The organism is Glycomyces luteolus, from assembly GCF_027622875.1.
Taxonomy (GTDB): domain Bacteria; phylum Actinomycetota; class Actinomycetes; order Mycobacteriales; family Micromonosporaceae; genus Glycomyces; species Glycomyces luteolus.
In genome coordinates this window covers 151,349-266,299 of the sequence record NZ_JAPZVP010000005.1, presented here as the reverse complement: position 1 = coordinate 266,299, position 114,951 = coordinate 151,349, and the positions used below count along the sequence as shown (strand labels likewise).

At 69.9% G+C, this 114,951-nt stretch carries 101 protein-coding genes (1 of these 101 running past the window's edge); 61 read left to right on the top strand and 40 right to left on the bottom strand.

Going from position 1 to position 114,951, the window contains the following annotated elements:
- From O1R50_RS08430 to O1R50_RS08385, 10 genes are all read left to right on the top strand, one after another.
- Window positions 1-767: the 3' portion of an ABC transporter permease gene (locus tag O1R50_RS08430; RefSeq protein WP_270109496.1), read on the top strand. The gene continues 139 nt to the left of window position 1, outside the view; only the last 767 of its 906 coding nucleotides appear in the window; its start codon lies beyond the left edge, outside the window; the stop codon is at window positions 765-767.
- A complete protein-coding gene (locus O1R50_RS08425) occupies window positions 764-1,744 on the top strand; it encodes an ABC transporter ATP-binding protein (protein ID WP_270109494.1) in 981 nt (326 codons plus the stop codon). The genes O1R50_RS08430 and O1R50_RS08425 overlap by 4 nt, the downstream gene beginning before the upstream one ends.
- The gene (locus O1R50_RS08420; protein ID WP_270109493.1) at window positions 1,734-2,750 is read left to right on the top strand and encodes an ABC transporter ATP-binding protein; all 1,017 of its coding nucleotides are present in this window, start codon (window positions 1,734-1,736) and stop codon (window positions 2,748-2,750) included. The genes O1R50_RS08425 and O1R50_RS08420 overlap by 11 nt, the downstream gene beginning before the upstream one ends.
- A complete protein-coding gene (locus O1R50_RS08415) occupies window positions 2,747-3,571 on the top strand; it encodes a M55 family metallopeptidase (protein ID WP_270109492.1) in 825 nt (274 codons plus the stop codon). Before O1R50_RS08420 ends, O1R50_RS08415 begins: the two co-directional genes overlap by 4 nt.
- A complete protein-coding gene (locus O1R50_RS08410; protein ID WP_270109491.1) occupies window positions 3,564-4,892 on the top strand; it encodes a M20/M25/M40 family metallo-hydrolase in 1,329 nt (442 codons plus the stop codon). The genes O1R50_RS08415 and O1R50_RS08410 overlap by 8 nt, the downstream gene beginning before the upstream one ends.
- Window positions 4,893-4,952: 60 nt before the next feature.
- A complete protein-coding gene (locus O1R50_RS08405) occupies window positions 4,953-6,908 on the top strand; it encodes an alpha/beta hydrolase family protein (RefSeq protein WP_408612647.1) in 1,956 nt (651 codons plus the stop codon).
- A complete protein-coding gene (locus tag O1R50_RS08400) occupies window positions 6,905-7,828 on the top strand; it encodes a S66 peptidase family protein (protein ID WP_270109489.1) in 924 nt (307 codons plus the stop codon). The genes O1R50_RS08405 and O1R50_RS08400 overlap by 4 nt, the downstream gene beginning before the upstream one ends.
- A gap of 124 nt (window positions 7,829-7,952) precedes the next feature.
- Window positions 7,953-9,728, top strand: coding sequence for a glycoside hydrolase family 3 protein (locus O1R50_RS08395; protein ID WP_270109488.1), 1,776 nt, complete (start codon window positions 7,953-7,955; stop codon window positions 9,726-9,728).
- Window positions 9,729-9,739: 11 nt separating this feature from the next.
- On the top strand, window positions 9,740-10,984 hold the full coding sequence (locus O1R50_RS08390) for an exo-beta-N-acetylmuramidase NamZ family protein (protein ID WP_270109487.1): 1,245 nt from the start codon (window positions 9,740-9,742) through the stop codon (window positions 10,982-10,984).
- A gap of 27 nt (window positions 10,985-11,011) precedes the next feature.
- Window positions 11,012-12,751, top strand: coding sequence for a serine hydrolase (locus O1R50_RS08385; protein ID WP_270109486.1), 1,740 nt, complete (start codon window positions 11,012-11,014; stop codon window positions 12,749-12,751).
- On the opposite strand, the gene O1R50_RS08380 is transcribed toward O1R50_RS08385, so the two are convergent.
- Window positions 12,748-13,746, bottom strand: coding sequence for an SDR family oxidoreductase (locus O1R50_RS08380; RefSeq protein WP_270109485.1), 999 nt, complete (start codon window positions 13,744-13,746; stop codon window positions 12,748-12,750). The two genes, O1R50_RS08385 and O1R50_RS08380, sit on opposite strands and share 4 nt — an antisense overlap.
- Window positions 13,747-13,963: 217 nt before the next feature.
- Between O1R50_RS08380 and O1R50_RS08375 the strand changes: the two genes are divergently transcribed.
- From O1R50_RS08375 to O1R50_RS08365, 3 genes are all read left to right on the top strand, one after another.
- Entirely contained in the window at window positions 13,964-15,421 is a 1,458-nt protein-coding gene (locus tag O1R50_RS08375; protein ID WP_270109484.1) for a glycoside hydrolase, read from the top strand.
- A gap of 318 nt (window positions 15,422-15,739) precedes the next feature.
- Window positions 15,740-16,246: an excalibur calcium-binding domain-containing protein gene (locus tag O1R50_RS08370; RefSeq protein ID WP_270109483.1), complete on the top strand. Its 507-nt coding sequence runs from the start codon at window positions 15,740-15,742 to the stop codon at window positions 16,244-16,246.
- A 297-nt stretch (window positions 16,247-16,543) separates the two neighbouring features.
- The gene (locus O1R50_RS08365; protein ID WP_270109482.1) at window positions 16,544-17,023 is read left to right on the top strand and encodes a hypothetical protein; all 480 of its coding nucleotides are present in this window, start codon (window positions 16,544-16,546) and stop codon (window positions 17,021-17,023) included.
- A gap of 112 nt (window positions 17,024-17,135) precedes the next feature.
- Here O1R50_RS08365 and O1R50_RS08360 read toward each other — a convergent pair whose 3' ends face one another.
- The 4 genes from O1R50_RS08360 to O1R50_RS08345 all read right to left on the bottom strand — a co-directional run bounded on the left by O1R50_RS08360 (window position 17,136) and on the right by O1R50_RS08345 (window position 22,062).
- Window positions 17,136-17,777: a hypothetical protein gene (locus O1R50_RS08360; RefSeq protein ID WP_270109481.1), complete on the bottom strand. Its 642-nt coding sequence runs from the start codon at window positions 17,775-17,777 to the stop codon at window positions 17,136-17,138.
- Window positions 17,778-17,836: 59 nt separating this feature from the next.
- Entirely contained in the window at window positions 17,837-18,631 is a 795-nt protein-coding gene (locus tag O1R50_RS08355; protein ID WP_408612646.1) for an SDR family NAD(P)-dependent oxidoreductase, read from the bottom strand.
- 85 nt (window positions 18,632-18,716) lie between these two features.
- On the bottom strand, window positions 18,717-19,949 hold the full coding sequence (locus O1R50_RS08350) for an alpha-hydroxy acid oxidase (RefSeq protein WP_270109478.1): 1,233 nt from the start codon (window positions 19,947-19,949) through the stop codon (window positions 18,717-18,719).
- A 436-nt stretch (window positions 19,950-20,385) separates the two neighbouring features.
- Window positions 20,386-22,062 (bottom strand): glycoside hydrolase family 13 protein, encoded by a 1,677-nt coding sequence (locus tag O1R50_RS08345; RefSeq protein WP_270109477.1) that lies wholly within the window; start codon window positions 22,060-22,062, stop codon window positions 20,386-20,388.
- Window positions 22,063-22,163: 101 nt separating this feature from the next.
- Between O1R50_RS08345 and O1R50_RS08340 the strand changes: the two genes are divergently transcribed.
- Together O1R50_RS08340 and O1R50_RS08335 are read left to right on the top strand one after the other, a co-directional pair.
- Window positions 22,164-23,417 carry an ROK family protein gene (locus tag O1R50_RS08340; RefSeq protein WP_270109476.1) on the top strand — a complete coding sequence of 418 codons (1,254 nt, stop codon included), beginning with the start codon at window positions 22,164-22,166 and terminating at the stop codon, window positions 23,415-23,417.
- A 45-nt stretch (window positions 23,418-23,462) separates the two neighbouring features.
- Window positions 23,463-23,954, top strand: coding sequence for a VOC family protein (locus O1R50_RS08335; protein ID WP_270109474.1), 492 nt, complete (start codon window positions 23,463-23,465; stop codon window positions 23,952-23,954).
- Window positions 23,955-23,996: 42 nt separating this feature from the next.
- Here O1R50_RS08335 and O1R50_RS08330 read toward each other — a convergent pair whose 3' ends face one another.
- Window positions 23,997-25,997: a glycosyl hydrolase gene (locus tag O1R50_RS08330; protein WP_270109473.1), complete on the bottom strand. Its 2,001-nt coding sequence runs from the start codon at window positions 25,995-25,997 to the stop codon at window positions 23,997-23,999.
- A gap of 313 nt (window positions 25,998-26,310) precedes the next feature.
- On the opposite strand from O1R50_RS08330, the gene O1R50_RS08325 reads away from it, so the two are divergent.
- The gene (locus O1R50_RS08325) at window positions 26,311-27,819 is read left to right on the top strand and encodes a serine/threonine-protein kinase (protein WP_270109472.1); all 1,509 of its coding nucleotides are present in this window, start codon (window positions 26,311-26,313) and stop codon (window positions 27,817-27,819) included.
- 122 nt (window positions 27,820-27,941) lie between these two features.
- On the opposite strand, the gene O1R50_RS08320 is transcribed toward O1R50_RS08325, so the two are convergent.
- Entirely contained in the window at window positions 27,942-28,652 is a 711-nt protein-coding gene (locus O1R50_RS08320) for a hypothetical protein (RefSeq protein WP_270109471.1), read from the bottom strand.
- A gap of 306 nt (window positions 28,653-28,958) precedes the next feature.
- On the opposite strand from O1R50_RS08320, the gene O1R50_RS08315 reads away from it, so the two are divergent.
- Both O1R50_RS08315 and O1R50_RS08310 read left to right on the top strand, forming a co-directional pair.
- Window positions 28,959-30,329 (top strand): hypothetical protein, encoded by a 1,371-nt coding sequence (locus O1R50_RS08315; protein WP_270109470.1) that lies wholly within the window; start codon window positions 28,959-28,961, stop codon window positions 30,327-30,329.
- Window positions 30,330-30,438: 109 nt separating this feature from the next.
- The gene (locus tag O1R50_RS08310; RefSeq protein ID WP_270109469.1) at window positions 30,439-31,344 is read left to right on the top strand and encodes a ribokinase; all 906 of its coding nucleotides are present in this window, start codon (window positions 30,439-30,441) and stop codon (window positions 31,342-31,344) included.
- 69 nt (window positions 31,345-31,413) lie between these two features.
- On the opposite strand, the gene O1R50_RS08305 is transcribed toward O1R50_RS08310, so the two are convergent.
- A complete protein-coding gene (locus O1R50_RS08305; protein WP_270109468.1) occupies window positions 31,414-34,092 on the bottom strand; it encodes a hypothetical protein in 2,679 nt (892 codons plus the stop codon).
- Between the two features lie 205 nt (window positions 34,093-34,297).
- Here O1R50_RS08305 and O1R50_RS08300 point away from each other — a divergent pair, with 205 nt between their 5' ends.
- From O1R50_RS08300 to O1R50_RS08280, 5 genes are all read left to right on the top strand, one after another.
- Entirely contained in the window at window positions 34,298-36,394 is a 2,097-nt protein-coding gene (locus O1R50_RS08300; protein ID WP_270109467.1) for a glycoside hydrolase family 36 protein, read from the top strand.
- Window positions 36,395-36,419: 25 nt separating this feature from the next.
- A complete protein-coding gene (locus O1R50_RS08295) occupies window positions 36,420-37,733 on the top strand; it encodes an ABC transporter substrate-binding protein (protein ID WP_270109466.1) in 1,314 nt (437 codons plus the stop codon).
- A gap of 85 nt (window positions 37,734-37,818) precedes the next feature.
- A complete protein-coding gene (locus tag O1R50_RS08290; protein WP_270109595.1) occupies window positions 37,819-38,709 on the top strand; it encodes a carbohydrate ABC transporter permease in 891 nt (296 codons plus the stop codon).
- A 35-nt stretch (window positions 38,710-38,744) separates the two neighbouring features.
- On the top strand, window positions 38,745-39,584 hold the full coding sequence (locus tag O1R50_RS08285) for a carbohydrate ABC transporter permease (protein ID WP_408612645.1): 840 nt from the start codon (window positions 38,745-38,747) through the stop codon (window positions 39,582-39,584).
- A gap of 25 nt (window positions 39,585-39,609) precedes the next feature.
- A complete protein-coding gene (locus O1R50_RS08280; protein ID WP_270109464.1) occupies window positions 39,610-40,638 on the top strand; it encodes a LacI family DNA-binding transcriptional regulator in 1,029 nt (342 codons plus the stop codon).
- Between the two features lie 8 nt (window positions 40,639-40,646).
- Here the strand turns inward: O1R50_RS08280 and O1R50_RS08275 are convergent, their stop codons facing one another.
- Entirely contained in the window at window positions 40,647-41,474 is an 828-nt protein-coding gene (locus O1R50_RS08275) for an alpha/beta fold hydrolase (RefSeq protein WP_270109463.1), read from the bottom strand.
- Window positions 41,475-41,561: 87 nt separating this feature from the next.
- On the opposite strand from O1R50_RS08275, the gene O1R50_RS08270 reads away from it, so the two are divergent.
- From O1R50_RS08270 to O1R50_RS08255, 4 genes are all read left to right on the top strand, one after another.
- Window positions 41,562-42,299 (top strand): phosphotransferase, encoded by a 738-nt coding sequence (locus O1R50_RS08270; RefSeq protein WP_270109462.1) that lies wholly within the window; start codon window positions 41,562-41,564, stop codon window positions 42,297-42,299.
- 1,596 nt (window positions 42,300-43,895) lie between these two features.
- Window positions 43,896-44,264 carry an ArsR/SmtB family transcription factor gene (locus O1R50_RS08265; protein WP_270109461.1) on the top strand — a complete coding sequence of 123 codons (369 nt, stop codon included), beginning with the start codon at window positions 43,896-43,898 and terminating at the stop codon, window positions 44,262-44,264.
- Entirely contained in the window at window positions 44,261-44,746 is a 486-nt protein-coding gene (locus O1R50_RS08260) for an SRPBCC family protein (RefSeq protein WP_270109460.1), read from the top strand. The genes O1R50_RS08265 and O1R50_RS08260 overlap by 4 nt, the downstream gene beginning before the upstream one ends.
- A 3-nt stretch (window positions 44,747-44,749) precedes the next feature.
- Window positions 44,750-45,334: a maleylpyruvate isomerase family mycothiol-dependent enzyme gene (locus tag O1R50_RS08255; RefSeq protein ID WP_270109459.1), complete on the top strand. Its 585-nt coding sequence runs from the start codon at window positions 44,750-44,752 to the stop codon at window positions 45,332-45,334.
- A 68-nt stretch (window positions 45,335-45,402) separates the two neighbouring features.
- On the opposite strand, the gene O1R50_RS08250 is transcribed toward O1R50_RS08255, so the two are convergent.
- The 5 genes from O1R50_RS08250 to O1R50_RS08230 form a co-directional block, all read right to left on the bottom strand.
- Window positions 45,403-46,161, bottom strand: coding sequence for a glycoside hydrolase family 12 protein (locus tag O1R50_RS08250; RefSeq protein WP_270109457.1), 759 nt, complete (start codon window positions 46,159-46,161; stop codon window positions 45,403-45,405).
- A gap of 262 nt (window positions 46,162-46,423) precedes the next feature.
- Complete coding sequence (locus O1R50_RS08245; RefSeq protein WP_270109456.1) at window positions 46,424-46,966, bottom strand: sugar O-acetyltransferase; 543 nt, start codon at window positions 46,964-46,966, stop codon at window positions 46,424-46,426.
- A gap of 90 nt (window positions 46,967-47,056) precedes the next feature.
- On the bottom strand, window positions 47,057-47,191 hold the full coding sequence (locus O1R50_RS08240) for a hypothetical protein (protein ID WP_270109454.1): 135 nt from the start codon (window positions 47,189-47,191) through the stop codon (window positions 47,057-47,059).
- 16 nt (window positions 47,192-47,207) lie between these two features.
- The gene (locus tag O1R50_RS08235) at window positions 47,208-47,627 is read right to left on the bottom strand and encodes a hypothetical protein (RefSeq protein WP_270109453.1); all 420 of its coding nucleotides are present in this window, start codon (window positions 47,625-47,627) and stop codon (window positions 47,208-47,210) included.
- Window positions 47,628-48,100: 473 nt separating this feature from the next.
- Entirely contained in the window at window positions 48,101-48,853 is a 753-nt protein-coding gene (locus O1R50_RS08230; RefSeq protein WP_270109452.1) for a glycoside hydrolase family 12 protein, read from the bottom strand.
- Between the two features lie 487 nt (window positions 48,854-49,340).
- Between O1R50_RS08230 and O1R50_RS08225 the strand changes: the two genes are divergently transcribed.
- Window positions 49,341-50,552, top strand: coding sequence for a chymotrypsin family serine protease (locus tag O1R50_RS08225; protein WP_270109451.1), 1,212 nt, complete (start codon window positions 49,341-49,343; stop codon window positions 50,550-50,552).
- 132 nt (window positions 50,553-50,684) lie between these two features.
- Here the strand turns inward: O1R50_RS08225 and O1R50_RS08220 are convergent, their stop codons facing one another.
- Complete coding sequence (locus tag O1R50_RS08220) at window positions 50,685-51,128, bottom strand: hypothetical protein (protein WP_270109450.1); 444 nt, start codon at window positions 51,126-51,128, stop codon at window positions 50,685-50,687.
- A 165-nt stretch (window positions 51,129-51,293) separates the two neighbouring features.
- Between O1R50_RS08220 and O1R50_RS08215 the strand changes: the two genes are divergently transcribed.
- Entirely contained in the window at window positions 51,294-51,986 is a 693-nt protein-coding gene (locus tag O1R50_RS08215; RefSeq protein ID WP_270109449.1) for a hypothetical protein, read from the top strand.
- A gap of 102 nt (window positions 51,987-52,088) precedes the next feature.
- On the opposite strand, the gene O1R50_RS08210 is transcribed toward O1R50_RS08215, so the two are convergent.
- A complete protein-coding gene (locus O1R50_RS08210) occupies window positions 52,089-54,020 on the bottom strand; it encodes an AfsR/SARP family transcriptional regulator (RefSeq protein WP_408612644.1) in 1,932 nt (643 codons plus the stop codon).
- A 95-nt stretch (window positions 54,021-54,115) separates the two neighbouring features.
- Here O1R50_RS08210 and O1R50_RS08205 point away from each other — a divergent pair, with 95 nt between their 5' ends.
- A complete protein-coding gene (locus O1R50_RS08205; RefSeq protein ID WP_270109447.1) occupies window positions 54,116-54,994 on the top strand; it encodes an alpha/beta fold hydrolase in 879 nt (292 codons plus the stop codon).
- A gap of 123 nt (window positions 54,995-55,117) precedes the next feature.
- Here the strand turns inward: O1R50_RS08205 and O1R50_RS08200 are convergent, their stop codons facing one another.
- Window positions 55,118-55,699, bottom strand: coding sequence for a hypothetical protein (locus O1R50_RS08200; RefSeq protein ID WP_270109446.1), 582 nt, complete (start codon window positions 55,697-55,699; stop codon window positions 55,118-55,120).
- Between the two features lie 116 nt (window positions 55,700-55,815).
- Here O1R50_RS08200 and O1R50_RS08195 point away from each other — a divergent pair, with 116 nt between their 5' ends.
- The 4 genes from O1R50_RS08195 (at window position 55,816) to O1R50_RS08180 (ending at window position 58,562) form a co-directional block, all read left to right on the top strand.
- A complete protein-coding gene (locus O1R50_RS08195; protein WP_270109444.1) occupies window positions 55,816-56,310 on the top strand; it encodes a TetR/AcrR family transcriptional regulator in 495 nt (164 codons plus the stop codon).
- Between the two features lie 102 nt (window positions 56,311-56,412).
- Window positions 56,413-56,934, top strand: a complete 522-nt coding sequence (locus tag O1R50_RS08190) for a hypothetical protein (protein WP_270109443.1) — start codon at window positions 56,413-56,415, stop codon at window positions 56,932-56,934.
- An 86-nt stretch (window positions 56,935-57,020) separates the two neighbouring features.
- Window positions 57,021-57,902: a DnaJ C-terminal domain-containing protein gene (locus O1R50_RS08185; protein WP_270109441.1), complete on the top strand. Its 882-nt coding sequence runs from the start codon at window positions 57,021-57,023 to the stop codon at window positions 57,900-57,902.
- A 39-nt stretch (window positions 57,903-57,941) separates the two neighbouring features.
- Window positions 57,942-58,562, top strand: a complete 621-nt coding sequence (locus O1R50_RS08180) for a LysE/ArgO family amino acid transporter (protein WP_270109440.1) — start codon at window positions 57,942-57,944, stop codon at window positions 58,560-58,562.
- A 36-nt stretch (window positions 58,563-58,598) separates the two neighbouring features.
- Here the strand turns inward: O1R50_RS08180 and O1R50_RS08175 are convergent, their stop codons facing one another.
- Window positions 58,599-59,183 carry a TetR/AcrR family transcriptional regulator gene (locus tag O1R50_RS08175; RefSeq protein WP_270109439.1) on the bottom strand — a complete coding sequence of 195 codons (585 nt, stop codon included), beginning with the start codon at window positions 59,181-59,183 and terminating at the stop codon, window positions 58,599-58,601.
- Window positions 59,184-59,348: 165 nt separating this feature from the next.
- Here O1R50_RS08175 and O1R50_RS08170 point away from each other — a divergent pair, with 165 nt between their 5' ends.
- Both O1R50_RS08170 and O1R50_RS08165 read left to right on the top strand, forming a co-directional pair.
- The gene (locus O1R50_RS08170; RefSeq protein WP_270109438.1) at window positions 59,349-60,278 is read left to right on the top strand and encodes an oxidoreductase; all 930 of its coding nucleotides are present in this window, start codon (window positions 59,349-59,351) and stop codon (window positions 60,276-60,278) included.
- An 88-nt stretch (window positions 60,279-60,366) separates the two neighbouring features.
- Window positions 60,367-60,708, top strand: coding sequence for a YciI family protein (locus O1R50_RS08165; protein WP_270109437.1), 342 nt, complete (start codon window positions 60,367-60,369; stop codon window positions 60,706-60,708).
- Between the two features lie 4 nt (window positions 60,709-60,712).
- Here the strand turns inward: O1R50_RS08165 and O1R50_RS08160 are convergent, their stop codons facing one another.
- Window positions 60,713-61,180: a MarR family winged helix-turn-helix transcriptional regulator gene (locus O1R50_RS08160; protein WP_270109436.1), complete on the bottom strand. Its 468-nt coding sequence runs from the start codon at window positions 61,178-61,180 to the stop codon at window positions 60,713-60,715.
- Between the two features lie 134 nt (window positions 61,181-61,314).
- On the opposite strand from O1R50_RS08160, the gene O1R50_RS08155 reads away from it, so the two are divergent.
- Window positions 61,315-62,286, top strand: coding sequence for a pirin family protein (locus O1R50_RS08155; RefSeq protein WP_408612643.1), 972 nt, complete (start codon window positions 61,315-61,317; stop codon window positions 62,284-62,286).
- Here O1R50_RS08155 and O1R50_RS08150 read toward each other — a convergent pair.
- Window positions 62,283-62,579: a GNAT family N-acetyltransferase gene (locus tag O1R50_RS08150; RefSeq protein ID WP_270109434.1), complete on the bottom strand. Its 297-nt coding sequence runs from the start codon at window positions 62,577-62,579 to the stop codon at window positions 62,283-62,285. The genes O1R50_RS08155 and O1R50_RS08150 overlap by 4 nt on opposite strands.
- A 135-nt stretch (window positions 62,580-62,714) precedes the next feature.
- Here O1R50_RS08150 and O1R50_RS08145 point away from each other — a divergent pair, with 135 nt between their 5' ends.
- The 3 genes from O1R50_RS08145 (at window position 62,715) to O1R50_RS08135 (ending at window position 66,677) form a co-directional block, all read left to right on the top strand.
- Window positions 62,715-64,172 carry a class II fumarate hydratase gene (locus O1R50_RS08145; RefSeq protein WP_270109433.1) on the top strand — a complete coding sequence of 486 codons (1,458 nt, stop codon included), beginning with the start codon at window positions 62,715-62,717 and terminating at the stop codon, window positions 64,170-64,172.
- Between the two features lie 93 nt (window positions 64,173-64,265).
- On the top strand, window positions 64,266-64,970 hold the full coding sequence (locus tag O1R50_RS08140) for a FadR/GntR family transcriptional regulator (RefSeq protein WP_270109432.1): 705 nt from the start codon (window positions 64,266-64,268) through the stop codon (window positions 64,968-64,970).
- 267 nt (window positions 64,971-65,237) lie between these two features.
- Window positions 65,238-66,677: a glycoside hydrolase family 43 protein gene (locus O1R50_RS08135; RefSeq protein WP_270109431.1), complete on the top strand. Its 1,440-nt coding sequence runs from the start codon at window positions 65,238-65,240 to the stop codon at window positions 66,675-66,677.
- A gap of 55 nt (window positions 66,678-66,732) precedes the next feature.
- On the opposite strand, the gene O1R50_RS08130 is transcribed toward O1R50_RS08135, so the two are convergent.
- Both O1R50_RS08130 and O1R50_RS08125 read right to left on the bottom strand, forming a co-directional pair.
- Window positions 66,733-67,941, bottom strand: coding sequence for an MFS transporter (locus O1R50_RS08130; RefSeq protein WP_270109430.1), 1,209 nt, complete (start codon window positions 67,939-67,941; stop codon window positions 66,733-66,735).
- A gap of 173 nt (window positions 67,942-68,114) precedes the next feature.
- Window positions 68,115-69,512, bottom strand: coding sequence for a short-chain fatty acyl-CoA regulator family protein (locus tag O1R50_RS08125; RefSeq protein ID WP_408612642.1), 1,398 nt, complete (start codon window positions 69,510-69,512; stop codon window positions 68,115-68,117).
- A 131-nt stretch (window positions 69,513-69,643) separates the two neighbouring features.
- On the opposite strand from O1R50_RS08125, the gene O1R50_RS08120 reads away from it, so the two are divergent.
- The 3 genes from O1R50_RS08120 to O1R50_RS08110 are packed head-to-tail and all read left to right on the top strand — an operon-like array spanning window position 69,644 to window position 73,166.
- The gene (locus tag O1R50_RS08120) at window positions 69,644-71,149 is read left to right on the top strand and encodes an MmgE/PrpD family protein (protein WP_270109428.1); all 1,506 of its coding nucleotides are present in this window, start codon (window positions 69,644-69,646) and stop codon (window positions 71,147-71,149) included.
- Window positions 71,146-72,051 (top strand): methylisocitrate lyase, encoded by a 906-nt coding sequence (gene prpB / locus O1R50_RS08115; protein WP_270109427.1) that lies wholly within the window; start codon window positions 71,146-71,148, stop codon window positions 72,049-72,051. The genes O1R50_RS08120 and prpB overlap by 4 nt, the downstream gene beginning before the upstream one ends.
- Entirely contained in the window at window positions 72,048-73,166 is a 1,119-nt protein-coding gene (locus tag O1R50_RS08110) for a bifunctional 2-methylcitrate synthase/citrate synthase (RefSeq protein ID WP_270109426.1), read from the top strand. The genes prpB and O1R50_RS08110 overlap by 4 nt, the downstream gene beginning before the upstream one ends.
- 3 nt (window positions 73,167-73,169) lie before the next feature.
- On the opposite strand, the gene O1R50_RS08105 is transcribed toward O1R50_RS08110, so the two are convergent.
- Genes O1R50_RS08105 through O1R50_RS08095 form a run of 3 tightly spaced genes read right to left on the bottom strand, consistent with a single transcriptional unit; the run spans window position 73,170 to window position 75,249 of the window.
- Window positions 73,170-73,355, bottom strand: a complete 186-nt coding sequence (locus O1R50_RS08105) for a hypothetical protein (RefSeq protein ID WP_270109425.1) — start codon at window positions 73,353-73,355, stop codon at window positions 73,170-73,172.
- 58 nt (window positions 73,356-73,413) lie between these two features.
- On the bottom strand, window positions 73,414-73,935 hold the full coding sequence (locus tag O1R50_RS08100; RefSeq protein WP_270109424.1) for a potassium channel family protein: 522 nt from the start codon (window positions 73,933-73,935) through the stop codon (window positions 73,414-73,416).
- Window positions 73,936-73,944: 9 nt separating this feature from the next.
- Window positions 73,945-75,249, bottom strand: a complete 1,305-nt coding sequence (locus O1R50_RS08095) for a chloride channel protein (protein WP_270109423.1) — start codon at window positions 75,247-75,249, stop codon at window positions 73,945-73,947.
- 171 nt (window positions 75,250-75,420) lie between these two features.
- Here O1R50_RS08095 and O1R50_RS08090 point away from each other — a divergent pair, with 171 nt between their 5' ends.
- A complete protein-coding gene (locus O1R50_RS08090) occupies window positions 75,421-75,972 on the top strand; it encodes a DUF4396 domain-containing protein (RefSeq protein WP_270109422.1) in 552 nt (183 codons plus the stop codon).
- On the opposite strand, the gene O1R50_RS08085 is transcribed toward O1R50_RS08090, so the two are convergent.
- Window positions 75,969-76,577 carry a TetR/AcrR family transcriptional regulator gene (locus tag O1R50_RS08085; protein WP_270109421.1) on the bottom strand — a complete coding sequence of 203 codons (609 nt, stop codon included), beginning with the start codon at window positions 76,575-76,577 and terminating at the stop codon, window positions 75,969-75,971. The two genes, O1R50_RS08090 and O1R50_RS08085, sit on opposite strands and share 4 nt — an antisense overlap.
- Before the next feature lie 142 nt (window positions 76,578-76,719).
- Between O1R50_RS08085 and O1R50_RS08080 the strand changes: the two genes are divergently transcribed.
- The gene (locus O1R50_RS08080) at window positions 76,720-78,210 is read left to right on the top strand and encodes an MDR family MFS transporter (RefSeq protein ID WP_270109420.1); all 1,491 of its coding nucleotides are present in this window, start codon (window positions 76,720-76,722) and stop codon (window positions 78,208-78,210) included.
- An 84-nt stretch (window positions 78,211-78,294) separates the two neighbouring features.
- Complete coding sequence (locus O1R50_RS08075; RefSeq protein ID WP_270109419.1) at window positions 78,295-78,756, top strand: SRPBCC family protein; 462 nt, start codon at window positions 78,295-78,297, stop codon at window positions 78,754-78,756.
- 54 nt (window positions 78,757-78,810) lie between these two features.
- Here O1R50_RS08075 and O1R50_RS08070 read toward each other — a convergent pair whose 3' ends face one another.
- The 4 genes from O1R50_RS08070 to O1R50_RS08055 form a co-directional block, all read right to left on the bottom strand.
- Window positions 78,811-79,212 carry a hypothetical protein gene (locus tag O1R50_RS08070; protein ID WP_270109418.1) on the bottom strand — a complete coding sequence of 134 codons (402 nt, stop codon included), beginning with the start codon at window positions 79,210-79,212 and terminating at the stop codon, window positions 78,811-78,813.
- A 157-nt stretch (window positions 79,213-79,369) separates the two neighbouring features.
- A complete protein-coding gene (locus tag O1R50_RS08065; RefSeq protein WP_270109417.1) occupies window positions 79,370-82,537 on the bottom strand; it encodes an error-prone DNA polymerase in 3,168 nt (1,055 codons plus the stop codon).
- The gene (locus O1R50_RS08060; protein ID WP_270109416.1) at window positions 82,530-83,915 is read right to left on the bottom strand and encodes a hypothetical protein; all 1,386 of its coding nucleotides are present in this window, start codon (window positions 83,913-83,915) and stop codon (window positions 82,530-82,532) included. The genes O1R50_RS08065 and O1R50_RS08060 overlap by 8 nt, the downstream gene beginning before the upstream one ends.
- Complete coding sequence (locus tag O1R50_RS08055; RefSeq protein WP_270109415.1) at window positions 83,912-85,135, bottom strand: hypothetical protein; 1,224 nt, start codon at window positions 85,133-85,135, stop codon at window positions 83,912-83,914. Before O1R50_RS08055 ends, O1R50_RS08060 begins: the two co-directional genes overlap by 4 nt.
- 528 nt (window positions 85,136-85,663) lie before the next feature.
- Between O1R50_RS08055 and helR the strand changes: the two genes are divergently transcribed.
- The gene (gene helR / locus O1R50_RS08050; RefSeq protein WP_270109414.1) at window positions 85,664-87,823 is read left to right on the top strand and encodes an RNA polymerase recycling motor ATPase HelR; all 2,160 of its coding nucleotides are present in this window, start codon (window positions 85,664-85,666) and stop codon (window positions 87,821-87,823) included.
- Here helR and O1R50_RS08045 read toward each other — a convergent pair.
- Window positions 87,810-88,442, bottom strand: a complete 633-nt coding sequence (locus O1R50_RS08045) for a Pr6Pr family membrane protein (RefSeq protein ID WP_270109412.1) — start codon at window positions 88,440-88,442, stop codon at window positions 87,810-87,812. The genes helR and O1R50_RS08045 overlap by 14 nt on opposite strands.
- Before the next feature lie 175 nt (window positions 88,443-88,617).
- On the opposite strand from O1R50_RS08045, the gene O1R50_RS08040 reads away from it, so the two are divergent.
- The gene (locus O1R50_RS08040; protein ID WP_270109411.1) at window positions 88,618-91,566 is read left to right on the top strand and encodes a carbohydrate binding domain-containing protein; all 2,949 of its coding nucleotides are present in this window, start codon (window positions 88,618-88,620) and stop codon (window positions 91,564-91,566) included.
- 61 nt (window positions 91,567-91,627) lie between these two features.
- Here the strand turns inward: O1R50_RS08040 and O1R50_RS08035 are convergent, their stop codons facing one another.
- Together O1R50_RS08035 and O1R50_RS08030 are read right to left on the bottom strand one after the other, a co-directional pair.
- Window positions 91,628-91,888: a hypothetical protein gene (locus O1R50_RS08035; protein WP_270109410.1), complete on the bottom strand. Its 261-nt coding sequence runs from the start codon at window positions 91,886-91,888 to the stop codon at window positions 91,628-91,630.
- Complete coding sequence (locus O1R50_RS08030; RefSeq protein ID WP_270109409.1) at window positions 91,888-92,697, bottom strand: phytanoyl-CoA dioxygenase family protein; 810 nt, start codon at window positions 92,695-92,697, stop codon at window positions 91,888-91,890. Before O1R50_RS08030 ends, O1R50_RS08035 begins: the two co-directional genes overlap by 1 nt.
- A gap of 70 nt (window positions 92,698-92,767) precedes the next feature.
- Between O1R50_RS08030 and O1R50_RS08025 the strand changes: the two genes are divergently transcribed.
- The 5 genes from O1R50_RS08025 (at window position 92,768) to O1R50_RS08005 (ending at window position 97,671) form a co-directional block, all read left to right on the top strand.
- A complete protein-coding gene (locus tag O1R50_RS08025; RefSeq protein WP_408612632.1) occupies window positions 92,768-93,544 on the top strand; it encodes a helix-turn-helix domain-containing protein in 777 nt (258 codons plus the stop codon).
- Between the two features lie 77 nt (window positions 93,545-93,621).
- Window positions 93,622-94,962 (top strand): GH1 family beta-glucosidase, encoded by a 1,341-nt coding sequence (locus O1R50_RS08020; RefSeq protein WP_408612631.1) that lies wholly within the window; start codon window positions 93,622-93,624, stop codon window positions 94,960-94,962.
- Window positions 94,959-96,233 (top strand): MFS transporter, encoded by a 1,275-nt coding sequence (locus O1R50_RS08015; RefSeq protein WP_270109406.1) that lies wholly within the window; start codon window positions 94,959-94,961, stop codon window positions 96,231-96,233. The genes O1R50_RS08020 and O1R50_RS08015 overlap by 4 nt, the downstream gene beginning before the upstream one ends.
- 68 nt (window positions 96,234-96,301) lie before the next feature.
- A complete protein-coding gene (locus tag O1R50_RS08010; protein WP_270109405.1) occupies window positions 96,302-96,754 on the top strand; it encodes a hypothetical protein in 453 nt (150 codons plus the stop codon).
- Between the two features lie 32 nt (window positions 96,755-96,786).
- Window positions 96,787-97,671, top strand: coding sequence for an ATP-grasp domain-containing protein (locus O1R50_RS08005; protein WP_270109404.1), 885 nt, complete (start codon window positions 96,787-96,789; stop codon window positions 97,669-97,671).
- Here the strand turns inward: O1R50_RS08005 and O1R50_RS08000 are convergent.
- Entirely contained in the window at window positions 97,659-99,125 is a 1,467-nt protein-coding gene (locus O1R50_RS08000) for an ATP-binding protein (RefSeq protein WP_270109403.1), read from the bottom strand. The two genes, O1R50_RS08005 and O1R50_RS08000, sit on opposite strands and share 13 nt — an antisense overlap.
- Before the next feature lie 105 nt (window positions 99,126-99,230).
- Window positions 99,231-99,668, bottom strand: a complete 438-nt coding sequence (locus tag O1R50_RS07995; protein WP_270109402.1) for a nuclear transport factor 2 family protein — start codon at window positions 99,666-99,668, stop codon at window positions 99,231-99,233.
- An 83-nt stretch (window positions 99,669-99,751) separates the two neighbouring features.
- Between O1R50_RS07995 and O1R50_RS07990 the strand changes: the two genes are divergently transcribed.
- Window positions 99,752-100,330, top strand: a complete 579-nt coding sequence (locus O1R50_RS07990; protein ID WP_270109401.1) for a TetR/AcrR family transcriptional regulator — start codon at window positions 99,752-99,754, stop codon at window positions 100,328-100,330.
- 57 nt (window positions 100,331-100,387) lie between these two features.
- On the opposite strand, the gene O1R50_RS07985 is transcribed toward O1R50_RS07990, so the two are convergent.
- Window positions 100,388-101,353: a GlxA family transcriptional regulator gene (locus O1R50_RS07985; protein ID WP_270109400.1), complete on the bottom strand. Its 966-nt coding sequence runs from the start codon at window positions 101,351-101,353 to the stop codon at window positions 100,388-100,390.
- Between the two features lie 134 nt (window positions 101,354-101,487).
- Between O1R50_RS07985 and O1R50_RS07980 the strand changes: the two genes are divergently transcribed.
- From O1R50_RS07980 to O1R50_RS07965, 4 genes are all read left to right on the top strand, one after another.
- Complete coding sequence (locus O1R50_RS07980) at window positions 101,488-102,075, top strand: hypothetical protein (protein ID WP_270109399.1); 588 nt, start codon at window positions 101,488-101,490, stop codon at window positions 102,073-102,075.
- Window positions 102,076-102,192: 117 nt separating this feature from the next.
- Window positions 102,193-103,056: a twin-arginine translocation signal domain-containing protein gene (locus tag O1R50_RS07975; RefSeq protein WP_270109398.1), complete on the top strand. Its 864-nt coding sequence runs from the start codon at window positions 102,193-102,195 to the stop codon at window positions 103,054-103,056.
- A 167-nt stretch (window positions 103,057-103,223) separates the two neighbouring features.
- Window positions 103,224-104,726: a pectinesterase family protein gene (locus O1R50_RS07970; protein ID WP_270109397.1), complete on the top strand. Its 1,503-nt coding sequence runs from the start codon at window positions 103,224-103,226 to the stop codon at window positions 104,724-104,726.
- A gap of 195 nt (window positions 104,727-104,921) precedes the next feature.
- A complete protein-coding gene (locus O1R50_RS07965; protein ID WP_270109396.1) occupies window positions 104,922-105,386 on the top strand; it encodes a VOC family protein in 465 nt (154 codons plus the stop codon).
- Window positions 105,387-105,446: 60 nt separating this feature from the next.
- Here the strand turns inward: O1R50_RS07965 and O1R50_RS07960 are convergent, their stop codons facing one another.
- On the bottom strand, window positions 105,447-107,045 hold the full coding sequence (locus tag O1R50_RS07960; protein WP_270109395.1) for a carbohydrate-binding protein: 1,599 nt from the start codon (window positions 107,043-107,045) through the stop codon (window positions 105,447-105,449).
- Between the two features lie 332 nt (window positions 107,046-107,377).
- Between O1R50_RS07960 and O1R50_RS07955 the strand changes: the two genes are divergently transcribed.
- Window positions 107,378-109,444, top strand: coding sequence for a cellulase family glycosylhydrolase (locus O1R50_RS07955; RefSeq protein ID WP_270109394.1), 2,067 nt, complete (start codon window positions 107,378-107,380; stop codon window positions 109,442-109,444).
- Window positions 109,445-109,618: 174 nt separating this feature from the next.
- On the top strand, window positions 109,619-110,062 hold the full coding sequence (locus tag O1R50_RS07950; RefSeq protein WP_270109393.1) for a hypothetical protein: 444 nt from the start codon (window positions 109,619-109,621) through the stop codon (window positions 110,060-110,062).
- Between the two features lie 83 nt (window positions 110,063-110,145).
- Here O1R50_RS07950 and O1R50_RS07945 read toward each other — a convergent pair whose 3' ends face one another.
- Window positions 110,146-110,481 carry an ArsR/SmtB family transcription factor gene (locus O1R50_RS07945; RefSeq protein ID WP_408612630.1) on the bottom strand — a complete coding sequence of 112 codons (336 nt, stop codon included), beginning with the start codon at window positions 110,479-110,481 and terminating at the stop codon, window positions 110,146-110,148.
- Between the two features lie 98 nt (window positions 110,482-110,579).
- On the opposite strand from O1R50_RS07945, the gene O1R50_RS07940 reads away from it, so the two are divergent.
- Window positions 110,580-111,575, top strand: a complete 996-nt coding sequence (locus O1R50_RS07940; RefSeq protein WP_270109391.1) for a zinc-dependent alcohol dehydrogenase family protein — start codon at window positions 110,580-110,582, stop codon at window positions 111,573-111,575.
- Window positions 111,576-111,609: 34 nt separating this feature from the next.
- Here the strand turns inward: O1R50_RS07940 and O1R50_RS07935 are convergent, their stop codons facing one another.
- Together O1R50_RS07935 and O1R50_RS07930 are read right to left on the bottom strand one after the other, a co-directional pair.
- Window positions 111,610-112,596, bottom strand: coding sequence for a LacI family DNA-binding transcriptional regulator (locus O1R50_RS07935; protein WP_270109390.1), 987 nt, complete (start codon window positions 112,594-112,596; stop codon window positions 111,610-111,612).
- Window positions 112,597-112,645: 49 nt separating this feature from the next.
- On the bottom strand, window positions 112,646-114,951 hold a 2,306-nt coding region (locus O1R50_RS07930; protein WP_270109389.1), incomplete at its 5' end, for an alpha-L-arabinofuranosidase C-terminal domain-containing protein.

Sequence of the window (114,951 nt, the reverse complement as noted above, 5' to 3'; positions counted from 1 at the left end):
CGCTGGCCGCCCCCATCCTCATCGACGAGTCCGCCCTCAGCGTCACCCGCGCCACGGGCGGACGGATGGCCCCGCCGAGCGCCGAATACCCGCTCGGCACCGACGAGACCGGCCGGTCGATCCTCGCGCTCACCCTCTGGGGCTCGCGCCTCTCGCTCGTGATCGGACTGACCGCGACCGTGGTCGCCATCGTCATCGGCACGGCCGTGGGCGTCACGAGCGGCCACATCGGCGGCTGGTACGGCTGGATCGCGCTGCGCCTCTCCGACTGGTTCATGGTGCTGCCCAGCCTCGTCGTGGCCATCGCACTGCTCGCCGTCCTCGGCCGCAGCATGGCCACCACCATCACCGTGATCGCACTCGTCTCCTGGCCCGGCACGACCAGGCTCGTGCGCGCCCAGACGCTGACCGTCCAGTCGCGCCCCTACCTGGAGCGCGCCAAAGCGCTCGGCGCGGGGCACTGGCACCAGATGACCAAGCACATCCTTCCCAACGTGCTGCCGCTGGTGCTCGCCAGCGCCACGCTGCTCGTGCCCTCGGCGATCCTCATGGAGTCCTCGCTGGCGTGGCTGGGCCTGGGCGATCCGAGCGTGGTGTCGTGGGGATCGATCCTCAACCGCGCGTCGGAGAACGGGGCGGTCTCGGCGCACGCGTGGTGGTACCTGCTGCCGCCGGGTCTGGCGATCCTGGTGGTGGTGCTGGCGTTCATGATGTGCGGCCGAGCGCTGGAGGCCGTGTTCAATCCGAGGCTTCGGGGTGAGTCGTGACGCTGCTGGAGTTCAAGGACCTGCACGTGACGTACCGGGGCTCGCGCGGGCGGCTGCCGGCCGTGCGGGGCGTCGATCTGCGTGTGGACGCCGGGGAGACGCTGGGCATCGCAGGGGAGTCGGGGTGCGGGAAGTCGACGCTGGCGATGGCGGTGCTGCGGCTGCTGCCGAAGAGCGCCGAGGTGAGCGGGGAGATCCTGCTCGACGGCGAGGACCTGCTCAAGATGGGGTGGGGGCGGCTGCGGGCCGTGCGGTGGACGGGCGCTTCGATCGTGTTCCAGGGGGCGATGCATTCGCTGAACGCGGTGCAGCGCATCGGGAGGCAGATCGCGGAGCCGATCCTGGTGCACGAGGCGAAGACGACGCCTGCGGCGGCGGCGAAGCGCGCGGAGGCGCTGCTGGAGCGGGTCGGGCTGCCGCCTTCGCGGGCGCGGAGCTTCCCGCATGAGCTGTCGGGCGGGCAGCGGCAGCGCGTGATGATCGCGATGGCGCTGGCGTGCGACCCGGATCTGATCATCGCGGATGAGGCGACGACGGCGCTGGACGTGATGGTGCAGGCGCAGGTGCTGCGGTTGATCTCGGATCTGGTGACCGAGCGCGGGGTGGGTCTGGTGATGATCAGCCACGACCTGTCGGTGCTGTCGGCGGTGTGCGACCGGGCGGCGGTGATGTACGCGGGGCGGATCGTGGAGGAGGGCCCGGCGCATGAGGTGTTCGCCCATGCGCGGCATCCGTACTCGGCGGCGTTGGGGGCGGCGTTCCCGGTGATCGGGGACCCGGCGGCGCGCATGAACCCGGGCGGCCTGGCGGGCGACCCGCCGGATCCGGCGCGCCTGCCGCAGGGGTGTTCGTTCCGGCCGCGGTGCGCGGTCGCGGTGGAGCGGTGCGGCGCGGAGTCGCCGGAGCTGCTCGAGGTCGGGTCCGCGAGGGTGAGTGCTTGTTTCGTAGCGCAGGAAGGGATGCCCGTTGTCCTCTGAGGAGAAGACGCTGACGGCCCGGGGTCTCCGGGTCGAGTTCGGGTTGCCGGGCGGGCGGGTCGCGCGGGCGGTGGACGGGGTGGACCTGGACGTGGCGCCGGGCGAGATCGTGGCGCTGGCAGGCGAGTCCGGTTGCGGGAAGACCACGTTGGCGCGGACGCTGCTCGGTCTGGAGCGGGCGACGGGCGGCACGGTGGCGTTCGACGGCGTGCCGCTGCGGTATTCGACGCGGGCGTTGAAGGCGTACCGGCGGCAGGTGCAGCTGGTGCTGCAGGACCCGACAGGCGCGTTGAATCCGCGGCACACGGTGTATGACGCGGTGGCGGAGGGGCTGCGGATCCACGGGATCTCCGAGGATGAGCCGGGCCGGGTGGCCGAGGCGCTGTCGCGGGCGGGCCTGCGGCCGCCGGAGCAGTTCTTCCTGGCGTATCCGCATGAGCTCTCGGGCGGGCAGCGGCAGCGGGTGGTGATCGCGGGGGCGCTGGTGCTGCGGCCGAGCCTGCTGGTGGCGGATGAGCCGGTGGCGTCGCTGGACGCGTCGGTGCGCGGGGAGATCTTGTCGCTGCTGTTGCGGCTCAAGGAGGAGCAGGGTCTCGGGGCGCTGGTGATCACGCACGACCTGGGTCTGGCGTGGAGCATCGCGGACCGGATCGCGATCATGTACCTGGGTCGGATCGTGGAGCAGGGCCCGGTGGAGCAGGTGCTCACGGCGCCGCGGCATCCGTATACTCGGGCGCTGGTGTCGGTGCTTCCACGGTTTTCAGAGGCCCAGTCCCCTGTCGCCGAGCCGATCGTGCTCGCCGGGGAGCTGCCGGACGCGTCGAAGATCCCGGGCGGGTGCCGGTTCCGACCGCGCTGCCAGGAGGTGGCCTCGGGGAACGCCGCGGCGGTGCTGCACCAGTGCACCGGTGAGGACTTGAAGATCCTTGGGCCCGAGGCGGAGCCGCATCTGGTCGCGTGCCATCTGGACCGCTCGTTGCACGGGGATGCGAGGATGGCCGTGTGAGAATCCTCGTGAGTGCCGACATGGAGGGCGCCACGGGCGTCACTTGCCCCGACGATGTGCTGCCGGGAGGGCCCGGCTGGGAACGGATGCGGCCGTTGTTCACCGATGAGGTGAACGCGGCGGTGGAGGGGCTGCACCGGGGCGGCGCCCGCGAGATCGTCGTGAACGACGCGCACTGGTCGATGCGGAACCTCATGGCCGAGCGGTTCGAATGGCCGGTCACGCTCATCGCCGGGCGCCACAAGGATCTGTCCATGATGGAAGGCGTGCAGGGCGCGGACGCGGTGGTGTTCCTGGGATACCACGCCGGGGCCGGCTTGGAGGGGGTGCTGGCGCACACCTACTTGGCGAACACGATCACCGGCGTGTGGCTCGACGGGGTGCGCGCGAGCGAGGGGCGGTTGAACGCGGCGGTCGCCGCCGAGTTCGGGGTGCCGGTGATCATGGTGACCGGCGACGACAAGACCGTCGAGGACGCGCACGCCTACGCGCCCAAGGCGGTCGGCATCGCGGTGAAAGACTACATCTCGCGGTACGCGGCCGCGTGCCGCACCCCGAAGTGGGCGATTCGCGCAATCCGCAAGGGCGCGGCCGAGGCGGTGGCGCTGGCCGGGCGGCGCGAGCCGGTACAAGAGCCGCACCGGATCGAGGTCGAGTTCGACGCCGAGCACCTGGCGGGGGCCGTCACGGTCGTCCCTGGTGTGGAGCGGGTCGGCGAGCGGCGGGTCGGGTTCGAGCTGCCGAGCATGTACGAGGCGATCCGGTGCTTCAAGGCGGTCACGACGATCGCCTCCGCGGCGATGGAGGAGGCGTATGGGTGAGCCGATCGACGCGGCCGCGCTCGAGGAGGTCGTGCGCTTCACGTCGGAGCTGATCCGGATCGACACCACCAATCACGGCGGCGGGGACGGGAACGAGCGCGAGGCCGCCGAGTACGCGGCAGAGCGGCTCGCGGAGGTCGGCATCGAGGCGCAGATCCTGGAGAAGGCCCCGAACCGCTCCAATGTGGTCGCCCGGATCGAAGGTTCGGACCCCGATGCGGATGCGCTGCTGGTGCACGGGCATCTGGACGTGGTCCCGGCCGAAGCGGCGGACTGGAGCGTCCATCCGTTCTCCGGGGAGATTCGCGACGGGATGCTGTGGGGCCGCGGCGCGATCGACATGAAGAGTATGAACGCCATGGTCCTCGCGACCGTGCGCGCTTGGGCGAGAGCCGGTGTCAAGCCGCGGCGGCCGATCGTGTTGGCGTTCACGGCCGACGAGGAGGCCAGCGCCGAGTACGGCGCGGGGTACCTCGCGGAGGCGCACCCAGACCTGTTCGAGGGCTGCACTGAGGGCGTCTCGGAGTCGGGCGGGTTCACGTTCCACGGCGGGAACGGGCTGCGGCTCTATCCGATCGCGGCGGGCGAGCGGGGCACGGCGTGGCTGCGGCTCTCGGCTTCGGGCACGGCCGGGCACGGTTCGAAGGCGAACCCGGACAATGCGGTCGGGAAGCTGGCGGCCGCCGTCGCGCGGATCGACGCGTACGAGTGGCCGCTGCGGTTGACGCCCACGGTGCGGGCCGCGCTGACCGAGCTCGCCGTGGTCTGCGGTGTCGAGGCGGACCTGGACGACCCGGAGCTGCGGAACATCAGCGGGCTGCTGGCGAAGCTGGGGCCGGCGGCGCAGCTGGTGGCGTCGACGCTGCGCAACAGCGCCAACCCGACGGTGCTGCGGGCCGGGTACAAGGTGAACGTGATCCCCGAGCACGCCTACGCTGAGGTCGACGGCCGGGTGCTGCCCGGCGGTGAAGCCGAGTTCGAGGCCACGATGGATGCGCTGTGCGGGCCCGACGTGCGCTGGGAGTACCAGCACCGCACGCAGCCGCTGGCCGCTCCGGTGGACTCCCCCGCGTTCGCGGCGATGCGCGCGGCGGTCCGGAAGTTCGACCCCGAGGGGCACCCGGTGCCGTTCTGCATGTCGGGGGGCACGGACGCGAAGCAGTTCGCGCAGCTGGGCATCACCGGTTACGGCTTCGCCCCACTGGGGCAGACGGCCGAGCTCGGGTACGGGCGGCTCGCGCACGGCGTCGACGAGCGGGTCCCGGTCGACGGGCTGCATTTCGGGTTGCGGGTCCTGGACGACTTCCTGCGGAACGCATAGAGGAGTACACCATTGCAGCAGTCCCCTTACGGCGCTTGGGCATCGCCGATCACGGTCGAGATGGTCGCCGAGTCCGACGGCTGGCCCGGAGCGCTCGGAGCGGTGGGCGGGGAGCTGTGGTGGACCGAGCCGCGCCCGGCCGAAGGCGGGCGGCGGGCGCTGATCCGGCGGCGTGAGGACGACACCACCGAGTCGGTGCTGGCGCCGCCGTGGAACCCCCGCAACCGGGTCCACGAGTACGGCGGCCGCCCGTGGGCGGGCGCGATGCGCGAGGACGGGCCGCTCGTGGTGTTCACGAACTTCGCCGACCAGCGGCTCTACCGGTTCGAGCCGGACGGCGGCGGCGAGCCGGTGCCGCTGACGCCGGAACCGCCGGTCCCGGCCGGGCTGCGGTTCTGCGAGCCGGTGATCGTGGAGCGCTTCGGCGAGGTCTGGGCGGTCATGGAGGAGTTCACCGGGGAGCGCCCGACCGACCTGCGGCGGGTGCTCGCGGCGGTCCCGCTCGACGGCTCGGCCGCCGCCGACCGGTCTCGGATCAGGGAGCTCACCGACGGCTCGTACCGGTTCCTGACCGGACCGAAGCTCAGTCCCGGCGAGGAGTCGGTCGGGTACATCGCCTGGAACCATCCGCAGATGCCTTGGGACGGCACGGATCTGCGTATCGCCGAGATCAACCCGGCGGGCGAGCTGTGGGTCGACCGCCGCATCGCGGGCGGACCCGGCATCTCGATCGCGCAGGTCGAGATCGGCGGGAATGAGGGCGCCGCCGGGATCTACTACTCGTCTGACAAGACCGGCTGGTGGAACCTGTACTGGCACGACTGGTACGACAATTCGAGCGGGACGCTCGTCAAGGCCGAGGAGGAGTTCGCCGGCCCCATGTGGACGCTGGGGTCCCGGTGGTTCCTGCCGATCCCCAGGCCGGGCGTGCACAACGCGTTCGCCGTGATCCACGGCAAAGGCGAGAGCCGCCTCAGCCTGTACGGCGACGGGACGCAGGAGCGGCGGCCGGTCGAGGGCCCGTGGACCGACTGGCTCGGCGGGCTCTGCGTGATCGGCGACAAGGTGTACGGCTTGGCGGCGAGCCCGGCCTCCGGATACGAACTGGTCGAAGTGGACTCGCGCACCGGCGAGGGCCGAGTGATCGCGAACGCGCACCATGACAAGGTCGACCCGGCCTACTACCCCGTCCCCGAGCACCGGACGTTCGAGGGGCCGGGCGGGCGCGAAATCCACGCCCACGTCTACCCGCCGCGCAATCCCGGATTCGAAGGGCCCGAGGGGGAACGGCCGCCCTATGTGGTGTGGGTGCACGGCGGGCCCACGAGCAGCGTGCGCGCGGTGCTCGACATGGAGCTGGCGTACTTCACCTCGCGCGGGATCGGCGTGGTCGAAGTGAACTACGGCGGGTCCACCGGCTACGGCCGCGAATACCGGGAGCGGCTGCGCGAGCGGTGGGGCGAAGTGGACGTGGAGGACTGCGCGGCCGTGGCTCGGGCGCTCGCCGCCGAGGGCACGGCCGATCCGGCGCGGCTCGCGATCCGGGGCGGCAGCGCCGGGGGCTGGACCGCCGCCGCGTCGCTCACATCGGAAGCGACCCAAGGGGTCTACGCGTGCGCGGTGGTGAAGTACCCGATCCTCGACCTCTCGGGCTGGACCGGGAACGGCACGCACGACTTCGAATCGCAGTACGTGTACTCGCTCGTGGGCCCGCCCGAGGTCCTGGAGGAGCGCTCGATCGAGCGCTCACCCGTGCACCACGCCGAGCGCATCGAGGTGCCGTTCCTCCTCCTGCAAGGTCTCGAGGACGCGATCTGCCCGCCCGAGCAGGCCGAGAAGCTGCTGCGGGCCGTGGAGGGCCGTGGCGTGCCGCACGCCTACCGCACCTATGCGGGCGAGCAGCACGGCTTCCGCCAGGCGTCGACCATTGTGGATTCGGTGCTCGCCGAACACGCTCTGTACGCGCAGGTCTTCGCGTTCCCCGGCCCCGACTTCACATTGGAGCTGCAGTCGTGAGCCTCGAGCCGCTGCGCCGCCCGAGGCGGCTCGTCCCGGGCGATCGGATCGCGATCGTCTCCCCCGCGAGCCCGTTCCCGGAAGGCGGCCTGGACGCCGGGCTGGCGGTGCTGCGCGGATGGGGCCTCGAACCGGTCGTGATGCCCAGTGCCACGGCGTCCACGGGGTTCTTGGCCGGGGCGGACGGCGACCGGGCCGTCGACTTCGCGAAGGCCTGGCTCGACCCGTCGGTCGCAGCCGTGATCGCCTCGCGCGGCGGCTACGGCTCGCAGCGGATGATCGAGCACCTCGACTGGGAGGCCCTGGCTTCGGTCGAACCGAAGGCGTTCATCGGCTTCAGCGATGTGACGGCGATGCACGAGGCGATCGCGCTCGAACTGGGCGTCGCCTCGATCCACGGCCCCATGCCGACCTGGACGCGGTTCACCGGGAACCCCGAGGTGCAGGAGCACCTGCGGCTCCAGCTGTTCGCACCCGAACGGGTCCAGCGGATCGCTTCGCGCACCGCCAGGCCGCTCGCGGGCGGCACCGCCACCGGCGTCACCTTCGGCGGAACCCTGACGCTTCTGGCGGCCGAAGCGGGGACCGCGCATCACCGGCGGGACGTCGCGGGCGGACTGCTGCTCCTGGAGGACATCGGCGAGGAGCCGTACCGGATCGACCGGGCCCTGACCCAGTTGGAGCGGGCCGGGTACTTCGCCGAGCTCGCCGGGGTCGTGCTCGGCTCCTGGGCCGACTGCGGCCCCTACGAGGAGGTGCGCGCGGTGCTGATCGACCGGTTCGCCGGGCGGGGCGTGCCGGTCGTCGAGGAGTTCGGGTTCGGCCACTGCGCTGGATCGCTCACGATTCCCTTGGGCGTCAAGGCGACCCTGGACGCCGACGCGGGGGCGCTCCACTTTGCGGTACCCGCGCTCGTCTGAACACTTCTGAAAATTTTTTCCGTAGTCTTGCCTTCACATGAAGTTTTCTGCCAGGATGAGCCGATCGGGTCAAGAGGGTCGAAAGACGACCCTCCCCGAGCCCCCGCGCCACCTGGAGGAGCCCATGACGCATCCCCGTCGGACCGTGCTCGCAGCCGCCCTCGGCGCCGCCGCGGCCGCCGCCACCGCGAGCGCCGCAAGTGCCGGAGGCGCCCCGAGCGAGAAGCGGTTCGTCAAGCGCCGTTTGAAGGCCATGAGCCTCGAGGAGAAGGTGGGCCAGCTCTTCACCGTCTACGCCTACGGACGCACGGCCGACACGAGCGACCCCGCCGACGTCGCCAAGAACCAGGAGATCCACGGCGTGGACAACGCCGAGGAGCTCATCGCCGCCTACAAGGTCGGCGGCATCATCTACTTCGCCTGGTCGAACAATGTGGCCGACCCGGCCCAGATCACCGGTCTCTCCAACGGACTCCAGGCTGCATCCACAGCGGACGGTGAACCGCTGCTCATCGCCACAGACCAGGAGCACGGCCTGGTCGTACGCATCACCGCGCCCGCGACGCAGCTGCCCGGGGCGATGGCGCTCGGCGCCACCCACGACCCGACCGCCGCCTACGAAGCGGCCGTCATCAGCGGCACCGAGCTGCGGGCGATGGGTCTCAACGTGAACTTCGCGCCCGACGCGGACGTCAACGTGAACCCGGCCAACCCGGTGATCGGCGTGCGCTCCTTCGGCTCCGACGCCGAGCACGTCGCCGGATTCGCCGCCGCCCAGGTCGAGGGCTACCAGGCCCGCGGCGACCTCGCGGCCACCGTGAAGCACTTCCCCGGACACGGCGACACCGAGGACGACAGCCACACCGACCTCCCGCAGATCGACCACACCTACGAGGAGTGGCAGGAGGTCGACGCGCCGCCGTTCCGGGCCGCGATCGACGCCGGGGTCGGCGCGATCATGAGCGCCCACATCCAGTTCCCGGCCCTCGACCCGACCCTGACGCCCGCCACCCTCTCGAAGCCGATCCTCACCGGGCTCCTGCGCGAGGAACTGGGCTACGACGGCGTCATCGTCACCGACTCGCTCGCCATGGAAGGCGTGCGGGAAGGCTACGGCGACGACCGGATCCCGGTGCTGGCGCTCCAGGCCGGAATCGACATGCTGCTCATGCCCGTGGACCTCGACCTGGCGTACAACGCGGTACTCGCCGCCGTCGCGGCGGGCGAGCTGACCGAGCAGCGCATCGACCAGTCCGTGACGCGCATCCTCGGCCTCAAGTACCGGCTCGGGCTGTACGACGACCCGTACGCCGACCCCGACGCGGTCGCGGGCATCGTCGGCACCGCCGCGCATCTCGAAGCGGCCCAATCGCTCTCGGACCGGACCACGACGCTCGTCACGAACGACGGGACGCTCCCGATCCCCACCGACGGCGGCTCGCTGCTCGTGACCGGCTGGGGCGAGACCACCACGAACCTGCTCACCGCCGAGTTCACCAAGCGCGGCTTCACCCCCGCCCGGGTCGTCACCGGCATCGCCCCGACCCGGGCGCAGATCGACGCCGCTGTAGCCGCCGCGAACGGCAAGGGCTTCATCGTGGTCAGCACCAACGGCGTGGCCGCCAACCCGACCCAAGTCGACCTCGTCAAGGCGCTCGCCGCCACGGGAGTGCCCGTGGTGGCGCTCGGCGTCCGGAACCCGTACGACATCGCGCACCTCACCGACGACGTGAACGCCTACCTGGCGACCTACTCGTACGCCGCCGACGGGCTCGAATCGGCCGTCGCGGTCGTACTCGGCCACCTCGCACCGCAAGGCAGGCTGCCCGTGGACATCCCGCGCGCGGACGACCCGCAATCGGTCCTGTTCGGCTTCGGCCACGGCCTCCCGTACGAGTGAAGCGGCATACCATGCAGCGCAGGAGGCTCCTCGGGAGCGCACTGGCCGGGGCCGCACTCGCGACCGCCGCCGCCGTCCCGGCCCACGCCGGAGGCAGGCGCGTCCGCACCGGCATCGAAGTCCTCGCCGAGGACGGCTTCGCAGAACTCGCGGGCCAGCGGGTCGGGATCATCTCGAACCCGACGGGCGTGCTCCCGGACCTGAGCCACGAAGTCGACCTCATGCACGCGAGCGGCAAGGTCGACCTCGTGGCCGTGTTCGGGCCCGAGCACGGCTTCCGCGGGGTCTCGCAGGCCGGAGAGGGGGAGGACTACTTCCTCGACCCGAAGACCGGAATACCGGTGTACAACGCGTACAACAACAAGGACCGGATGGCCGAGCTGCTGGCCGAAATCGGGGTCGAGACGCTGGTCTTCGACATCCAGGACGTCGGCTCGCGGTTCTACACCTACATCTGGACCATGTACCTCGCGCTCGAGGCCGCCGGGCAGCTCGGACTGCGGTTCGTCGTCCTCGACCGCCCGAACCCGGTCACAGGCCGCGAGGCGAGCGGGCCGGTGCTGCACCCCGAGCACGCCACCTTCGTGGGGCTCAAGCCCATCGCCCAGCGCCACGGCATGACCGTGGGCGAACTCGCGTCGCTGTTCAACGGCGAGTTCGTGCCGACCCCGGCGGATCTCACCGTGGTGAAGATGCGCGGCTGGAAGCGGGACATGTACTTCGAGGAGACGGGCCTGCCGTGGGTGGCGCCCTCCCCGAACATGCCCACCGTCGACACCGCGGTCGCATACCCCGGGACCTGCCTGTTCGAGGCCACGGCGCTGTCGGAGGGGCGCGGGACGACGAAGCCGTTCGAGCTCCTCGGCGCGCCGGGGATCGACCACGCGTGGGCCGAGGCGGTACAGGAACTCGCGGGCGCGCGGTTCCGCGAGGCGTACTTCACGCCGACGTTCTCGAAGTGGGCCGCCAAGGTCTGCGGCGGCGTCGAGATGCAGGTGACCTCGCGGCGCGAGTTCGATCCGATCCGGACGGCACTGGCGATGATCATCGAGCAGCGCCGGGCCTTCCCGCAGTACGGGTGGCGCTCGCAGGACACGACCTCGTTCTGGCTGGACAAGCTGACAGGGAATCAGGCGATCCGCCTGGCGATCGAGGCGGGCGCGGACGTCGACGAGGTGACGACGCTGTGGGCCGCCGATTTGGATGCGTTTTCCGAGCAAAGAGAGTCGTATTTGCTCTATCGCCGCACCGCTTAGTGATGGCACGATAACCAGGAGACACGAATGCAGCGTCGAACCATGATCGGGGGCGCGGCGGGGGCGGCGCTGGCGCTCGCGTTCGCCTCCCGTGCCAACGCCGAGGAGATCCCCTCAATGCCCGAACTCACCGGCCCGCCAACGGCCGGCCCCTACGACGTGACCTTCCCTGAAACGCCAGTTCACCTGCGGTACGGAACCTGCCGGGAGGCCCGGCTCAGCGCCGCCCACATCGCCCGCATCACCCCCGGCCTCAATGCCTTCATGGAGGGGGCGGCGCCCGCGTTCCCCGGCTACACGGTGATCGCGGCGCGTGACGGCGTGGTCGTCGAGCACGCGGCCGGCGGCCACCGGCTGCGCTACTCCGGCTGGGACGAGGCGACGAAGACCGCGATCGAGCTGCCGAAGGACGCTTGGCTGCCCGCCGAGACGGACACGGTCTACGACCTCGCCTCCATCTCCAAGCTGTTCACCGCCACCGTCACCGGCGCGCTCATGGACGAGGGCCTCATCGACCTGAAGCTGCCCGTCATCGAGTACCTGCCCGACTTCGACGCGCTCGACCCGCAGAAGACCCCGATCACCTTGGGGCACCTGCTGTCCCACACCTCCGGGATGATCGCGTTCATCAACCTGTACAACCTGCCCGACGAGCAGGCCCGCATGGAGGCGATCTACGCCCGGCCCCTGCGGCGCCCGCCCGGGAGCGGCTACGAGTACTCCGACCTCAACCTCATCGTGCTCGGCAAGATCCTGGAGCTCGTGGCCGAGAAGCCGCTGGACGCGCTCGTGGACGAGCTCATCTGCGAGCCCTTGGGGCTCAAGGACACCGGCTACAACCCGGTCGACCGGGCACGGACCGCCGCCACCGAGTACCAGCCGTGGACCGGCCGCGGCATGGTGCACGGCGAGGTGCACGACGAGAACGCCTGGGCCTTCGGCGGCGTCGCCGGGCACGCCGGAGTGTTCGCCACCGCCTGGGACCTCGCGGTGTTCGGGCAGATGATCCTCAACGGCGGCCGCTACGGCGGCGCCGAGATCCTCACCGAGAACACCGCCCGGATGGTCTTCACCGACATGAACGCCGGGATGGGCGAAAGCGCCGCGCGCGGCCTCGGCTGGCAGCTCGGCCAGCGCTGGTACATGGACGCGATGAGTTCGCCGGTCACCGTGGGCCACACCGGTTACACCGGGACGTCGATCGTGCTCGACCCGCTCGCCGGGGCCCTGCTGGTGCTGCTCACCAACCGGGTGCATCCGACGCGGAACTGGGGCACGGCCAGCGCGTACCGGCGGGCGGCGAGCCGCCCGATGGGCCGCGCCGTGCCGGTGCGGATCAAGGACCGGGCCTGGTACGCCGGCCAGGCCGATGCCGCGACCGCGACGCTGACGGGGGTGCTGCCGCGCGCGGTCTCGGGAGCGAGGGCCTCGTTCAAACTCTGGTACGACACGGAGGCGACCGATGTGGCCGTGCTGGAGGCGAGCCCGGACGGCGGCTCGTGGACGGCGGTGCCGCTGGATCTGCGCACGGAGGACCACTGCTGGCGGGTGGAGAGCGTGTTCTCGGGTTTCGCGGGTCGGCAGTGGATCGAGGCGGAGGGGGTGCTGCCGGAGGGGACGTCGCGGGTGCGCTGGCGGTACACGAGCGACCCGAACTACCAGGGCCGCGGCGTGTACGTCGACAAGGTGCGGGTGCGGGAGGGCCGCGCCCTCTTGTGCGAGGACGCGGACCTGGTGCCGGACGGCTGGGAGCTGGTGGAGGACTAGATCGCGCGCGGGGCGTAGCGTTCGGCGAGCCAGTCCATGGTCTTGTCGATGTCCGCGTTGACGAGCTGGTGGTCGAGGTGGTTGTCGTACCAGTCGACGACTTCGCGGGCGCCGAGCTTGTACGGGGTGGCGCCGAGGCCGAACTCGGGGACGAGGCGCTTGACCTTGGTGTTGTCGAAGACCATGGAGTGGGCCTTGTCGCCGAGGAGGCCGGCGCCCCAGCGCGGGTCGGCGGCGGCGATGGCGTCGCTGGGGACGTGGACGAGATTCGCTTCGGCGCCAGCGGCTTCGGCGACCCAGGTGAAGATCTGGTTCCAGGTGGGGGCTTCGTCGCCGGTGATGTGGAAGGCCTCGCCGATGGCCTCGGCCCTGCCGAGGAGGCCGGTGAAGCCGACGGCGAAGTCGCGGGCGTGGGTGATGGTCCACAGCGAGGTGCCGTCGCCGTGCACGATGACGGGCTTGCCGGAGCGCATGCGGTCGACCACGGTCCAGCCGCCGTCGAAGGGCAGCATGGTCTCGTCGTAGGTGTGCGAGGGCCGGATGATGGTGGCCGGGAAGTCGCTGTCGCGGTGGGCTTGGACGAGGAGGTCCTCACAGGCGATCTTGTCGCGCGAGTACTGCCAGTAGGGGTTCTTGAGCGGGGTGGACTCGGTGACGGGCAGGTAGGCGGGCGGGGTCTGGTAGGCGCTCGCGGAGCTGATGAACAGGTACTGGCCGGTGCGGTCGGCGAAGAGGTCGATGTCGCGCTGGACTTGCTCGGGGGTGAAGTTGACCCAGTTGACGACGGCGTCGAAGGTGCGGTCGGCGAGGGCGTCGCGCACCGACTGGGGGTCGCTCGCGTCGCCGGTGAGGAGGGCGACCTCGGGGGGGAGGGTCCGCTCGGCGGTCCTGCCGCGGTTGAGGACGGTGACCTCCATGCCCTGGCGCACGGCCTCGCGTACGCAGGAGGTGGAGATGCGGCCGGTCCCGCCGATGAACAGCACGCTGACGGTCATATGGAGCCCCTTTCGTCACTTCGACGGCCCCACCCTACCCGTGTCCGCGACCGCGGGATCGGTCCCGCCTGAACGGGCGTCGCGACGCCGCACCACATCTACGTCTGTCGATATCTAAGCTCATTGGCACCACTTCTTCTCACGCTTAATCGAAGGGCTTGACTTTCTCGATACCTGCTGCGATGATCGCCTCCACCATTCGATTCAGGAGGCCGACATGCGTCGCCGTTCACTCATCACCGCCGCCGGCGTCGGCGCACTCGGTTCGGGGGCGGTCGCCTCCGCCGCCCGAGCCGACTACACGACCACCGTCAACCCCAGCGCGAACTGGGGCACCTGGGAAGGCTGGGGTACCTCGCTCGCCTGGTGGGGCAGGGCCTTCGGAAACCGCAACGACCTGGCCGACATCATGTTCACCAGGAACTCCGTGTCCTTCGGCGGCGCGACCCTGCCGGGCCTGGGCCTGAACATCGTGCGCTACAACGCGGGCGCGTGCTCGTGGAACTCGATCAACGGCGAGTCCATGGTCGTCTCGCCGAACATGATGCGCTCGCGCCAGATCGACGGGTACTGGAAGGACTGGAACTCCAGCGACCCGGCCTCCTCCAGCTGGGACTGGTTCGTCGACAGCGCCCAGCGCAACCTCATGTGGAAGGCCCGTGACCGCGGCGCCAACATATTCGAGCTGTTCTCGAACTCGCCGATGTGGTGGATGTGCGTCAACCACAACCCCTCCGGCGGCTCGGACGGCAACGCCGACAACCTCCAGTCTTGGAACCGGCAGCAGCACGCGGTCTATATGGCCACCATCGCCAAGTACGCGCACGACAACTGGGGCGTCGACTTCGACTACGTCGACCCGTTCAACGAGCCGATCGCGAACTGGTGGACGGCCACCGGCACGCAGGAGGGCTGCCACTTCAACGTGGCGACCCAGTCCATCGTCATCGACCACCTGCGCGCCGAACTGGACGCGCGGGGGCTGTCGTGGATGCCGATCACCGCCTCCGACGAATCGCTGTACGACCAGGCCGTGAGCACCTGGAACGGGCTCACGAGCTCCGCCAAGGGCAAGATCGCGAAGGTCAACGTCCACGGCTACCAGTACGAGAACGGCAGGCGCGACTCGGTCTACAGTGCCGTCAGCGCGGCCGGGAAGAAGCTCTGGAACTCCGAGTACGGAGAGAACGACGCCAGCGGGATGCGCTTGGCGCGCAACCTGAACCTCGACTTCCGCTGGCTGCACCCGACCGCGTGGTGCTACTGGCAGGTGCTCGACGGCGGCGGCTGGGGCATCATCGACGCCAACAACGAGACCGGCACGCTCGGCTCGGCGAACGCCAAGTACTTCGTCTACGCCCAGTACGCGCGCCACATCCGGCCCGGCATGCGGATCATCGACGGCGGCGAGGCGAACACCGTCGCCGCCTACGACGCCGGCGCGCGGCGGCTCGTGCTCGTCACCACGAACTACGGTAACGCCCAGACGATCACGTACGACCTCTCGCGTTTCGCCACGGTCCCCAATGGAACGGTTACCCGCTGGTCGACCCAGACCGGCGGCTCCGAGCGGTACGCCCGGTTCACCGACACACAGGTCACCTCCAAGCGGTTCTCGCGGGCGTTCCCGGCGAATACGGTGCAGACCTTCGAGATCGAGGGCGTCGTGCTCTAGATTCGCGTTCTGCTCGGCGCGTTCTTTGGCAGTTTTCGGCATGATCGTCCCGTGCCGAATGCTGCCGGGACGCGCCACTTCATCCTTCGCCACCAGGGGTCTCGCATTTCGATTCCGGATCTTGAGTGCTCGACCCAAGCCGCCGACCTATCCTGGCGAGGAAGGATCCCAGAGGGGTCGTCGAATAGCACGAAAGCGATGCTATTGGAGGTAGTGATGCATTCACCGTCCTCGTCATCAGTCCACAACGGACGACACGAAAAGCACTCTCACCGCAAACGCCCACTGACTCGGACGCTGCTCGAAGCAGCGGGGGTCATGACGCTCGTCTTGGGCGTCATCGCGACTTCGCCCGCAGGCGGAGAACGAACGCACGAAAGCGAAGTCAGCCACGACTTCGAACTGGTCGACTTCAAGCCGCTCGACACGGGCGACGACGAAGCCATGATGGAGGAGTCGGACGACGGCACCTCGGCCGAAACGCAGACGGAGGAGCCGGAGCACGGCACCTCGGCCGAAACGCCGACGGAAGAGACCGACACCGAGGAAACCGGGTTCGTCTACGAGAACTGCGACGCCGCTCGCGCAGCCGGCGCGGCGCCCGTCCACGAAGGCGAACACGGATTCGGCCCGCACCTCGACGCTGACAACGACGGCGTCGGGTGCGAGAACTGGTCGGGACCTTCGCAGGCTCCGGCGCCGGGCTCTGAGTACCCGAACTGCGAGGAGGCTCGCGCTGACGGGAAGACTGACATCCAGGAAGGCGAACCTGGGTACGCGGAGCACCTGGACCGCGACAACGACGGAGTCGCTTGCGAAAGCTAGTGACGCGAAACAGCAGCGCCGCGCGCCCCGTGGGCGGGCGGCGCCCTGCCCGGGAACCGGCGCCGGCGGGGGCCCGGGGGCCGCCCCCCCCCCCCCCCGGGGGGGCCCCCGGGGGGGGGGGGGGGCGGGCCCCCCCCCCCCCCCCCCGCCGCCCTGAAACGTTCCAGACCGGGGTTTGCGTCATCCCGTATCGGCTCGGCGAGGAGAAGCCCGCCTCAGACGGGTCGCGGCCGGTGGCCGAGCCGCTTGATCCGATCGGCGATGATGTCGGAAGCGATCGGCGGAGAGGGAGCGCGGATGAGCAGAACGGTGCCGGTGATTGCCGGTGAAGCGATGTTCTGGGCCTACGATGCGGCGCTGGGAGTGCTCTTCATCGAGGCGGCGCGAGTCGGTGCGGAGATCCCGGCGAACCTGCGGTCCTCGGCCTGGCCCGAGTTAGAGCAGCGTCTCCTCACCCAGGCGTTGCAGGGCGCCAACGCTGCTCTCCTGCTCGACGACTTCCCTGTCGAACAACGCCAGGTGCTGCTGCACTGCGTTTCGGAGGCGGCCAGACGGATCGACGCGCGCGGCGGCGTGAGCAAAGAGGAGGTCGAGAGCTGGCCCGCGATAGAGGCGGGCACGCGCGGATTTCTCCGCGGTGCGACGCATGTAGCCGCTGGTCCGGTCGTCGAGTTGGCGCAGGCCCTGGTCGATCTCGCTGCGGGCACGCTATCCCCGGCCCCGGACGGCCGCCATTGGTACTACGGCACCGCGGAGGGACGGATCGTGCAGGGCTGATAAGGCGCACTGCCACAAGCAGCCCGACGGCCGCGACGGCGATGATCGGACCCCACGCGAATGCCAAGGGCAGCAGCCGGTCGCCGAGTGCGGCGTCCATCTCGGTGGGGGATCAGGCCTTGCCGTCATTGCGGAAGCGGGCGAGCTTCTCCTGGGTGTCGCGGATCATCTCGTCGAGTTCGGCGGCGGCTTCGGGATCCGCACGGCGCCACATTTCGTGGATCTGATCCATGGCGGCGCCCCGGCCCTGTTCGCCGACTCCGGAAGCGGCCCAGCAGAGGCGGTGGAGTTCGGGCTCGGCCGAGGGGTCCATGGCGAGGATCGTGCCGACCCGGTCGCGGCCGAACGCGGCGGGACGGGCGACCTTGTTGGCCTCGCTGAGCACGGCCTTCTTGTCGCCGCCGGTGAGCTTGACCTGGGTCCACGCGATGCCGTAGACGAGGAGCTGGATGAGGAGCAGGATGATCGGGCCCGCGCTGATCCCGAAGAACGCCTTCATCCAGATCGAGTCGCCGTTGGGCGCGAAGATGATGAAGAAGACGGAGCCGAGGGCGGCCGCGATGAGGTACCACCAGCGCCCGACCCGTTCGACGGTCTGGAACCAGCCCGGTTTCGGCCCGGCCCAGCCGCCGCTCAGGCCGTCATGTCGGTTCATGGCCTCGGCGACCTCGGCCTCGGAGGCGGTGGAGCCGGGCGCGATCACGAAGAGGTTCTTGGAAAGGCGGCTCTCGCGAAGCCATGCTGCGGCCGACATATGGGTCCTCTGCTGCGGGGGCGTGGGCTCAGCCCACCGTATCGCAGGACCGCAATCGGTCAGGGGAGGATCGAGTCGACGTACCCGCCGTCGACCCGGACGGCTGCACCCGTAGTCGCGGAGGCGAGCGGGGAGCTCAAGTACGCCACCAGGTTCGCGATCTCCTCGGGTTCGATGAGGCGGCGCAGCAGCGACTGCGGCCGGTGGAGGCGCATGAACTCGCTCTGCGCCGCGTCCCACGGCAGGTCCCTGTCCACGAGCTGGTAGACGAAGTCCTCGACGCCGCCGGTTCGGGTCGGCCCGGCGATCACGGAATTGACGGTGACGCCGGTTCCGGCCGAAGTCTTGGCGAAGCCGCGCGAGACGGCGAGGAGCGCGGTCTTGCTGGTGCCGTAGTGGATCATCTCCTCCGGAGTGACGACCGCGGAGTCGCTGGCGATGTTCAGGACGCGGCCCCAGCCTTGAGCGGTCATCCCGGGCAGGTAGGTGCGGATGAGGCGCACCGCCGAGAGGACGTTGACCTCGAAGTAGCGCCGCCACTCGTCGTCGCCGATCTCGAGCGCCGGTTCGGCACCGAAGATGCCGAGGTTGTTGACGAGGATGTCGACCACGGGCAGGCCCTCGGCGACCGAGGCGGCGCCGTCCTCAGTGGCGAGATCGCCGGGGGCGGCGAAGCAGCGGTCGGTGAATGTGGCCTCGTTGAGGCGGGCCACGGCGGCGTCGACGGTCTCGGGCTTGCGGCCGTTGACGCCCACGCGCGCCCCGGCGAGCGCGAGCTTCGCGGCGATGGCCTCGCCGATGCCCTGGGTGGAGCCCGTGACGAGCGCGGTCCTGCCTTCGAGGTCGATCGAGATCATGGGGCCACCCTAACGCCGATCGCAGCGGGCCTCGCCGGTTCGAGCGTCCCTGGCGGCCGGGCTCGGCCGCCAGGGCGTGCGCCTAACGGGGGATGAGGCGTTGGAGTTGGGTGACGTGGCCGGGCTCGAGTTCCTCAAGGCTTGCGACGCCGAGGAGCTTCATGGTGCGTTCGATTTCTTCTTTGAGGATGGCGATGGTGCGGTCGACGCCGTCCCTGCCGCCCGCCATCAGCCCGTAGAGGTACGCGCGGCCGATCATCGTGAAGCGCGCGCCCAGCGCGATCGACGCGACGATGTCCGCCCCTGACATGATGCCCGTGTCCACGTGCACCTCGGTGTCCCTGCCGACCTCGCGCACCACCTCGGGCAGCAGGTGGAACGGGATCGGGGCGCGGTCGAGCTGGCGGCCGCCGTGGTTGGAGAGCGTGATGCCATCGACGCCCATGTCCGCCAAGCGCTTCGCATCGGCCACGGTCTGGACGCCTTTGACGACGAGTTTCCCGGGCCACTGCTCTTTGATCCAGGCCAGGTCCTCGTAGTCGACGGTGGGGTCGAACATGGTGTTCAGCAGCTCGGCCACGGTCCCCGACCAGCGGCTCAGCGAAGCGAACGCGAGCGGCTCGGTCGTGAGCATGTCGAACCACCAGTTCGGGTGCCTCGCCATGTCGAGGATCGTCTTCGCTGTCAGCTCGGGTGGGATCGCGAACCCGTTGCGCTTGTCCCGCAGGCGCGCACCCGCGACCGGGACGTCCACGGTGACCAGGAGGGTGTCGAACCCGGCGGCTGCGGCCCGGTCGACCAGCGCCATGGACCGGTCGCGGTCCTTCCACATGTACAACTGGAACCAGTTGCGGCCGTGCTCGCCTCCGGCGGCGGCAACGTCCTCGATCGGGGTGGTGCCCATCGTGGACAGCGCGAACGGGATGCCGGCGGCTGCAGCGGCCGAGGCCCCGGCCCGCTCCCCTTCGGTGTGCATCATCCGCGTGAAGCCGGTGGGCGCGATGCCGAACGGCAGCTCCGAGCGCCGGCCGAGCACATCCCAGCCCGTGTCGAGCTTCGAGACGTCCCGCAGGATCGCGGGGTGGAACTCGATGTCTTTGAACGCCTGCCGGGCCCGGGCCAGGGACAGCTCGGCCTCGGCTGCGCCCTCGGTGTAGTCGAACGCCGCGCGCGGGGTGCGGCGCTTCGCGATGGCACGCAGGTCCTCGATCGTCAACGCGGCCTTCAAACGGCGGCGCTTGGCGTTGAAGTCCGGTTTCTTGAACCTCACCAAGGGCAGCAGGTCCTTGGGGCGGGGGAATCGTCGCTTAGTCATATTCGGGCCTATCAAGAGGTGTTGGGTGGATGCAACGTAAAGACCGGGTCGCCCCGGCGATCCGCACGGCGGCCGCGTCCCATTCGGCAGACGGACGCACTCGTAGCGGACGATGGCCTGCGTCTGGCGCACCAGCGATCGCAGGTGCGCGAGGTCGGTCACGACGCCGTCGGCGCGGGCCTGGACGAGGAGGCCTCCCGGTGCGCTCGCCGCCGCGACCGCGTTCCGGTGGCCGATCGCAAGGCTCCAGGATGCAGTGGACGATCGAACGGCGCGACTCCAATGCGCCGTCGATCCCGGCCTCGTTCCGACGCGGATATTCGACCACGGGTTGAATCGATTCATTAGATGGTGGGCGTGAGCCTATCCCACTCGCCGCTCCTGCACCAGACCCCCGGCTCCGGGGCGACGCAAGCGCTCCGGAGCCGGGGAGCATTCACGAACCGTTCCGCAGCCAGACCGTGGTCTCGGCGGGCAGCTCGCCGTCGATCGGGCCGCTCGAAAGCAGCACCTCACCGGCGGGCAGCGGCACGGCGGTCGAGCCGAAGTTCGCCACGGCCTCCCAGCCGCCGGCCCGGCGCAGGTGCAGCACCTGCGGCTCGGAGGGCACCCAGGTGAGCGACTCGTCGGTCTGCAGCCTGCGCCGCTGCGCGAGTGCGTCGCGGTACAGGTTGAGCGTCGAGCCCGGGTCGTTCGACTGCGCCTCGACCGAGACCGCGCCGAACCATTCCGGTTGCGGCAGATGGGCTTCGGCGCTGCCGAACCCGTACGACTCGCCTTTCGCGGTCCACGGGATCGGCACGCGGCAGCCGTCGCGGCCCACGTCCACGCCGGGGCTGCGGAAGAAGGTCGGGTCCTGCCGCGCCTCGTCCGGGATTTCTGCCACCTCGCCCAACCCGAGCTCTTCGCCCTGGTAGAGGTACGCGCTGCCCGGGAGCGCGAGCATGAGCAGGGTCGCTGCTCGGGCGCGGCGCAGCCCCGCCTCCGCGTCGACCGCGGGTTCGGTGCCGCGCGAGAGCAGCCACGCGCGGTTGTAGTGGCGCGGCCGGTCGCCGTTGGGCGGCAGGCCGTACCGGGTCGCGTGGCGGACCACGTCGTGGTTGGAGAACACCCAGGTCGTAGAGGAGCCGCTGGTCGCGGCCTGGTCGAGGTTGTCGACGATGATCTTGCGGAACGCGTCCGCGTCGAAGTCGGCTTCGAGCAGGTCGAAGTTGAACGCCTGGCCCAGGCCCGAGGAGCTGGCGTAGCGGGCGCGGCGCGAGGGCGGGTCGACCCAGGCCTCGGCGACGGCGATGCGCGGCGGGTCGTACTCGTCGAAGACGCTGCGCCAGTCGGCGTAGATGTCGTGCACTTCGTCGCGGTCCCACAGCAGGTGGGTGCCGGTGGCGCGGTCCATCGCCTGGAGCTCGGCCTCGGACGGCAGATCGTCGGGCAGGTCCTTGGCGAGGGCGTGCGCGACGTCGACGCGGAAGCCGTCCACGCCCCGGTCGGACCAGAAGCGCAGCGTCTTGAGGAAGTCCGTTCGCACGTCCTCGTTGCGCCAGTTGAAGTCCGGCTGCTCGGGCGCGAACAGGTGGAGGTACCACTGGCCGTCGCCCACGGCCTCCCACGCCGGGCCGCCGAACATGCAGGTCCAGTCGGCGGGCGGCAGTTCTCCGTCCTGTCCGAGGCCGTCGCGGAAGACGTACCGGTCGCGTTCGGGCGAGCCCTTGGACGCGGCCAGCGCCTGCTGGAACCACTCGTGCTGGTCGGAGGAGTGGTTGGGGACGATGTCGACGATGAGCTTGATGCCCGCGGCGTGGAGGGCCGCGATCATCGCGTCGAAGTCGGCGAGGGTGCCCAGGCGCGGGTCGACGTCGCGGTAGTCGGCGACGTCGTAGCCGCCGTCGGCCAGCTCGGAGGGGTAGAACGGGCTGAGCCACACGGCGTCGATCCCGAGCCGCGCGAGGTAGTCGACGCGGGAGGTGATGCCGGGGAGGTCGCCGATGCCGTCGCCGTTCGCGTCGGCGAAGCTGCGCGGGTAGACCTGGTAGACGGTGGCCTGGCGCCACCAGTCGGCGTCGATGCGCTGCCGCGGGGTCGTGTCGGTGGTGCTGGTGAGCAGCTCGGTCATGGACGAGAGCCTTTCAACTATTGATATCCTGATTAAATCTAGTAAGAAAATCAACTTGCTCCTGCCATACTGGGGCACGGAAAGCCGAGGTGTCAAGAGACTTGCCCCGAGTAGACGAGAACTACGCGTTCCCGCAGAAGCGGGCGAACGCCGCCGCCGTGCTGGACTACGCCTGGGACCAGGCGGCCTTCACCGCGAGCGACGCGATCGCCGCGACCGGGCTGACCCGCTCCACCGTGATCGCCTTGTGCGACGAGCTCGTGGAGCGCGGCTGGCTCTGCGAACTCCCCAACGCGCGCGCCGCGGGCGAGTACCGCAAGGGCCGCCCTGCCCGCCGGTACGAGCTGCGCGCCAGCGCCGGTGCGGTCGTCGGCGTCGACGCCGGCCAGCACTGCGTCACCGCCGCCGTCGCCGACCTGCGCGGCCGCGAGCTCGCCCGCGCCCACACCGAGATCGACCCCGACAGTGCCGGGCAGCGCCTGGCCGTCGCCGACGCGACCATCGCGAACGCGCTCGAAGCCGCTGGCATGCAAGAACAAGCGGTCCTTTGCGTCACCGTCGGGGTGCCCGCCCCCACCGACCTCGACGGCGCCTCTCCCGAAGGCGAACTCGAATTCTGGTCCCGCATGAACCCCGGCTTCGCGGCCCACCTCCGTGAACGGAGCAGCGAGCAGGGCCGTGAACGCGGCCGGCTCATCGAGGTCGAGAACGACGCCAACCTCGCCGCGCTCGCCGAAGGCGCACTCGGCGCGGGGGCGGGCGCCTCCTCGTACATCGCCCTCATGACCGGCGAACGCCTCGGCGCGGGCTATGTCGTGGACGGCCACCTCGTGCGCGGCAAGCGCGGCGCCGCAGGCGAACTGCGGCTCCTCTCCCTCGTCGAAGGCGTCGGCTCGACCCACGGCATCTCGGCCCTGCTCCGCACCTGGGCCCTCGACCTCCGCGCCTCGGGCGCATTGGACGATGCCAGTCCGCTCATGAAGACCCCCAAGGCGAACCTCGGCGCCGAAGCCGTCTTCCTGGCGGCCGAGTCCGGCGACCCGGCGGCAGTCGGGCTCATCGACCGCATGGCCGAACGCCTCGCCCGCGTCTGCGCGGTCCTCGGCGGCCTCCTCGACGTCGAGCGCATCGTCTTCTCCGGTGCCGTGGCCGCCTCCCTCGGCGGGCTCCTGCCCCGCACCGCCGCCAGGTTGGACGACCTGACCCACCCGCCCGCGCCCGACCTCGTCGCCTCGCCCCTCGGCGGCGGCGTGGTCAGCATCGGCGCGGTCGTCCGAGCCCTGCAGATCGTCCGCGCGAACGCGCCCGTCCTCGAGCCGCTGCTCCCAAAACGGGAACAAACGATTCCGTTCTGATATATACTCGAACGACATCGCTCCGCCGCACGAAAGCGAGTCGCCATGAGTTCCAAACCCGAACCGATCCCCGAGGGCTACGGCACGGTCACGCCGTGGATCGTCACCAGCGACACCGCCCGAGCCATCGAATTCATCAAGGCCGCCTTCGACGGCGAAGAACTCGGCCGCGTCGAAGGCCCCGTGCCCGGCCGGATCGGCCACGCCGAAGTGCGCATCGGCACCTCGATCGTGCTCCTCTTCGACACGCCGTTCAAGACGGACACGCCCGCCCTGCTGCGGCTCTACGTCGAGGACGCCGCAGCCGTCCTCGAACGCGCCGTCGACGCCGGCGCGACCATCGTGACCCCGTTGACCGACGTCCAGGCCTGGGGCGACCGGATCGCGAGACTCCGCGACCCGCTCGGCAACATCTGGTGGCTCCAGGAACGCGTCGAGGCCCCGAGCCCCGAAGAGGCCATGCGCCGCATGGAAGCACCCGAGTACCTGAAGGCCATGGAGCAGACCCAGGTCATGGATGCACCCGGACTGATCTGAACACCGGAGGGCCGGGGCAGAAGCCCCGGCCCTCCGCAATGCCTACTCGGCGCGGATGTCGTCCACGTAGACCGTGCCCGAGGCCGTCGTCCCCCCGTAGCCCAGGTACAGGTTGAACGCCGACACCTCCGCCAGGTGCTCCGCGTCCAGCAGCTGGTCCGCGTGCCCCGTATCCCAAGGCGCGGGCTTGAACTCGGTGAACGGAGCGACCACCTCGGCCCCGCTCGTGTTCGAGAGCCCGGTGTTGTACTCGAAGTACGCGCCCTTCGACACGACCTGGATCGTGGCCCCGTTCGTCGAACCGTCGCCCTGCAGCCACAGCTTCAACGCGCTGAACGCCGTCCAGTCCGCCCCCACCGACCTGCCGATGCCCGTGTACCCGGCGTTCGAGAAGTCGTACGAGTACGCCAGACCATAAGCGCCCGCAGCCTTGTGGTCGGCCGAGAGCGTGGTCGTGTTCGAGTTGACGTGGCTGTACGCCTCGCTCAACGTCAGGTCGTCCCCGGCGTACCCCTCGAAGTCGTCGATCCAACCCGCCGGAAGCGGCTCGACCTCGCCGAGGAACACCAGCGCCGAATCCGTGCAGGTCTTGTTCCCCACCTTGGCGCTCACCGACACCGTCACCGTCCGGTTGTCCAACCAGGACGGATCGATCGCCCACTTGCCCGAGTAGAACCCCGCCGAGTCCCGCGCCAGCGCCACCGGAGCGCCGCCGTTGATCGAGTACGTCGCCCTCCGCGACGTCGCCGAGGTCAGGCGCATCCGGATCGTCGTCTCGGCCGTCGTGATGCGCTGGCGGTCCGTCGGCGTCACCAGGTGCAGGAACGGCGCACTCGGCACCGCGTACGTCGGGGCGTCGAACACGCCCTCCAGGTCAGAGGCGAAGAGCGAGTACGGGTCCTCGTAGTAGGCCATGAAGTTCGGCTCCATCGCGTGCCCCGGGAACGGCACGTACGCGCGGTTGTTCCCGCCGAAGTTCGCCCAGGTCAGCATGTGCGACACCCGGCTCGCGTCCGGATCGGCCTGCAACGCGCCCAGGAGATCGGTGAACCAGTTCAGGTTCCGCCCCTCCTCGCCCGACTCGCCGAACTCCGTGAACGCCGGCACCTTCCCGCGCTCGTCGGCCAGGCCCACGACCATTGCCAGGTCCTTCACCGTGCCCGCCAGCCACTCCGGCGAACCCGCCGAGTTGTCGTACGCGTCGTAGCCGAGGATGTCCACGAACTCGTCGCCCGGGTACGTCTTCAGGTACACCTGCGGGTCCCCGCCGAAGCCCGAGTTCGGCGAGTAGGAGTACAGCAGGTTGTGCACCTTCTTGGTGTCCCGCAAGTACTCCACCGTGTAGCGGAAGATCTCGATGAACTCCGCCGACGTGCAGTGCCCCGCCCCCCACCAGAACCAGCCGCCGCTGTTCTCGTGGAACGGCCGGAACACCACCGGGATCAGCGTCCCGTCGGACCGCTTGGCGCCCTTCACCGCCGCCGCGATCCGGTCCAGGAACTCGTTGAAGTCCGCGTGCTTCGGCCCGCCCGGGAGGATCTGGCTCACCACGCGTCCGGTCGTGTCCCAGAAGTCCCCGCCCGTGACGAAGTTGTACATGTGCGCGCTCAGCACATTGATCCCGCCGAGGGCGTCCGACTTCTCGAAAGCCCAGCTCAAGGCCTCGATGTTCTGCTCGATGGTCCCGCCGTACACGCCCGGCTTCTGGAACCCGTTGAGGATCAGGGTGTCCCAGCCGAACACCGCCGGGTAGTCGCCGGTCGTGGCCTCCACATCGGAGGTCGTCTCGGTGAAGGTGTCGAAGGTGAAACCGTCGGTGAGGGTGTGCTCGTGGCCGAACAGGATGCCCTGGCCCTGCTGGTCGAGCATGTACTGGAACAGCGCGCGCGTCTGCGGGGTCGCGCAGTCGTCGACGATCGCGACCCGGGCGCGCCGGGCGGTCGTCTCCGCGCCGGCGGCGAGCGGCATGGCGGCGGCCGCGACCGCGGCGGCGCCCAAGGTGATCACGGCGCGCCGGGGCGCTCGGAATGCGGAGAAAGGCACTTGCGTCTCCTTTGGAACGAAGAGCCCTCGCAGGAGAGGGTTGGATCCGGTATGCGGCTACGACCTGGGGTTTCGGAAACTGAATCGGTTAAGCCGATTACAGAATATCCATAGGTATTCATCGATGTCAACGGCTGCAATCCCTGATCCGGACCCAGCCGGTCTGCTTGACCGGTTCGGGAACGCGCTCGGAACGCGCGCTGTCCGGGACGGAGGCGGACGCCCGCGGGCCCTCTCCGGCGGGCTGGGATCGCCTAGGATTGTTGGGCATTGACCGCCCTGCCCACCCCTGAGCCCGTTGCGAGGTGCAGCCGTGGAACCCGGATCGCTGATCGTGGGCCGCTATCGACTCGACGCGCCGATCGCCTCCGGCGGGATGGGCACCGTGTGGCGCGGCTTCGACACCCGCCTCAAGCGGGCGGTGGCCGTCAAGATCCTGAAGTCCGGCTTCGAACGCGACGAGAACGCCCGCGCCCGCTTCGAGCACGAGGCGCAGGCCGTGGCCTCCCTGCGTCACAACGGCATCGCCGCCCTCCACGACTACGGCGAGACGGCCGACGAGCAGGGTGCGATCCTCTCCTACCTCGTGATGGAGCTGATCGAGGGCCGCTCCCTGGCGGAGGTCCTGCTCGGCGGTCCGATGGACCCGGCCGAGGCGATGCGCCTGTGCGCCCAAGTCGCCGGGGCCCTGCAGGCCGCCCACGAGGCGGGCATCATCCACCGAGACGTCAAGCCCGCCAACATCATCCTCGACGAGCGCGGCCGCGCGGTCCTGGTGGACTTCGGCATCGCCCTCTCGGCCGGGCGCACGGCCATCACCGAGTCGGGCCTGCTCCTGGGCACCCTCTACTACGCCTCGCCCGAGCAGCTCGAAGGCCATGAACTCACCATCGCCACCGATGTCTACTCGCTCGGCGCGGTCGCCTACGAATGTCTCGCAGGGACACCGCCGTTCACCGGCGACACGGCCGGGACGATCCTCAACGGACACCTGAACCAGCCCCCGCCCCAGTTCCCGGAGACGGTGCCGCCCGCGCCCGCCGCAGTTGTCTTCCAAGCCCTCGCCAAGAGCCCCGAGAACCGCTGGAATTCGGCATCGGCCTTCGCCGAAGCGGGCCTCCGTGCCGCCGAGCACCCTGAAGAGCCCCATGCCGACCCCGCCCTCTTCGCACCGGCCCCGGCGATGCCCGCGCCGACCGGCCCGCATCCGTTCCCGGCTCCGGTGCTCCCGCCCCGGCCCTCCAAGCGCAAGCGGCTCATGGTCATCATGCCCACCGCTGCCGTCGCGATCGTGGCCGCCGCCGCGGCCGTGATGCTCTCGCCCTGGTTCAGCGAGGCCGGAGACGGCGGCGGCGAACAGGGCACGCTCGCGGTCGAAGGCGCATCCTCCGCCAGCGAAAGGGCACCGGCGGCGGCCGCCACCTCGACCCCGGGACCGTCCGCTTCGGAGACCACGAGCACCGCTGCGGCCGAGGCCGACGGGAAGACGACCGAGCCTGCTGACGACGGCGGCGCCGAGGAGGCCATAGGCGGCGAGGATGAGAACGAGCCGTCTCAAGGCTCCACCGAGGACGATTCGGGCACGGTCGAGGGCAGTCCGCCGAACCTCCCCGACGTGCGCGGCATCGACTACATCGACGCCAGGGACGAACTCGTGTCCCAAGGCTGGGAGAAGGTATCGCTGGTGCCGGACTCGAACGACCCGGACAACGGCCAGACCGAATGCAGTGTCCTCTACCAGGACCCGGACCCCGGCAGCCCGACCGACTACGACACCCCGATCACCTTGACGTACCTCGAATTCGCGGACGGCAACTGCTAGGGCGGAACGTGGAACGCGGCAGGCGGGATTCGCGCGCCCAGGCGCGATGCGGCGCCGGACCAGTTCACGCCACGATCGCGCCGCACAGGCCGTGCCTGTGCGGCGCACTCGATCCCTTGCCGCTACGACAGGAAGCTCCCGTACGGTCCGTTGCGGATGCCGTTCTTCTGCTGGTCGTTGAAGTGGCAGTTCGGGTACGAGTAGAACGACGCCGACATCGGGGTGCCGTCCGTGTAAGTGGAGTCGGGCAGGCCGAGGGCGTGGCCCATCTCGTGCACCATCCCGCCGTACCAGCGGTTCATATCGCCGCCGAGGCCCGCCGCGCCGTCGGCGTCGTGGCCGGACAGGATCGCCCAGCCGCCGCCACCGCCCCCGCCGGAGACGCCCTCCTTCTCGGCGCTGATCTCGCCGATGTTGATCCACCGCCTGTCGGGCGCGTTCAGGCCGAGCCTGCGCATGAGCTCCTGCTGCATGTTGAACACCACCCACCAGTACTCCTCGCCGCCGTTGGGCGTGTTCTCGTACCAGGCCGCGTCGTGTTCTCCCGCAACGACTTCCACCACCGGGTCGTTGAGCTTGAAGGTGACGCCGAGCTCCTGCCGGTAGTAGCGCTGGGTCTCGCGCATGACGTTCGCGATCCCGTCCGGGTACCCCTGGTCGTACGGCACGTCCGTGGGCCGCAGCCAGTAGACGCGGACCGTGCCGTTCGGCGGGGCGGCGCTCGCGCCTTCTGCGAACGCGAGGGAGCCGAGCGCCCCCGCCGCCGGTGCGGCGACTGCGCCGAGCAGCGCGGCGCGCCGCGAGAACCGGGTCGACGATTGCCGTTCTTGCATTGCATACCTCCGTGAGTGTCGGCAGGTAAGGCCGGTAGCCACCCGAAACATCCGAAAAGGTTTTCGGATGACCTTTTCGCCATACTATGGCCCGCACCGGAGTCGGTCAATCCATAGACTCCCATCTATAGTTTCCGAAACTTGGAAGCCCGGCACCGTGCGAGCGGTCCTCGCGCTGTGGGTAGGGTCGGCTTGCTAGATCCACATTCCATCGGCGGCCTCGGGCCGCCCGTGGGCATATCGAAGGACGAAACCGGCATGAGTAAGCCTTCGCAATCTCCGGCTTCCGATGAACGGAAGCCCCGCTTGGCGAACTGGAAACGCGTCTCCATAGTGGCCGCCGCCGCGGCCGCACTGTTCGCGGGAACGACGGTGGCCACGGCCCTGGCGTTCCCGTCCACCGACCCGGAGCCCTCCGACGAGGCGGCGTCCTCCCCGACGAGCGCCTCCGAAACCGCCTCGACCACCGAAGCGGCTCCCGACGCGGCCGCGCTCCCCGGGCCCTCCGCATCACCATCGCCCGAAGCGGCCGGTGACTGCGACCGGGTGCCCAGCGGCACACCGGAAGTCACGATCACCGAAGTGGACACCGGAGGCGGCGTCATCGGCAACGGGCAGGAGGGCGACACCGACCGCCTGCCCATGGCCATCGCGGCGAGGCCCGGCGGGTCCTGGCTCGCCTGGGTCGGGACCGACGACAAGATCCACCTCGGCAAGCTCGACTGCGAGGACCGGCTCGAAGGCGACCCGATCGCGTTCGAGGGCCTCGACCTGCAGGACGTGCAAGCCGATGCGAACGGCGTCGTGGTCCTCGTGACCCGCGAAGGCGAATGCGGGGACGGCCCGCTGTGCGGCGGGGAGTCGAGCCCCTGCAACACGATGCACTTGGTGCGCTTCGACAACGACGGCAACCAGGTCTGGGAACGCCAGGTCACCAACCTCGGCGACGGCCTCGACGGCTACGACGACGGCGCGCGGTTCGTCTGGTGGTACCAGCACCACGGCCGGCTCGCGACCGACGGCGAGAACTATGCGGCCTACTTCGGCGTCGCGATCACCGTCGCCAACGGCGACTGCGTGGACATCCACCAGGGCGACCGCATGCAGGTGGTCGACGCGGACGGGAACCTCGTCGACCACGCCGACAGTTTCGAGGTCGGCTGCAGCCACAGCTGGACCACCCGCATCGTCTGGGATCCGAGCCAGGAAACGTTCGCGATGGTCTGCGCCACCGACAACGAGTGCCGGATCGCCCAGCCCGACCCGTACGAGACCGTTGCCGAAGGGACCTGCGACGGCACCCTCTTCGGCGGCGACCTCGTCCTCGCAAGCGACGGCCCGCGCTACTGGACCGCCTGGAGCCAGGGCGGTCAGGTCCGCCTCGAGCACTTCGAGCCCGGCGGCGCCAGCGTCGATCCCGGGATCGAGGCCGCCCACCCGCACCTCGTCACCTACGGGTCGACGCACATGCTGCTCGTCTGGGAGGACGGCGACGGCATGCGCGCCCAAGTCCACGACTCCGGAACCGGTGACGTCGTGGGCGAGGCGTTCGACATCGACGTGCCCGACCACGACTACCAGGCGTTCAAGGCCTACGACGACGGCAGCGTCGCCTACCCGGCCGCGGGCGGCGAGGGCACGATCCAGATCGCCCGGGTGATGCCGCTCGGCGGCTGACCCGGATCACTGGATCGGCCGACTCCGCGACCGCCCGCGAGCACCTGTGTCAGGCTTCGCATGGGCGGGTACCACCGCCCCAGTGATTCGGACTGTGGAGGCAGGCAACATGAGCGTGGTCGTCATCGGAAGCGCGAACCTCGACCTCGTCTACGAGGTCGAGCGCATCCCCGCTCCGGGCGAGACGGTGCTCTCGCGCGGACTCGCCTCCTTCCCCGGCGGCAAGGGCAACAACCAGGCGATCGCGGCCGCCCGCGCCGGGGCCGAGACGCGCTTCATCGCCGCGCTCGGGGATGACGCGGCGGCCGACGCGCTCGCCGAGCAGGCCCGGGACGCGGGCATCACGCTGCTCGCCCGCCGCGTGGAGGCGCCGACCGGCACCGCCGTGATCTTCGTGGACCGCAAGGGCGAGAACTCGATCGTGGTGAACTCGGGCGCGAACGCCCACCTCGTGGACCTCACCGAGGCCGAACTCGCCGAGATCGCCGCCGCCGACGTCATGGTCGTGCAGCTCGAGACGCCGCTGCCGACCGTGACCGCCGCGATCCGCGCGGCGCGGGCCGCCGACACGACCGTGGTCCTCAACGCGGCGCCGAGCGGCGCCTTCCCCGAGGAGCTGCTCAGCGAGGTCGACATACTCATCGTCAACGAGCACGAGGCCGCGGAGCTCGCGGGCGAGCCCGCCGGTACCGGCGAGCGGTCGCTGATGTCGGTCCTCACCTCGCACGGCTGCGACGTGGTCATCACCTTGGGCTCGGAAGGCGCCTTCGTCGGCGGCCACGGCACCGAGCCGGTCAAGATCCCGTCGTTCCCGGTCGAGGTCAAGGACACGACGGGGGCGGGCGACGTGTTCGTGGGCGCGTTCGCCGCCTCGCTCGACCGCACGGCCGACCAGCGCTCGCTCGTCGCGGCCACCGAGTTCGCGACCGCCGCCTCGGCGCTCGCGGTGCAGCGCAAGGGCGCGGGCCCCTCGATCCCGACCCTGGACGAGGTGCGGAAGCTGCAGGCGTCCTGAGCGAGCCCGCGGGGCCGATACGACGAAGGCCCTGTGCGGTTCGCGCACAGGGCCTTCGCTCTGGTTCGGCTAGCGGGCGGCCGTCGTCGGTTCGCCGATCAGGCGCGGGGCGATGACGACCCGGTCGATGTTCGGCGCCCACGCGGCGGCGTTGCCCAGCCGCAGCGTCTCATCCGCAGTGGACAGTGTCACCGGGATCGTGCGCTGCGAGAAGCTGTTCCACGAGTACGTGTAGCGGAAGTACGCGTGGCCCACCTGCTCGGTGCCCTCCTGGACTTCGAGCAGCCGGTCCACGACCTGCGGGTTGTAGTCGTGCTGGCCGGAGGTCTCGGCGTTGGCGTAGTGGACGGTGAGGTCGTAGTCCCCGGCGGCGGCGAAGCCGTCGCGGGCGATCTCGACGGTATTGGCGGTGCCGTTGCCGATCCAGCCCGCGAAGGCGTTCCCGGAGGCGTTGGTGCCGGTGCTGTCGGCGAGCGTGGTGATCGAGGCCTGGCCGTGGAGCGTCATGTCCTCGGCCTCGACGGTGACCGCGGCGTCATCGGCGGCGCGGTCGCGGATAGTGGTGAGCGACTGGACGACGGCGCCGTCGGGGGAGTGGAGTTCGATCTCGTTGATGCCCTCGTTGAGATGCACCGTGGCGTTCGAGCGCCACTTCCCGGCCGCATCGGCGTCCACTGCGGCGACGGTGTCGCCGTTCACGGTGAGCTCGACCGAGGAGGCCTTGGTCGAGGCCCAGTCGACCTGCACGTCGTAGTAGCCGGTCTCGATCGCCGTGGCGTACAGGTCCGCTCGGCCGTCGCCGCTGATGGCCGCGCCGCCCTTGCAGTTGCCGCTCCACTTCAGCGCTGCGCCGTCCTCGAGGCGGAAGCCCGAAGCCGGGTACAGCGTGGGTTCGCCTTCCTCCACAGAGGTCAGTGAAACCTTGTCTAGGGTGATGTCCGAGTTGGGGAGCCTGGTGGTCCCGTCGGCGCTGGAGCGGATCGACAGGGTGTGGCCGCCCGCGGTCAGGTCGACGAGCAGTTCGGCGCTGCCGCGGTACTTCCACCTGCTGTTGGCGTTGAGCGCCAGGTCGGCCGCGTACTGGATCGTGCCCGACGAGGCGTCGTCGACGAACAGCGCGTGCCTGCCCGGGACGCCGGGAGCGCCGCCGATCACCTGGAGCCGGTAGGTGCCGTCGTGCGGGACCTCGACGGTCCATTCGGCGCGGGAGCCGACCTGGTTGAAGGAGCCGACGTCCTTGCCGCCGGAGGCGAGGAACTGCCAGCCGCCGTTGGCCTTCGGGTCTTGCGTGTACACGGTCGCGGCGGTGAGGTCCATGTTTTCGGCCTCGATCGAGTCCCGCCAGGGCTGCGCGGCGGCGTCGGCCTCCACATCCCGGCTCTGGCTCGGGGTGATGACGAGCTGGTAGCCCGCGTACCGGTCGTAGGTGGGCACGTCGAGCCGCAGTTCACCGTCCTCGAGCTCGATCCCGTCGTAGGCGGCGATCACGCGCGGGGTGTCGGCGAGGCCTTCGGCGCCGGTGAGCGCGTTCTCGCGGATCTCCACGTCGACCTTGTTCCCGAACACCGATTCGTCGAGCCCGCTGAGGTCAAGGGCCACATCGCTGTCGGTGCCTCCCCAGAGGACGGTGGCCCTGCGGTTGGCGTCGTCGACCGCGCCGATGCCCTGGAGGGTGTCGACGCCGTTCGGGGTCGGCGGGGTCACGCGCACGGTCTCGCTGCCGTCGAGGTCGCCGTACCACTTGAACATCCACCAGCCCGCGTTCGCGCCGTTCGGCCGGGCGGTGTTGTCGGAGAGGTTGCCCGCGTAGTTCCAGTACGCGGTCTGGGCGTCCACCTTGGTGTCCTCGAACATGGTGAACCACTGGATGAGCTGGCCCGGGACGCTCATGTCGCGCAGCATCCCGTACTCGGTGATGTTCACCGGGATCGGGTCGAGGCCCAGGGACGCTTCGAGTTCGCGGTAGTCGGCGAAGTTCTGCCGGTACGAGCCGAGGTTGTTGATGCCCAGCTCATGCCAGATGAAGATGTCCGGCAGGGAGCCGTTGGCCTTCGCGAACTCCAGGATGTCGGCACTGCGCTCGGGCTGCCAGCGGGTGTCGCCGGGGCCGCCGATGCGGGCGTGGCCGAGGCCGTGGCGCTCCCAGACCTCCTGGATCTTCTCGTAGGCGGCCTGCCAGTCGGCGAGGAACTGGTCCTTCTGGTTCGCCCAGTCGGGGTACCAGTTGCCGCCGTCGGGTTCGTTGTAGGGGATGAAGACGTAGTCCTCGGGCCGGTCGGAATCGGTGGCGACGGCCTCGGCGACGAACTCGACGACCTCGAGGTAGTCCCAGACGCCGTTCGCGCCTTCGGTGTAGGTGCCGTCCTCCAGGTTGTAGGTGCGGGTGTCGCCGGGGCGCTTGCCGCCGTGGTAGGCCCAGTCGGGGTAGTAGTCCTGCACGTAGATGTACATGTCCTCGCCGTGCTTGGCGAAGAAGCCGTCTTCGATCTTGATGGCGTCGCCGGACGGGTGCTGGGTCCCGTAGGGCGCCTTCTGGGACGAGTTGGTGATGTGGGCGCCGTTGATGAGCGACTGGGTGGGAGCGCCTTCGTCGCCGAAGCCGTAGAGCGTGCCGGACGCGCCGCCGCGGAAGTCGCCGGTGCGGTCGGCGAAGTCCACCGCCACCACTTCAGGCTCGGCGCCGGCCGCCGGCGTGGCGAGACCGGTGACGGCGGTCGCGGCGACCGCCGCGGCAGCACCAGTGCTCATGAGTCTCCTCAACATCAGGGGTCCTCTCTTCATTGAGATGGGGGTATTTCGGGCCGTCGGGCCGCAGGTAGACCGTACCGATTCTTGATAACGATTTCAAGACATGACTTGAAATCGATTTCAGAATTGGGCTAGGGTTCGAACCGTTGAACGACACCGCGGCCGACTCCCGTCCGCGATCCCGACATACGGACAAAGGGGTATCGTGACCGATCAGTTCTCCTGGGGCAGTGGACGTCTCGAGTTCGGATTCGCTTGGGGCGCCGACTCGCCGGTGCGCATCACCGCCGTCACCCGCGACGGCGCCGCGATCCCGGTGCACGCGGTGCCCCTCGTCGAGGTCACGACCGCCCAGCACGGCAACAGCCCCGGCGCGGACCGCATCTCCCACACCGAGCTCGGCCTGGCCCTCCGCTACGCCTCGCACGCCGAGGAGCGGGACGGCGGCACCCGCACGCTGGCCATCCGCCAGACCGCGCCCGGCGTCGAAGCCGTCATCACCCTCGAAATCCTCGACACCGCCGAGGCCGCCGTGCGCTCCCGCGTCGAAGTGCGCGCCACCGGCGGCACCACGCTCGTGCTCCGCTCCGTCGCCTCCTGGAACGCCGGGTTCACCCGGCCCGGCACCGTCGACGACGACAACCTCGCGGGCTGGCACCGCGTCCAAGGCGTCAGCGACTGGTTCGGCGAAGGCCGCTGGTCCCGCACCCCCTTGCGCGGCATCGACTTCCCGCGCCTCTCCACCCAGCTCGCCCACAGCACCCACGACCCGCGCGGCCACTACTCCGTCACCTCCGACGGCACCTGGTCCACCGGCCGCCACCTCCCCGTCGCGGGCCTCGAGACCACCGGCCTCGCCTTCGCCTGGCAGATCGAGCACAACGGCGCCTGGCGCTGGGAGCTCGGCGAAGACCTCCAAGGCGGCTACTTCACCCTCTCCGGCCCCACCGACGCGGACTCGTCCTGGACCCGCGTCCTGCGCCCGGGCGAGTCGTTCACCAGCGTCCCGGCCACCGTCACCCTGGGGCGCGACTTCACCGAAGCGGTTGCGGCCCTTACGGACTTCCGCCGCGCCGCCCGCCGCCCCCACCCCGACAACGCCGCCATGCCCGTCGTCTTCAACGACTACATGAACACCCTCATGGGCGACCCCACCACCGAGAAGCTCCTTCCGCTCATCACCGCCGCCGCCGCGATCGGCGCCGAGATCTTCTGCATCGACGCCGGCTGGTACGACGACGGCGGCAACTGGTGGCCCAGCGTGGGGGAGTGGCAGCCCTCCACCACCCGCTTCCCCGGCGGCCTCGGCGAGGTCATCGACGCCATCCGCGACGTCGGGATGACCCCCGGCCTCTGGCTCGAACCCGAAGTCGTCGGCGTCGACAGCCCCATGGCCGGCAAGCTCCCCGACGAGGCCTTCCTTCAGCGCCACGGCCAGCGTCTCGTCGAGCACCAGCGCTACCACCTCGACCTGCGCCACCCCGCCGCCATCGCGCACCTCGACGGCGTCGTCGACCGGCTCGTGAACGACTTCGGCGTCGGCTTCTTCAAATTCGACTACAACGTCAACCCCGGCCCCGGCACCGACCTGAACGCCGACAGCGTTGGCGAGGGCCTCCTCGGCCACAACCGCGCCCACCTCGCCTGGCTCGACGGAGTCCTCGACCGCCACCCCGGCCTCGTCATCGAGAACTGCTCCTCCGGCGCGATGCGCATGGACTTCGCCGTCCTCTCCCGCCTCGCCATGCAATCCACTTCGGACCAGCAGGAGTTCGCCAAATACCCGCCGATCGCCGCCGCCGCGCCGATCTCCCTCCTGCCCGAACAGGCCGCCAGCTGGGCCTACCCCCAACCCGAGATGAACGACGAGGAAGTCGCGTTCTGCCTCGTCACCGGCCTCCTCGGCCGCTACTACGTCTCCGGCCACCTCAACCGGATGACCGAAGCCCAGCGCGCCACCGTCGCCACCGCCGTCGCCACCGCGAAGCAGCTGCGCGGCGCCATCGCCACCGGCCACGCCTACTGGCCCGCCGGGCTCCCCGACTGGACCGAGCCCTGGGTCGCCCTCGGCCTGCGCGGCGAAGCCGAAGACCTCGTCTCCGTCTGGCGCCGAGGCGGAACCGCCACCACCACGCTGCACCTCCCGCACCTCGCCGGACGCGACCTCACCGTCGCCACCGTCTTCCCCGCCGACCTCCCCGAATGGAAGACCGACTGGGACGCCGCGACCGGCACCCTGACCGTGCAGGCAGGGGACGCCGAAACCGCCGCCCGAACCCTGCGCATCACCACCGATTCCTAAGTCCCTCACATAAGGAGAAAGTTCAATGAAGAACAGGTTCCGCAACGCGCTGGCGATCGCCGCCGCGAGCGCGATCGCACTCACCGGCTGCTCCGACCCCGGCGCCGACACCGGGTCCGACGGCCCCGTCACCTGGCCCGCCCAGGACGCCGACCTCTCCGGCACCACCCTCACCATCTGGGCCGCCCAGAACTCGAACACCGTGCCCGACAGCGTGATCGCGGGCTTCGAGGAGCTCACCGGCGCCGAGGTCGAGGTCGTCACCATCCCCGACCCGTACGAGCAGGGCGTCCAGACCAAGGTCGCCACCGGCGACAAGCCCGACCTCGCGTTCTGGCAGCCCACGGCCTCCCAGCTCACGGCCCTCAACGCCACCCAGAACCTGCAGCCCCTCGACGACGCCCCGTGGCTCGACGCCTACCAGCCCGAACTGCGCGACATCACCGGCATCCTCGACGACACCCGCTACGCCACCCTCATCACCACCCCGGCCGTCGAAGGCGTCTACTACAACAAGGAGGTGTTCGCGGCCAACGGCATCACCGCGACCCCCACCGACTGGGACTCCTTCCTGCAGACCGCCCGCGACCTCAAAGCCGCCGGCGTCACCCCGTTCCACGAGATGGCCGCCGACAAATGGGCCACCCAGTGGTGGGTCCAGGTGCAGCTCGCCGACGCCGCCGCCGACGGCCTCTGGGACCGCGTGAACGCGAACGAGGAGTCCTTCACCGATCCGACCATCCAGGGCGCCATCGACAACTACAAGGCGCTCATCGACGAAGGCCTCTTCAACGAGGACATCAAGACCGCCACCTTCGAAGACCAGGGCGCCGCGCTCCTCGCGGGCGACGCCGCCATGGTCATGCAGGTCAACTCGTTCTTCGGCCAGCTCCAGTCGCTTGCCGACACCGAAGAGCTCAACCAGAAGATCGGCTTCTTCCCGATCTCCCCGTCCGGCAACACCGGCACCTTCATCCCCGACCAGTCGAACGCCCTCGTCGCCTTCAAGACCGGCGACGAGAAGCGCGAGGCCGCAGCCCGCCAGCTCCTCTCGTACTGGATGGGCGACGGCTACCAGGACTTCGTGAACGCCCAGTCGACCGTCTCGCTCCAGACCGGCGTCGAGACTCCGGCCGACGTCCCCGAAGCCCTGCTCACCGTCAGCGAATCGGTCGGCACCTCCGTCGGCTCCATGCAGGCCCTGGCCATCGCCAACCCGGACCTGTACCTCTACCTCGCCGACATGATCCAGGGCACCAAGACGCCCGCCGAGGTCGCCGAGGCCACCCAGTCCCAGTTCGCGGAACTCGCCAAAGCCCAAGGCGCCGAAGGCTTCTAATCGGAGGGGCGCCGGGCAAGGGTCAACCCCGGCGCCCCTCACACCCGCAACGCCGCTACCAGGAAGGCCGAACTCCGTGACCACCATGCTCGCCAAGGGCAAGGCAGGACCCCGCCGCCAAGACCATCCGCTGTGGTTCCTCATCCCGGCGCTCGCAGTCCTGGTCGTGTTCTTCCTCGTCCCCACCGTCTTCAACTTCGTCTACGCCTTCACCGACTGGTCGAGCTTCAAGAGCGCCATCAACTTCGCCGGCGTCGACAACTTCACCTCGCTGTTCTCCAACGGCACCCTCGTCAACGCCCTCAAGGTCACCCTCGTCTACGCCGTGCTCGTCGCGATCTTCCAGAACGCCTTCGGCCTCGGCCTCGCGCTGCTGTTCGAAAAGGACACCCGAGTCAACCGCGCCGTGCGCGTCGCGTTCTTCGTCCCGGTCATCATGTCCGCGCTGGCGGTCGGCTACATCTTCCAGGCGCTGCTCAAGCCCGACGGCGCCCTGAACGGCATCATCGGCTGGTTCACCGGCACCGAGGTCTCCATCCCGTGGCTGGGGAGCACCACCTGGACCATCGTGGTCGTCGCGATCGTCCACGCCTGGAAGTGGATGGGCCTCTCGATGCTCATCTACCTGGCCGGGCTCAAGACCATCAGCGAGGACGTGCTCGAAGCGGCCCGCCTCGACGGTGCCGGGCGCTGGACCATGTTCCGCTCCATCCGGTTCCCGCTGCTCGCCCCGGCCGTCACGTTCAACGTCGCGACCGCGCTGCTCGGCTCGATGAACGGCTTCGACATCGTGCAGGCCACCACCGAAGGCGGCCCCGGCGGCACTACCGAGCTGCTGAACATCTTCATCTTCCGGACCTTCGGGCAGGGCCTGTTCGCGCAGGCCACGACCATGAGCCTGGTGCTGTTCCTGCTGGTCACCATCCTGGCCTTCCCCGTGATCCGGTTCCTGCGCAAGCGAGAGGACGTGCTGTGACCATCACCGCCGAACGGCCGGACACGGCCACCCGCATCGCGCCGGCCCGCCGCAAGCCCCGCCGCCGCTTCCCGGTCCAGCCGGTCGCGGCGATCCTCGTCGCCGTCCTCGTGCTCGGCGTCCCGTTCTGGCTCGTGATCGCGACCGCCGCGAAGGACCAGGCGGAGGCCCTGAACCCGGACCTGTCGCCGCCCAGCGAATGGCGTCTCTTCGACAACTTCGCCCAGGTCTTCGAGGACGGCCGCATGGTCGCGGGCTTCTTCGGAAGCCTCCTCGTCATGGTCCCGGCCGTGGTCGGCGTGCTCATCCTCGGCTCGATGGCCGCGTGGATCCTCGGCCGCCGCGGCGGCCGCCTCACCGCCGCGATCTACGCGCTGGGCATCTCCGGCATCGTGCTGCCGCCCGCGGTCGTGACGATCGTGCTCCTGCTGCGCCAGCTCGGCCTCGCCGGGACCGCGCTCGGCATGATCGGCGTCTACATGGGCATGTACCTGTCCACAGTGATCTTCTTCGTCACCGGTTTCGTGCGCACGATCCCGCACGAATTGGAGGAGGCCGCCCGGGTCGACGGGGCCGGACCGGTACGCACATTCATCCGCGTGATCCTGCCGCTGCTGCGGCCGGTGCTCGCCACCGCGACCATCCTGATCTGCCTGTACATCTGGAACGATGTGTTCTACGCGCTGTTCGTGATCGGCGGCCGCCTCGACACGCTGCCGCTCAACCTCTACCAGGTCGCGAGCGCGGGTCTGTATCTCCAGAACTGGCACCTCATCTTCGCCTATATCATCCTGATGAGCCTGCCGCTCCTGATCACATTCGTGGTCGCCCAGCGCAGGATCATCAGCGGCATCACCAGCGGAGCGGTGAAATGAGCTCGAGCACCAGCGGTGCCGTCAAGTGACCGAACGGAGGACCGTGGCCAGAGCGGGCAGGAACCCGACGATCTCGGACGTCGCCGAACTGGCGGGCGTCTCGGTCCCCACGGTCTCCCGCGTGCTCACCGGGGCCGCCAAGGTGAGCCCCGCGAAGCGCGAGCTGGTCGAGGCCGCCATCGCGGAGCTGAACTTCCGGCCCAGCGCCGCCGCCCGGGTCCTGGTCTCCCGCAAGTCCCGCACGATCGCGGTGATCGCGGGCAACACCTCCCGCTACGGCTACGCGGAGACCATCCGCGGCATCGAGATCGCGGCGCGCGCCGAGGGTTACACGGTGATGATCACGGTCGTGGAGAGCGCCGACGCGGAGGAGGTCGACCGCGCCGTCTCGGCGACCCGGATGCAGACCCTCGCCGGGGTCGTGGTCCTCAAGTTCGACCCGCCCGGCGTCGCCGCGCTCCACAAGCTCGGCACGGACCTGCCCGTGGTCGCCCTCTCGGGCACCCGCGAATCCGGTGTGCCCCAAGCGGTCCTCGACGAGGCCGCCGCAGCGGAGGAACTCACGGAGTACCTCCTCGGCCTCGGCCACAAGACCGTCCACCACGTCCGCGTGCCGCCCTCCCGCCGCGTCGACGGCCGCACCTCCGGCTGGAAGCGGGCCCTGACCAAGGCTGACGCCCCGGTCCCCGCGGTCCGCGACGCCACCTGGGATCCCAAGAGCGGCATAGCGGTCGGCCGCGAACTCGCCGCCGACCCCGAGGTCACGGCCGTCTTCTGCGGCAACGACGAGATCGCCATGGGCGTCATGCGCGGGATCACCGAAGCGGGCCGCCGCGTCCCCGAGGACATCTCGGTCGCCGGTTTCGACGACCACCCGCTCGCGGAACTCTGGTCGCCACCGCTCACCACCGTGAAGCAGGACTTCGCGAGTCTCGGCGTCCGGGGCTTCCAACTCCTGAAGCAGGCCATCGACGACACCGCCGCGCGCCGCTACTCCAGCGAGCGCCCGGTCCTGGTCCTGCGCGAGAGCACCGCCGCCCCGAGAACCCGCTGACCGTCGGCTTACAACGAGAGCATCGCCGCCGACACCTCGTCGGCGGCCGTGTCGGGCAGGGCGGTCGCGGCCTGTTCGAGCACGAGCAGTCGAGCGCCGGGGATCTCGCGCGCCAGCGCCTCCCCGTTGCCGACCGGGAAGAACCGGTCTCGACGGCCGTGAACGACAAGCGTCGGTACCTCGAGCTCGGGCAGGCGCTCGCGCCAGCGTGGCCCGCAGTCGAGCTTGGAGAAGACCATGCCGAGGTGGTTGGCCATCTGGACCGCCGGTGCCGTGCTCTGTGCGCGGTCGTAGATCCGTTCGGCCCGCACGCGTGCCGCGTCGGGGTCGTCGCCGAGGATCTCCGCACCGTCGGCTGCGAACCGGGCTACGGCGGTGCGGTCGGACCAGTCGGGCATCGGGCGCGAGAAGAGCCGACCCATCGTGGCGCCATCGTGGTCGGGCAGGTCGCCGTCGACCGGGCCTGGTGCGACGGGCCGCGTCCCGACCAACGTCAGTGCCGAGAACACCTCCGAGTGGTCGAGCGCGGCGACTTGAGCGACCATGCCGCCGACACCGATGCCCGCCAAGTGAGCCGGCCGGTCGTCGAGTTCGCGGGCGAGCGCGGCGGCGTCGGCGGCGAGGTCCCGCAGCGTGTACGCGGGCGCATCGGGGTCGGCGGTCGTTGACTCGCCGCAGTCGCGCAGGTCGTAGCGCACGACATGGCGTCCGCCGCGGGCCAGCGCCTGGCAGAGCGGATCGGGCCAGGAGAGCATGGTCGTGCCGCCCGCAAGCAGCAGGAGGGGCGCGGCTCGATCACCGAAGTGCTCGACCCCGAACTTGATCTTCTCCGACATGCAGTACTCCTTCGCTTCCGGCAGCCCGGCGGCCGCAGTCGTACTGACGAGGTCTGGCGCCGAAAGTCATCGATTAGAGTCGCCCCCATGGTCGATCCCTCCACGGACGCGGTTCCGCTCGAAGGCGGGCGTATGTCGGTCGGGATCGCCCGCGTAGGCGACACGGTCCGCCGCCCGCTCTCCTCTTCTTCGGACTTCATGGCCGCGCTGCTGCGCCTGCTCGAACGGCGGGGCTTCGACGGCGCCCCGACATACCTGCGCCGGGCGGATGGAGCTGACGTTTTCTCGTTCATTCCCGGCGAGGTCCCGACCCGATTCGGCGTCTGGACGGACGACCAGGTCCAAGCGGCCGCCAGACTGCTGCGGGGGATGCACGACGCGACTCGCGGCAGCGACCTCGCCGGACGGTTCGACGTGGTCTGCCACCACGACCCCGGCCCGAACAACGCCGTCTTCCAAGACGGCGTCCCGGTCGCTTTCATCGACTTCGCCGAGGCCGCGCCCGGCGGCCGACTCGAAGACGTGGCCTACATGGCCTGGACCTGGTCGATCGCCTCGAAGCAGACCCTTCCTCTCGGGCGCCAAGCGGAACAGGTGCGGCTCATCGCCGACGCGTACGGCCTCGAAGCGGCGGAGCGGCACGTCCTGGTGGACTGCATTCTCGAACGCCAGGCCCGCAACGTGCGCTTCTGGGCCGAGTTCCAGGCCAAGCCCGCAACCGCCCCGGCCACCGCCGAGCAACTGGCCGACCGCATCGAGTGGAGCCGCCGCGAGCACGCCTTCGTCGCGGAGCATCGCGACGTGTTCGACTGGGCTTTGAGCTGATCTCGACCAGTGCCTACTCGCGCTTCGGCTACCCGCAGTACGCGGCGAATCTACGCAAGCGACCGATCTCCTCGTTGTCCGTAGCCTCGCCGCGACTTGACTTCACTTGCGCTACAACCATCAGCGACGGAACAGTGGGAGATTGACCCGGGCACGGGTGTCCGGGGCCGGGCGACTCTGGGTGAGGTTCAGGCAGTCAGCGACGGAAGCGCGGGTCGGAACCGGCTCCCTTCCGGGGCCGGGCGGCGATCCGGCCCGGCTTCAAATGGGCAGCGATGGAGGGGTGGGCGTTTGCTCGGGGTGGCTGGCCGGGGCCGGGCCGTCTTTGGCGTGCGGTTCAGGCGGGCGGCGATGGAGGGACGGGAGTTCGCCTGGGGCCGCCGGTCGGGGCCGGGTTGTCTTTGGCGTGCGGTTCAGGCGGGCAGCGATGGAGAGGTGAATGGCTGCCCGGGGTGCGTTGCCGGGGTGGGGCTGGTCGTCGCCACCCCGACAGGCGATGCGGGCCGGGCGGATTCGAGCCGGTGCCGAAGCGACCGGGCGAGTCCGGCTCGAAGCCGCAGCGACGGTGGTGGACGGCGGAGCGACAAAGCGGGCGGCGCTGCGGGAGCCGTCAGCGGCGGGCATTGCCTCGGTCGAGGTTGCGGTGGGGGTCGTGTGCATGGTCGTGGTCGTCATGTCCTTCTCGCCTCCTTCCCGCTGCTCCTCGCGCTTCCCGTGCCTCGGCTTCCCTGGCCTAGGCTTCCGGCCGGGGCCCTTCGGCTTCCGACCGGCCTTCGATCAGCGGCCCTGACCTTCCTTCGCAGGCACCAGCCGCCAGACCCCTGCCGCCGAGACGTTTCGGGGCACCGGCCTCCAAGCCTTTGCCCCTCTTGCATTTCAGGGCACTGGCCTCTGAGCCTTTGCCCCTCTTGCATTTCGGGGCACTGGCCTCCAGACCCTCACTCCCACTTGCAGATCGGGGGCCGCTGGCCTCTGCTTCCTTGGCCCTTTTGGCTCCTGATCGTCTGATCGGGCCTGGGCCTGCCGGCAGGCACCATGTGGGTGCTCGCCGCTGTCCGTCCCGGGTCTCACCCCGGTCCGGGAGTACACGCCGTGTCCCTGTCCCTGCCAGGACAGTTCAACAGCTCATCGCAAAGGGCCGTGGCCGAGTGACGCCGGAGCTCCTCATGGCTCCGACACCGATCTCAACGTCCGTGCAATGCAGGCATATGGCCAGAGGCTTATGTCGTAGTCTGCTTACCACCATATCGTTCACCTACACGGATTCCGTATCCCTGTACGTACCTCAATTATCCCCACTACAGACCCCGCCGTCATCACCCACACGCAGGGAAAACCCTCACGTTCGGCGCCCGGCCGCGCCCCAAACCCGACCAGACCCCTTGCGCCTCAACCCAACACAAACCCGCCGCCCGACATCCGAGGCCATCCATCCACCTCCCCGTCGCTGCCCATCTTTAAGCCTGAGCCTCACCTCCCGTTGACTTGATTCTGTGCTGGTCGCATCACTCAGGTAGACCCTTATTCAACCAACTGGTTGACAAATACCGGTCGACGGTCTAACGTTGTATTCAACCAAGTAGTTGAGGAAGATTCGTGGGTGACAGTACACAGCAGCTCGACCGGGCGTTCGCGGCGCTCGCCGACCCGACCCGGCGCGACCTGGTCGCCCGCCTGTCCGTCTCGGACGCGACCGTCGGCGAACTGGCAGAACCGTACGAAGTGAGCTTCCAGGCGATCTCCAAACACGTGAAGGTGCTCGAAGACGCCGGCCTGGTGACCCGCAGCCGAGACGCCCAACGCCGACCAGTCCATCTGAACCCGGAGGCCCTCGACCTGATGACACAGTGGATCGAACGCTATCGGCGCGAGGCCGAAGAACGCTACCGCCGCCTCGACGCCCTCCTGGCCCGCACGGCCCAGGACGACGAGGACCGGCGACCCGACAAGGAGCAAACATCATGACCAAGCACGAAACCCAGATCGTGGCGGATGCCAAGGTCCCGACGATCGAGATCATCCGCGAGCTCGACGCGACACCCGAACGCGTGTTCAACGCCCACGTCGACCCCGAGCTCTACGCCCAGTGGGCCGGGCCCCGCTCGACGATCATGCAGATCACCCGCTGGGACGCCCGCACCGGCGGCGAGTGGGCGTTCAGCGGCACGAGCGACGGCGGGACGTACGCCTTCTTCGGCAGCTTTCACGAGGTTCGCCCGAACGAGCGGATCGTCTGGACCTTCACTTACGAGGGGGATCCCGACAGTGTCTTTCTCGAGACGCTGACCTTCGAACCGCTCGAAGGCGGTCGCACGCGGCTGCGGGTGCTGAGCGTGACGCAGGACTTCGAGACCCGCGACGGCATGCTCGCGAGCGGCATGGACGTCGGCGTCAACGAAGGTTACGAGAAGCTCGACGAGCTGCTCGAGTCGCAGGAAGGGGCGTAGACCATGGCGCAGAGCCGAACGCTCGAGTCCGACGACCCCGCCGGGCGGCACGCGCGCGACGCAGCGTACTTCACCGCCCTGGTCGAGTCGGCGACCGCCGAAGACTGGCCCCGCCCGAGCCCGGTCGCCGCATGGACCGCCCTGGACGTCGTGAAGCACCTGGTCGAATGGCCGCGCGGCTTCCTCAAGGGGGCAGGGATCGAACTGGAGTCCTTGGACATCGACGCCGACCCGGCGGCCGCCTGGCGCCGCCACGTCACCGACATCCAGGACATCATCGAGGGCCCCGCCGGGCGCGTCCTCAGCAACCCGCACACCGGCGACAAGCCCGTGGACGAGGCGATCGACCAGTTCTACACCGCCGACATCTGGCTGCACTCCTGGGACCTCGCCAAAGCGCTGGGCCGCGAACCGGAACTCGGGCAGGAGCGCTGCCGCACCGCGCTGGCGGGCATGCAGCCGATCGACCAGATGCTGCGCGAGAGTGGACAGTTCGGGCCCGCCGTGCCCGTCGCAGACGATGCCTCTCCGCAGGACAAGCTGGCGGCGTTCATCGGCCGCGATCCGGCCTGGAGGCCCGATATCTGAGGGGGAGACGGCGAGGGCCGGGAACCGCGTTGCGGTCCCCGGCCCTCACTTGTAGCGCATACTTGCGGTCAGATGCCCGAGCCGCCGCCGGAGGTGTTGGTCCACCAGGCGTGGTATTCGTTCAGGTTGTACCGCTTCGGCACGCCGCTGGTCGAGGTGATCTCGAGGCCGAACTGCATGGTGTCGAAGGTGGTGTTGCGCAGGCGGCCGTTGTCCGCGGCCCATTTCCAGGTCGCCAAGGCGTCCACATAGCCTTCATTGTTCTGCTGGGCGGGGATGAACTGCAGGACGTTCCAGCCTGGGTCGGCCTGCCAGACCGACTGGTAGAGAATGCCGCCGATCGTCACGTTGCTCGCGATCTGCGTGCCCCAACCGCCGGCCGGTCCCTGCGGGTTCCAGCTGGTGAAGATCATGACCTCGTCCTGGTTGTTGGTGGACCAGATGTCCGCCGTCCAGTTCCACCAGTCGTCGCCGCTGGGGGCGGCTGAGGACGTGTTGTACGTGAACCCCGCGTTCGCCATCTGCGACAGGGGAGTTCCCGGCCTGACCGAGGTGTTCGGGTACGACTTGATGCCGCCGCCGGACTGGGTCGAATCGACGTACCACGAGTTGATGCTGTTGACGCGCAGGCACTGCGATTGATTGCCCTGGTTGCCCCAGACGTTGTTGTAGATCGTCCAGTCATTCTGGTGGTACTCCGCGAACGTGGCGCACGAGGAGAACACCTGCGCCTGCGCCGGGGATCCGAAGCTCAGGAGCCCGGCGATCACGAGGACGGCCAAGGCGAGCCGGGCGACAGCGGCCGACTTGCTTTTGACGAGTTTCATCTGACCTTTCCTTCTTGCGCACGGCCGATGAGGGTCACCGTACGCACACAGATCGTGTCGGAACGTACCAGGAGTGGCACCTGGTGCGATATCTAGACATTCTGGTGCATCGCATGGAGGAATGTCAATGTTTGCACGCGTAAATAAACAAATAAAGATCAGATGAATGTAATGACGCCGGCGGGTCGAGCGCGGCGACTCGTTCGAGATCGGCGCCAACGGTGTCACCGGATCCAGGTGCACTCGAAGGCGACGATCCCGGTCACCACCGGCGACGCACGGTCGCCTTGCCGCCGGTCACCAGGCTCGCCGCCGGAACGTCATCGGCCACGATCGCGCCCGCCGCGATCACGGCGTCGCGCCCGATACTGACTCCGGGCAGGATCGTCGCCCCGGCGCCGATCCATACGTTCTCCGCCACGGTGATGGGCGCGCCGGTCAGCCAGCCCCGCCGCTCCTCGGGGTCGACCGGGTGGCTCACCGTGATGAACGTGGCCTTCGGACCGATCATCGTGCGCTCGCCGATCGTGATGCCCGCGTAGTCGAGGAACGTGCAGTTCTGGTTGATGAACACCCGCTCGCTGAAATCGAGGTTCAGGCCGTGGTCGGTGAAGAAGGGCGGGTAGATCGTCACCCTCTCGGGCAGCGGCCGACCGAGGATCAGCTTGAACAGCTCTGCCTTGCCCTCCTCGTCCTCGAAGGGCAGGACGTTCAGGCGCGAGGTCAGCTCGGTGGTCCGCAGGACCCGCTCGGACATGGCCTTGAACTCGGGACTGTGGATCTCCATGAGGCGGTCGATGGACATGCTGCGATCCTTTCGGGTGCTTCGGAACTGGACGCCGTTCCAGGAAGCTTTTCCATCCTCCTGGTCGTAATCGGTTGGAGCGCAACAGGTTCACCATGCGGTCGAGTTGAGCGCATGCTCGCCCGACTCAAAGCCTGGGCGATCCTCGACCAGGCGCCCTGCGCCCCAGACTGCATCACCCAGATCGCCAAAGCCGTCCAAGTCCTCGACGACTTCGACCGCCATGCTCGGAAAGCCGGTCTCACTGCCAAACGGTGCGAGTGTGCGTTATCCCGAACCCATAGCGAGCGAGGTTGTCATGGCTGGGGGAGGCATAGGCGGCGGTGACCACAACCAGACCATTGTCCTCGCGCGCGTCAGCCAGTCGCCGGTTGATGAGCGCGGCTTGGCAACCCCGCCTTCGGAAGTCCGGCAAGGTCGGTCGCACGCCGGTGTCGGCATAGAACTCGATGACCTCATTGAGCATCCGGTGATCCGCTGACTGGTACCCGCGCACCTTGTTGTACGGCACACGCTGCGGCAGCATCGGGAGTCGAGTTGCTATCGACGCCCCAAACCGGCGAAACACCGCGCTCGGATCCTCACCGGCTGCAACCGTGAAGTCGAGCTCAGCCTTTCGCGTGATCACCGCTTCGGCCTGCTGGACCAGGTCTCTCCACATGTGTCCAGTCTCGTCGAAGCCCATTCCAGGTTGCATCAGGCTCAGTAGATCCTAGTGTGCGCGGGGAACGCAGCGCTGTGTGGACTGAAGGCTGAAACGGCATTGAATCGCCCTGATGATACGGCTGGTTCGGCGACTTCCACAGGGGCCCGGGCTGCTGATCGGTGCCGTAGGCGGCGTTGACGGCGCGCATCCGCTGGATGGCGTGGGCAAGGTCGTTCCTGGTGCTGTCGCGAGTCGATTCCGTGGCAGTGGCGCCAGGTCGCAATGATCACGAACCCCGTGCCTGCTTCCTTACGCGCCCAAAGCCTCTCAACCGGGCCTTCTACGCCACCGCGGAACTTGAGAGCACCCTGGTGTTCAGCATCTTCCGTGAACTCCCTCAGTGCCGCAGCCGAGAGCAACTGAGGGCCGGTCGATCCCAGGTGGGGGATCGACCGGCCCGCTACTGCTTGTCGCGCATCTGCTTCCGGTCAGATGCTCGATCCGCCGCCTGACGTGCTAGACCACGAAGCGTGGTAATCATTCAGCGAGTACCGCTTCTGCACGCCGCTGGTCGAGGTGATCTCGATGCCGAACTGCATGGTGTCGAAGGTGGTGTTGACCAGGAGCCCTTCGGCCGCGGCCCATTTCCAGACCGCGAGGGCGTCCACGGTCCCGCTGTTGCTTTGCTGAGCAGGGATGAGCTGCAGGACGTTCCAGCCGGGAGCGGCCTGCCAGACCTCGGCGTAGAGGATGCCTCCGATGGTCACGTCGGTCATGATCTTCGTTCCCCAACCGCCTGCCGAGGGCTGCCAGCTGGTGAAGATCATGACCTCGTCCTGGCCGCCTGTGGACCAGATGTCGCTGGTCCAGTTCCACCAGTCTCCGCTGGTGAAGGGGGCTGAGGTGGTGTTGTAGGTGAACGTCGCCGACTGCATTTGCGCCAGCGGGGTCCCCGGACTGACCGAGGTGTTCGGGTACGACTTCACGCCGCCTCGGGACTGGGTCGAGTCGACGTACCACGAGTTGATGCTGTTGACGGTGAGACACTGCGTGCCCTGCCTCTTGTTGCCCCAGACGTTGTTGTAGATCGTCCAGTCGCCTTCGGTGTAAGTGCCCCACCGGTCGCATGAGGTGTACACCGCCGCTTGCGCCGGAGTGGCGAAGCTCAGGAGGCCGGCGATCACGAGGACGACAAGCGTCATCCTGGCGAGGACGGCCGTCTTGAAGTTGAAGGATTTCATCTGACCATTCCTTCCTGCGCGCTGCCGGTCGGACCTCCGGCGGGCGCAGATCGGTATCGAAACGCGCTAGGAGGGACGCCTGAGCGCGCGATATAGGCAGTCTGCTATGTCCCACGTGTTGGTGTCAATGTTTGATCGATTCAACAAACAAATTAAGACCTGATGAATCTTGATGCGCTGCATGGGAGGAGCGGGCCTTGTCGTGGGTCGCCCGATCGAGAGGTCTGGAGCGGGATCGCTGGGCCAAACAGAACGCTTCGTGTCGATTGACTGACCATTGGGGACTCGTTGCGTATCGATAACATGTCGTCACGCTGGGGGAACACTGCCGTCGCGGAGGTGCGAGGTCGTCGATGCGGGCCACAAGGGACCCACCGTTCCGGTCCGTGTTGGTAGCGTGACTTCTTGCCAGGTCACCACGCTTGGCGTCGGGCCCGACTCTCGTAATCCCCCTCCTTCTCGATGAAGAGCAGATCGGATTTATCCCATGAAGAACCCCATCACGAAGCGCGTGCTCATCGCGCTCGTGGCGCCCGCCCTGCTGCTGGCCTATCCGGCAGCCGCCACCGCCCAAGAGAACGACCCCGACCCCAAGGACGGCTACCAGAACCCCGAGGAAAGCCTCAAGGACGAACTCAGCAACACCGCCGAGACCCACGGCTGGACCTTCGAAGAAGCCGAGGCCCAGTACAAGGTCGCCGAGACCATCGGCGAGATCGCGGCCAGGATCGCCCCCGAGCGCCTGGATGTGTTCGTCGGCACCGCCCTGTCCGAGAAGCCCGGCGGCACGCCGACCCTCTACATCAAGGGCGAGGCCGACTCGTTCGTGTACGAGGTGATCAAGGAGAGCGGCCTCGACGTGATCGTCGCCGACCAGCAGCCGTACTCGTTCCTCGAACTGCAGGAGCGCAACCAGCGGCTCAACCGCGAGCTGACCGGGCTCGGCTACGGCGACATCTCCAGCGGCTTCGACATCACCGCCGACGGCACGATCAGCGCCGAACTCGGCGCTGACCCCGAGCTGCCCTCCGACCCCGAAGAGATCCTCAAGGGACTCTCCGAGGAGTTCCAGAAGGGCGTCCAGCTGACAGTCTCCGACAAGCTCGGCAACACCGCCGAGCACGGCTACGGCGGCATGGCCGCCTACGTCGGCAACACGTTCAACTGCACCACCGGATGGACGGTCGTGGCCCCCAACGGGACCACCGGCGTCAGCACCGCCGGGCACTGCACCGGCATCAGCCAGGCCTGGCAGCCCGGCCACGGGTTCATCGACCTGGACTTCCAGCAGCAGCACCGCGGCTACTGGGGCGACATGGAATGGCACACCACCCCGGGCCACATCGACGTCGCCGAGTTCTACGCCTACCCGAACATCCGCCGCGACACCCTGTCGGTCGAACCGTGGTGGGGATTCAGCGTGGGCGAGTCGATCTGCATGTTCGGCCGGTCCACGAACGTCCGCCACTGCTCGCTCGACGTGCAGAACCCCTGGTGGTCCTGCACTCTCGACGGTTTCCTCACGGACAGCCTGGTGCGCATGGACGGGGACGTCACCATCGGCGGCGACTCTGGCGGCGGCTGGTCCTGGAACAACCGCGCGTACGGATCGCACGTCGGCGACTGCAGCTGGCAGAACGTGTTCTCCAGAGTGGATGACATGAACGAGGCGATCGGCGTGAGCGTCCTTACGCAATAGCCCCGACCTGAACCGCGGCCCTGCACTCCAGCGGGGCCGCGGCCCGAACGCCGTTGCAGCCGGCGCCGAGCCACCCCGGCGCCGACTCCGGCCTCGGCCCATGTTCGCGTCGCCCCTGGCACTGCGGTCAGTTCAGTCCGTCATCGCCTTCATCGGGGAGTTCAGCGCCGTGGCTCGGCGGGCGAGGTCTCGGAGTGCTGACGCGAATGCGTCACCGATGTAGGGGCGGAGCGCGGCGGCGAAATCGGCGATGTCCTGAGCGGTCACCGCCGACCCGAAATGCTCATCCAGGCCGCACCACCCGTTGCTCTCGTGCCAGTCCCGGACCAGCCGCGGGAACGTCGCATACGCGGTCGATGGCGCCGCCTCCATGTACTCCTCGATCGCCCAGTCCACGCCGATCCGATCCGCATCGACGGTGAAGAGCGACCCGGCGTGCTCGAACCAGAAGCGGTACCGGCCCATGCACAAGCTGCCGCAGGTGCACGCGGGCTCGAGAAACTCAGCGACCGCTACGACGTCCACGACCCGCTCGGAGGCTTGGCCGTTCGCGAACACGGTCCATCGTTCTTCCACAGCCGCAGAATAATGTGCCAGCGCGCGGGCTGGCCTCCGACACCGTTCGTAGTCGAGTTCGAGCGAAACGGCTTTGTCCGCGTCCACATCGTCCTATAGTCGCTTGCGGAAGTCAGGACTCGTGGCCGCTGACCTGCGGCTGCGCCGTATCTCGAACGGAGCAGAATGAACACGAACGACAACCGCGACACCAGCACCGACAAGACCGCCTTCCGCTTCGCCCGCAGGGCGGCCGTGATGGCGCTGCCGCTGGGCCTGCTCGCGGCGACGGCCGCCGGCCCGGTCCAAGCCGCCCACACCGATCCGGCGCCCCTCGATCCGGCCGCCGTGCCGGTTCCCGCGAGCGTTCCGGTCAACGTGCCGATCGCCAGCGAAGGCGCCGAGTTCACGATCAAGAACTGGGAGGCCAAGGGCAAGACCAAGAGCAAGACCTACGGCACCGGTCCGCTGGAAGGCCAGGCCACCCTCGCCGAGACACCCGAAGGCGCATCGGCGACCGACCTGATCCTCTTCAACCCGGTCGGCGAGGAGGGCGATCTCGGGCAGGTCCGAGTGACCTCGGTCGATCCGGAGACGCCGGATGCGGATGCCGCGAAGCAGTACGTGGTCGCATTCGAGGTCGAGGCGCTTCCCGGCCACCAAAGGCCCGTGACGCTCCAGACCGCGCCGTTCGAGATCAAAGCGGTCGCTGAGGCCACCGACGTGACGGCCTTCCCGCCGGTGAACCAGCTGTACCAACTGCAGGAGCCGGTGAAGCTCTACGAGCAGGAGGACGGCCAGGCCGCTACCAAGTCCATCGGTGAACTGGAGTCGTTCGACGTCATCGTCAACCACTCCGATGACCCGGCGGTGCGGTAGCACCCGGCTGCAGCGTCGAGGCGTGCTTCCATCCACGGGAGCACGCCTCACCTGGGAGAACGTAGGCCGATGCGGACGGCGGGCAGTGGCCGCTTTCGGCCGTCAGCCCAGCGCGTCGAGGAGGTCGGCCACCGGCCCGGCGGTGAGCATGCCGCTGCCCGCACCGGCCAGTTCACCCGCCGCCGGCGCGAGCGCCGCTTCGACCCTCGCCTTCACGCCCTTGTCTCCCAAGGCGATCGCTGCCCGACCGGTGAGGACCCACATCGCCTCGGTCAGGAGGTCCCCAGGAGGCACCGGCGTCCGGAGAAGTGCAGCCTCGGCTTCCTCCCGAGTGCCCGTCTCCAGCAGGAGCAGCGGCTGAACCCAGGGTCCGTAAGGGCCCCAATCAGTGTCGTCCGGGAAGAGCAGTGGCTTCCTGTGCTGCAACCGCAGGCACAGCAGGGCGAGTGGCAGCAGGCCCCGTTGCACCCCAGGCATTCCCGCCCCGTCGAGCCGCGAACCCGCAGCCCGGTAGGCGGCCTCGGCCGCCCCGAACGGCGCGCCATGAGCCGCGAGCCGCATCGCCTGGTACCAGTCGGTGAACACTCTCGCGAGCGGCCGCTCATGACGCTCCGCAAGGAGGTCCACCGCCTTGGCGTGCTCGTCCGCGCCGCCGAAATCCGCCAGCGCACTGAGTGCCTGGAGCCGGATGAGATGCCCCAGGATCGCGTACGCGGGCAAGCGATGCCGAGTGGCGAGCGCGATCAGCTCGGCCCCGATCCCGTCGCGCTCCGGGGCGAGCCCGGTCCGGTGGAAGGTCTGCATGAAGACGCCGTTGAGCGCGAACGCCAGCAGTGACGGTTCACCCAGGCTCCGGGCGAGCCACTCGGCCTCGGCGGCGGCATCGGCCGGGCGCGGCCCGGGCACGCCCCGCGATTCGACCGCGATGACCGACAGCAGCCTCGCCCGGTCGACGTCATGCGCGTCGGATCCCAAGCGCGCCAAGGCATGTTCGGCGGCGGCCACGATCCTCGCGGACCGGGCCGGATCGTCCGAACGCGTCCAGATCGCGGGCACGTCGTAACCGCCGATCACCCGCGCGGCGAGTTCCGGGTCGTCCAGGCGCTCAGCGGCCGCGACCGTGGCGGCCCGCTGCTCCTGCGCCGTCCCGAGGCCGGTGCCGCCCGTGTACGCCAGGCTGCGGAGCAGGCCGACCGTTGACTCCAAGCGCGCGGGGGACTGCGGCCCCGCGGTCTGGTCGTACGCCGCCGCCGTCACGGCCCAGACCTGTTCGGCCCCTTCAGCACCGGGATCGCTCTGGCGGAGCAGGTCGGTCTCCAGGCGCCGCAGGCGCACGTTCGGCTCGACGCCGTGCCGCTCATCGAGCAGCGCCCTGGCCCGCCGCAGCACCGCGAGCGCGTCCGCCTGCCGACCCGTGCGGTACAGCGCGAGCGCCAGCAGCCGCCAGGCCTCCTCGCGCCACGGATGCTCCGCCACCAGCGCGTCCAGATCCGGGACCGCCTCGCCCGGCCGCCCGAGCTCCAGCAGCGCATCGGCCCGCCGCTCGATCGCGGCCAGCCGCAACTGTTCGAGCCGGGCGCGTTCCGTTCCGGCCCAAGCCTCATCGAAGTCCGCGTACGCAGGGCCCCGCCATTCGCCAAGGGCCCCATCGAGCAGTTCGAGCGCCTGATGCGGTGGCGCGCTCGCGGCTTCGGCGGCGGCCGCCTCGAACCGCCACGCGTCCACCGCGTCCGACTCGGGCCGCAGCGCGTATCCCGGCCCTTCGGTCACCAGCAGCCGTGCGGGCGCGCGCGGCCGCCGGTCCGGTTCCAGAGCGCGCCGCAGGGCCGCGACGAACGTCCGCACCGCGCTCACCGCTCCTGCCGGCGGCTCGGTCCAGAGATCGTCCACGAGCCGGTCCACAGGCACGACCCGCCCGTGCGCGGCCACCAGCCGCGCCAGCACCGCGCGGTGCCGGGGACCCCTGAGAACCAGCTCGGACCCGGCCTCGTCCCAGGCCAGGACCGGGCCGAGCACACCGATTCGCACGCGCAAGGGCACCTCCATCCGCACGTAAACTATCGCGCTCATCGAACGCTCATCGGCGACTCGCAGACTCGGAGAGACCCACCGAACCAGAAGGAGCGACCATGAGCCTTTCGATACCGGGCTTCGACTACCAGCGGATCAGCGCCGACGACGGCGTCGCGCTCAACGCGGCCGTGGGCGGCGAAGGCAGCCCGATCGTGCTGCTCCACGGCTTCCCGCAGACGCACCTGATGTGGCGGCACGTGGCCGCCGACCTCGCGGCCGACCACACCGTGATCGTCCCCGACCTCCGCGGGTACGGCGCGAGCGACAAGCCCGCCGAAGCCGGAGGCGAGACCTACGCGAAGCGCACCATGGCCGCCGACATCGTGGGGCTCGCCGCGGGGCTCGGGCATGAGCGGTTCGCGCTGGCCGGGCACGACCGGGGTGCGCTGGTGGCGGTTCGCGCGGGTCTCGATCATCCGGAGTCGGTCTCGCACCTCGCGATCCTCGATGTGGTGCCGACCCTGGACATGTGGGAGGTCCTGCACGGGGTGGACGCGGCGGTGGCGTTCCACCTTTATCTGATGGCGCAGCCGCCCGGCCTGCCCGAGCGGATGATCGCCGCGAGCGCGGACGCGTTCTTCGGGTGCTTCCTCGACGCCTGGACGAAGGACCCGGAGGCGATTCCGGGCCCGGTGCGCGAGGAGTACCTGCGGGCCTCCCGTGAAGCGGTCGTCTCGATCGTGGCGGACTACCGGGCTTCGGCCGGCATCGACGTCGAGCACGATCGGGCCGACCGCGCGAACGGGAACCGGCTTCGGATGCCGGTCACCGTGGTGCAGCAGGACTGGGGCGCGGCCCTCGGCTACGATGCGGCGGCCGTGTGGCGGGCGTGGGCGCCGGACCTCGACCACCGGCTCACCGACGCCGGGCACTTCATGGCCGAAGAGGACCCGGCGATGGTCGTGAAGGCCTTGCGGGACTTGCTGGCCCGCTAGTGAGAGGCGGGGGTGCGGACGGAGGGGGGCCGCCCCGGCGCCCGGGGGGGGGCCCGGCGGGGCGGCGCGGGGCGGCCCGGCGCGGCCGCCCCCCCCCCCCGCCCCCGCCCCCCACGCCTCTGCTCAGGCGGTCGCGGGTTCGGTGGCGCGCTGCCACAGGGTCGCCGAGAGCCAGACGACGGCCGCGGCGAGGACCACGAGCGCGAGTTGGAGTGCGATTTCGGGGACGAAGGCGCGCAGGCCGATCGGGAACGTCGCGGCGGCGTACAGCCCGAGCGGGAGGCGCGGTGCCCCGCTGCGCCAGAGCCCGGCCGCGTAGGCGACCGCGGCGAGGATGAACAGGATCGAGGCGACGGTGAGCGCGGTGCCGAGCGGGCCGGCGCGGAGTGCGTCCACTTGGGCCGGTTCGAGGTAGGCGAACACGAGGTTGATCACGAACTCGACGCCCACGAGGGCCGCGATCGACGCGAGGCTGGCGATGAACCCGACGGTGAGCAGGCCGCTTCTGGTGCCGCGGCAGGCGATGTAGAGCCCGATGATGAAGCCGATCGCGAAGATCTGCGCGAGCGGGGCGAGGAGCTGCGTGACCGCGGTGGTCGGCAGGATCTCGGCCCGTTTCGCGGTGTTGACGAGGATGATCGCGGCGCTGAGCCATCCGGCGAGGGCGGCGAGCCGCAGTTCGAGGCGGGCGAGGGGTGCGGTCATGGGAGGCCTCCAAAGCGAGAAGGAATAACGCTTGTTATCTCAATAACGATTGTTATGCTGGCGGAGGCGCCCTGTCAAGCGCGGGTGCCGAACCGTTATCGAGTGTGGAGCCGCCCATGTCGTCACTCACCGTCTCCGAGCAGCTGGTCCACGGTGGACGCGAGCTGATCAGCCGCGAAGGCACGGGAGACCTCTCGGTGCGCCGCCTCGTCGAGGCCGCGGGCCGCTCGACCATGTGCGTCTACAGCCACTTCGGAAGCCGGAAGCGGCTGCTCGCCGAGGTCTACCGCTCCTGCGGCGAGGACCTCCGGGCCGCACTCGCCAACGCCCGCAATGCAAACGACCTCGAACACGGCTACGCCGCTTACGCGCGCAAGGAGCCCCGCCACTTCCAGTACCTCTTCGCCGCCGACCTCGACGGCTTCGGGATCGACCAGTCCCTGCGGCTCGACCTGATCGAGTCGGTCGTGGACCTGGCGGCGGACCGCCTCGGCGCGTCCCGGGACGAAGCGCTCGCCTGTTGGCTCCGCGTCCACGGCGCGGTCTGGCTCGACACCATGCAGCGCCTCGCGGGAGAACCCAAGCGCTTCAACACGGCAGCCGCCCGCTAGGGGAATCCTCCCGGGACCGGTCCCACGGCCGACCCGCTAGTTTCGGTGCGGCCGCGCTCGGTGCGCCGGTTGCGCGGGGGCCAGTACGGGTGAGGAGCGCCGTTGAGCCAGCGGAAGCGACTGAAGAAGCCGAAGGTGAAAGGGGCCGAGCGGCGGCGGGCCGCACGCCAGGCCGAGGCGGAGCCCGCCTCGGAGGATCCCCGAGACCGGCTGCAGCTGTTGCGGGACGAGTGGGAGCAGCGGTCGAGGGAGCTCCTCCGCGAGGCGGCGCAGGACGGCGCCCGACTCTACGCGCTCGTCGCCGAACTCCGCGCACTTCCGCAGCGGCGCCACCGAAAGCGCGAAAGCCTGCTCAAAGCCGCCCGGCGCGAGCAGCGGAACTACCGCTCACAGCTGCAGCTGTGGCTGGACATCTACGGCAAAGCGGCCGTCCCGGAGTCGACTCAGACGTGGCTGGCCGAGGATCTCAAGGCGCTTCGCGAGGAGATCGAGGCCGAGCAGCGCCGACAGACCGCGGCCGAGGAGTCCAGCATGCGGTTCGCGGAGGAGCTCCGGCCGCGGTATCGAATCGGCGACGACCATTCGTTCCAAGAGTTCGCCAAGCGGTTCATCTACGACCAGTAGACGACCGGTCGGCGGTCGCGACCGGGGGCCTCCCGTCCGAGACGCGATCGAATACCGTTGTGGTCGTTGCCCTCCACTCCCGGATCATGAGGACCGCCATGGCCGATATCCCGCTCACCTCCCGTGCGTTCGAGACTGGCCTGACGCTCGAGGAGATGGCCTTCGGCTGCGAGCGGACCGTGTCGTACGAGGCGCCGATCGACTGCGTCAACTGCGAGGGCACCGGCCGCGACGACGGCGGCACCTGCGCGTTCTGCGACGGGGCCGGCACCATCGTCGAACTCCGGCGCTCCACGATCACCCTCCCCGGACCGCTCGACGACGGGGAAGTGCTGGAGCTGCAGGCGAAAGGCGTCCCCGGGACGCTCGCCGTCACGGTCCGGGAGCTGCCGCACGCGGTGTTCGAGCACGACGGCGAGAACCTGCGGACCTCCCTCGACGTCCCCGCGAAGATCCTCGCCAGCGGCGGCCTGGTCAACGTCGAGACCCTCGACGACGACCGCGAACTCGAGGTCCTGCCCGGCAGCGGGGAAGGCTCGATCGTGCCGCTGCGCGGCCACGGCTTCCCGTCGAAGGAGGACCCTGAGCGGCGCGGCGACCTGCTCGTGAAGCTCCGCGCATCGCCGGAGACGACTCTGGTGGAACGGGAGGCGCGGCGCTGGGGTGCGGGCCTCACCGCCGTCGGGACCGCGGTCGCCCTCGTCGGCATCGGGATCATGGTCGCGGCGCTGGTGATCCGGTCGAACGCCACGGTCTGCGAATCGACGGAGACCACGGTCTGCATGGTCGTCATCGACGGCGAGCGCTCCGAAGCGGCCGACTCCGCCGAAACGCAGCGCAGCGAGCAGAACGGAGCCGCGGCACTGGGCGTGGCGATCGGCATGGCCGTGATGGGCGTCGGCGGCTGGATCACCACCCGGGGCATCCGCGAGATGGGGCGCGACAGGATCGAGCAGCGACGGGCCTGACGACCGCGCCCGTTCGGCCGGTGCGGCTAGCATGGCGCGGTGACCGCCGCCTTCTTCACCGGGCTCGCCCTCGGGCTGGCGCTGATCGTGCCGATCGGTGCGCAGAACGTCTTCGTGTTCGGGCAGGGCGTCACGCTCGGGATGCCGAGAGCACTGTGGGCGGTCGTCGGCGCGGCCGTGTGCGACACCATCCTGATCGTGCTCGGCGCGGCCGGGACCTCGGCGCTGCTGGACTCGGTGCCGGGCCTGCGCCCGGCGATGCTCATCGCGGGTGCCCTCTTCCTGACCTACCTCGGCGTGAAATCCCTGCGCGCCAAGCCGACCGAGCTCGACGACGAGACCGGCGTCTGGTCCCGCGGCCAGGTGCTGCGCCGGACCATGGCCGTCTCGCTGCTCAACCCGCACGCCATCCTCGACACCGTGGGCGTCCTCGGCGCCGCCATCACCGCCCAGGCCGTGGGCACGCGCCTGCCGTTCGCCGCCGGGGCGGTCGTCGCCTCGTGGACCTGGTTCCTCGTGCTGGCCACTGCCGCACATGCCTTGCGTCGCTTCATGACCAAGGAACGCCGCGTCTGGTTCGACCGGATCTCGGGCCTGATCCTGCTGGTGTTCGCCGGGTGGCTCGCGATCGAGTTCGCCCTGACGTTCACCGGGCACTAAAGGAATATATATCGACAACGAGGCATACTGCCTCGGTCAGCCGGCCTCGCTCGCCCTCGTCACCGAAGCTGCGGCGATGCCGTTGAGCACCAGCTCCATCCAGCGCTCGCGGGCCTTCGGGGGCTGGTCGACGGGGACGGTGGCGAACAGCAGAAAGAAGTCCTCCACGGACAGATCGGCCCGCAAATGCCCGGACTGCTTGCCCACCTTGATGATCCGCTCCATGGCGGCGATGCCGCGCTCGATCGGGCGCTCGATGTCGAGCTGCGCGCCGAGCGCCCGTGCGGCCGCTTTGGCGGCCTTGTCGCTGGCGGCGAGCTCGACGGTGCTCAAGAGGAAGTGCCGGAACTCCTCGAGGGCGTCGGCGCCGGCCTCCATGCGGTCGGCCGTGGCCTCGACCTCGGTCATGATCCATTCGACGTGGCCCTCGACGACCGCCGCTACCAGGGCGTCCTTAGTGGGGAAGTGGCGGTAGAGGGTGCCGACCGCGACTCCGGCCTCTTCCGCGATGGCCTCCATGCGGACCTCGGGACCGTGAGCGATGATCTGCCGGTCGGCGGCCTCGAGGATCTTGGAGCGGTTGCGCGCGGCGTCGGCGCGCAGCGGGCGTTCCGTGCTCATCCCGTCTCCTCTCGTTCGGATCCGCATCGTATGGCATCGCGGCGCGTGTCGAGCGCCACGCGGCTTGCAATAACCTGAATCATGGTTCATGATGAAGATGAACCTAAGTTCAGCTTACCTCGTGACCGGGCCGCCGCCCGGCGCGAAACCGACAGGAGGCAGGCGATGAGCAGCAAGCAGTGGACCGCCGCGGACATCCCCGACCAGACCGGCCGCACCGTCGTCGTCACCGGCGCCAACAGCGGCCTCGGCATCGAGACCGCCCGCGCGCTGGCCGGGCGCGGCGCGCACGTGATCATGACGTCGCGCTCGGAGGCGAAGGGCCGCAAGGCGGCTGATGAGATCCGCGCCGATCACCCGCGCGCGAACCTGGAGGTCCGCACGCTCGACCTCGAAGACCTCGACTCGGTCACGGCGTTCGCCGAGAAGCTGAACGCCGACCGCAATCGACTGGATCTGCTGGTCAACAACGCCGGCGTCATGGCACCGCCGCGGTCGCTGAGCCCGCAGGGCCACGAGCGCCAGTTCGCCACCAACCACCTCGGGCACTTCGCCCTCACCGGGCGGCTCCTGGGCCTGCTCGAGGCGGGCCGTGATCCGCGCGTGGTCACCGTTTCCTCGCTCGCGCACGGGCACGGGCGCATCCACTTCGACGACCTCAACGGCGAGAAGCGCTACAGTGCGATCGCGTTCTACGGGCAGTCGAAGTTCGCCAACGCCGTGTTCGGTCTCGAGCTCGACCGGCGGCTTCGGGCCGCCGGGAGCCCGGTCCGCAGTCTCCTCGCGCACCCGGGTTTCTCCGCGACGCGGCTGGTCGCGAACGGCATGAACGCGCCGGTGCGGCTGATCTCGAACCTCATCATGCCGTTCGTGACCCAGTCGCAGGCGGACGGAGCGCTGCCCCAGCTGCGGGCGGCCACCGACCCGAAGGCGCAGGGCGGGCAGTACTACGGCCCGGCCGGCAAGAGGGAGCGCAAGGGGGCGCCGGTCGTGGTCGACACGATCCCGGCGGCGAAGGACCTTGAGACGGCCGCGCGACTGTGGACGGTCTCGGAGGGGCTGACGGGCGTGAAGTTCCAACTCGCCGCGGCCTGATCACCGGCCGATGTCGGGGGGCGCTCGTACGATCGGGTCAGGATTCGGGCGCCGTCACCCTTGGCGGCGCTGAGCAGGGAGTGGCGCGATGAAGCGGTTTCTGATCTCGTTCGACGACGGCGCGATGGCGGACCTCTCCGAGGAGGAACTGCGGGAGGCGGGGGTGGACAGCCACAAGGTGGTCGCCGAAGCCAAGAAGGCCGGCGTGTGGGTGTTCGGCGCGGGGCTGCCCAGCCAGCGCGCGTCCATCGTCGCGACGGACGGCACCGTGGCTGAAGGCCCCGACCCCGAGACGAAGACGGCCATCGGCGGGTTCTCGATCATCGAGGTTCCCTCGCGTGAGGAGGCCCTCCGGTGGGCCGCCGAGATCGCCGCGGCCTGCCGTTGCGCGCAGGAGGTCCGGGAGCTCTTCTACGATCCGGAGAGCTGAGGCGTTAGGGCGCGGTCTCGTCGAGGTGCTTGAGAATGCGCGCGGCGATGTCGCCGAGAGCGTCGAGCTCCTCGGGGGGGATGGCGTCGAGCACGAGGCGGCGGACGGCGGCCACGTGCTTGGGGGCGGCGGCCTCGATGGTCTCGCGGCCCTGGTCGGTGATGGTGACGAAGGCGCCGCGGCCGTCCTCGGCGCATTCTTCGCGGGCGACGAGGCCGCGCTTGATCATGCGGGCGATCTGGTGCGAGAGGCGGCTCTGCTCGAAGTCGATGGCCTTGGCGAGCTCCTGGAAGCGCAGACGCCCCGAGGGGTCGTCGGTGAGGGCCACGAGGATCGCGAAGTCGGCGCCTGACAGCTTCGACTGCGTCTGGAGTTCGCTGCCGAGGCGGGCGAAGAGCTTCTGGTTCAGCCGGATGAAGGCGCGCCAGGAGTGCTGCTCGCGCGGGCTGAGCCACTGGGTGTCGTCGTTCATGATGGCTTCATCCTACTCGATTATTGACACATCATCTATTGCGAGCTACAGTTCGGAATGAAGAACATGACGCATCATGTACGGTCGCGGGACCTCCGCGCCGGTGCGCCGTGAAGGAAAGCAGAGGCATCGCCATGCCCGCCGTCACCGTCGAAGACGTCCTCGTCCTGCCCCGGCTGCCGCTCCCCGACCCGGCGCAGACCCGCTTCCGCGAGGTCAAGCGCCTCGTCACCGCGACGCTCGGCATGGAAGGCGAGGGCTTCCAGGTCCGCCGCGGCTTCGCGGGCATCCCGATGCACGAACTCGACCCGTTCGTCCACTTCGACCACATGGGCGAGGTCGACCTCGCCCCGGGCGAGCCCACCGGCGCGCCCTGGCACCCGCACCGCGGCTTCGAGACCGTCAGCTACGTCATGGACGGGGTCATCGAGCACGAGGACTCCAACGGCGGCGGCGGCCGCATCACCGACGGCGACACCCAGTGGATGACCGCCGGGGCCGGAATCCTCCACAACGAGATGCCGCCCGAGAGCTTCGTCATGAGCGGCGGCGTCGTGCACGCCACGCAGCTCTGGGTCAACCTGCCGCGCGCCCAGAAGTTCGTGGCCCCGCGCTACCAGGACATCCGCGGCGGCGAAGCCGCGCTCGTCACCACGCCCGACGGCGGCTCGCTGATCCGGATCATCGCCGGGGACATCGCCGGGCACCGCGGGCCCGGCTCTACCTACACGCCGATCACCTTGGCGCACATCACCGTCGAGCCCGGCGCACAGGTGGACCTGCCGTGGCATCCGGAGTACAACGCGATCGTCTACGCCCTGGCCGGAGCGGGCACCGTCGGCACCGACCATCGGCCGTTCCAGATGGGACAGACCGCCGTGTTCGGCCCCGGCGACGCGATCCGCGTGGCCGCCTCGCCGCGCCAGGACTCGCACACTCCGAAGCTCGACCTGTACGTGCTGGGCGGGCGGCCGATCCGCGAACCGGTGGCGCACTACGGGCCGTTCGTCATGAACACCCGCGCCGAACTGCTGCAGGCCTTCGAGGACTACCAGGCCGGGCGCCTCGGGGTGATCCCCGCGAAGCGCCTCCCGCACACCGACTAGGGATGCTTGAACGAGCGGCCCTCGACGACCAGGTCCTGGTACTCGGGGTGCCGCTCGATCCAGCGGGCGTAGTACGGGCACAGCGGCCGCACCCGCTCGCCCCGCGCCCGCGCGTCGTCCAGCGAGGCGCGCGTCAATGCCGCGGCCGCGCCCGATCCGCGGGCCTCGGGGAACACCTCGAGGCGGGTGAAGGTGACGGTCCCCTCGCGGCGCACGTAGTCGGAGAAGGCGATCAGCTCTCCGTCCCGGTGCGCCTCGTAGCGGGCCCGGTCCGGAGCATCGGTCACGTCCACGTACCTGCCTCCTTCCCCTCCCGCCAAGCATGGTCCCCGGGTGCCGCGGCGTCCACCGAACGCGGAGTCTTAGCGGTCCCGCCGGAATCGTGGAATCCTGGGGCGAAACGGCATCGAGCGCGGGAGGCCTTACCGATGGCGAACGAGCAGTACCGGATTCGCACCCTGCCGGTGGGCACCGGCGCGACCGGGAAGCGGATCGAGACCGACTCGATGGGCGCGATCGAGGTCCCGGCCGAGCACTACTGGGGCGCGCAGACGCAGCGTTCCCTGCACCACTTCGCGATCGGCGAGGACCGGATGCCCACCGCGGTCTACCGGGCGTTCGGGCGCGTGAAGGAGGCCGCGGCCGTCGTGAACGCCAAACACGGCCTGCTCGACCCGCTGCTGGCCGAGGCGATCGTCGTCGCGGCGGGCGAGGTCGTCTCCGGCGACCTCGACGCGGAGTTCCCGCTCTCGGTGTGGCAGACCGGTTCGGGCACGCAGACCAACATGAACGTCAACGAGGTCATCGCCAATCGCGCCAACCAGCTCCTCGGCGGCGGGATCGGCACGAAGGCTCCGGTGCACCCCAACGACCACGTGAACCTGAGCCAGTCCTCGAACGACAGCTTCCCCACGGCGATGCACCTCGCGACCCTGCTGGCGCTGCGCGACCGCACGCTCCCGCAGCTCGACGCGCTGACCGAGGCGATCCGCTTCAAGGCCGAGCAGTGGGTCGACGTGGTGAAGATCGGCCGCACCCACCTCCAGGACGCGACGCCCCTCACGGTGGGGCAGGAATGGTCCGGCTGGGCCGCGCAGCTCCGCGATGCCCGTGTGCGCCTTGAGGACTCGCTGGCGAGCGTCTGCGGCCTCGCCGCCGGAGGCACGGCCGTCGGCACGGGCATCAACGCCCCGGAGGACTTCGGCGAGGCGATCGCGGCCAAGCTCGCCGAACTCACCGGCCTGCCGCTGGTGACGGCCCCGAACAAGTTCGCGGCGCAGGCCTCCCTCGACGGCATGGTCGCGGTGAGCGCCGGCCTGCGCGGCGTCGCGGTCGCACTCATGAAGGTGGCCAACGACATGCGCTGGCTCGCCTCGGGCCCGCGGGCCGGGCTCGCCGAACTGCGCCTGCCCGCGAACGAACCGGGCTCCTCGATCATGCCGGGCAAGGTGAACCCGACCCAGCAGGAGGCGACGCTCATGGTCTGCCTGCAGGTGATCGGCGAGGACTCGATCGTGGCCGCCGCCGGGGCGCAGGGGCACTTCGAGCTCAACACGATGCGCCCGGTGGTGATCGCGAACGTGCTGCATTCGGCCCGCATTCTCGGCGACGCGGCCGAGAAGCTCAAGGACTTCAGTGTCGAAGGGACGCAGCTCGACCGTGCGAAGATCGGCGAGCACGTGGACCGCTCCCTCATGCTCGTGACCGCGTTGAGCCCGCACATCGGCTACGACAAGGCGACCGAGATCGCCCACAAGGCCGACGAAGAGGGCTCGACCCTGCGCGAGGCCGCCCTCGCGCTGGGCGTGAGCGCGGCCGACTTCGACCGCATCGTCGACCCCACGACGATGGTCGGCAACCCGCGCAAGGACCTCGGTCTGGAGTAGCCGGTGTGGCAGCCCGACCACTCCGGTCGCGACCTCGTTCCACCCTGGAAGCCCAATTGCCTTACGCTCGAGGCATTTACCGGAGGAGGGTCGATGGCGCGGGCGTCACGGACGCAAGAGGTGGTCGAACAGGTCCTCGACGCCATCATCGACGGCAAACTGCGACCCGGCGAACCCCTGCCGCCCGAAGGCGACCTCGCCGAGGATTTCGGCGTCTCGCGGCTCACCCTGCGCGAGGCCGTGCGGCTGCTGCAGGCCCAGGGCGTCATCGTGCAGGTGCCCGGCCGCCGCCACCGCGTGGCCCCGGTCGCGCAGTGGACCGGCCTGGAAGCGGTCGTGCGGCACGCCCGCAGCGCGGGGGAGCGGGAGCGGTCCTCGCTCGAACTGCTCGAGGTCCGCATGATGATCGAAACGGGCGCCGCCCAGCTCGCGGCCGAGCGCCGCACCGAAGCCGACCTCGACGCGGTGCGCCAGCTCATCGGGCGCATGAAGGCCGCCCACGCGAGGACCGACGTGGCCGAGTTCGTGGCCGCCGACCTCGAATTCCACGACGTGATCCTCCGCGCCGCCGACAACCGCATCCTGGTAGCGGCCCTCCTGCCGCTGACCACGCTGCTCGCCGAGACCCGCAGCGAGACCAGCGCCGTGCCTGAGATCCGCGAGCACGCCATCGCCGAGCACACCGCGATCGTCGAGGCGCTCGCCTCCGGCGACCGCCTCGCCGCCCGCGACGCCATGGCCAGCCACATGGATCAGACCCGCGGCGACCTGCTCGAATACGTGCATTCGCGCCGCTAGCGCACCGCCTTCGCTCGCCTCGACTTGACGACGCCCGAATCCGAGTCCATGCTCGGCCTGCTCGGATTCCTGATCACGGCGGGCCTGCACGTCGCGATTCCCGCCGGCTGGAAGGCTCCGGGTCCGGCGCTTCGGTCAAGACGGGCGCAGGCCGGGAGGCGCGCGTCGACGAGCGCGCTCTCGTTTAATATCGAAGATATTGACTCCATCGATGTTGATTGTTACCCTTCACATCATCATTTCGGCTGCAAGATCCCTGGAGAGTCAATGTCGACACCACCCTCACGCCACGTCACGCCGCGGCTCAGCCGCCGCGGCCTCATCGCGGCCGCGGCCGCGGTCCCCGCCGCCGCGCTGCTCCCGGCATCACCCGCGGCGGCCCAGACCGCCTACACCGGCTACCTCATGGCCCACTTCATCGGCGAGGGCACCGGCGGTGAGCAGATCTACCTCGCCCACTCCGACAACGGCCTCAACTGGACCGACCTCAACCGCGGCCAGATCGTCCTGCGGACCCCCATCGGCACCAAGGGCGTCCGCGACCCCATCATCGTCCGCAACCCCGCCGGCAACCGCTACTGGATCATCGCCACCGACCTCCACATCGGATCGGGCACGTCCTGGACCGACGCCCAGCACATCGGCAGCCGCAACCTCGTCGTCTGGGAGTCCACCGACCTCGTCAACTGGTCGATCCCGTGGCTGCTCCCCGTCGCCGCATCCATCGGCGACGCCGGTGACGCCTGGGCGCCCGAGGCCATCTGGGACGCCGCCGCCGGGAACTTCCTCCTCTACTGGGCCACCAACTCGACCCTCAACGGCATCAAGAAGCACCGCATCTGGAGCGCCCGCACCACCGACTTCCGCTCCATCACCACGCCGCAGATCTACATCAACCTGGCCGGGTCCGAGCAGCTCATCGACACCCAGATCATCGAGGCCAACACCGGCGGCTACCGCTACTACCGCGCCTCCAAGACCACCCAGATCGTGATCGAGGGCAGCAACTCGCTGACCGGTTCCTGGACCCGCCTCGGCGACCTCGCGAACCTCACCGGCGGCGGCGTCGAAGGCCCCATGTGGGCGAAGTTCAACGACCGCAGCGAATGGGCGCTCTGGCTCGACCAGTACGCGACCGGCCGCGGCTACATGCCCGTCCTCACCACCAACCCCGCGGCCGTCTCCGGCTACCGCAAGGTGACCAACTACAGCCTCGGCTCCAACCTGAAGCGCCACGGGTTCGTCCTCAACCTGACCCAGGCCGAGGAGACCCGGGTCCTGGGCCGCTACCAGAACCCGGTGTTCAACCGCCTGCAGTCCTACAACTACCAGGACCGCTATGTGCGGCACTACAACATGGACGTGCGCATCGATCCCGGTGTCAGCCCCGTCGCCGACTCGCAGTTCCGGCTCGTGCCCGGCCTGGCCTCCTCCAGCGCCGTCTCCTTCGAGTCGGTGAACTTCCCCGGCCACTTCCTGCGCCACGCCAACTACGACTTCGTGCTCGCGCCCCGCGAGTCCGGCGGCACGTTCAACGCCGACGCCACCTTCAACCGGGTCGCCGGGCTCGCCGACTCGTCGTGGAGCTCGTTCACGTCCTACAACTTCCCGACCCGCTACATCCGCCACTACGGGTACGCGCTGCGGCTCGACCCCGTCAGCACCACCCAGGAACGCGCCGACGCGACCTTCCGCGTCACCACGTAACCGAGACCCGGCAACTCAGCCGCCCGGCGCGGGCCCCACCGCCCGCGCCGGGCTCTCAGACCTTGGGCTTGCGCGCCGCGGGCGAGCAGACCAGGGCGATCGCCACGAGCACGAGCACCACGTAGAACGCGTTCCGCAGGCCCACCTGGTCGCCCATGAGGCCGATCAGCGGGGGACCGATGAGGAAGGCGCAGTACCCGACCGTGGCCACGACCGCGACGTTCGCGGTGGCCTTCTCGGGGTCGTCCGCGGCGGCCGACATCCCGACCGGGAAGCCGAGCGACGCGCCGACTCCCCACAGGACGGTGCCGACGATCGCGACCGGCGCGGTCGGCCCGAGGATCACCAGCAGCAGGCCCAGGAGCGCCAGCAGCGCCGACCCGGCCAGGACCGGCACGCGCCCGAACCGGTCGAGGAACAGCCCGCCGAAGGCGCGCCCGGCCGTCATCGCGGTGACGAACACGGCGAAGACCGCCGCACCGCCCGGGTTGGTGAGCCCGTAGCCGTCGACCATCGCCAAGCCCAGCCAGTCGTTCGCGGTGCCCTCGGTGAACGCCATGCCGAGGATGATGAGGCCGATGAGCAGCACCCGCAGGTCCGTCCACGCGGCCAGGCGGGTGCGCCACCCGGCCCGCTCGCCCGGCTCGGCCGTGCGCGGCTCTTCGGCGGGCTGGAGGAACCTGACCACGTACACGGAGGCGAGCAGTACCGCGAGGCCCACCACGGTGAGATGCGATCCGGCCGAGACGCCGAGCTGCTCGGTGAGCGCGCCCAGGCCCGCGCCGAGCATGGTGCCGACGCTGAAGCCCGCGTGGAACATCGGCATGAGGGTCCTGCCGATGCGCCGCTCGTTGGCCGCGCCGGAGAGGTTCATGGCCACGTCGAGCACCGAGTTGCCCGCGCCGAGGAGCATGAGGGCCGCGAACAGCGCCCAGTACGAGGGCGCGAGCCCGGCGATGAGGCCGATCGCGACCAGGCCGACGGCGGTGACGGCGAGGAACCAGCGGATCGCCGCGGTCGCCCCGAGGTGGGCGACCACATGGCCCGAGGCGATGAGCCCGAGCATCGCCCCCGCCGAGAGGCCGAGGATGAGCACGCCCATCTCCTGCGTGGTCGCTCCGAGGATGTCGCGCATGTTCGGGACGCGCGCGGCCCAGTTCGCGAACACGAACCCGGAGAGGGCGAACACCGCGAACACGGCGTTGCGCCAGTGCACGAGCTCGGGCGCGGTGCGGGCGGACGCGGGCAGGGCGGTGCTGGTCACGACGGTCCAATCGGGCGGCGGCATGGTGGTCCGGCACCCAGCTTGCACCGAGCTTCAGCGTTCGACAAACGCATTCGACGAACCGGTGCCGCCGGCCGCGGTCGCCGATTTGGGCGCCTCCCGCCAGAGCGCGGCGCTTGCCGCCGGTTCGGCGGGGCAACGCCGCCCGACCCTCACGCCGACGACGGGTACGGCGTGAAGCCGCTGCGGTGGTCCGTCACGTCGAGCGGCCTGCCGATCGCCGGGAACGCCCGCTGCGGGCAGCCCGACCGGTCGCACACCTTGCAGCCCGGACCGATCGGGGTCAGCGCCGCCGGGCTCGCCAGGTCCAGCCCGTCGGCGTACACCAGCCGGTGCGCATAGTGCAGATCGCAGCCCAGCCCGATCGCGAACGTCTTCGCCGGCGTCCCGTACCCGCCGTAGCGGCGCGTCACCGTGCGCGCCACCCACAGGTAGGCGCGACCGTCGGGCATCTGCGCGAGCTGGGTCCGGATCTCCCCGGGATGCGCGAACGCCTCATACACGTTCCACAGGGGACAACTACCGCCCACCCGCGAGAAGTGGAAGTCCGTCGCCGACTGCCGCTTCGAGATGTTCCCTGCCCGGTCCACCCGCACGAAGAAGAACGGCACGCCCCGCGCGCCCGGCCGCTGCAGCGTGCTCAACCGGTGCGCCACCGTCTCGAACCCCACCCGGAACCGCCGCTGCAGCAGATCCATGTCATAGCGCAGTTCCTCTGCGGCGCTTCGGAACACCCCGTACGGCAGAATCAGCGCGCCCGCGAAGTAGTTCGCCAGGCCGATCCGCGCCAGCCCCCGCGCCTCCGGCCCGGAGAGGTCGGCGGCGGCCACCAGGCCGTCGATCAGGTCCGCGTGCTCGACCAGCGCGAGGTGCGTGGCCAGCTGGAAGGAGCGCTGGCCCGGAGTGAGGAGCGGCGAGACGCGCAGGACGCGGCCCTCGGGGTCGAAGCGGCGCTTGGCCCCGGCCTGCTCTTCGGCGCCGAGCGCGGCGACTGTGGTGCCGTGGCGGTCGGCCAGCAGCCGGGCGAGCTCCGCGTCCAGGTCGGCCGGGTCCAGTCCGGCGGCGATCCGCTCGGCGACCTCGTCCAGCTCGGGCACGTAGTTCCGCTTGGCGTAGAACAGGTCCCGCACCTCCTCGTACGCCGTGGGCGCGGCCCCGGCATCCAGTTCGGCGCTCATGGCGGTGTTGCGCTCGACCGCGTGCCGGTACCGGCGATGCAGGTCGACGACGTACCGCGCCAGTTCGGGCATGCCCTCGGCGAGCTCGCGGGTCTGGCCGTGTGAGACCTGCTCGGCGTGGGCGGTGTCGGCGAGCGCGTCCCGCAACTGCGCGTCGAGGCGGTCGCTCTCGGCGGCTGAGAAGCGCTGCACGTCCACGTCGAAGACTTCGGCGAGGCGCAGCAGCACGGGGCCGGTGATGGGCCGCTGGTTCGACTCCATCTGGTTCACGTAGCTGGTGGAGATGCCCAGCGCGGTGGCGAGCGAGGCCTGCGTGAGGCCCTGCTCCTCCCGGAACCGGCGCAGCCGCAGGCCGACCTTGGCCGTCTTCAACGCCATCCACTGGTCCTTTCACAAGGTTCACAAAATCCGGCCGATATTTCCACAAGAAACCACATGTTCAGTGCTTTCATAGGGATCGGTGGCTGTACATACTGTGAAGATAACCCAGAAGGAGCCGCCGCATGATCGAGCACCCCGTCCGCGTCCACGCCTCGCGCGAGCACTTGCCGCGCGAGGCGCAGCTGGCCTGGAAGCTCGCCGAGGTCGCCCGCGACCCGGTCCCGGTCGAGCCCGAGGTCGCCGAGATGATCGGCAACCGGGTCATCGACAATGCCGCCGTCGCGGCCGCGTCGCTCGCCCGCCGCCCGGTCGCCAACGCCCGCGCCCAGGCCTTCGCGCACCCGTACCGTCCCGGGGCGGCCGTCTTCGGCGCCGCGACCGAGGTGCGCAGCTCGCCCGAATGGGCCGCGTGGGCGAACGGGGTAGCGGTGCGCGAGTTGGACTTCCACGACACGTTCCTCGCGGCCGACTACTCGCACCCCGGCGACAACATCCCGCCGATCCTGGCCGTCGCCCAGCACCGGGGCCTCGACGGCGCGGCGCTGGTGCGCGGCATCGCCACCGGCTACGAGGTCCAGATCGACCTCGTGCGCGCGATCTGCCTGCACGAGCATCGGATCGACCACATCGCACACCTCGGTCCCTCCGCGGCGGCCGGGATCGGCACCCTCATGGGCCTCGACGCCGACGTGATCTACCAGGCGATCGGCCAGGCGCTGCACACCACCACGGCCACCAGGCAGTCGCGCAAGGGCGCGATCTCCTCCTGGAAGGCGTACGCCCCGGCGTTCGCGGGCAAGGCCGCCGTGGAGGCCGTCGACCGGGCCATGCGCGGCGAAGGCGCGCCCGCGCCGATCTGGGAAGGCGAGGACGGCGTCATCGCCCGGCTCCTCAGCGGACCGGACGCGCGCTACACGGTGCCGCTGCCCGCCCCCGGCGAACCCAAGCGCGCCATCCTCGACTCCTACGCCAAGGAGCATTCGGCGGAGTACCAGAGCCAGGCCCTCATCGACCTCGCCAGGCGGCTCGCGCCGCGCATCGGCGACCTCTCGCGCATCGCCGAGATCGTGATCCGCACCAGCCACCACACCCACAACGTGATCGGCACCGGCGCGAACGACCCGCAGAAGTTCGACCCGGACGCGAGCCGAGAGACCCTCGACCACTCCATCATGTACATCTTCGCCGTCGCCCTCGAAGACCGCGACTGGCACCACGAGCGCTCCTACACTCCCGAACGCGCCCACCGGGAATCCACGGTCGCCTTGTGGCGCAAGGTCCGCACCCTCGAAGACCAGGAGTGGACCCGCCGCTACCACGACCCCGACCCGGACAAGCGCGCCTTCGGCGGCCGGGTCACCGTCGTCTTCGACGACGGCACCAGCATCGACGACGAACTCGCCGTGGCCGACGCCCACCCCCGCGGCGCCAGGCCCTTCGCGCGCGAGCAGTACCTCCAGAAGTTCCGCACCCTCGCCGACGGCGTCATCGCACGGACCGAACAGGACCGGTTCCTCGACCTCGCCTGCCGCATCGGCTCCCTCGGCGCCGCCGAAGTCAGAGCCCTCAACCTCGCCGCCCCGCCCGGAGCGCTGACCGCACCCACGAGTGGAGGACTCTTCCGATGACGCAACGCATCTCGCCGTCCCAGAAGCGCCGCGCCCTGCGCGCCGGGCTCGCCTCCGGCCGCCTCCAGCGGCTCCCCGGGGCGTTCTCGCCGCTCGTCGCCCGCGCCGTCGCCGACCGCGGCTTCGAAGGCGTCTACGTCTCCGGCGCCGCTCTAGCGGCCGACCTGGCCCTGCCCGACATCGGCCTCACCACCCTCACCGAGGTCGCCGGGCGCGGCGGCCAGATCGCCCGCGCCACCGGCCTGCCGACCCTCATCGACGCCGACACCGGTTTCGGCGAGGCCGCCAACGTCGCCCGCACCATCGCGGCCTTCGAGGACGCCGGGATCGCGGGCTGCCACCTCGAGGACCAGGTCAACCCCAAGCGCTGCGGCCACCTCGACGGCAAGGAGGTCGTGCCGACCTCCCAGATGCTGCAACGGGTCCGCGCCGCCGTCCAGGCCCGCACCGACCCGGACTTCGTCATATGCGCCCGCACCGACGCCCGCGCGATCGAAGGCCTCGACGCCGCCGTCGACCGCGCCAAAGCCTATGCGGACGCCGGGGCCGACATGGTCTTCCCCGAGGCCCTGCGCACCGAAGCCGAGTTCGCGGCCTTCCGCGAAGCGGTCGACGTGCCGCTCCTGGCGAACATGACCGAGTTCGGCACCTCGCCCGCGCTCACCGCCCGGCAACTGGAGGACCTCGGCTACAACCTCGTCATCTGGCCCGTCTCCAGCCTCCGCGCCGCCATGGGCGCCGTCGAAGACCTCTTCGACGCCTTGGAGACCGAAGGCACCCAGGCCACCCATGTGGACCGGATGCAGACCCGGGCCCGCCTCTACGAACTCGTCGACTACGCCTCGTACAACGCCTTCGACAAGCAGCTCTTCGACTTCGAAACCCCCGGGAGGGACGCATGAGCACCGACATCCGCAAGGGCCTGGCCGGAGTCGTCGCCGACACCACCGCCATCAGCGAGGTCGTCCCCGAGACGAACTCCCTCACCTACCGCGGCTACCCCGTCCAGGAGCTCGCCCGCGGCTGCTCCTTCGAAGCCGTCGCCCACCTCATCTGGTACGGCGACCTGCCCGCCGCCGACGCCCTCACCGGATTCACCGAACGCGAAGGCGCGCAACGCGAAGTCACCCGCTCCACCATTGCCGTCATCGACCGGCTCCCCGACAACTGCCACCCGATGGACCTGCTGCGCACCGCCGTCTCCTGCCTCGGCGCCGAAGACCCGGCCGAGGACGACAACAGCCCGGCCGCCAACCGCGCCAAGGCCGAAGCGATGTTCGCCAAGCTCCCCACCGTCGTCGCCCACGACTTCCGCCGCCGCAGGGGGCAGGGCCGCATCGCCCCCGACCCGGGCCTCGGCTTCGCCGAGAACTTCTTCCACATGTGCTTCGGCACCGTGCCCGCACCGGAAGTGCTGCGCTGCTTCGAGATCTCGATGATCCTCTACGCCGAGCACAGCTTCAACGCCTCCACCTTCACCGCCCGCACCGTCGCCTCGACGCTCTCGGACATCTACTCGGCCGTCACCGCCGCCATCGGCGCCCTCAAAGGCCCGCTCCACGGCGGCGCCAACGAAGCCGTCATGCGCATGATGCTCGAGATCGACGACCCCGCGCTGGCCCGCGACTGGCTCCTCGAGCGGCTGGCCGCCAAGGAGAAGGTGATGGGCTTCGGTCACCGCGTCTACAAGGACGCCGACTCGCGCGTGCCGACCATGAAGGCCGCCTTCAAGGACATGGCCGAGCTGACCGACGGACGGCGCTGGGTCGCGATGTACGAGGAGCTGGAGGCGGCCATGATGGAGGCCAAAGGGATCCACCCGAACCTGGACTTCCCGGCCGGTCCCGCCTACTACCTCATGGGCTTCGACATCCCGATGTTCACGCCGCTGTTCGTCATGTCCCGCATCACCGGCTGGACCGCGCATGTGATCGAGCAGCTCGAGTCGAACGCCCTGATCCGCCCGCTGAGCGCCTACACCGGGCCCGCGCAGCGCGCGATCCCCTTGGCGGCCTGAGCGTCACGGCGCCGAGGCGCCGCACGTGTCGCAGTGCAGTTCGACGAGCTTCCTGCCCGTTTCGGGGCGGTGGATCACGAAGGTGGTGAGCCGGTAGCGCCGTTCTTCTCCGACCCAGAGGAATCCGAAGGCGGGGCTGGTGCCGGTCAGGTGTCCGATCTGGATGTTCGACCGCTTGCGCAAGAACATGCGGGCCTCCACTTCTTCCCGCTCCCGCCTGAGCGGTCCGTGCCGGGTCCTCTCCCCGTCAGAGGGCGCGGCGGTCGCGGGTACGGGCGCGTTCGGCGAGCTTGCGGGCGATGAGCGAGGCCGAGCCCGCGATCGCCGTGACGTTGAACGCCATCTGCACGCACACCAGGACCCGGGCGAACTGGCCCTGTGCCGTGACGTCGCCGAACCCGACCGTGCTCAGTGTGCTCAGCGCGAAGTAGAGGGCGTCCACGCGGGTGTGCAGGCCGGCGAACTGGTCGGGCCGGTACACGGCCACCCCGTAGTCGACGAGCGCGAACAGCAGCACCCCAGCGAGGATGCCCACGATCAGGGCCCCGAGCGGCGCGTCGGGTTCGCGGAGCTGCCGCACCGCCTGCCTGCGGATGACGATCGCGACTCCCGCGAGCAGCACGGCGGTGCCGCACCAGCGCAGGACCAGGACGACGGGATCGGGCTCGCTGCGGATCGGCACGACGAAGTAGAGGACGATGAGCGCGAGTCCCGCGAGCAGCCAGCGCAACCGGTACGATTGCGAACGCTCGTTCCCCTTGTCCTGCATGCCCACCCCCTACGTCGCCTCGGGCACGGGCTCGCGGTTGCCGGTGCGGTCGATGAGCTGCTCGGTCACGAACGCGACGACGACGGCGATGAGCACGATCGGGGTCATCCCGCTCGCCCCCGACCCGAGCAGCAGCGTGACTAGGACGGCCGACGAGACCGGCAGCGGCAGGATCGCCGCGGTGGCGGCAGCCATGCCCGCGGCCATCGCCGGGGCGATGCCGAACCCGGGGAGCCCGCTGAGGAGCGCACCGGCGGCCGCGCCGAGGAACAGGGCCGGGAAGATCGGGCCGCCGCGCAGCGTCGCGAGCGACACCGCGTACGCCAGGCCCTTGAACACCAGCAGCCCCACCAGTGCCCAGACGCCGGGCACGTCGCCCGTCCCCGTGAAGACACCGAGCGCCTCCTGTCCGGACAGCAGCACCTCGACGGGGGAGCGGCCGGTCAGCAGCGAGTAGGCCGCGGCGGCGGCGGCGGTGACCGCGACGGCGGCCATCGCCATGAGCGCGGGCCGCCGGTCGGTGTGCGGGACGAGGCGCCGTCCGAGGTGGTGGACCTGGCGGACGCCCACGGCGATGAGCACCGCCAGCGGGATCGTCCACAGCAGATCCGCGAGGTCGGGCCGGTCGGGGACGTCGAGTCCGGGGAGCTGCAGCGAGGTCACCCGCAGGCCCGTCCATTCGCCGAGTCCGGTGAACACGAGCGCGCCGATCCCGGCCGAGAACAGACACGGCAGCACGACCCGGATCGGCCGGATCCCGGCGCGGCCGGCGGATTCGAGGATGAACACGGCCGCCACGAGCGGGCTGCCAAAGATGACGGCGACGGCCGCCGCGGAACCGGACGTGCTGATGAGGGCGTTCTCGGGGCCGCCGCGCACGACCCATCGGCTCGTAAGGATCGTGGCGAAGGCCGCGCCCACGGCCATGAGCGGCGCTTCGGGGCCGAGCACGACGCCGAGCGGCAGGCCGCCGAGCGCCGCGAGCAGGACTCCGGGCAGGTGCGAGGGCGGCGCGGGGTCGGGCGAGAGGCCCTCGATCGGGACGTGCCCGCCGTGCCCTGGCAGGCGGGTGATCGCGAACGCGACGATCGCGCCGCCGACGAGGAGCCAGGGGGCCGGCCACCACCACGGCACCGGTTCGAGGCCCCAGTGCTCGGGCAGGTCCTCCCAGACGAAGTCGGTGAGCCAGTGCAGGAGCGCGAGGAACGCGAAGGCCGCCACCGAGACCGGGATGCCGATGAGGCCCGCGAGGGCGAGCACGCGAGCGTACCGGCCGCCGAGCCCAGCGCCCCGGCCTCCGGAAGTCTCGACCATGGTGCCCCCACATCGCCCTATGCTGCACTGTGGATCTTCCTACAGCGGCGCACAGGGCCGCAGCACATTGCATTTCTCCGCCTCCGGGCCGCGCTTGCAAAATACCCTATGGGGGTATAACATCTTCCCGGTCGCGGCCACCCCGGGCCGCCGATTAGCGAGGAGCACGCTGTGGACCACTCCGCCCATGAGCACCACCAGCACCACGAGCACGACGCCCAGGACCACGCGGGACACGGGCATACCGGTCACGAGGACCACGCCTCCCATGGCGCCCAGGCGAAGACCGCGAGCTGGGGCATGGCCGCCTCGGCCACCCTCCACTGCCTCACCGGCTGCGCCATCGGCGAAGTGCTCGGCGTCGTCATCGGCACCGCCCTCGGCTGGCACGGCGCGGCCACCATCGCGCTCGCGATCGCGCTGGCCTTCCTCTTCGGCTACGCGCTGACCATGCGCGGCGTCCTGCGCGCCGGACTGTCCTTCAAGGAAGCGTTCAAGGTCGCGCTCGCCGCCGACACCATCTCGATCGCGGTCATGGAGATCGTCGACAACGCGTTCATCCTCGCCATCCCCGGCGCGATGGAGATGGGCCTGGCCGACCCCCGGTTCTGGCTCACGCTGGCGGCCGCGCTCGCGATCGCGTTCGTGGTCACCGTTCCGATCAACCGCTGGCTGATCTCACGCGGCAAGGGCCACGCGGTCGTCCACCAGCATCACCATTAGGCCGAGGCGCCCGCGGGACGCAGCGCCGCCATCGTCCGGTCCAGGCACGGCCCGAACACCTCGGGCTCGACGCCGCAATGGTGCATCGCCGCCTGCAGGCACGCGAACGCCCCGCCCACGAGCGCGCGCAGCACCACCGGATCCGTCTCGCCGCCCGGGTTCCGGGCGGCCCGATCGAGCAGCAGCTCCGAGAGCGAACCCTGCAGCCGGTCGAGCCGCCCCAGGTAGGCCGCGAGCAGCCGCGGGCTCGCGTTCACGATCCCGTGGATCGCCCGATCGTGATCGCGCGCCTCGGGGTCGGACAGGCGGTCCACTACGGACGCGAACGAGTGCCGCAGCGAATCCCACTCCGGCTCATCCGCCGGACGCGCCTCCAGCCGGGCCGTGAGCTCCTCGCCCAGGCGCTCGAGGCTGTCGAGCACCACCTCGTCCTTCGATGCGAAGTAGCGGAAGAAACTGCGCTGGGACATACCGACGGCGGCGGCGATCTCATCGACCGTCGTCTCCTCGAAACCCTTTGCCACGAACAGCTCTTCGGCGGCCCGCGCGATCCTCGACTGCACGGCCCGACGTGACACTTCTCGCAAACTCCCACCGGTGCCCATGACGCGGATGGTAGCAACTGCAATGATTGACAGTCACTGACACTTTCCGGTGCGCGCGTCCCGTCACCCTCCGACACCCCGGTGGGCCCCGGCACGGGCCAGCCGTGCACCGGGCAGGAACACCACCGAAGGAAACAACCCCATGACCGTTGACCAACGACCGGCCGACACGCCCGAGGCCGAAGCGACGCCCGCGCCCGCACCGGGCATACCGCGCCAGATCAAGATCGTGCTCGGGGTGCTCCTCGTGGCCACGTTCGTCATGATCCTCAACGAGACCGTGATGGGCGTGGCACTGCCGCGCCTCATGGAGCAGTTCGAGATCACCGCCGCCACCGTGCAGTGGCTGACCACCGGCTTCATGCTCACCATGGCAGTCGTCATCCCCATGACCGGGCTCATCCTGCAGCGCTTCACGACTCGCACGGTGTTCCTCGCCGCCATCGGGCTCTTCTGCGCCGGCACCCTGCTCGCGGGCGCGGCCACGGTCTTCCCCGTGCTCGTCGTCGCCCGCGTCATCCAGGCCAGCGGCACCGCCGTCATGCTGCCGCTGCTCATGACCACCCTGATGACCTTCGTCCCGGCCGAACGCCGCGGACGCACCATGGGCTTCATCACCATCGTCATCGCCGTCGCCCCCGCGATCGGCCCGACCTTCTCCGGGTTCATCCTCAACAACCTCACCTGGCGCTGGATGTTCCTGTCCGTGCTGCCGATCGCGGTGCTCGCCCTCGTCCTCGGCGGGGTCCTCATCAAGAACCTCGGTGAGACGCGCCCGGTCAAGCTCGACCTGCTCTCGGCGCTCCTCTCCGCCGTGGCCTTCGGCGGCCTCATCTACGGCCTCAGCAGCTTCGGCGAGTCGGCGGCCGGGAACGACACCCCGATCCCGCCCTACGCCGCCGTCGCGGCCGGCGCCGTGTCACTGGCCCTGTTCGTCTTCCGCCAGCTGCGCCTCCAGCGCCGCGACGCGGCCCTGATGGACCTGCGGCCCTTCAAGCACCGCTCGTTCACCGTCGGCATCATCATGCTGCTGGTCTCGATGGCGACCCTCTTCGGCTCGCTCATCCTGCTGCCGATCTACCTCCAGAACGTCCTGGACCTCAGCACGCTCCAGACCGGCCTGGTGGTCCTCCCCGGCGGCCTCGCGATGGGCCTCTCCGGCCCGTTCATCGGCCGCATCTTCGACAAGGTCGGCCCCCGACCGCTCGTCATCCCCGGCGCGATCGTCCTCGCGGGCGCCCTCGGCCTCATGACGATGCTCGACCAGAGCAGCGAGACCTGGTTCGTCGTGGTCATCCACGTGCTGCTCAGCCTCGGCCTCAGCAGCCTCATGACCCCGCTCATGACCTCCTCGCTCGGCGCCCTGCCCATGGAGCTCTACCCGCACGGCAGCGCCATCATGAGCACCCTCCAGCAGGTCGCGGGCGCGGTCGGCACCGCCGTGTTCATCACCCTGATGACCACCGGCGCCACCGCCAGCCTCGAATCGGGTGCGAACCCCGTCGCGGCCCAGGCCGACGGCATCCACCTCGCCTTCCTGTGCGGCACTGTCATGGCCCTCGTCGCCGTGGCCGCCGCCTTCCTGGTGAAGAAGGTCGACAACCCGAACGCCGACGCCGTCCCGGCCCACTAGGAGCACGAACACCGGCCCGGTCCCGCTCGCGGGGCCGGGCCCTTTCGCGCCCCCGCCGTAGGCGGCGGATGCTACCGTCCGAAGATGCCGCGCACCGACCAAGCCAGCAGGGACATACCCGCCTCCGTCGAACGCGTCTACGCCGCGCTCACCGACCCCGACGCGCTCGCCGCCTGGCTCCCGCCCGCCGGCATGACCGGCCGCTTCGAGCACTACGACCCCCGCCCCGGCGGCGGCTACCGCATGACCCTCACCTACGACGACCCCGCCGACGCCCCCGGCAAGACCACCGCCGACACCGACACCGTCGAAGCCCGCTTCATCGAGCTCGTCCCGAACACCCGCATCGTCACCGAGGTCGACTTCGTCTCCGACGACCCGGCCTTCGCGGGCACCATGACCGGCGCGTGGACTCTCGAACCCATCGCGAACGGCACCCGCGTCACCATCACCGCCGAGAACGTCCCCGACGGCATCAGCGCCGAAGACCACGCCGAAGGCCTGGGCTCCTCGCTCCTCAACCTCGAGTCCTACCTCGAACGCTGAAGGCCGGACCCCATAGGGGCCCGGCCTCGTTCACGAGGTTCGGAGGGAATCGCGCTACTCGGTGATCTCCTGGAAGACGCAGTCGTTCGCCTCCGGGTCGTTCGCGCCGTCCACGGTGCAGACCTCCATCACGTACTCCTCGCCGGTGAGCACGTTCCACTGGAACGTGGTGAACTCGCCCGCGCCCAGTCCGTTGTAGATGCTCTCGAGCTGCACCCACTCGCCGTCCTCGACGAGGTAGAGGCTGCCGCGGACGCCGTGGCCGTCGGGGTGCCAGTCGTGCACGGAGAAGACGTCGCCCTCATCGTGGTGGATGATCTCGGCGACCAGGTTCCCGCCGGCATCGGTCAGCTGGGCCTCGACGTCGGCGGCCTGCGCGGGGGCGGCGATGCTCGCGGCGAGCGCGAGGCCGGCGCCGAGCGCCAGACCGGTACGCGCGATCCAGGTCTTGTTCATTGTGGAGGCTCCAATTCGCTTGGGGCGCACTGTTATCAGTGCGCCGTTCGTACCCATCAAGACGCGAACCGGCCGCACTCTCCATACCCCCAAGTACCAGTGATCCGCGCCACTCTGCGGTGGCGGGTTAGCGGCTGTGCCCTTAACGGCCGTGCTCTTAACGGAAATCCCGCGACGGCGCACTCGGGCTGTTCAAGTCCAGGAGCGTCAGCTTGTCCGCCACGATCATCGGCATCACGTCCCCCTCCGCGTCGTGCGGCTTCTCCACCGCGCCCCTGATCACCAGCGCCCGCGCAACCGACGCCACGCTCTGCCAGCGCTTCCAGAGCCCTTGGGAGCACACGATGTTCGCGATACCCGTCTCGTCCTCCAGGCTCAGGAACGTGACGCCCTTCGCGGTCGAGGGGCGCTGGCGGTGCGTGACGATCCCGGCGACCTCGATCCGCGTCCCGTCCTCTATGTACGGCAGCCGCGCGGCGGGCAGGACTCCGGCGGCGTCGAGCGCGGTGCGGACCAGCTCCATCGGGTGGGTCTGGACCGAGAGTCCGAGGCCGGTGTAGTCGGCGCGGGCGAGCTCGGCCGCGCTCATGCCGGGCAAGGTGGGCGGCGGCGCGGCCGGTCCGGTGCCGGGGATGGTGCCGGGCCGCTCGTCCACGGTCCCGGCCGTCCACAGTGCCTTGCGGCGGTCGGGTTCGAGGCTTTCGAGGGCCCCGGCGACGGCGAGCTTCTCCATGCGCTCCTTGCCGAGTCCGGCCCGGCGGGCCAGGTCGGCGAGGCTCTGGAACGGGCCGTCGGCCTCCCGCTCCGCGACGATGCGCTGCGCGGCCGGTTCGCCGAGCCCTTTGACGTTGTCGAGGCCGAGGCGCAGGTCCGCCTCGCCCAGGAGCGGCGCGCGAAGCTCGCGTTCGGTGGGGATGAGCGAGGCGACCTCGTTGCTGGCGTTCACGTCCGGGGCGAGCACGGTGAGGCCGTGGCGCTGGGCGTCGGCGATGAGCGAGGCAGGGGAGTAGAAGCCCATGGGCTGGCTCGCGAGGAGTCCGGCGTAGAACGCGGCCGGGTAGTGGCATTTGAGCCAGGCCGAGGAGTAGACGAGGAACGCGAAGCTGGCGGCGTGCGATTCGGGGAAGCCGAAGTCGGCGAAGGACCGCAGCTGCTCGTAGAGCCGGTCGGCGTCGGCGCCGGTGATGCCCCGCTCGGCCATGCCGGAGTAGAGGCGCGTCCGGAGTTCCTCCATGCGTTCCTCGGATCGCTTGGCGCCCATGGCGCGTCGGAGCTTGTCGGCCTCGCCGGCGTCGAATCCGGCGGCGTCGATGGCGATGCGCATCAGCTGCTCCTGGAACAGCGGCACGCCGTAGGTGCGCTCCAGGGTCTTGTGGAGGACCTCGGGGACGAGGTGCCGCCACGGTTCGCCGTGGCGGCGGCGCAGGTACGGGTGGACGGCGCCGCCCTGGATGGGCCCGGGGCGGATGAGCGCGACCTCGGCGACGAGGTCCTGGAACGTCCTGGGGCGCAAGCGGGGCAGGGTCGCCATTTGGGCGCGGGACTCGACCTGGAAGACGCCCACGGAGTCGGCCCGGCAGAGCATGTCGTACACGGCCTCGTCCTCGGGCGGCAGCCGCCACAGGTCGACCCGCTCGCCGTGGAAGCCGCGCACGAGGTCGGCCATGCGGTGCAGGGCCTCCAGCATGCCCAGGCCGAGCAGGTCGAACTTGACGAGCCCCGCGTCGGCGCAGTCCTCTTTGTCCCATTGCAGGACGGTGCGGTCCTTCATGCGGGCGGGCTCGACCGGGACGATCTCGCTGACGGGCTGCTCGGTGAGGACCATGCCGCCGGGGTGGATGCCCAGGTGCTGCGGCATGTCGCGGAATTCGGCGGCGAGCGATTGGACGTCGGCGGGGATGCCCTCGGCCTCGCCGGGGTCGATGCCGCCCCAGCGGTGGAGGCGCTTGGACCACGCGACGGCCTGGTCGTGGCCGTAGCCGAGGGCCTTGGCGGCGTCGCGCACCGCCGAGCGGGGCCGGTAGGTGACCACGTTGGCCACCAGAGCGGCCCGGTCGCGGCCGTACTTCCCGTAGACGTACTGGATGACCTCCTCGCGGCGGCCGGACTCGATGTCGATGTCGATGTCGGGCGGTCCGTCGCGCTCGGCGGAGAGGAACCGCTCGAACAGCAGCCCGAACGACACCGGGTCCACATTGGTGACGCCGAGGGCGTAGCAGACGGCGCTGTTCGCGGCCGATCCCCTTCCCTGGCAGTAGATGTCGTGCTCCCGGCAGAAGTCGACGATGTCGGCGACGATGAGGAAGTAGCCGCTGAACCCGAGCTGCTCGATGACCCGCAGCTCGTGCCGGATCTGCTTCCAGGCCCCGGGGACCTGCTCGGCCTCCGGCGGCCCGTAGCGCTCGGTCCCGCCCTCGTCCGTCAGCGCTTCGAGGTACGAGTCGTCGTCGAGCCCGTCGGGGACGGGGAAGTGCGGCAGCCGCGGGGCCAGCAGCTTGAGCCGGAAGGCGCATTCGGCGGCGATCCGCACGGATTCGGCCACGGCCTCGGGGAAGTCGGCGAAGCGCTGCAGCATCTCATCGCCTGAGCGCAGGTGCGCTCCGGCGTTCGCCGGCAGGTGCGGGTCGGTCGCCTCGAGGGTGCTGCGGGCCCGGACCGCGGCGAGCGCGGCGGCGGTCCGGGCGCGGTTCGGGGCCGCGTAGTGGACGTTGTTGGTGGCCACCGTGGGCACGCCGAAACGGCGGGCCAGGCCAGCGAGCGTCTCGATCCGCTCGGTGTCGCCGGGCAGGTCGTGGCAGGTGAGTTCGACGGCGAGGTGCTCGGGGCCGAAGGCGTCGGCGAGTGCGCGCAGCGCGTCCTCGGCGGCGTCGGGTCCGCCGGAGTCCAAGGCCGCGTTGAGGAAGCCCTTGCGGCAGCCGGTGAGGACCTGCCAGCCGCCGTTCGCGTGAGCGGCGAGGCCGGCGAGCGAGTAGCGGGGCAGGTCCTTCTCGCCGCCTTCGAGCTTGGCCGCGGTGATGGCGCGCGAGAGGGCGCGGTAGCCGTCGGGGTCGCGGGCGAGGACGACGAGATGGCGTCCGGCCGGGTCGACCTGGCCGCGGCGTGACCGGAGCAGGTCGAGGTTCAGTTCGGCCCCGAAGACCGACTGGAGGCCGAAAGCGCTTGCGGCCGAGTCGAACTGCGGGATCGCATACAGGCCGTCGTGGTCGGTGATCGCGAGCCCTTTGAGGCCGAGTCGATGGGCTTCGGAGGCGAGCGCGGCGGGGGCGTCCGCGCCGTCGGCGAAGGAGTAGTGGGAGTGGCAGTGCAGCTCGGCGTAGTCAGTCATACCAGCCCACCGCCTTCCATTGCCCGCCTTCGCAGACGAGGAGGGCGGCGCGGCCGTCGGCGAGCTCGACCTGGAGTCGCGCGTAGCGGCGGACCGCCGGGCTCCACCAGCGCTCGGACACCGGCCACGGCCCGGCCCAGGCGACGACCGGGACCTTCTTGCCGCCCAAAGCGATCAGGGCCGGGGCGGCCGACAGGTCCCCTCGCGCGAGGGCCTGCACGGGGGCCCCGGCCGCGTCGAGGACGGCGACGTGGTCGTCGGTGCCGATGAGGCTGGGCAGCGGATCGGGCAGCGCCCCGGGCCACGGTCCCGAAGGCGGCGGCGGTGCGTGCTCGACCTCCCATGCGGCGGTGCCGTACCGCTCGTCGAGGTCGCGGCCGTCGGTGGCGGCGGCGATCTGCACGGCGTCGGGGCCGAACCGGCTCTGGGCGTGCCGCAGCGCTGCCTCGGCCTTCACGTCCCGGGCGCCCTTGTCGCCCCACAGGCCCCGCCCGGCGACGACCAGGCCGATCAGCCCGCCGGGGGCGAGCTCGAGGACGGTGATGGCGTGCGCGTTCTCGTCGACCTGGTCGCTTGCGGCGCTTGAGGAGAGCCAGCCCTCGAGCTGCCAGCGCACCCGCCGGGCCAGTTCGGCCGCGCCGATGGCGGGGTCGAGCTGCCAGATGCGCCGCCGCTCCATGCCGCTGCCGGTGCGGGCGGTGATGGTGACGCGGGTGCAGGCGAGGTTGCGTTCGTCCAATAGGGCCAGTAGGCGCTCGGCCAGGGGCCGGGCGGCGAAGACGGCCTGCTCGACCGTGGCGTACGGCGTCTCGGGGGTCTCGGCCACGGTCAGCTCCGGCGCGGCCGGGCGGGGGACGAGCGGGCGGGCGAGCTGCCCGGCCGCGAGCAGCTGGGCCCGCCGCACTGGCGCGCCGAACCGCTCGGCGACGGCCTGGCCGGGCAGGTCACGGAAGGCGCCGAGGGTGCTGATACCCAAGTGCCGCAAGGTCTCGCAGGTCTCGGCGTCGACCAGGCCCGTGGCCTGGAGATCGCGGATGTCGCGCCGGGAGAGGAAGGCCGCGTCGCGTCCGGCCGGAATGATCCGGCCTTCGTACGCGGCGAGGACCGCGGCGAACAGGCCGTCGGCGACCCCGGTCAGGCAGTCCTGGTCGACGAGGCCTGAGACGGTGTCGATGAGGGCCTCGCAGAACGCGGCCTCGTCGCCCGCGCCGCGGCGCAGCGGCACGGCGACGACGCCGGGCTCGAGCACCTCGACATAGGGAGTGAGCAGGTCGAGCGCATCGAGCACCGGCTCGAACGCGGTCGAGTCCTCGGCATCCCAGTCCACGAGCCGCATCACCAGCACCCGGCTCCCGGACCGCCGCACCTGCACGCTCACGGGAGGTCACCTCCGCCGCGGCGAAGCGGAACCACTTCGGGCAGTGAGATCGCGGTCACCGAGGGTGCTGAATTGTCGTACCCCCCTGCCACACTGGAACAGCCGGCGGATGCATCCGCTGCACCGGAACGAATCCGGAATTTTCCGGAGGCACCGGAGGCATCACCACGCTCGACCGGAGCGCGCCCGGTCGAGCTGGAAGCCGGCAAGGCGGTGGTGGTGGCGGGGTGGGTGGGCGAGGGGGAGGGAGGGAGGCCCCCAGAGTCCGCGAGGTCGGCCTGATGGTCCGCGACCTTGATGCGTTCGCCGAGCCGCCCGCGCTGAGTGCCGTTCGCGCGATGCGGGGCGCTGTTCCGTTCGACGGTATCGCGGTCCACGATAGACCTCGACCGCAGGTCGATGACGTTCTCCCGGGTGGGCCGCTCCGCTCCGGTGCGGCTCGCCCCGGTCTCGCCGCCGTAGGGCCAGATCCGACCTTGGCGGGTGCCTCCGGAGCGCCAGTAGGCGGCGACCTCCAGTTCGCAGGCGTCGAGGCGTCCGGCCCCCCAGCGCCGTCCGTCGTTGGGGCGCAGTCCTTTCCAGCGTGCGCGGGCGACCTCGAGCCGGGCGTCGGCGCCGACCACCGGGCGGGTCTCCCACCAGACGATCGCGGTCCCGCTCCTGCGGGCGCGGGCGGCCAGCCGCCGCGCCTGCGTCGGGGTGAGGCCTTCGCTCGGCACCACCACCACGGCGACGCCCTCGGCCAGCGTCCCCGCCGCCTCGACCACGAGCGGCCCCGGATCGACCAGCGCCACCCGTCCCAGGTCGACTCCGGCGGCCGTCGCCGCGAGCGGGTACACCCGCGGCATCCCGACGAGCGCGCACCAGGCCCCCGACCCGGTCGGACCGGCCAGCAGCCGCCACAGCAGCGAGGTCGCTCCGCGCCGCGAGGCCATGATTGCGGTCACAGTCGCGAGTCCGCCGTAGGGCAGCAGCGCGGAAATGTCGGGGGTGACGGGCAGGATGTTCCGCGAAGGCTGGACCTCACCGGGAGGGGATTCAGGAGCGGGCCGCTCGACGGCATCGCGGGCCGCGCCCGCGCGTTGTGGCTCAGCGGTCAGCGGCGGCTCGCCCGCGAAGCGGGCCGCGCGCCCTGACCTCGCTTCGGCTGCGGGGCGCAGCTCTGCGGCGGTGCGCAGGCCGAGCTCAGCGGCCAGCGCGGCCGCGACGGATGTCGCCACCAGTTCCCCCGTGTCATGTCGAACATGTGTATCAAGATCAACATACCGAACTGGTGGCAGCGCGCAAGCTCAAACAGGTGTTTGATAAATCTCTTGGCGGCATTTTGCGACTCCGCCCAGCTCACATGGCACGGAATGGCCATGAACCGGCACTTCCGCGATGATCGCGCCCATCCGGCCCACAGCGATCAACTCACGAGGAAAGCGGCCGAACGGCCGGGGTTCCGGGATCGCCTGGAGGCCGGTCGACGGCGCCGCCCGCATGGCCTACGGCGAGCGCCTCGCGCGAAAGCGGGTGAACGGCGGCTCGAGCATCGAGGCTGCGGCCCCGTCCTCGGCGCGTCGGCGGCCGTCGGGCTCGATCTGCCCGGCTGCCCGCCGATCCCCGGAAACACGAAAGGGAAGCGGCCTGCGCCTCTTCCCTCTTCAGAATATAACCCTGGGGTGCCGAACCAGGGTGCACCGGGGTGTGTTTTCGCAGGTCAGCATGGTTCACAATCGTACTTCCAGCTTGAAGGGAGCCGCTGAGTGAACCCTGAAACCCGCAGTGCATTCGAACTGCCCGAGCGCCTCGCCGCGAAGGCCGACCCGAAGCTCATCGCCGACGACGAGCGGCACTTCGCCGCCGTCGCGGCGAGCCTGGAGCAGTCGATCGCCGAGGTCACCGCCCAACTCGCCGCCGCCCGCAAAGCGCCGGGCGGCACCGGCCAGTTCGACGGGCAGGCCGCAGCCGACCGCGACCGGGAGATCCACCGGCTGACCGGCCGCCTCGGCGCCCTGCGCCGCTTCGGCCTGGACCTGTGCCTCGGCCGGACCGTCACCACCGAAGGCGAGACGGTCTACATCGGACGACTCGGCCTCACGGACGGCGAGGGCCGCCGCCTGCTGCTCGACTGGCGCTCGCCCGCGGCCGAGCCGTTCTTCGGCGCGACCCACGCCGACCCGATGGGCCTGGCCAGTCGCCGCCGGTACCGCTGGACCCGCGGCCGCATCAGCGACTACTGGGAGGAGGTCTTCACTCCCGATGGACTGGAAGACCATGCCGCCCTTGACGATCAGTCCGCGTTCATCGCGAGCCTCAGCACCAGTCGGTCCGAGCGGATGCGCGACGTGCTCGGCACCATCCAGGCCGACCAGGACGCCGTCATCCGGGCCGGATCGAGCGGCACGCTCGTGGTCGACGGCGGCCCCGGCACCGGCAAGACCGTCGTCGCGCTCCACCGCGCCGCATACCTGCTCTACTCCGACCCGCGCGTCGGCCACCACAAGGGAGGCGTGCTCTTCGTCGGCCCCCACCAGCCCTACCTGGCCTATGTCGCCGACGTCCTCCCCAGCCTCGGCGAGGAGGGCGTGCAGACCTGCACCGTCCGTGACCTCCAACCCGAAGGCGCGGACGCGCCGGACGAAGCGGACCCGGCCGTCGCCGCTCTGAAGGCCGGCGCGGACATGGTGAAGGCCATCGAACCGGCCGCGCGCCGCTACGAGCACCCGCCCGCCGAGGGGATGGCGGTCGAGACGCACTGGTCCGAGGTCTGGCTCAGCGCCGACGACTGGGCCGACGCGTTCGACGCGGCGGGTCTCGGCACGCCCCACAACGAAGCGCGCGAGCAGATCTGGGACGAACTGGTCGCGATCATCGCCGAGAAGCACGACGAGGACGAGATCGACGTGGACCTGCTGCGCCGGTCGCTCGCCCGCAACCGGGAACTGGTGCGCGCCTTCGATAAGGCCTGGCCGCTCATCGAGCCCACCGACCTCGTCGCAGCACTGTGGGCGGTCCCCGACTTCCTGCGCATGTGCGCCCCTTGGCTCGACGAGGACCAGGTCGCGCTGCTCTACCGCGAGGACCCGGAGGCCTGGACGGTCGCCGACCTGCCGTTCCTCGACGCCGCCCGGAACCGCCTCGGCGACCCGGAGGCCTCGCGGATCGCCCGGCGGCGCGAGGCCGCGATCGCCGCCGAGCGCGTGGTCATCGACAAGGTCGTGGAGGACCTCCTCGAGGCAGGCGACGGCAACGTGGAGGAGATGATCCTGCTCAAGGGCGCGGACCTGCAGGACGCCCTGGTCCACTACGAGGACCTGGAGACCGCCGAGCCGGACCTGCTCGCCGGGCCGTTCGCCCACGTCATCGTCGACGAGGCCCAGGAGCTCACCGACGCCGAATGGCAGATGCTGCTGCGCCGCTGCCCGTCCCGGAGCTTCACGATCGTCGGCGACCGCGCCCAGGCGCGGCACGGGTTCACCGAGTCCTGGCGGGAGCGGTTGGCGCGTATCGGCCTCGACCACGCCCGCCTGGCCTCCCTGAGCATCAACTACCGCACGCCCGAAGAGGTGATGGCCGAGGCCGAGCAGGTCATCCGGGCCGCGCTCCCGGATGCCAACGTGCCCACCTCGGTCCGCAGCAGCGGCATCCCCGTGCAGCACGGGTCCATTGGGGACCTCGATGCGATCCTCGAAGCGTGGCTCGCCGGACACGACGAGGGGACCGCCTGCGTGATCGGGGCTCCCGGCCTCCAGGAGACGGAACGGGTCCGCTCGCTCACCCCGGTGCTGGCCAAGGGGCTCGAATTCGACCTGGTCGTGCTCGTCGACCCCGAGGCCTTCGGCGAGGGCATCGAAGGGGCGGTGGACCGGTACGTGGCGATGACCAGGGCGACGCGGCAACTGGTGATCCTCACCAGTTCGTGAGGCCCCGGCATCGGCTGACCGCCCACACGAGCGCTCCTGCCGCCGACAGCGCCGCGAACAGCCCGATCACATGCAGTCCAAGGGAGGCCAGCCCGCGCTCGGGCAGCAGGAACCCGTACGGCACCCAGCCGTCGGTCGCGCCGCGGACCAGCACGACGGCGAGCCACAGGGCGGGGTAGGGGATGACGAGCCATACGCGGGGCCAGGGCAGCGGCGGGCGGTCGCCGACCAGGAGCCAGTCGAGGAAGACCACTGCCGGAAGCACGATGTGCAGTGCGGCGCTCACCAGCGGAGGGGCGGTGCCGGTGCCGGGGACCAGCACGTTGTAGACCACCGCGACGATCAGCATGCACGCGGTGGCGACGGCCCGTGCCGCGACGAGCCACGCGGGCACGGGCCTGCCGAGGAGCGGGTGCAGGCCCGTGGCGATCAGAAGGGCCGCCGTGAGCAGGCTCGTCAGGTTGGTGAAGAAGCCGAAGTAGTTGAACGGGTTGAGGCCGTTCGCCTCGCCGCCGAGGACGTAGGCGTACAGCAGCACGCCGACGGCGAGGATTCCCGCGATGAACCTCGCGAGGCCGATTTCCCTTGCATGGACGCGCATCTCGTTCGGGGAGGTCACGCCGGCAGGGTAATCGCGACCCGCTCGGCACCCGGCGCGGCGAACGAGCCGGATATCGAGGCATGAGCATATGGAAAATTCTATGCTAAAGTTCAGACAGTTCTTGCAAGAACTGCAAGAACACCTCTGGGAACGGCAAGAAGCAACCTGACCACCTCGCCCACAGGAGTTCGACATGACCCGCGGACAACCCCGCCGTTCCCAGCGGAGCCGCCTGCTCACCGCTGCACTCGCCCTGGCCGCCATGCTCATCGCGCTGCTGGCCGTGCCCTCGGCCGCGAGCGCGGCGAGCGCGGCCACCGTCTACTACCGGGCCTTGACCGCCTGGACCACTGTGAACATCCACTACGCGCCCACCGGCGGGTCGTGGACCCCCGTCCCCGGCGTCCCGATGGAGGCCGCCTGCACCGGCTGGTACTCCCACGAGATCGACCTCGGCACCGCCGCCGGCGCGCAGGTCTCCTTCAACAACGGCTCCGGGACCTGGGACAACAACAACGGCGCCAACTACGCTGTCGGTTCGGGCGACTTCACCATCGCCTCCGGGGTGATGAGCACCGGGAACCCTTGCGGTGGTGAGCAAGCGGTCGTCTACTACGACCTCGCCTCGATGGGCTGGACCCAGGCGTACCTGCATTACGCGGTGAACGGCGTCTGGACGACCGCGCCCGGCGCGGCGATGGTCGAGGCCGCCTGCGCGGGCTGGGCCCGCCTGACCGTGCCGCTCGGCTCGGCCGCGAACCTGAAGGCCGCGTTCAACAACGGCTCGAGCCTATGGGACAACAACGCCGGCGCCGACTACACCATCGGGGCGGGCGTCACGACGGTCTCAGACGCCGCGGTCACCGCCGACGCCGCCGATCCATGCGTCGCGGCCGAACCCGACACCGTCGCTCCCGCTGCGCCCCAAGGGCTCACAGCCACGGTGAACGCCACCACGATGATCCTGTCGTGGACGGCCGCCACGGACGATGTGGGCGTCACCGGCTACCGGCTCACCCGCACCTCCGCCGACGGCACGGTCGCCCGCACCACCGCCTCGACGAAGTTCACCGACGCGAACCTCGACCCGAACACGGCCTACACCTATGCGGTCGCCGCATTCGACGCGGCCGGGAACGTCTCCGCCGCAAGCGCTTCGGTCTCGGCTACGACCGGTGAGGTCCCCGACGCCGCGACCACCGGCGAGATGCTCGGCGGCGACCCGCGCCAGGACCCGATCTACTTCGCGATGACCGCGCGCTTCTACGACGGCGACGAGTCGAACAACCGCGGCGGTTCCAAACACGAGACCTCCGGCAACGCCGAGAACGACGATCCGATGTTCCGCGGCGACTTCTCCGGCCTCATGGATCGCCTCGACTACATCAAGGCGCTCGGCTTCTCGGCCGTGTGGATCACCCCGGTGGTGCTCAACCGCTCCGACTACGACTACCACGGCTACCACGGATACGACTTCTACGAGATCGACGCCCGCCTGGAGTCGGAGGGAGCGTCCTATCAGGACTTCATCGACACCGCCCACGACAAGGGCATGAAGATCTACCAGGACGTGGTCTTCAACCACTCCTCCCGCTGGGGCGCGCTCGGCCTCGAGACCCCCACGGTCTACGGCGTCCAGGACAGCCAGTGGGGCGACTTCTACGACACCTACAACCCCGACTTCACCTACGACGGCCTCTCGGTCGAGCCGAACTCGGGCCGCTCCTACTACAACGGCGACCTCTGGTCCACCGCGGAGCCCGCGGACAACACCTGCAGGAACTGGGGCGTCTTCTCCGGCAACTACAGTTCCGAGGGCTGGAAGGTCTACAACCGCCAGTGGCCCAGCGCGACATCGGGCATGTTCTCGGCCGAGAACTACCACCAGTGCTGGATCGGCAACTGGGAAGGCGAGGACGCCCGCTCCTGCTGGCTCCATGAAGACCTCGCCGACTTCAACACCGAGTCAGAGGCCGTGCAGGACTACCTGATCGGCGCCTACAAGCAGTACATCGACATGGGCGTCGACGGGTTCCGGGTCGACACCGCCGTCCACATTCCGCGCGTCACCTGGAACCGGGTCTTCCTGCCCGCCCTCCAAGAGCACCTCGAAGCGAAGTACGGGGCCGAGAAGGCCCAGGACTTCTACATCTTCGGCGAGGTCGCGGCCTTCGTCCACGACCGCTGGAACCGCGGCTCGGTCAACCACTCCGCCCAGTTCTACACCTGGCAGGAGCGCCGCGAGTACGCCGCGGACGACGCGACCGCCGCGCTCGAGCAGTACGACTGGGAGAACGCGCAGGGCACCGAGAACCAGCCCACCAGCACCAACGCGTTCCTCCAGGGCAACACCTACCACGCCCCGGACTACAGCCGGTTCTCCGGCATGAACATCATCGACATGCGCATGCACATGAACTTCGGCGAAGCGAGCAACGCGTTCCACAACGGCAAGGACTCCGACCCCTGGGTCAACGACGCCACGTTCAACGCCGTGTACGTCGACTCGCACGACTACGGCCCCAACAAATCCAGCAGTCGCTACTCCGGCGGCACCACCGCCTGGGCCGAGAACATGAACCTCATGTGGACCTTCCGCGGCATCCCCACGCTCTACTACGGATCGGAGATCGAGTTCCAGGCCGGCGCCCAGATCGACTGCGGGCCTTCCTGTCCGCTCGCGGAGACCGGCCGCGCCTATTACGGCGACCACCTCGAAGGCACCCTCTCGGTGAGCGACTTCGGCCAGGTCGACTCGGCCACCGGAGCGATCGCCACCACGCTGAACCAGCCGCTCGTCGAGCACCTGCAGCGGCTGGGTGAGATCCGGCGAGCGGTGCCCGCGCTCTCGATGGGCCAGTACTCCACTGAGAACATCAGCGGCGGCATCGCGTTCAAGCGCCGCTACACCGACTCGTCCGTGGACAGCTTCGCGCTGGTCGCGATCTCGAGCTCGGCGACGTTCAGTGGCATTCCCAACGGCACGTACACCGACGCGGTGAGCGGCGCGACCACCACCGTCACCAACGGCACCCTGACCGCCTCCGTCTCGGGCCAGGGCGACATGGCCGTGTACGTCCTCGCCACGGCGCTGACCGCCGCGCCCGGCCAGGTCGGCGACGCCGGGCCCTACCTCTCCTGAGGCTTGCCTCCCAGATGAGGGACCGGCCGCGCGGCGATCCCGCGCGGCCGGTCCCGTGCCCCTATTCGAGCTTCTCGAACCAGAACTCGTGCTTGAGGAACGAGGTGTCGTACTCGTGGCCCGGGTAGGGCGGGATCAGCTGCGAGGCCTGGAAGAGCCGCCAGCCGTCACGCAGGGCCTCGGTCCCGGTGTCGTACGGCGGCAGGTCGCTGTCGCCGGTCGTGGGGTTGGTCTTGCCCGTGCCGTCGTAGTACGCCCAGGCCAGGACGTCGGCATCGAGTGCCGAAGTGTTCAAGTAGAGAACGAGGACTTGCTGCTTCATCAGACCCTCCCGGGGCGGTTGGCGACGCGGGTCGCCCAGTAGTCGATGTCGAACGAGGGGTTGTTGGTCAATGCCCGCCACATCTTGATGCGGTTGTAGACCTCCAGGCGGGAGGTCGCGTGCTCGGACCAGGGGTGGTAGACGTTGAGCTCGGCCGACACCTGCGGGTCGTCCAGGTCGGACACGTCCCAGGTGCGCACCTGCGGCACCGTCGGGTTGAAGCGGATCTTGTACATGTAGCGGCGGATGTCGGAGTCGTTGCGGCGCCCGCCGTGCCAGATCCCGTGGTGCAGCAGGACGACCGTGCCGGCGGGGCAGGTGAGGCGGGTCTGGCCGCGCAGGTTCTGGTAGCGGCCGGTGTCGGACTCGTTGGTGCGGCGCAGGTGGCTGCCGGGGACGGACAGGGTCCCGCCCATGGTGCCGGTGACCTCCTGCGGGTAGTACATGAGCTGCACGTCGAACGCGTCGACGCGGGTGTCGATGATCGCGTCGGCGTGGAGCGGCTGCGCGGCGCCCTCGTGCGGTTCGCGGATGTGGATGGCGTGGTGGTCGACCGTCGGGTCGTCGCCGACGAGGCTCCGGAGCGCCCCGGCCACCGCCGGAATCTCCAGCAGCCGCCGCGTGAACGAGCCGGGCTCGTAGGCCTCGTCGACGGGGGTCCCGTAGGGGACCGGGCCGAGCCCGGCCTCCATGATGCCGATCGCTTCGGCGTTGAGGTCGGAGGGCACGATCGCGTCCATCCGGTGGAAGCCGTTGGCGACGAACCGCGCGACCTCAACCGAGGTCAGTAGATGCTTGGTGGTTGTCATACACCGAAGATAGGATCAGATTCCGCTGTTGTAATTGGCAGTAATCACCAACTAGTGGTCGGTTTTCATCATGCGCACGGTGACCCTTTACCTGGACGAGCCGCCGGACGTCGTCAACGCCGGTGTCGGCATCGGCGGCCTCAACGTGTCGGAGGAGAGCTTTCTCCTGCCCGACCTCTGGCAGATCCACATGCACAAGTACGAAGGCGCGATCGAACTCGGCGGCACGCTCCACCCCATCAAGCCCGGCTACGTGAGCCTCATTCCGGCCGGGGTCGAAGTCCGCTTCCACTATCGGGGCCGCTCGGAGAACTTCCACATCCACGCGCGCCTCCCGAAGCACGGCAGCCCGAACACCGTGCCGGTCATGCAGGACCCCGGTGCGACCACCTCCGCGCTCGCGGAGATGTTCCGCCAGGCCGTCACCGCGAACCCGGAGGCTCCGGCCCGCGCGAACGCCGAATCCTGGGCGCTGCTGTGGCGGATGGCGCGGCTCGATGCGGGACCTGCCGGCGGAGGCCACCATCGTTCAGTGGAGGCCGCCCTCGCCTATATCGAGGAGCACCTGCCGGCTCCGCTGGCCGTGCCGGAGATCGCCGCCGCGGTCGGCTTGTCGCACAACCATTTGACGCGCCTCTTCCACGCCGCCACCGGCACCACCGTGGTCGCCCACATCCGGCGCCGCCGCCTCGAACGGGCCCGTCACCTGCTCCTGGAGTCGACCCTGTCGATCCCGGCGATCGCCGCCGCGGTGGGCATCGCCGACCTCCAGGCGTTCAACAAGGCCTGCCGCCGCGAGCTCGGGGCCTCGCCGCGGGCGGTGCGCGAGGCGGTCCGGAAACTCTGAGCCTTCGAGGGGTTACGGGGGCGCGTTACTCTGCGGTACCTTCACAAAAGTTACTCACGCCACGCTCGGAGGTGCCAGTGGCCGCAACGCCGCGTTTGCCCGACTTCGCTTGGGGGGTGGCCACTTCGGCCTTCCAGATCGAAGGCGCCACAGTGGAGGACGGCCGCGGGCCGTCCGTCTGGGACACGTACACCGGCACGCCAGGGAAGATCCGCGACGGCCACACCGCCGCGACCGCCTGCGACCACTACCACCGCTACTCCGAGGACATCGCCCTCATGCGCGACCTCGGCATCGACGTCTACCGCTTCTCCATCGGCTGGCCCCGGGTGCGACCGGGCGGCACCGGCCCGGCCAACGGGGCCGGGCTCGACTTCTACGAACGCCTCGTCGACGGACTCCTCGACGCCGGGATCACCCCGATGGCGACCCTCTACCACTGGGATCTCCCGCAGCCCCTGGAAGACGCGGGCGGCTGGCTCGACCGCGACACGCCCCACCGCCTCGCCGAGTACGCCGCGATCTGCGCCGAGCGGCTCGGCGACCGCGTGCGGCACTGGATCACCCTGAACGAGCCGTTCGAGCACATGGCCCTCGGCTACGCGCTCGGCCAGCACGCCCCCGGCCACACCCTGCTGCTCGACGCGCTCCCCGTCGCCCACCACCAGCTGCTCGGCCACGGCCTGGCCACGAGCGCCCTCCGCGCGGCAGGCGCGCCGCACGTGATGCTCACCAACAGCTACACGCCCGCGGTTCCCTTCACCGGCAACGAGAACGACCTCACCGCCGCCGAGGTCTACGACGTCCTCCACCGGCGCCTGTTCACCGACCCGGTGCTGCTCGGCCGCTACCCGGACCTCTCGGCCCTCGGCCTCGAGTCCCTCCCGTTCGTGAAGGACGGCGACCTGGAGGCCATCGCGCAGCCCCTCGACGGCCTCGGCGTCAACTACTACAACCCGACCCGCGTCGCCGCGGCCCCGTCGGAATCCCCTCTGCCGTTCGAGATCGTCGAGTTCGACCACGTCAAGACCACCGACTTCGACTGGCCCGTGATCCCCTCCGGGCTCACGCAGACCCTTGTGGAGCTCACCGAGGACTACGGCACCGCCCTGCCGCCCCTGTGGGTCACCGAGAACGGCTGCTCCTACAGCGTCGAGCCTGCCGCCGACGGCTCGATCCCCGACCAGGACCGCATCGACTACCTTGCGGCGCACGTGAAAGCCGTCGACAACGCGATCGCGCAAGGCGCCGACGTGCGCGGCTACCTCGTGTGGAGCCTCCTCGACAACTTCGAATGGGCCGAGGGCTACCACCAGTGCTTCGGACTGGTGCATGTGGACTCCGAAACACAGGACCGCACCCCGAAGGCCTCCTTCGACTGGTACCGGGAACACATCGTGCAGAGCAGACGTCCGTGACCACCGCACCCGAAGCCCCTCCGCCCACCGCCCTCGCCGAACCCGAACACAACGTCGGGAAGGTCTGGATCGGCGGCATCACCACCGGGATGCTCGGCCTCTACATGGCCTTCTTCACCCCGATCCAGGTGCTCCTGCCGCTTCAGCTCGCCGAGATCGACGAGGACGGCAAAGTCGCCGCGTTCGGCCTCGTCACCGGCTTCGGCGCGCTCGTCGCCGTCGTCGCCAACCCCCTCGCCGGAGCGCTCTCCGACCGCACGACCGGCCGATTCGGCCGCCGCCACCCGTGGACCCTCGGCGGCATCGCCGTCGGCGCCGCCGGGCTCTGCCTCCTCGGACTCCAGACCACCGTCATCGGCGTGCTCCTGTGCTGGTGCCTCGCCCAAGCCGCCCTCAACGCCGGATACGCCAGCCTCAACGCGGGCATCCCCGACCACGTGCCGGTCCGCCAGCGCGCGGTCGTCTCCGGCTGGATCGGCTTCCCGCAGGCGCTCGGACTGGTGGTCGGCGCGGTCATCGTGACCATGCTGGTGACCGACCTCCCGACCGGCTACCTGGTGATCGGCTTGGCCGCCTTGGTGATGGCCCTCCCGTTCGTGCTGTCCACTCCGGACCCGCCGCTGTCGCGCGCCGCGCGCCCTCCGTTCTCGTGGCGGGCCCTCCTCGCGACGTTCTGGGTCTCGCCGCGCGCCCACCCGGACTTCGCCTGGGCCTGGTTCACCCGCTTCCTCGTTATGCTCGGCAACGCCACCGGCACCCTCTACCTGCTGTTCTTCCTGCAGGACGCCGTGCACTACGAGGAGCTCTTCCCCGGGCACAGCGCCGACGAGGGCGTCCTCATCCTGACGCTCCTGTACACCGGCGGCGTCGTCGCGACCTCCGTCGCGGGCGGCGTGCTCTCCGACCGGATCGGCCGACGCAAACCGCTTGTGGTCGTGTCTTCCGCGGTCATGACCGCGGCCGCGCTGCTGCTGACGTTCTGGCACACTTGGCCCGCCGCGATCGCCGCCGCCGCGATCATGGGCGCGGGCTTCGGCATCTACCTCTCCGTCGACCAGGCCCTCATCACCCAGGTCCTCCCGGCCGCGACCGACCGCGCCAAAGACCTCGGCATCATCAACATCGCCTCCACCGCGCCGCAAGTCCTCGGCCCGGCCCTCGCCGCCCCGATCGTGGCGGGCCTCGGCGGGTACTCGGCGCTCTACGCCTTGAGCGCGATAGCGACCCTCCTCGGGGGCATCCTGGTGTGGCCCATCAAGTCCGTGCGCTGAGGCGCGTACCCACCGGGTCGCACGCGGCGGGTAGCGTCGGAGGCACGTGCCGCATCTCAGGAGGAACGATGGACACGCGATCCCTCGCGCGCCGCTGCACCACCGCGGCCGCTACGACGGCCCTGCTGCTCACCGGCGCTTTCGCGGCGGCGCCCGCGCAGGCGCAGACCGACTTGCGGGCCCCATGGACGTGCAGCGGCGGCAAGAACGCCGACAGCGGCGACGCCGGCGGCGTCGACGTCTTCGCCACCTGCTCGTCGTCGGGGAACCGGGTCTCGGCCCGCTTCAACGCCGACGGCGAGCACCTCATCGTCTGCGACCACTACCCGAACGGCCACAGCACGATCGCTCGACTCACCGTGGCGGGCAACGGCACCGCGACGTACCGCAGCTCCGGCAGCGGCCAGTGCACCGACTTCAACCTGAGCTTCGACGAGGGCCTGTCCGCGAGCGTCGTGGTCTGCACCGCGGACACCAGCGAGGCGCTCTGCAGCGGCCGCTCGCGGGGCGGCGTCACCTGATCGACCCGGCGGCAAGCGGTTAGCATTTCGAGATGCCCGCCGCCATCCTGTACTGCGCCGACATGCTCGCCCCGCGCCGCCCCGACGAGCACTACGCCGCCGAGGCGGCCCTGGCGGCCGGGTTCGGCGCACCGATCGCGCTGATCGACCACGACGCTTTGACCCGCGGCGAGACCGCGCGGGCGGTGGCACGGGTCCCCTCCGGCCTCGGCCAAGCCTGGTACCGGGGCTGGATGGCGACGGGCGACCAGTACGCCGGACTGCACCGGGCGCTCACCGCTCGCGGGGTCCACCTGGCCACCGCCCCCGGGCAGTACCGGGCAGCGCATGAACTGCCCGGCTGGTACGGCGCCTTCGCCGCCTTGACTCCGGCGAGCCGATGGATGCCCTTGGAGCCGAGGCAGATTCCCGACGACGGGGTGCTGGCCGCGCTGGCGGGGGAGCTGCCGAGCGGGCCGGGAATGGTCAAGGACTACGTGAAGTCCCGCAAGAGCGAACCGGAGGCGTGCTTCGTCGACGACCTCGCCGACACCGCGTCCCTGCACGAGACCGCCGCGACCTTCATCGAGCGCCAGGGCGCCGATCTCGCCGGAGGCCTCGTCGTGCGCGCCTTCGAGGACTTCATCGGCTCCTCCGGCCGGGCGGCGGAGGCCCGGGTCTGGTGGGTGCGAGGCGAACCGGTCGTGGTCGGCCCGCACCCGGACCAGCCGGGGACCGCGGTCGCACCCGACCTCACCGGCATCGCGGCAGCCGTCGCGGCCCTGGGCTGCCCGTTCATCACCACCGACCTCGCGCAGCGCACCGACGGCCGCTGGAGGGTGATCGAAGTGGGCGACGGCCAGGTCAGCGACTTCCCCCGAGGCACCGACCCGGAGCCGCTCCTCCGAGCGCTCCTGCGTGCGCCTCACCCGCTGTAGAGGCGGTCCAGGCCGACGAGCGCCACTGCCGGGTCGTGCGCGGCCGCCGCGGTGAGGTCGGGGCTGAAACCGGTCAGGGAGAACACTCCCAGCACCGCCCGGTCGGTGCGGTAGCCGAGTCGGGCGAGCGCGTCGCGGATCTCCTGGAGCCGGGCCAGCGCCGCGGCGCCCTGGCGCTGGCCGGTCGCCTTCGCCTCGCCGATGAAATTGACTGTCTTTCCTTCGACCGCAAGCACATCGACTTCGAACTTGGCGCGGCCCGCGTTGTCGTGGACGTTCCCGGTGCCGACCTCGCCGAAGCCCTCGGGGCGGTCGAGTTCGTCGGGTGCGAAGCGGTGCACCCATTCCCGGGACAGCTCTTCGAAGTGCGGGCCGAGGATCTGCGACCGGAACGTGTCGCGCATGGCGTTCCAGACCTGGACCGAGCGCCCCAGTTCGAGCTGACCCGCGCGGGGGGCGGTGATGAGCCGGTCGAAGCGGATGATCGGGTCCCGCACTGCGATCGAGCTGCGCCCGCGCACCAGGTCGGGGCGGCGGGCGACGTAGCTGCTGGCTTCGAGGGTGCTGAGCAGCGGCCGGACCGCGTCCTTGCTGCGTCCGGTCTCGGCGCCGATCTTGGCGAGCGTGGTCGATCCGCGGGCGATCGCCCCGAGCACGTCGTGGTACGCCGAGCGGTCGGTGATGCGCGGGTCCTCGCGGAGCAGGTAGTCCACCTCGGCGGTGGTGAACGCGCCGAAACCGGTGCTCAGCAGGGTGTCGGGCACCCATTGCTCGAATTCGGCCGGGTTATGGGGCACGCGGTCGATGAGCCGCTTGTAACCGGGGTAGCCGCCGACGCACGAGTGGACCTTCAGGTTGGTCTCGGCGTCGGCGATCCCCCAGAGTTCGGCGGTCTGCCGGTAGTCGAGCGGACCGAGCTTGAGGTCGACCATGGCGCGGCCCCGCAGCGGCTTCGTCCCGGACAGGAGCTCGCGCATGACGCTGAGGGAGGAGCCGCAGAGGATGACCCGCCCGCCCGGCGCCTCGCCGCGCTGCGCGCGGTCGTAGAGGAGCTGGAGGATGCCGGGCAGGTGGGGCGCTTTCGCCATGGCGTAAGGGAACTCGTCGATGATCAGCAGCGGCGGCCGGCCGCCCGGGGTGGTTCGCGCGGCCACTTCCAGCGCGCTCGTGAGCAGGGACTCCCAGTCGGCCGTGGAGGCGCCGGCTATCCCGCCGTGGGCGCTGATCCCCGAGGCGAACCGGGCGCGGGCGGAGAGGTCGCCCTCCTCCTGGACGCACACGTGGTAGAGCCCGCCGACGGCCTTGGCCGCGGCGGTCAGCAGGTGGGTCTTGCCCGCGCGGCGGCGTCCGGAGACGATGCCGATCTTGAGCGTGGCGTCGCCGCTGTCGCGCAGGAACCGTTCGAGGACCTGCCATTCGAGGTCGCGGCCGATGATCGAGTCCGGCTTGCGCATGGAGCACCTCCGCTTGAATTCGTGTAGTCGAGACTACACGAAATTCGTGTAGTTGGAGGTACACGAAAAGCGTGTAGCTCGAACTACACGAATTTCGCGATGCGATTATCGGGCGGGCGTGCCGAGGTCTTCCGGTCCGAGGCTCAGGGCTTGGCTGATGGCGAGGACGTCCTGGTATTCGCGCCAGTGCAGGATCCGGCCCTCGCGGACGCGCAGGACCGCGATGAAGGTCGCCGATGCGCGGACGCCGGTGGTGGTGATCGTGCCGGCGAGTTCGTATTCGACGACGAGGACCTCGGGGTCGGCGGTCTCGAAGGTGGTGAGCTCGCGGAACTCTTCGAAGCGGAACGGCAGCGGCCTGCCCGCGTAGAACTCGAGCCAGGCTTCGCGGCCTTCGTGGCGTCGCATTCCCGGTGGGGAGAAAGGGGTCTCGACCACGATGTCGTCGGCCAGCAGGTCGGCCGGGAGAAGCGTGGCGCCGTCCTCGCGGAGCACGGCCGCCTGCATCCGGCGGTAGGTCTCGAGGGGAGTCGCGCGGGACATGGCGGTGCCTCCGGAACTAAGATGAGTAGGACTCGATTTCGAATATAGTGAGTGGCACTCACTTTGGCAAGGGGGATTGGCGGATGAGCCGAGACGGCATGGTGCCCAAGGGGGAACGGCCGGTGCGCGCCGACGCCCGGCGCAATCGGGCGCGGATCCTGGAGGCGGCGGAGGCGGTGTTCGCCGAGCATGGCGCGTCCGCCGCGACCGATGCCGTGGCCGCCCGGGCCGGGGTCGCGATCGGCACCGTCTTCCGGCACTTCCCGACCAAGCCGGACCTGCTCAAGGCCGTGGTGATGAACCTCCTGGACCGGCTGATCGACGAAGCCGACACGATGGTCCGCGAACAGGGCGACGGGGCCGCCCTGTTCGAGTTCTGCGCCCTCGTCATGTCCGTCGGCGCCACCCACCGGACCGTCTTCGAGCGGCTGGCCGAGACCGGAGTCCAGGTCCGCGTCGGCGACGCCCTCGAGCGCCTGCGGCCCTCCGTCGACGTCCTCCTCGACCGGGCCCGAGACGGCGGCGTCGTCCGCGAGGACCTGCGCACCGATGAGCTGATCCCGCTGCTCGCCGCACTGTGCCAGGAGGCGATCGCCGCCGACTGGGACGAGCGGTTCCGCCGCCGCGCCCTCGACCTCCTCTTCGACGGCCTGAGGAGCTGACGGCGGTCGCGGGTCGTGGTGACGATGCCGCCACAGGCTACTGCACCCGAACGCGACTCAGCCCGCGGTCGCGGCCACCGCCCGGTACTGCGACGGTGCGAGACCGTACTCCCGGGTGAACGCCTGGCGCAGCGCCTCCGCCGAAGCGAAACCGCACCGCGCCGCCACCCGGGCCACCGGCAGATCCGTGGTCGAGAGCAGTTGCGCCGCAGCGGTCACGCGCGCCTGCCGGACGAAGCGGCCCGGCGTCTGGCGCAGATGCGTGCGGAACAGGCGGGTCAGATGCCTTGGGCTCACTCGCGCCACCCCCGCCAGGGCCTCTGCGGACAGATCGCCGTCCAGGTGTTCGCTGACATGGTCGGCGACCTTGCGGACCACGTCGTGGTCCACCGCCGGAGCGGCCGTGAACATGCTCATCTGCGCCTGATTGCCGGGCCGGTGCAGGTAGGTGACCATCGCGCGGGAGACCCAGCGGGCCAGGTCCGGCCCGAAGTCGGCTTCTATGAACGACAGCGCCAGGTCGAGCGCGCTGGTCACTCCCGCTGCGGTGTAGACGTTCCCGTCCCGCACCCAGATCGGCCGCGGATCCACCTCGACCCGCTCGTACTGCTCGGCGAGGCGCTTCGCGAAGTGCCAGTGAGTGGTCGCGCGCTTCCCGTCGAGAAGACCCGCCGCCGCGAGGACGCTCGCGCCGGTGCACAGCGAAGCGACCCGTTCGCTCTCGCGGGCGAGCCGCCGCACGTGGCCCACGAGCCGCTCGTCGCCGGCCGCGCGCTCATGTCCGAGCCCGCCGGAGACGACGAGCGTCCCGATAGGGCCGCGAAGTCGTTCCAACGCCGTCTGGCCGTTGAGGACCAGTCCGGTCGAGCAGGTGATCGGACCCCCGCCGGGGGTCGCCAGGGCCAGGTCGTAGCCGAGCGCCGGATCGATCACGCGGACCGCGTCCAATGTGGTCGTGACGCAGGCGATGTCGAGGAGTTCGGCGTCGTCGTAGCCGACGACGACCACGCGGTGCGGTGCCATCCGCTCAGACTAGGTCTGGAAGACCAGGATGCCAAGATTTCGGACCTGCCGAGTACGAGCGATTGACCGGTCTTGCGGAGCGCGGGACCGTAGAAGGGTCAGATACCCCCTCTAGGTATTCAAGGAGCATCGTCATGACCGCCACGACACCCGAAACCCTGCCTCGTTCGGGCGACCCGCGCCGCGTCCTCCTGCGGCGCTGGCCCACCGTCGCCGGGATCGCCATGGCCGCCTTCACCGCTTGGGGCGCGACCTCCGGATCGGATCTCGCGCCGGTCCTCACGGCCTCCGGGTTCGTCTACCTCGGTGCGGCGGCCTTCCAGCGGCGCGGCGCGGCCTGGCCGGTGTTCTTCGTGTCCTTCGCGGTCATCGGCGCGACCGGGTTCACGGCCTACGACACCGAACTCGGCATCTGGATCATGATCGGACTCGCCGTGCCGCTCGCCGCCTACGGCCTGTTCCGGGGCGCCGCCCGGCCCGCCGAAGGCCTGCCGCTCCAGAGCCTCGCCATGGTCGTCGTCGGGGCGGTCGCGGTAGCGGTCCTGCTCGTCGGCGGCGACCTCGGCCTCTACCTCGTGGCGGCCGGCCTGCTCGCCCATGCCGCCTGGGACGTGTGGCACCACCGCACCGAACGGGTCGTCTCCCGCTCGCTCGCCGAGTTCTGCGTCGTCCTCGACACCCTGGTCGCGGTCGCGATGGTGGTCGTGGCCCTCCAGAACTGACCGCGTTGGAAGCCGTTGACATCCGTGCGTTCGATGTGCACCATATATTGAATATGTTCGATGTGATCGCATTCCTCCCGCGATCGCACGGCGCGCGACGACGCGAAGGCGGTCATCATGACGAATCCACCGCAGGCGGGCAGCTCCCGGCGCACGGCACTCAAGCGGATCGCGGCCACCGCGGCAGCGGCCGCCACCGCGCCGCTCATCGGCACCGTCGACCCGGCCAGGGCAGCCGACGCGGCCGCCCAGCAGATCGGCGCGGCGGCCTGGGAGACCCTCATCGACGGCAACTCCTTCGCCAGCCGCGCCGCCCTCGAATCCGAGTGGAACTACCTGTATCCCTGGGGTTCCGACCACAACGGCACCGCGCGCATGTACGCGTCCTCGACGGACAACAACCACTGCTACCTCTCGCCCGCGGGCGTCCTCAACCTCAAGGCCACCCGCATCACCTGGAACGAGGGCAACAGCAGCAAGGACCCCTACCTGCCCATCCACTACCACTCCGCGGCCGTCCACGCCAAGAACCAGGTCCTCGTCAGCGACCGCTACCCCAACTGGGAGATCCGCGGCGAATTCCAGGCCCCCTCCGCGCGCGGCACCTGGCCGGCCTTCTGGATCACCGGCGCGAACTCCTGGCCGCCCGAGAGCGACATCCTGGAGTACAAGGGCGACAACCGAAACTGGTTCAACACCTACGACGGCGCCTGGGAGAACACCCTCGTGGCCGTCTCCTCGCCCGGGAGCTGGCACGAGTACCGGATCTGGATGACCAAGACCTCCGGCACCGACGTGCAGATCCACTACTACCTCGACGGCGCCTGGAAGGGCGCCCACACCGGCTCCAACTTCGTCGGCAAGACGATGAACATCATCATCAACCTCCAGATGGAGGGCGCCTCAGGCTCCTCCGGTCCGGCCGGCGACACCTACTACAAGGCCCGCAACGTCTACGTCGGCCGCACCAACAACGGCTGACCTCCACCGTCGACGGGTCCGGCCGCCTGGCCGGGCCCGTCGTGTCCGCCTGCGGGGGTTGGCTTTGGGAAGCGATTGCCCTACAATCGCATTGACAAATATAAATGCCCGGATTGCTGAGGAAACTCCCGGCATGTCTCAGCGACCGGCCCTCCGATGGAGTCGACATGTCAGTGAATATCGAAAGCCGCCCGCGGCGCAGGCGCCTGGCGGCGGTGCTCGCCGTCGTCCTCGGCGCGGTGATCGCCGCGGCCGGGAGCTTCTTCGTCACGACCAGCGCGCAGGCGGTGGAAACCGGTGTCTGGTACACCGTCGAATCGCGCCACTCAGGCCTCGTGATGGGCATCCGCGCGGCCTCGACCGCCAGCGGTGCCGAACTCGTGCAATGGGACAGCAACGGCTCGTACGACCAGCAGTTCCGCTTCGTGGACGCGGGCGGCGGCTACTACAAGATCCAGGTGCGGCACTCGGGGATGGTCCTCGACGTGGCGGGCGCGAGCAAATCGGACGGCGCGACGGTCCAGCAGTGGGGCGACGCGGGCAGCATGAACCAGCAGTGGACGGTCACCGAAAGCGGCGGATACGCGACCTTCGTCAACCGCGCTTCCGGTAAGGCCCTCGACGTCTGGGAGTGGTCGACCGCCCGCGGCGGGCGCATCTCGCAGTACACGCCCACCGGCGCCGCCAACCAGCAGTGGCGGCTGACACCGGCCGACGGCGGCATCGAGGCCGACCTCATCGTGGCCCCCGACGGCTCCGGCACCCACACCACCGTGCAGGCGGCCGTGAACGCCGCCGCTTCGGGCTCGACGATCCTCATCAAGGCGGGCACCTACAAGGGCAACGTCACGGTGCCCTCGTCCAAGACCGGGCTCACCTTCATCGGTGCGACGGGGAACGCCGCTGACGTGGTGATCCACGACAACCGCTGCGCCAGTTGCGACAACGGCTCAGGCGGGACCTGGGGGACCAGCGGCAGCGCGAGCGTGCTCCTGCAAGGGGCGAACTTCACCGCCGAAGACCTGACCTTCGCGAACACCTACAACGAGGCCGCCAACGGCAACAGCCAGGCTGTGGCCGCCAAAGTCCAGGGCGACCGCATGGTCTTCGACAACGTGCGCTTCCTCGGCAATCAGGACACGCTGCTGACCGACTCGCCCTCGGCCTCGACGGTCTCGCGCCAGTACTTCCACAACTGCTATGTGGAGGGCGACGTCGACTTCATCTTCGGGCGCGGCACGGCCGTGTTCGACGACTGCCGGATCCACTCGCTCACCCGCGGCTCGACCTCCAACAACGGCTACATCGTCGCACCGAGCACCGAGATCACCAACCAGTACGGGATGCTGTTCTACCAGTGCGAGCTGACGAGCAACGCCCCGTCCAACTCGGTCTACCTCGGGAGGCCTTGGCCCGCAGGCGGTTCCACCACCGCGCGCGGCCAGGTCCTCTACCGCGAGACCGTGATGGGCCCGCACCTCCGCACCGCCGAGCCGTGGTCGGACATGTCCGGTCTGGCCTGGGAGGACGCGCGCCTGCGCGAGTACCAGAACACCGGCGCCGGCGCCACGGTGAACGCCAACCGGCCGCAGATGTCCGCCGCGGACGCGGCGAACTACGAGCCCGCGGACTACCTGCGCGGCAGCGACGGCTGGAACCCGATCCGCTGATCCCGGGGGCGTTCCCGGAACCCTGACGACCCTTGGGCGCGGTCCGTCCGATCCGGACGGGCCGCTTTCGCGTGCCGCCTCGCCGGGTTTCTGCACCGAACCGCGCCGCGCGGCGCTCCCCGGTGGTTGTCTGGAAGCACCGCCAGCAACTACGAGCCGGGCGGCGAAGCGCCCGGCCGACGAAGGAGGCAGTGCATGTCCAAGGTCAAACCGATACCCGACGAGTACCCGCGAGTGACGCCGTACCTGCACGTCCAGGGCGCGGCCGAGGCCATCGAGTTCTACAAGACCGTGTTCAGCGCCGGCGAGCGCGGTCGCATGCCCGGCCGGGACGGGAAGATCGGCCACGCCGAACTTGAGATCGGCGGCTCGATGATCATGCTGTCCGACGAGGATCCGGACATGGAAGCTTACGCCCCCGGGCACTTCGGCGGGTCGCCCGTGTCGCTCCACGTGTACGTCGAGGACGTGGACGCGGTCTTCGCCGCGGCGCTGGCCGCGGGCGCGAAGTCCCTCAGCGAGGTCGCCGACCAGTTCTACGGCGACCGCACCGGCACCTTCGAGGACCCGTGGGGCCACAAGTGGCACGTCTCCAGCCACGTCGAAGACGTCCCGCCCGCGGAGATGGAGAAGCGCGCCGCCGCGCAGATGCAGGGCTGAACCGCGACGGCACGGAGAAGCGGCCCGTCCGAGGTCGGACGGGCCGCATGAAGGAGCGGGTTAAAGCACTACCACCCTGCCGCCCAAGGTCACCACGAGCTTCCCGGTCGAATCGAAGGACCAGCCCAGGGCGCCCGAGTAATTCGAGCACCGCGAACCGTTCGAACCCGACCAGAACTGGTTCGAGCTGTCCGAGTTGCCGGAGATGCTGTCGTTCGTGCCGCCGCTGAAGAAGCACGAGGTGTTGCCCCGGAACACGTGCGAACCGGCGCTGAACTGGAAGTTCCGCTCCTCGCTGTCGATGCTCAGGTTGTTCGAGATCGTCATCGAGCCCGGGTTCGAGTTGAACGTGAACCCGTGCTGGCCGTTGTCGAACGCGATGCTCCGCACCACCGTGTGGTTGATCGGGACGTTCTCACCGCCCAGCTTGTAGCCGTTGCGGTCGCCGTTGCTGAAGACCGTGCCGTTGGAGAGGGTGCCGTTGCGGTACGACAGCGAGTCCTCGATCCGCACCGTCCCGATCGGGTCGTAGTCGGAGTAGGTGTACAGGTCCCAGCCGTCGTCGGCGTTGTTGTGCGCCACCGCGTACCGGAACACGTTGCCCGGGCCCACGGTGAGCTTCGCGGCGAATCCGTCCGCGTCCTCGCCGTCGGAGTCCGCGTTGTCGTGCGACTCGGCGCTGATGATGAGGTTGTTCGCGGGCCACGAGGCCGTGGTGCTGGTCGACGACTGGCGCGAGAGCTGAAGCCCGCTGTCGCGGTTGTAGCGAGTGAGGGTGCGCTCCAGAATGTTGTTGCTGCCGCTCACGAAGATGCCGTTGTCACCGGCGCGCTCCACCGTGAGCCCCTTGATGTGCCAGTAGTTCGCGTACAGCGCCAGACCGCGGTTCGCGGAGGCCTCGGACTGCGCCGAGAAGTTCAGCACCGGCCGCTCACCCGGGTACGCCGCGAGCGTCGTGCGGGCGCTCGATGAGCCGCTGTCCTGGTCGATGACGATCGTGGAGGAGTAGTTGTAGGTGCCCCCTCGCATGTAGATCGTCCCGCCCGCGTTCACGCGGCTCAGCGCCGAGGCCAGGGTGGTCGGGGCCGCCTCCGTGCCCGCGGCCGAGTCGCTGCCGCCGGGGGCCACGTAGATCGCGTTCCCCGTGGGCGGCGGGGTGGTGGGCCCGGTGCCGCCGACCTCGAAGTCGAGGTAGTCGATGTTCGCGAGCCCGTCGGCGCTGGTGGACGTGAGGCGGATCGTGTTGCTGCCGGCGTTCACCGGCACCGTGAGCGTCTTGGTGGACCAGGTGGTCCACGCGCCCGTGCCGTTGAAAGCGCTGGCGGACTGGGCGACCGAGCCGTTGACGGTGATGTCGGCGGGGCGGGTGGCGGTGGTGCCGTTGGCGTACCGGATGCCAAGGGTGGCGGTGCCCGCGCTCGCCGCGTTCACGGTGAACTGGGCGGTCGCGCCCGTCTGGTTGGGGGTGTTGCAGAACCCGCTGCCGGAGAAGCCGGCGTTGTTGGAGTCGATGGTGCCGGAGCACGTGGCGGGCGAGGTTTCGGCCTCGTAGCGGACGGGCGCCGCGGAGGCTGAGTTCATCGCGACCAGGGTGGCCGCCGTGGCGATGATGCCGGCGAATCCGGCTACGAGCGCGGTGCGCACGTTTCTTCGAGACATGTTGCTTCCCTTCGCAACTGCGTTGTTGCTGTGCCAATTGACGGTTCGCGAGGTGTACCGGGACCGGGGGATGGGAGGGTCCCCCACCCAGTGACACAAACATTGAAATACATGAATCCAACCGGTTGCCATGAGCGTAAGGAAAAGGCTTTCCTCTGTCAAGGGTGCATATCGGACATTCACGCTCCGGTTCGGATTTCCGGCCGCGACTCCCACCTGGGCGATTGACAAAGTTTGGTGTCCCAACTTAGTCTTGTATCGAGGATGCTCGATACAAACCCCGGTACGGGCACCCCTCCCCCCGAGAGTCGCAGTGGACATGAAGGAGTGCCATGCAAGGCGTCAAGAGACGAACCCGCAGGTTGATCGCCCTAGCGATAGCCGCGGTCGCCACCGTGGCGGCCGGCCTCGCCATACTCGCCCCCTCCGCCGCGTACGCGGCCGAAGGCTGCAAAGTGGAGTACAAGGTCGCCTCGGAATGGGGCGGCGGCTTCACCGGCGACGTGAAGATCACCAACCTCGGCGACGCGATCAACGGCTGGAACCTGGTCTGGACCTTCCCCAACGGCCAGCGCATCACCCAGATTTGGAACGCGTCCTACACCAGCTCCGGTGACCAGGTCACCGCCAAGAGCCTCGGCTACAACAAGTCGATCGCCAAGGACGCCTCAGTCTCCTTCGGCTTCAACGGCTCATGGAGCGGCACCAACGGCGTGCCCGCCCAGTTCAAGCTCAACGGCGTCGTCTGCACCGGCTCGATCGGCGAGCCCAGCACCCCGCCCACGACCACTCCGCCGCCCACCGGCGGCGCCACGGCGATGGAGACCGTCGCCGCGATGGAGCCCGGCTGGAACCTCGGCAACACGCTTGACGCCGTGGGTGCCGACGAGACCGCCTGGGGCAACCCGCGCGTCACCCAGGAGCTCGTGAACAACATCGCCGCCCAGGGCTACAACAGCATCCGCATCCCCATCACCTGGGACAACCACCAGTCCAAGACCGCCCCTTACGCCGTCGAGGACGCCTACCTCGACCGCGTCCAAGAGGTCGTCGGCTACGCGCTCAACGCCGACCTGCACGTCCTCATCAACATCCACCACGACTCGTGGATCTGGATGGCGGACATGAACACCAACCGCACGGTCGTCGAGGCCCGCTACGAGGCCATCTGGACCGAGCTCGCGACCCGCTTCCGCGACGCGCCGCCCGAGGTGCTGTTCGAGAGCGTGAACGAGCCGCAGTTCAACAACGTGGACGACGCGACCGCCCACGCCCTCCTGGACGACCTCAACGTCCAGTTCCACGAGATCGTGCGCGGCACCGGCGGCGGCAACGCCACCCGCGTGCTCGTCCTGCCGACCCTGCACACCAGTGCCGACCAGGTCCACCTCGACTCGCTGAGCAGCACGATCACCTCGCTCAACGACCCGAACATCGCCGCGACCATCCACTTCTACGGCTTCTGGCCGTTCAGCGTGAACGTCGCGGGCTACACGAAGTACAACGCCGAGGTCCAGGCCGACATCGAGGGGTACTTCAACCGCGCTTACGACGAGTTCGTCGCGAACGACATCCCGGTCATCGTCGGCGAGTGGGGCCTGCTGGGCTTCGACGCCCACACCGGCACCGTCGAGCAGGGCGAGAAGCTGAAGTTCTTCGAGTACGTCGGCTACTACGCCAAGCAGAAGGGGCTCACGCTCCAGCTCTGGGACAACGGCCAGCACTTCAACCGCACCACCTACCAGTGGCGCGACGCCGAGCTCTACAACATGATGAAGGCCAGCTGGACCTCCCGCTCGGGCACGGCGTCCTCGGACCAGGTGTACGTGGCGAAGTCGGGCACCGTCGCCGACGTCTCGCTGACCCTCAACCTGAACGGGACCACGTTCCAGGGCCTGCGCCTCGGTGCGACGAACCTCGTGCAGGGCACCGACTACACGGTCTCGGGTTCGACGCTCACGATCAAGGCGAGCCGGCTCACCAGCCTGCTCGGCGACCGCAACTACGGGGTCAAGGCCGACCTGCACGCGGTGTTCTCGCAGGGTGCGCCCTGGCGGATCAGCATCATCTCCTACGACCAGCCGACGATGTCGGCCGCGACCGGCGCCTCGAGCACGTTCGCGATACCGACCCAGTTCAAGGGCGACCAGCTGGCGACCATGGAGGCGAAGTACGCCGACGGCACGAACGCCGGCCCGCAGAACTGGACCTCCTACAAGGAGTTCGCCCGCGCGTTCAGTCCCGACTACACGGCCGGGACGATCAGCCTCCCGACCGCGTTCTGGAACGACGTCGCCGACGGCCAGAAGGTCACCCTGACGTTCCACTTCTGGAGCGGCAAGACCGTCACCTATTACGTGACCGAATCCGGCGGCAACGTCACCGGCTCGCTCACCTGATGTGAACAGTGAGAGCGGCCCCGGCGCGAAAGCGCCGGGGCCGCTTGCCGTTCCGGGCCCGAGAAATACTCGTGGGAGCGGTGCAACCGCCCGCGAAGGCATTGGCGTATTGCTATCTGACGATCCCCAACGTCCACAGCGGCCTCGGCCGTTCCCTCGAAAATCGGAGACAGCATGTCGATTCGCTCATCGAAGCTCCTCGTCCGCGCCTGCACGGCGCTCGCCGCCGCGCTCCTCGCGGGCTTCGCGCTGGCCCCCAGTGCCGCTCAGGCCGCCTCCAGCGGCGTCGCGTTCTGGAAGAACCCCGACTCGATCTACAACGGCGGCCGCGCCGAAAGCTCGAGCTCGGGCGAGAACCTCGCGCTCCTGGACTTCCGCGCCGACGGCTGGGGCACCCGCGCCCAGCTCCAGGTGCGCACCCTGGACCCGGCCGGGTACTGGTACTGGAAGAACACCGGCCCCGTCTGCTTCGACGACACGAACACGAGCAATTCCGCCGGCGGCATGACCGTCTGCGACAGCAACGTCGCGGAAGGCGCCACGTACCGCATCCACATCTGGGCCTCCAGCGGCGGCACCTACAAGTGGCACGACTACAGCGGTGACATCACGGCCTAAGCGGCCACTGCACTGAACCGCCGACCGGTTCGGAGCAGCCCTGGCGTTGGGGGCCAGGGCTGCACGCGACGAACGGCGTCACCTCAGGCTTCGCCGCGGGCCAGCAGGGCGTCGAGCAGTCCTGGGAAGACTGCCTCAATTTCGTTGCGGCGCAATGTATTCATGCGCGAGGTGCCGACATACCGCTGGCGGATGAGTCCGGCCTCGCGCAGCACGTTGAAGTGGTGGGTCGCGGTGGACTTGCTCACCGTCAGGTCGAAGGTCCCGCAGGCCCGGTCCTCGTCCGAGGCGTACAGCTCGCGGACGATACCGCGCCGCACCGGGTCCACGAGGGCCTCGAGCACCTGCTGCAAGGACACGTCGCCGACCTCCGGGTGTGCGGGCACCCGCCCCCGGCCCTCTCGCTCTGCCGTTCGCATCGGTATCGACCTCCCGCGCCCATCATACGATGGTCATCGAAGTATGATCACCATCGAACTTCGATCACGATCGTACTTATCCGGTGAAGGAGCCGAGCATGGCCAAGACGGTGCGCTTCCACGAATACGGCGGCCCCGAGGTGCTGCGCGTCGAGGACGTCCCTGCGGGCGAGCCCGGGCCGGGCGAGGCGATGATCCGGATCGAGGCCGTCGGCCTCAACCGGGCCGAAGCGCTGTTCCGCAGCGGGGTCTACATCGAGCAGGCCCGGTCCTTCCCGGCCCGCCTGGGTGCCGAGGCCGCAGGAGTCATCGAGTCGCTCGGGGAGGGGGTCACCGGATTCCATGCGGGGCAAGCCGTCAGCGTGATTCCGATGTTCTCGATGAACGACTACGGCGTGTACGCCGAACGCGCCGTGGTCCCGGCCGCCGCACTCATCGCCCGTCCCGCATCGCTCGACGCCGTCGAGAGCGCGGCAGTGTGGATGCCGTACCTCACGGCCTACGGGGCGCTCTCCCAGATCGGCGGCATCCGGCCCGGCGATACAGCGGTGATCACCGCCGCCTCCAGCAGCGTCGGCCTCGCCGCGATCCAGATCGCGAACCGGCTCGGCGCGGTTCCCATCGCGACCACCCGAACCCGGTCCAAAAAGGATGCGCTGCTGAAAGCCGGTGCGGCCCACGTGATCGTCACCGATGAGGAGGACCTCGCCGCCGGCATCCTCGAACACACCGACGGCCGCGGCGCCGAATTCGCCTTCGACGCCGTCGCCGGGCCCGGCGTCACCGACCTCGCCGGCGCCGTGGCCCGCGACGGCACCCTGTTCCTCTACGGCGCGCTCTCCGGCCAGCCGACGCCCTACCCGGGCTTCGACCTCGGCATGCCCGCCTTGAACATGCGCACGTTCCTCGTCCACGAGATCACCCGCAATCCCGAACGGCTGCGCGTGGCGGTGGCGTTCATCGGCTCTGGACTGCGTGACGGCACGTTCACGCCGACGATCGACCGGGTCTTCGCCCTCGGCGACATCGCCGACGCCCACCGCCACATGGAGCAGGGCGCGCAGTTCGGCAAACTGGTGGCCACCGTGCGCTGAGCGCGGCTCGGCCGAGGCAGGCCGGGCGGCGGATTCAGCGGGTGGACTCGCGGATCTTGAGTTCGAACGGGGCCGTGTGCACTTCGGGGGGCCGGTCCGGGTCCTCGAGGCGTGCGGCGATGAGCTCCACGGCCTTCTCGGCCATCCACCGGTGATCGGGGGCCACAGTGGAGAGCGAAGGTGAGAGGAACTCTGACACGGAGATGTCGTCGAAGCCGATGACGCGCACGTCCTCGGGGCAGCGCAGGCCCAGGTCCGCCAGGCCGCGGATGACGCCGATCGCGACGGTGTCGGTGATGGCGACGACGCCGTCGAAGTCGACGCCCGCCTCGTGGAGGTCGTGCACCGCCCTGCGGCCGGTCTCCTGGCCCATGCCGGACAGGCACACCAGCGTCGGGTCTACCGGGATCCCGGCGGCCTTGAGCGCGTCCGTGTAGCCGCGATGGCGGCGCGAGCCGACGTGCACGCCCTCGAGGCTCCAGCCGGTGACGTTCGCGATCCGGGTGCAGCCGCGCTCGATGAGGTGCTCGGTGGCCGCGCGCGAACCGGCCTCGTTGTCCATGCCCACGTGGTCCATGGTCTGGCCGAAGTCGCGCTCGCCCAGCAGCACGATCGGGAAGTCCTTCCAGCTGCCGGGCTGCTCGCGCGGGTCGAGGATCACCGCGCTCAGGATGAGCCCGTCGAACTGCAGCCGGTGGGACTGGCTGATCGCCTCGGCCTCGCCTTCGGCCGCCGCGCCGGTCTGCTCGATCGCCACGTGGAAGCCCTTGGCCCCCGCCGCCGCGATCACGTGCTCGCCGAGCATCCCGAAGTACGGCTGGTCGACGCCGGGCACCGCTAGGCCGATCACCCCGGTGCGCCCCGCCTTCAGTGTGCGGGCGTTGACGTTGAGGCGGTAACCGGACTGCTGGACGGCTTCGAGCACGCGCCGGCGCACGGGGTCGCTCACCCCGGGCCGGTTGTTGACCACATTGGATACCGTCATCTTCGACACCCCGGCCAGCCGCGCCACGTCGCTCATCGTCACCATCGTCGGTTACCGCCTCTCATGCTGCCTTCCTATCTTCCCATCATCCGACCGGTCGCACGACGGCCGTCGCGAACGACCACGGCGGCAGCTCCAGGTCGAAACCGCTGTCGCCCTTCAAGTAGGAGTCCACAGGGGTCACCGGCGAGGCCTCGAACGGACGGCCGGCGTCCGGGTCCGAGACGCCCGCGAGGAGCCGCACGTCGGCCCGGACCGGGCCCGGTGCGCCGGGCAGGACCACTTCGGCCGTGCGCGCGGACGCGGTCGCGTTGACCAGCCGCACCACGTACTCGCCAGTGCCGTCCGAAAGCGCGCCGCGCGAGAGCGCCCCGGCCACGACCCGCTGCTCGGGCCGCAGGTCCTGCTCGTAGTCGTGCCGCAGCTCGCCGTCCACCCAGACGCGGACGCGCGGTCCCTCCAAGCGGATGCGCATGCGCACCGGCTCGCCGGTCCGGACGCCCGGCCACGGGATCGGCCCGTGGTCGTTCTCGCTGATGCCGTCGCTGCTGCGGGCCACGCCCGTGGACTTGTTCTGCCAGCCGCCGGCGAAGACCTCCAGGAAGCTCTGCGGCGCTTCGGGACCGAGGCGCACCGTGAAGCCCTCCTCGCCGTCCCGGCGGACCGCCGTGAACTCCAGTTCGGCGTCGCGCGGGTCGATGCCGCCCAGGAGCACACCCTCACCGCCCGGCGCCGTGACGGCGTCCGGCAGCGGGTTGCCGTCGAGGACCAGGCCGGTGAAGGCCACCGTGGCGTGGTCGGAGCGGAGCTTGGCCGTGCCCGCGGTCGGCAGCGCCACCGGTTCGCCTTGGACGCCGTCGAGTTCGACCGAGTGGACCCGCTCGCCGCGCTCGGCGCCGAACATCTGCTGCACGTGGTACGAAGCGCTCGGCAGCACGTCCTCGGCGGTGAAGTAGATGAGGTCGGGAACCCACTGCGTATGGCCGACGCGGGCCAGCAGCGGTGCGTACGAGGCCAGCTTGACCACCTCGGGGCGCCGCTCCAGCCCGATCATGTACGCCGCCTCGGCCAGCGCCGAGCGCACGGTGCTCGACCGGGCCGCGTACTCGCCGATGTAGACCTTCGCCTCGGCCGGGTCGTAGGACTCGTACCGGTCGATGTTCTGGTGGAACCAGCGGGGGACCTGGTAGCCGTGCTCGTCGACCATCGGGGTGCCGCGCTCGCGCGCGTACGCCCATCCGGCCTCGTAGTCGGGCCCGAACGGCTGGGGGCCGGTCGTGCCGATCACCGTGATCTCGGGGTGCGCGGCGACCACCGCGTCCTCGATGCGGGCGTAGCGGTCCCGGAAGGCGTCGGTGATCTCGTCCTCGTTGCCGATGCCGAGGTACCGCAGCCCGAACGGCTCGGGGTGCCCGAGTGCGGCGCGCTTCGCACCCCAGGCGGTGTCGGTGCCGCCGTTGGCGAACTCGACGAGGTCGAGCACGTCCTGAACGTAGGCGTCCATCTCCGACTCGGGGATCGGGGCCCCGCCGCCGGGGGTGTTCTGGCAGCACACGCCGGCGGCGACGATCGGGATCGGCGTCGCGCCGGTGGCCTCGCACAGCTCGAAGTACTCGACGTACCCGATCTGGCGGGACTGGTGGTAGCCCCACAGGTTGCGGATCTGCTCGCGCTCGTGGCGCGGGCCGATCGTGCGCTTCCAGTGGTACATGTTCTCCAGGCCGAGGCCGTGGGCCAGGCACCCGCCGGGGAAGCGGATGAAGCTCGGCCGCAGCTCCTGGAGCGCCGCGAGGAGATCCAAGCGGAACGTCAGCGGCTCTCCATCGGAACCCAAGGGCCGCAGCGAGACGCAGTCGAGGTCCACCACGGCGTCCGCGGGCACGGCGATGCTCAGTTCACCCCGCTCGTCCCGGACCGCGGTCAGATCGAGGTCCACACGCTGCCAGTCGCCCTGTCTCACCGTGAACGCGGCGCGGGCGGACCCGTCGCCGATCTCGACCGCCAACTCGACCGGATCGCCTTGCGCACGAGCGAAGCACGAGAAGCGGAAGCGGGCGTCGGCGGCGAGGCCGATACCGTCCCAGCCCTCGTTCACGAGAACGGCCGGGCCGACCGCGCGGACGTGGTGGGCGTTGTTCGCGTGCACCGGGTCCTCCCGGCGCACCTCGACCTCGCCGACGGTCTCCCAGCCGGTGAGGGCGTTCCAGCCCTCCCGGTCGGCTTCGTTGAACTCGAAGTCGCCGTTGCGGATCAACTCGGCGTTGAGTCCGCCGTCGAGGGCGTCGTTGAGGTCCTCGATGAACAGACCCCACAGGTCGGGGGCCGGGGGGGGGGGGGGCGGGGGCCGCCCGCGGGGGGGGCGCCCGGCGGCCCGGGGGGGGCCCCCCCACG

Bases quoted from the DNA above. Each gene is read 5' to 3' on its own strand.
- O1R50_RS07975 (WP_270109398.1), top strand. From the start codon at position 102,193: ATGACGAATCCACCGCAGGCGGGCAGCTCCCGGCGCACGGCACTCAAG.
- O1R50_RS08270 (WP_270109462.1), top strand. From the start codon at position 41,562: ATGGTCGATCCCTCCACGGACGCGGTTCCGCTCGAAGGCGGGCGTATG.
- O1R50_RS08290 (WP_270109595.1), top strand. From the start codon at position 37,819: ATGCTCGCCAAGGGCAAGGCAGGACCCCGCCGCCAAGACCATCCGCTG.
- O1R50_RS08350 (WP_270109478.1), bottom strand. From the start codon at position 19,949: ATGACTAAGCGACGATTCCCCCGCCCCAAGGACCTGCTGCCCTTGGTG.
- prpB (WP_270109427.1), top strand. From the start codon at position 71,146: ATGACGCAACGCATCTCGCCGTCCCAGAAGCGCCGCGCCCTGCGCGCC.
- O1R50_RS08410 (WP_270109491.1), top strand. From the start codon at position 3,564: ATGGGTGAGCCGATCGACGCGGCCGCGCTCGAGGAGGTCGTGCGCTTC.
- O1R50_RS08305 (WP_270109468.1), bottom strand. From the start codon at position 34,092: ATGAGCACTGGTGCTGCCGCGGCGGTCGCCGCGACCGCCGTCACCGGT.
- O1R50_RS08110 (WP_270109426.1), top strand. From the start codon at position 72,048: ATGAGCACCGACATCCGCAAGGGCCTGGCCGGAGTCGTCGCCGACACC.
- O1R50_RS08225 (WP_270109451.1), top strand. From the start codon at position 49,341: ATGAAGAACCCCATCACGAAGCGCGTGCTCATCGCGCTCGTGGCGCCC.
- O1R50_RS08250 (WP_270109457.1), bottom strand. From the start codon at position 46,161: ATGAAACTCGTCAAAAGCAAGTCGGCCGCTGTCGCCCGGCTCGCCTTG.
- O1R50_RS08395 (WP_270109488.1), top strand. From the start codon at position 7,953: ATGACGCATCCCCGTCGGACCGTGCTCGCAGCCGCCCTCGGCGCCGCC.
- O1R50_RS08040 (WP_270109411.1), top strand. From the start codon at position 88,618: ATGACCCGCGGACAACCCCGCCGTTCCCAGCGGAGCCGCCTGCTCACC.
- O1R50_RS08165 (WP_270109437.1), top strand. From the start codon at position 60,367: ATGAAGCGGTTTCTGATCTCGTTCGACGACGGCGCGATGGCGGACCTC.
- O1R50_RS07940 (WP_270109391.1), top strand. From the start codon at position 110,580: ATGGCCAAGACGGTGCGCTTCCACGAATACGGCGGCCCCGAGGTGCTG.
- O1R50_RS07990 (WP_270109401.1), top strand. From the start codon at position 99,752: ATGAGCCGAGACGGCATGGTGCCCAAGGGGGAACGGCCGGTGCGCGCC.
- O1R50_RS07995 (WP_270109402.1), bottom strand. From the start codon at position 99,668: ATGTCCCGCGCGACTCCCCTCGAGACCTACCGCCGGATGCAGGCGGCC.
- O1R50_RS08030 (WP_270109409.1), bottom strand. From the start codon at position 92,697: ATGACAACCACCAAGCATCTACTGACCTCGGTTGAGGTCGCGCGGTTC.
- O1R50_RS08000 (WP_270109403.1), bottom strand. From the start codon at position 99,125: ATGCGCAAGCCGGACTCGATCATCGGCCGCGACCTCGAATGGCAGGTC.
- O1R50_RS08235 (WP_270109453.1), bottom strand. From the start codon at position 47,627: ATGTGGAGAGACCTGGTCCAGCAGGCCGAAGCGGTGATCACGCGAAAG.
- O1R50_RS08100 (WP_270109424.1), bottom strand. From the start codon at position 73,935: ATGCAGGACAAGGGGAACGAGCGTTCGCAATCGTACCGGTTGCGCTGG.
- O1R50_RS08295 (WP_270109466.1), top strand. From the start codon at position 36,420: ATGAAGAACAGGTTCCGCAACGCGCTGGCGATCGCCGCCGCGAGCGCG.
- O1R50_RS08080 (WP_270109420.1), top strand. From the start codon at position 76,720: ATGACCGTTGACCAACGACCGGCCGACACGCCCGAGGCCGAAGCGACG.
- O1R50_RS08360 (WP_270109481.1), bottom strand. From the start codon at position 17,777: ATGTCGGCCGCAGCATGGCTTCGCGAGAGCCGCCTTTCCAAGAACCTC.
- O1R50_RS08255 (WP_270109459.1), top strand. From the start codon at position 44,750: ATGGCGCAGAGCCGAACGCTCGAGTCCGACGACCCCGCCGGGCGGCAC.
- O1R50_RS08385 (WP_270109486.1), top strand. From the start codon at position 11,012: ATGCAGCGTCGAACCATGATCGGGGGCGCGGCGGGGGCGGCGCTGGCG.
- O1R50_RS08095 (WP_270109423.1), bottom strand. From the start codon at position 75,249: ATGGTCGAGACTTCCGGAGGCCGGGGCGCTGGGCTCGGCGGCCGGTAC.
- O1R50_RS08070 (WP_270109418.1), bottom strand. From the start codon at position 79,212: ATGAACAAGACCTGGATCGCGCGTACCGGTCTGGCGCTCGGCGCCGGC.
- O1R50_RS07965 (WP_270109396.1), top strand. From the start codon at position 104,922: ATGTCCAAGGTCAAACCGATACCCGACGAGTACCCGCGAGTGACGCCG.
- O1R50_RS08380 (WP_270109485.1), bottom strand. From the start codon at position 13,746: ATGACCGTCAGCGTGCTGTTCATCGGCGGGACCGGCCGCATCTCCACC.
- O1R50_RS08155 (WP_408612643.1), top strand. From the start codon at position 61,315: ATGCCCGCCGTCACCGTCGAAGACGTCCTCGTCCTGCCCCGGCTGCCG.
- O1R50_RS08405 (WP_408612647.1), top strand. From the start codon at position 4,953: ATGGTCGCCGAGTCCGACGGCTGGCCCGGAGCGCTCGGAGCGGTGGGC.
- O1R50_RS07970 (WP_270109397.1), top strand. From the start codon at position 103,224: ATGTCAGTGAATATCGAAAGCCGCCCGCGGCGCAGGCGCCTGGCGGCG.
- O1R50_RS08160 (WP_270109436.1), bottom strand. From the start codon at position 61,180: ATGAACGACGACACCCAGTGGCTCAGCCCGCGCGAGCAGCACTCCTGG.
- O1R50_RS08035 (WP_270109410.1), bottom strand. From the start codon at position 91,888: ATGAAGCAGCAAGTCCTCGTTCTCTACTTGAACACTTCGGCACTCGAT.
- O1R50_RS07985 (WP_270109400.1), bottom strand. From the start codon at position 101,353: ATGGCACCGCACCGCGTGGTCGTCGTCGGCTACGACGACGCCGAACTC.
- O1R50_RS08365 (WP_270109482.1), top strand. From the start codon at position 16,544: ATGAGCAGAACGGTGCCGGTGATTGCCGGTGAAGCGATGTTCTGGGCC.
- O1R50_RS08200 (WP_270109446.1), bottom strand. From the start codon at position 55,699: ATGACCGCACCCCTCGCCCGCCTCGAACTGCGGCTCGCCGCCCTCGCC.
- O1R50_RS08375 (WP_270109484.1), top strand. From the start codon at position 13,964: ATGCGTCGCCGTTCACTCATCACCGCCGCCGGCGTCGGCGCACTCGGT.
- O1R50_RS08275 (WP_270109463.1), bottom strand. From the start codon at position 41,474: ATGTCGGAGAAGATCAAGTTCGGGGTCGAGCACTTCGGTGATCGAGCC.
- O1R50_RS08175 (WP_270109439.1), bottom strand. From the start codon at position 59,183: ATGAGCACGGAACGCCCGCTGCGCGCCGACGCCGCGCGCAACCGCTCC.
- O1R50_RS08145 (WP_270109433.1), top strand. From the start codon at position 62,715: ATGGCGAACGAGCAGTACCGGATTCGCACCCTGCCGGTGGGCACCGGC.
- O1R50_RS07945 (WP_408612630.1), bottom strand. From the start codon at position 110,481: ATGCGAACGGCAGAGCGAGAGGGCCGGGGGCGGGTGCCCGCACACCCG.
- O1R50_RS08205 (WP_270109447.1), top strand. From the start codon at position 54,116: ATGAGCCTTTCGATACCGGGCTTCGACTACCAGCGGATCAGCGCCGAC.
- O1R50_RS08390 (WP_270109487.1), top strand. From the start codon at position 9,740: ATGCAGCGCAGGAGGCTCCTCGGGAGCGCACTGGCCGGGGCCGCACTC.
- O1R50_RS08245 (WP_270109456.1), bottom strand. From the start codon at position 46,966: ATGTCCATCGACCGCCTCATGGAGATCCACAGTCCCGAGTTCAAGGCC.
- O1R50_RS08260 (WP_270109460.1), top strand. From the start codon at position 44,261: ATGACCAAGCACGAAACCCAGATCGTGGCGGATGCCAAGGTCCCGACG.
- O1R50_RS07935 (WP_270109390.1), bottom strand. From the start codon at position 112,596: ATGAGCGACGTGGCGCGGCTGGCCGGGGTGTCGAAGATGACGGTATCC.
- O1R50_RS08170 (WP_270109438.1), top strand. From the start codon at position 59,349: ATGAGCAGCAAGCAGTGGACCGCCGCGGACATCCCCGACCAGACCGGC.
- O1R50_RS08230 (WP_270109452.1), bottom strand. From the start codon at position 48,853: ATGAAATCCTTCAACTTCAAGACGGCCGTCCTCGCCAGGATGACGCTT.
- O1R50_RS08335 (WP_270109474.1), top strand. From the start codon at position 23,463: ATGAGTTCCAAACCCGAACCGATCCCCGAGGGCTACGGCACGGTCACG.
- O1R50_RS08135 (WP_270109431.1), top strand. From the start codon at position 65,238: ATGTCGACACCACCCTCACGCCACGTCACGCCGCGGCTCAGCCGCCGC.
- O1R50_RS08345 (WP_270109477.1), bottom strand. From the start codon at position 22,062: ATGACCGAGCTGCTCACCAGCACCACCGACACGACCCCGCGGCAGCGC.
- O1R50_RS07955 (WP_270109394.1), top strand. From the start codon at position 107,378: ATGCAAGGCGTCAAGAGACGAACCCGCAGGTTGATCGCCCTAGCGATA.
- O1R50_RS08005 (WP_270109404.1), top strand. From the start codon at position 96,787: ATGCCCGCCGCCATCCTGTACTGCGCCGACATGCTCGCCCCGCGCCGC.
- O1R50_RS08065 (WP_270109417.1), bottom strand. From the start codon at position 82,537: ATGACTGACTACGCCGAGCTGCACTGCCACTCCCACTACTCCTTCGCC.
- O1R50_RS08120 (WP_270109428.1), top strand. From the start codon at position 69,644: ATGATCGAGCACCCCGTCCGCGTCCACGCCTCGCGCGAGCACTTGCCG.
- O1R50_RS08240 (WP_270109454.1), bottom strand. From the start codon at position 47,191: ATGGCGGTCGAAGTCGTCGAGGACTTGGACGGCTTTGGCGATCTGGGT.
- O1R50_RS07950 (WP_270109393.1), top strand. From the start codon at position 109,619: ATGTCGATTCGCTCATCGAAGCTCCTCGTCCGCGCCTGCACGGCGCTC.
- O1R50_RS08025 (WP_408612632.1), top strand. From the start codon at position 92,768: ATGCGCACGGTGACCCTTTACCTGGACGAGCCGCCGGACGTCGTCAAC.
- O1R50_RS08075 (WP_270109419.1), top strand. From the start codon at position 78,295: ATGCCGCGCACCGACCAAGCCAGCAGGGACATACCCGCCTCCGTCGAA.
- O1R50_RS08010 (WP_270109405.1), top strand. From the start codon at position 96,302: ATGGACACGCGATCCCTCGCGCGCCGCTGCACCACCGCGGCCGCTACG.
- O1R50_RS08370 (WP_270109483.1), top strand. From the start codon at position 15,740: ATGACGCTCGTCTTGGGCGTCATCGCGACTTCGCCCGCAGGCGGAGAA.
- O1R50_RS08185 (WP_270109441.1), top strand. From the start codon at position 57,021: ATGAGGACCGCCATGGCCGATATCCCGCTCACCTCCCGTGCGTTCGAG.
- O1R50_RS08195 (WP_270109444.1), top strand. From the start codon at position 55,816: ATGTCGTCACTCACCGTCTCCGAGCAGCTGGTCCACGGTGGACGCGAG.
- O1R50_RS08310 (WP_270109469.1), top strand. From the start codon at position 30,439: ATGAGCGTGGTCGTCATCGGAAGCGCGAACCTCGACCTCGTCTACGAG.
- O1R50_RS08140 (WP_270109432.1), top strand. From the start codon at position 64,266: ATGGCGCGGGCGTCACGGACGCAAGAGGTGGTCGAACAGGTCCTCGAC.
- O1R50_RS07960 (WP_270109395.1), bottom strand. From the start codon at position 107,045: ATGTCTCGAAGAAACGTGCGCACCGCGCTCGTAGCCGGATTCGCCGGC.
- O1R50_RS08215 (WP_270109449.1), top strand. From the start codon at position 51,294: ATGAACACGAACGACAACCGCGACACCAGCACCGACAAGACCGCCTTC.
- O1R50_RS08085 (WP_270109421.1), bottom strand. From the start codon at position 76,577: ATGGGCACCGGTGGGAGTTTGCGAGAAGTGTCACGTCGGGCCGTGCAG.
- O1R50_RS07980 (WP_270109399.1), top strand. From the start codon at position 101,488: ATGACCGCCACGACACCCGAAACCCTGCCTCGTTCGGGCGACCCGCGC.
- O1R50_RS08320 (WP_270109471.1), bottom strand. From the start codon at position 28,652: ATGCAAGAACGGCAATCGTCGACCCGGTTCTCGCGGCGCGCCGCGCTG.
- O1R50_RS08105 (WP_270109425.1), bottom strand. From the start codon at position 73,355: ATGTTCTTGCGCAAGCGGTCGAACATCCAGATCGGACACCTGACCGGC.